This is a genomic window from Psychroflexus longus, assembly GCF_020164595.1.
Classification (GTDB): domain Bacteria; phylum Bacteroidota; class Bacteroidia; order Flavobacteriales; family Flavobacteriaceae; genus Psychroflexus; species Psychroflexus longus.
The window spans coordinates 57,672-173,014 of record NZ_JAIQZE010000004.1 but is presented as its reverse complement, the minus strand read 5'-3'; the positions used below and the strand labels follow the sequence as shown (position 1 = coordinate 173,014).

General features: G+C 35.3%; 104 protein-coding genes and 1 riboswitch (2 of these 105 cut by a window edge). Of the genes, 55 read left to right on the top strand and 49 right to left on the bottom strand.

Annotated features, from left to right (window positions below):
• Positions 1 to 1,640: the 3' portion of a zinc-dependent metalloprotease gene (locus LB452_RS05795; RefSeq protein ID WP_224460787.1), read on the top strand. The gene continues 766 nt to the left of window position 1, outside the view; only the last 1,640 of its 2,406 coding nucleotides appear in the window; its start codon lies beyond the left edge, outside the window; its stop codon occupies positions 1,638 to 1,640.
• A gap of 282 nt (positions 1,641 to 1,922) precedes the next feature.
• Complete coding sequence (locus LB452_RS05790) at positions 1,923 to 2,261, top strand: copper resistance protein NlpE (RefSeq protein WP_224460786.1); 339 nt, start codon at positions 1,923 to 1,925, stop codon at positions 2,259 to 2,261.
• A gap of 184 nt (positions 2,262 to 2,445) precedes the next feature.
• Here LB452_RS05790 and LB452_RS05785 read toward each other — a convergent pair whose 3' ends face one another.
• Positions 2,446 to 2,943, bottom strand: a complete 498-nt coding sequence (locus LB452_RS05785; protein ID WP_224460785.1) for a DUF4494 domain-containing protein — start codon at positions 2,941 to 2,943, stop codon at positions 2,446 to 2,448.
• A 537-nt stretch (positions 2,944 to 3,480) separates the two neighbouring features.
• Between LB452_RS05785 and LB452_RS05780 the strand changes: the two genes are divergently transcribed.
• The 15 genes from LB452_RS05780 (at position 3,481) to LB452_RS05710 (ending at position 17,364) form a co-directional block, all read left to right on the top strand.
• Positions 3,481 to 4,377 (top strand): 2-hydroxyacid dehydrogenase, encoded by an 897-nt coding sequence (locus LB452_RS05780; protein WP_322966061.1) that lies wholly within the window; start codon positions 3,481 to 3,483, stop codon positions 4,375 to 4,377.
• Between the two features lie 279 nt (positions 4,378 to 4,656).
• Positions 4,657 to 4,869 carry a hypothetical protein gene (locus LB452_RS05775; protein WP_224460784.1) on the top strand — a complete coding sequence of 71 codons (213 nt, stop codon included), beginning with the start codon at positions 4,657 to 4,659 and terminating at the stop codon, positions 4,867 to 4,869.
• A gap of 146 nt (positions 4,870 to 5,015) precedes the next feature.
• The gene (locus LB452_RS05770) at positions 5,016 to 5,459 is read left to right on the top strand and encodes a hypothetical protein (RefSeq protein WP_224460783.1); all 444 of its coding nucleotides are present in this window, start codon (positions 5,016 to 5,018) and stop codon (positions 5,457 to 5,459) included.
• 11 nt (positions 5,460 to 5,470) lie between these two features.
• Entirely contained in the window at positions 5,471 to 5,635 is a 165-nt protein-coding gene (locus LB452_RS05765; RefSeq protein ID WP_224460782.1) for a hypothetical protein, read from the top strand.
• An 801-nt stretch (positions 5,636 to 6,436) separates the two neighbouring features.
• The gene (locus tag LB452_RS05760) at positions 6,437 to 6,997 is read left to right on the top strand and encodes a helix-turn-helix domain-containing protein (protein WP_224460781.1); all 561 of its coding nucleotides are present in this window, start codon (positions 6,437 to 6,439) and stop codon (positions 6,995 to 6,997) included.
• Positions 6,998 to 7,306: 309 nt separating this feature from the next.
• Positions 7,307 to 9,223 (top strand): InlB B-repeat-containing protein, encoded by a 1,917-nt coding sequence (locus LB452_RS05755; protein WP_224460780.1) that lies wholly within the window; start codon positions 7,307 to 7,309, stop codon positions 9,221 to 9,223.
• A gap of 76 nt (positions 9,224 to 9,299) precedes the next feature.
• The gene (locus LB452_RS05750) at positions 9,300 to 11,255 is read left to right on the top strand and encodes an OmpA family protein (protein ID WP_224460779.1); all 1,956 of its coding nucleotides are present in this window, start codon (positions 9,300 to 9,302) and stop codon (positions 11,253 to 11,255) included.
• Positions 11,256 to 11,482: 227 nt separating this feature from the next.
• Positions 11,483 to 12,325, top strand: coding sequence for a TlpA family protein disulfide reductase (locus LB452_RS05745; protein WP_224460778.1), 843 nt, complete (start codon positions 11,483 to 11,485; stop codon positions 12,323 to 12,325).
• A 179-nt stretch (positions 12,326 to 12,504) separates the two neighbouring features.
• On the top strand, positions 12,505 to 13,614 hold the full coding sequence (locus LB452_RS05740) for an AI-2E family transporter (protein ID WP_224460777.1): 1,110 nt from the start codon (positions 12,505 to 12,507) through the stop codon (positions 13,612 to 13,614).
• Between the two features lie 11 nt (positions 13,615 to 13,625).
• Positions 13,626 to 13,991, top strand: a complete 366-nt coding sequence (locus LB452_RS05735) for a cupin domain-containing protein (RefSeq protein WP_224460776.1) — start codon at positions 13,626 to 13,628, stop codon at positions 13,989 to 13,991.
• A 12-nt stretch (positions 13,992 to 14,003) separates the two neighbouring features.
• Entirely contained in the window at positions 14,004 to 14,648 is a 645-nt protein-coding gene (locus tag LB452_RS05730) for a hypothetical protein (protein ID WP_224460775.1), read from the top strand.
• Positions 14,649 to 14,740: 92 nt separating this feature from the next.
• Complete coding sequence (locus LB452_RS05725; protein ID WP_224460774.1) at positions 14,741 to 15,028, top strand: hypothetical protein; 288 nt, start codon at positions 14,741 to 14,743, stop codon at positions 15,026 to 15,028.
• 161 nt (positions 15,029 to 15,189) lie between these two features.
• Complete coding sequence (gene nhaA / locus LB452_RS05720; protein WP_224460773.1) at positions 15,190 to 16,509, top strand: Na+/H+ antiporter NhaA; 1,320 nt, start codon at positions 15,190 to 15,192, stop codon at positions 16,507 to 16,509.
• A 282-nt stretch (positions 16,510 to 16,791) separates the two neighbouring features.
• On the top strand, positions 16,792 to 17,025 hold the full coding sequence (locus tag LB452_RS05715) for a hypothetical protein (RefSeq protein ID WP_224460772.1): 234 nt from the start codon (positions 16,792 to 16,794) through the stop codon (positions 17,023 to 17,025).
• A 144-nt stretch (positions 17,026 to 17,169) separates the two neighbouring features.
• Positions 17,170 to 17,364, top strand: a complete 195-nt coding sequence (locus tag LB452_RS05710) for a hypothetical protein (protein ID WP_224460771.1) — start codon at positions 17,170 to 17,172, stop codon at positions 17,362 to 17,364.
• Between the two features lie 100 nt (positions 17,365 to 17,464).
• Here the strand turns inward: LB452_RS05710 and LB452_RS05705 are convergent, their stop codons facing one another.
• Positions 17,465 to 19,882: an alpha/beta hydrolase family protein gene (locus LB452_RS05705; RefSeq protein WP_224460770.1), complete on the bottom strand. Its 2,418-nt coding sequence runs from the start codon at positions 19,880 to 19,882 to the stop codon at positions 17,465 to 17,467.
• A 143-nt stretch (positions 19,883 to 20,025) separates the two neighbouring features.
• On the opposite strand from LB452_RS05705, the gene LB452_RS05700 reads away from it, so the two are divergent.
• Positions 20,026 to 21,657, top strand: a complete 1,632-nt coding sequence (locus LB452_RS05700; protein WP_224460769.1) for a family 16 glycosylhydrolase — start codon at positions 20,026 to 20,028, stop codon at positions 21,655 to 21,657.
• A gap of 6 nt (positions 21,658 to 21,663) precedes the next feature.
• Here the strand turns inward: LB452_RS05700 and LB452_RS05695 are convergent, their stop codons facing one another.
• The 3 genes from LB452_RS05695 to LB452_RS05685 all read right to left on the bottom strand — a co-directional run bounded on the left by LB452_RS05695 (position 21,664) and on the right by LB452_RS05685 (position 24,744).
• On the bottom strand, positions 21,664 to 22,092 hold the full coding sequence (locus LB452_RS05695; RefSeq protein ID WP_224460768.1) for a DUF4829 domain-containing protein: 429 nt from the start codon (positions 22,090 to 22,092) through the stop codon (positions 21,664 to 21,666).
• Between the two features lie 46 nt (positions 22,093 to 22,138).
• Positions 22,139 to 22,927, bottom strand: a complete 789-nt coding sequence (locus LB452_RS05690; RefSeq protein ID WP_224460767.1) for a dienelactone hydrolase family protein — start codon at positions 22,925 to 22,927, stop codon at positions 22,139 to 22,141.
• A 350-nt stretch (positions 22,928 to 23,277) separates the two neighbouring features.
• Entirely contained in the window at positions 23,278 to 24,744 is a 1,467-nt protein-coding gene (locus LB452_RS05685) for an SLC13 family permease (protein WP_224460766.1), read from the bottom strand.
• Between the two features lie 166 nt (positions 24,745 to 24,910).
• Between LB452_RS05685 and LB452_RS05680 the strand changes: the two genes are divergently transcribed.
• From LB452_RS05680 to LB452_RS05665, 4 genes are all read left to right on the top strand, one after another.
• Positions 24,911 to 25,798 (top strand): phospholipase A, encoded by an 888-nt coding sequence (locus LB452_RS05680; protein ID WP_224460765.1) that lies wholly within the window; start codon positions 24,911 to 24,913, stop codon positions 25,796 to 25,798.
• 178 nt (positions 25,799 to 25,976) lie between these two features.
• A complete protein-coding gene (locus LB452_RS05675) occupies positions 25,977 to 27,260 on the top strand; it encodes a DEAD/DEAH box helicase (RefSeq protein WP_224460764.1) in 1,284 nt (427 codons plus the stop codon).
• Positions 27,261 to 27,271: 11 nt separating this feature from the next.
• Positions 27,272 to 27,499, top strand: coding sequence for a VF530 family protein (locus tag LB452_RS05670; RefSeq protein ID WP_224460763.1), 228 nt, complete (start codon positions 27,272 to 27,274; stop codon positions 27,497 to 27,499).
• Complete coding sequence (locus tag LB452_RS05665) at positions 27,492 to 27,998, top strand: DinB family protein (RefSeq protein ID WP_224460762.1); 507 nt, start codon at positions 27,492 to 27,494, stop codon at positions 27,996 to 27,998. The genes LB452_RS05670 and LB452_RS05665 overlap by 8 nt, the downstream gene beginning before the upstream one ends.
• Positions 27,999 to 28,044: 46 nt before the next feature.
• On the opposite strand, the gene LB452_RS05660 is transcribed toward LB452_RS05665, so the two are convergent.
• Positions 28,045 to 28,506 carry a YehS family protein gene (locus tag LB452_RS05660; RefSeq protein ID WP_224460761.1) on the bottom strand — a complete coding sequence of 154 codons (462 nt, stop codon included), beginning with the start codon at positions 28,504 to 28,506 and terminating at the stop codon, positions 28,045 to 28,047.
• A 75-nt stretch (positions 28,507 to 28,581) separates the two neighbouring features.
• Between LB452_RS05660 and LB452_RS05655 the strand changes: the two genes are divergently transcribed.
• The 3 genes from LB452_RS05655 (at position 28,582) to LB452_RS05645 (ending at position 31,209) form a co-directional block, all read left to right on the top strand.
• Positions 28,582 to 28,728 (top strand): hypothetical protein, encoded by a 147-nt coding sequence (locus tag LB452_RS05655; protein WP_224460760.1) that lies wholly within the window; start codon positions 28,582 to 28,584, stop codon positions 28,726 to 28,728.
• A gap of 79 nt (positions 28,729 to 28,807) precedes the next feature.
• Positions 28,808 to 29,488 carry a type 1 glutamine amidotransferase domain-containing protein gene (locus LB452_RS05650; RefSeq protein ID WP_224460759.1) on the top strand — a complete coding sequence of 227 codons (681 nt, stop codon included), beginning with the start codon at positions 28,808 to 28,810 and terminating at the stop codon, positions 29,486 to 29,488.
• Positions 29,489 to 29,613: 125 nt separating this feature from the next.
• Positions 29,614 to 31,209: an NAD(P)/FAD-dependent oxidoreductase gene (locus LB452_RS05645; RefSeq protein ID WP_224460758.1), complete on the top strand. Its 1,596-nt coding sequence runs from the start codon at positions 29,614 to 29,616 to the stop codon at positions 31,207 to 31,209.
• A gap of 54 nt (positions 31,210 to 31,263) precedes the next feature.
• On the opposite strand, the gene LB452_RS05640 is transcribed toward LB452_RS05645, so the two are convergent.
• On the bottom strand, positions 31,264 to 32,838 hold the full coding sequence (locus LB452_RS05640; protein WP_224460757.1) for an asparagine synthase-related protein: 1,575 nt from the start codon (positions 32,836 to 32,838) through the stop codon (positions 31,264 to 31,266).
• 118 nt (positions 32,839 to 32,956) lie between these two features.
• On the opposite strand from LB452_RS05640, the gene LB452_RS05635 reads away from it, so the two are divergent.
• On the top strand, positions 32,957 to 33,403 hold the full coding sequence (locus tag LB452_RS05635) for an Lrp/AsnC family transcriptional regulator (protein WP_224460756.1): 447 nt from the start codon (positions 32,957 to 32,959) through the stop codon (positions 33,401 to 33,403).
• A 14-nt stretch (positions 33,404 to 33,417) separates the two neighbouring features.
• On the opposite strand, the gene LB452_RS05630 is transcribed toward LB452_RS05635, so the two are convergent.
• The gene (locus LB452_RS05630) at positions 33,418 to 34,968 is read right to left on the bottom strand and encodes a hypothetical protein (protein WP_224460755.1); all 1,551 of its coding nucleotides are present in this window, start codon (positions 34,966 to 34,968) and stop codon (positions 33,418 to 33,420) included.
• A gap of 145 nt (positions 34,969 to 35,113) precedes the next feature.
• Here LB452_RS05630 and LB452_RS05625 point away from each other — a divergent pair, with 145 nt between their 5' ends.
• The 4 genes from LB452_RS05625 (at position 35,114) to leuB (ending at position 39,530) form a co-directional block, all read left to right on the top strand.
• Positions 35,114 to 36,289, top strand: a complete 1,176-nt coding sequence (locus tag LB452_RS05625; RefSeq protein ID WP_224460754.1) for a 2-isopropylmalate synthase — start codon at positions 35,114 to 35,116, stop codon at positions 36,287 to 36,289.
• A 10-nt stretch (positions 36,290 to 36,299) separates the two neighbouring features.
• A complete protein-coding gene (gene leuC, locus LB452_RS05620; protein WP_224460753.1) occupies positions 36,300 to 37,682 on the top strand; it encodes a 3-isopropylmalate dehydratase large subunit in 1,383 nt (460 codons plus the stop codon).
• A gap of 1 nt (position 37,683) precedes the next feature.
• Positions 37,684 to 38,289, top strand: a complete 606-nt coding sequence (leuD, locus tag LB452_RS05615; protein WP_224460752.1) for a 3-isopropylmalate dehydratase small subunit — start codon at positions 37,684 to 37,686, stop codon at positions 38,287 to 38,289.
• Positions 38,290 to 38,414: 125 nt separating this feature from the next.
• The gene (leuB, locus tag LB452_RS05610) at positions 38,415 to 39,530 is read left to right on the top strand and encodes a 3-isopropylmalate dehydrogenase (RefSeq protein WP_224460751.1); all 1,116 of its coding nucleotides are present in this window, start codon (positions 38,415 to 38,417) and stop codon (positions 39,528 to 39,530) included.
• Between the two features lie 141 nt (positions 39,531 to 39,671).
• Here the strand turns inward: leuB and argH are convergent, their stop codons facing one another.
• The 21 genes from argH to LB452_RS05505 form a co-directional block, all read right to left on the bottom strand.
• On the bottom strand, positions 39,672 to 40,946 hold the full coding sequence (argH, locus tag LB452_RS05605; RefSeq protein ID WP_224460750.1) for an argininosuccinate lyase: 1,275 nt from the start codon (positions 40,944 to 40,946) through the stop codon (positions 39,672 to 39,674).
• A 56-nt stretch (positions 40,947 to 41,002) separates the two neighbouring features.
• Positions 41,003 to 42,082, bottom strand: a complete 1,080-nt coding sequence (locus tag LB452_RS05600) for a M20 family metallo-hydrolase (RefSeq protein WP_224460749.1) — start codon at positions 42,080 to 42,082, stop codon at positions 41,003 to 41,005.
• A complete protein-coding gene (gene argB / locus LB452_RS05595) occupies positions 42,079 to 42,855 on the bottom strand; it encodes an acetylglutamate kinase (protein WP_224460748.1) in 777 nt (258 codons plus the stop codon). The genes LB452_RS05600 and argB overlap by 4 nt, the downstream gene beginning before the upstream one ends.
• A 38-nt stretch (positions 42,856 to 42,893) precedes the next feature.
• Positions 42,894 to 43,829 carry a Rossmann-fold NAD(P)-binding domain-containing protein gene (locus LB452_RS05590; protein WP_224460747.1) on the bottom strand — a complete coding sequence of 312 codons (936 nt, stop codon included), beginning with the start codon at positions 43,827 to 43,829 and terminating at the stop codon, positions 42,894 to 42,896.
• A 33-nt stretch (positions 43,830 to 43,862) separates the two neighbouring features.
• Positions 43,863 to 45,005, bottom strand: coding sequence for an aspartate aminotransferase family protein (locus LB452_RS05585; RefSeq protein ID WP_224460746.1), 1,143 nt, complete (start codon positions 45,003 to 45,005; stop codon positions 43,863 to 43,865).
• Positions 45,006 to 45,016: 11 nt separating this feature from the next.
• On the bottom strand, positions 45,017 to 45,994 hold the full coding sequence (gene argC, locus LB452_RS05580; RefSeq protein WP_224460745.1) for an N-acetyl-gamma-glutamyl-phosphate reductase: 978 nt from the start codon (positions 45,992 to 45,994) through the stop codon (positions 45,017 to 45,019).
• Positions 45,991 to 47,175, bottom strand: a complete 1,185-nt coding sequence (gene argG, locus LB452_RS05575) for an argininosuccinate synthase (RefSeq protein WP_224460744.1) — start codon at positions 47,173 to 47,175, stop codon at positions 45,991 to 45,993. Before argG ends, argC begins: the two co-directional genes overlap by 4 nt.
• Positions 47,172 to 47,792 carry a GNAT family N-acetyltransferase gene (locus LB452_RS05570; RefSeq protein ID WP_224460743.1) on the bottom strand — a complete coding sequence of 207 codons (621 nt, stop codon included), beginning with the start codon at positions 47,790 to 47,792 and terminating at the stop codon, positions 47,172 to 47,174. The genes argG and LB452_RS05570 overlap by 4 nt, the downstream gene beginning before the upstream one ends.
• 361 nt (positions 47,793 to 48,153) lie before the next feature.
• Positions 48,154 to 49,419 (bottom strand): threonine ammonia-lyase, encoded by a 1,266-nt coding sequence (ilvA, locus tag LB452_RS05565; RefSeq protein ID WP_224460742.1) that lies wholly within the window; start codon positions 49,417 to 49,419, stop codon positions 48,154 to 48,156.
• Position 49,420: 1 nt separating this feature from the next.
• Entirely contained in the window at positions 49,421 to 50,917 is a 1,497-nt protein-coding gene (gene ilvC, locus LB452_RS05560; RefSeq protein ID WP_224460741.1) for a ketol-acid reductoisomerase, read from the bottom strand.
• Between the two features lie 11 nt (positions 50,918 to 50,928).
• A complete protein-coding gene (ilvN, locus tag LB452_RS05555; RefSeq protein WP_224460740.1) occupies positions 50,929 to 51,456 on the bottom strand; it encodes an acetolactate synthase small subunit in 528 nt (175 codons plus the stop codon).
• A gap of 1 nt (position 51,457) precedes the next feature.
• Positions 51,458 to 53,191 (bottom strand): biosynthetic-type acetolactate synthase large subunit, encoded by a 1,734-nt coding sequence (gene ilvB, locus LB452_RS05550; RefSeq protein ID WP_224460739.1) that lies wholly within the window; start codon positions 53,189 to 53,191, stop codon positions 51,458 to 51,460.
• A 50-nt stretch (positions 53,192 to 53,241) separates the two neighbouring features.
• Positions 53,242 to 54,918 carry a dihydroxy-acid dehydratase gene (ilvD, locus tag LB452_RS05545; RefSeq protein WP_224460738.1) on the bottom strand — a complete coding sequence of 559 codons (1,677 nt, stop codon included), beginning with the start codon at positions 54,916 to 54,918 and terminating at the stop codon, positions 53,242 to 53,244.
• Positions 54,919 to 55,246: 328 nt separating this feature from the next.
• Positions 55,247 to 56,542 carry a threonine synthase gene (gene thrC / locus LB452_RS05540; RefSeq protein WP_224460737.1) on the bottom strand — a complete coding sequence of 432 codons (1,296 nt, stop codon included), beginning with the start codon at positions 56,540 to 56,542 and terminating at the stop codon, positions 55,247 to 55,249.
• A 3-nt stretch (positions 56,543 to 56,545) separates the two neighbouring features.
• The gene (locus LB452_RS05535; protein WP_224460736.1) at positions 56,546 to 57,481 is read right to left on the bottom strand and encodes a homoserine kinase; all 936 of its coding nucleotides are present in this window, start codon (positions 57,479 to 57,481) and stop codon (positions 56,546 to 56,548) included.
• A gap of 31 nt (positions 57,482 to 57,512) precedes the next feature.
• Complete coding sequence (gene thrA / locus LB452_RS05530) at positions 57,513 to 59,963, bottom strand: bifunctional aspartate kinase/homoserine dehydrogenase I (RefSeq protein WP_224460735.1); 2,451 nt, start codon at positions 59,961 to 59,963, stop codon at positions 57,513 to 57,515.
• Between the two features lie 306 nt (positions 59,964 to 60,269).
• The gene (locus LB452_RS05525) at positions 60,270 to 61,274 is read right to left on the bottom strand and encodes an alcohol dehydrogenase (protein WP_224460734.1); all 1,005 of its coding nucleotides are present in this window, start codon (positions 61,272 to 61,274) and stop codon (positions 60,270 to 60,272) included.
• A 32-nt stretch (positions 61,275 to 61,306) separates the two neighbouring features.
• Positions 61,307 to 61,750: a c-type cytochrome gene (locus LB452_RS05520; protein ID WP_224460733.1), complete on the bottom strand. Its 444-nt coding sequence runs from the start codon at positions 61,748 to 61,750 to the stop codon at positions 61,307 to 61,309.
• 2 nt (positions 61,751 to 61,752) lie between these two features.
• Positions 61,753 to 62,865 (bottom strand): PQQ-dependent sugar dehydrogenase, encoded by a 1,113-nt coding sequence (locus LB452_RS05515; protein WP_224460732.1) that lies wholly within the window; start codon positions 62,863 to 62,865, stop codon positions 61,753 to 61,755.
• Positions 62,866 to 62,927: 62 nt separating this feature from the next.
• Positions 62,928 to 63,077, bottom strand: coding sequence for a hypothetical protein (locus LB452_RS05510; RefSeq protein WP_224460731.1), 150 nt, complete (start codon positions 63,075 to 63,077; stop codon positions 62,928 to 62,930).
• Positions 63,077 to 63,838, bottom strand: a complete 762-nt coding sequence (locus LB452_RS05505) for an MBL fold metallo-hydrolase (RefSeq protein WP_224460730.1) — start codon at positions 63,836 to 63,838, stop codon at positions 63,077 to 63,079. The genes LB452_RS05510 and LB452_RS05505 overlap by 1 nt, the downstream gene beginning before the upstream one ends.
• A 108-nt stretch (positions 63,839 to 63,946) precedes the next feature.
• On the opposite strand from LB452_RS05505, the gene LB452_RS05500 reads away from it, so the two are divergent.
• Positions 63,947 to 65,407, top strand: coding sequence for a TonB-dependent receptor (locus LB452_RS05500; RefSeq protein WP_224460729.1), 1,461 nt, complete (start codon positions 63,947 to 63,949; stop codon positions 65,405 to 65,407).
• A 34-nt stretch (positions 65,408 to 65,441) separates the two neighbouring features.
• On the opposite strand, the gene LB452_RS05495 is transcribed toward LB452_RS05500, so the two are convergent.
• Both LB452_RS05495 and trkA read right to left on the bottom strand, forming a co-directional pair.
• Positions 65,442 to 66,926, bottom strand: coding sequence for a TrkH family potassium uptake protein (locus LB452_RS05495; protein ID WP_224460728.1), 1,485 nt, complete (start codon positions 66,924 to 66,926; stop codon positions 65,442 to 65,444).
• A 37-nt stretch (positions 66,927 to 66,963) separates the two neighbouring features.
• A complete protein-coding gene (gene trkA / locus LB452_RS05490; protein ID WP_322966046.1) occupies positions 66,964 to 68,313 on the bottom strand; it encodes a Trk system potassium transporter TrkA in 1,350 nt (449 codons plus the stop codon).
• 101 nt (positions 68,314 to 68,414) lie between these two features.
• Between trkA and ubiE the strand changes: the two genes are divergently transcribed.
• Positions 68,415 to 69,146: a bifunctional demethylmenaquinone methyltransferase/2-methoxy-6-polyprenyl-1,4-benzoquinol methylase UbiE gene (ubiE, locus tag LB452_RS05485; protein ID WP_224460726.1), complete on the top strand. Its 732-nt coding sequence runs from the start codon at positions 68,415 to 68,417 to the stop codon at positions 69,144 to 69,146.
• Positions 69,147 to 69,148: 2 nt separating this feature from the next.
• Entirely contained in the window at positions 69,149 to 69,874 is a 726-nt protein-coding gene (porT, locus tag LB452_RS05480) for a type IX secretion/gliding motility protein PorT/SprT (protein WP_224460725.1), read from the top strand.
• A gap of 5 nt (positions 69,875 to 69,879) precedes the next feature.
• Here the strand turns inward: porT and LB452_RS05475 are convergent, their stop codons facing one another.
• A complete protein-coding gene (locus tag LB452_RS05475) occupies positions 69,880 to 70,608 on the bottom strand; it encodes a TrmH family RNA methyltransferase (RefSeq protein WP_224460724.1) in 729 nt (242 codons plus the stop codon).
• 31 nt (positions 70,609 to 70,639) lie between these two features.
• Between LB452_RS05475 and tamL the strand changes: the two genes are divergently transcribed.
• The 9 genes from tamL (at position 70,640) to LB452_RS05430 (ending at position 81,948) form a co-directional block, all read left to right on the top strand.
• On the top strand, positions 70,640 to 73,195 hold the full coding sequence (tamL, locus tag LB452_RS05470) for a translocation and assembly module lipoprotein TamL (RefSeq protein WP_224460723.1): 2,556 nt from the start codon (positions 70,640 to 70,642) through the stop codon (positions 73,193 to 73,195).
• A gap of 54 nt (positions 73,196 to 73,249) precedes the next feature.
• Positions 73,250 to 74,317 (top strand): class II fructose-bisphosphate aldolase, encoded by a 1,068-nt coding sequence (gene fbaA, locus LB452_RS05465; RefSeq protein ID WP_224460722.1) that lies wholly within the window; start codon positions 73,250 to 73,252, stop codon positions 74,315 to 74,317.
• Between the two features lie 16 nt (positions 74,318 to 74,333).
• On the top strand, positions 74,334 to 75,194 hold the full coding sequence (gene accD / locus LB452_RS05460; RefSeq protein WP_224460721.1) for an acetyl-CoA carboxylase, carboxyltransferase subunit beta: 861 nt from the start codon (positions 74,334 to 74,336) through the stop codon (positions 75,192 to 75,194).
• Between the two features lie 100 nt (positions 75,195 to 75,294).
• Entirely contained in the window at positions 75,295 to 75,564 is a 270-nt protein-coding gene (rpsO, locus tag LB452_RS05455) for a 30S ribosomal protein S15 (protein WP_224460720.1), read from the top strand.
• 139 nt (positions 75,565 to 75,703) lie between these two features.
• Positions 75,704 to 77,860, top strand: a complete 2,157-nt coding sequence (locus tag LB452_RS05450) for a polyribonucleotide nucleotidyltransferase (protein ID WP_224460719.1) — start codon at positions 75,704 to 75,706, stop codon at positions 77,858 to 77,860.
• Between the two features lie 251 nt (positions 77,861 to 78,111).
• Positions 78,112 to 78,915, top strand: a complete 804-nt coding sequence (proC, locus tag LB452_RS05445; RefSeq protein WP_224460718.1) for a pyrroline-5-carboxylate reductase — start codon at positions 78,112 to 78,114, stop codon at positions 78,913 to 78,915.
• Between the two features lie 16 nt (positions 78,916 to 78,931).
• A complete protein-coding gene (gene proB / locus LB452_RS05440) occupies positions 78,932 to 79,702 on the top strand; it encodes a glutamate 5-kinase (protein WP_224460717.1) in 771 nt (256 codons plus the stop codon).
• Between the two features lie 13 nt (positions 79,703 to 79,715).
• Positions 79,716 to 80,915 (top strand): glutamate-5-semialdehyde dehydrogenase, encoded by a 1,200-nt coding sequence (locus tag LB452_RS05435; RefSeq protein WP_224460716.1) that lies wholly within the window; start codon positions 79,716 to 79,718, stop codon positions 80,913 to 80,915.
• A gap of 169 nt (positions 80,916 to 81,084) precedes the next feature.
• Positions 81,085 to 81,948, top strand: coding sequence for a sigma-70 family RNA polymerase sigma factor (locus LB452_RS05430; RefSeq protein ID WP_224460715.1), 864 nt, complete (start codon positions 81,085 to 81,087; stop codon positions 81,946 to 81,948).
• 80 nt (positions 81,949 to 82,028) lie between these two features.
• Here LB452_RS05430 and LB452_RS05425 read toward each other — a convergent pair whose 3' ends face one another.
• Positions 82,029 to 85,040: a tetratricopeptide repeat protein gene (locus LB452_RS05425; protein ID WP_224460714.1), complete on the bottom strand. Its 3,012-nt coding sequence runs from the start codon at positions 85,038 to 85,040 to the stop codon at positions 82,029 to 82,031.
• A gap of 153 nt (positions 85,041 to 85,193) precedes the next feature.
• Here LB452_RS05425 and LB452_RS05420 point away from each other — a divergent pair, with 153 nt between their 5' ends.
• Together LB452_RS05420 and LB452_RS05415 are read left to right on the top strand one after the other, a co-directional pair.
• Complete coding sequence (locus LB452_RS05420) at positions 85,194 to 85,883, top strand: cell division ATP-binding protein FtsE (protein WP_224460833.1); 690 nt, start codon at positions 85,194 to 85,196, stop codon at positions 85,881 to 85,883.
• Positions 85,884 to 85,893: 10 nt separating this feature from the next.
• Complete coding sequence (locus tag LB452_RS05415; RefSeq protein ID WP_224460713.1) at positions 85,894 to 88,032, top strand: M3 family metallopeptidase; 2,139 nt, start codon at positions 85,894 to 85,896, stop codon at positions 88,030 to 88,032.
• 75 nt (positions 88,033 to 88,107) lie between these two features.
• Here LB452_RS05415 and LB452_RS05410 read toward each other — a convergent pair whose 3' ends face one another.
• Complete coding sequence (locus LB452_RS05410) at positions 88,108 to 88,821, bottom strand: 2OG-Fe(II) oxygenase (protein ID WP_224460712.1); 714 nt, start codon at positions 88,819 to 88,821, stop codon at positions 88,108 to 88,110.
• A 267-nt stretch (positions 88,822 to 89,088) separates the two neighbouring features.
• Here LB452_RS05410 and LB452_RS05405 point away from each other — a divergent pair, with 267 nt between their 5' ends.
• Entirely contained in the window at positions 89,089 to 89,973 is an 885-nt protein-coding gene (locus LB452_RS05405; protein WP_224460711.1) for a glycosyltransferase family 2 protein, read from the top strand.
• Positions 89,970 to 90,905, top strand: coding sequence for a glycosyltransferase (locus LB452_RS05400; RefSeq protein WP_224460710.1), 936 nt, complete (start codon positions 89,970 to 89,972; stop codon positions 90,903 to 90,905). Before LB452_RS05405 ends, LB452_RS05400 begins: the two co-directional genes overlap by 4 nt.
• 6 nt (positions 90,906 to 90,911) lie before the next feature.
• Here the strand turns inward: LB452_RS05400 and LB452_RS05395 are convergent, their stop codons facing one another.
• From LB452_RS05395 to LB452_RS05375, 5 genes are all read right to left on the bottom strand, one after another.
• A complete protein-coding gene (locus LB452_RS05395) occupies positions 90,912 to 92,510 on the bottom strand; it encodes a sulfatase-like hydrolase/transferase (RefSeq protein WP_224460709.1) in 1,599 nt (532 codons plus the stop codon).
• The gene (locus tag LB452_RS05390; protein ID WP_224460708.1) at positions 92,507 to 93,316 is read right to left on the bottom strand and encodes a glycosyltransferase family 2 protein; all 810 of its coding nucleotides are present in this window, start codon (positions 93,314 to 93,316) and stop codon (positions 92,507 to 92,509) included. The genes LB452_RS05395 and LB452_RS05390 overlap by 4 nt, the downstream gene beginning before the upstream one ends.
• Positions 93,313 to 94,560 carry an O-antigen translocase gene (locus LB452_RS05385; RefSeq protein WP_224460707.1) on the bottom strand — a complete coding sequence of 416 codons (1,248 nt, stop codon included), beginning with the start codon at positions 94,558 to 94,560 and terminating at the stop codon, positions 93,313 to 93,315. Before LB452_RS05385 ends, LB452_RS05390 begins: the two co-directional genes overlap by 4 nt.
• 163 nt (positions 94,561 to 94,723) lie before the next feature.
• Positions 94,724 to 95,776, bottom strand: a complete 1,053-nt coding sequence (locus LB452_RS05380) for a YncE family protein (protein ID WP_224460706.1) — start codon at positions 95,774 to 95,776, stop codon at positions 94,724 to 94,726.
• A gap of 12 nt (positions 95,777 to 95,788) precedes the next feature.
• Complete coding sequence (locus tag LB452_RS05375; protein ID WP_224460705.1) at positions 95,789 to 97,624, bottom strand: TonB-dependent receptor; 1,836 nt, start codon at positions 97,622 to 97,624, stop codon at positions 95,789 to 95,791.
• Between the two features lie 36 nt (positions 97,625 to 97,660).
• Positions 97,661 to 97,873, bottom strand: a riboswitch (cobalamin riboswitch).
• Positions 97,874 to 97,986: 113 nt separating this feature from the next.
• On the opposite strand from LB452_RS05375, the gene LB452_RS05370 reads away from it, so the two are divergent.
• From LB452_RS05370 to LB452_RS05360, 3 genes are read left to right on the top strand one after another with little or no spacing between them, the layout of a single operon-like run.
• Complete coding sequence (locus LB452_RS05370; protein WP_224460704.1) at positions 97,987 to 99,123, top strand: ABC transporter substrate-binding protein; 1,137 nt, start codon at positions 97,987 to 97,989, stop codon at positions 99,121 to 99,123.
• On the top strand, positions 99,116 to 100,138 hold the full coding sequence (locus LB452_RS05365; RefSeq protein ID WP_224460703.1) for a FecCD family ABC transporter permease: 1,023 nt from the start codon (positions 99,116 to 99,118) through the stop codon (positions 100,136 to 100,138). The genes LB452_RS05370 and LB452_RS05365 overlap by 8 nt, the downstream gene beginning before the upstream one ends.
• A 1-nt stretch (position 100,139) precedes the next feature.
• Complete coding sequence (locus tag LB452_RS05360) at positions 100,140 to 100,949, top strand: ABC transporter ATP-binding protein (protein WP_224460702.1); 810 nt, start codon at positions 100,140 to 100,142, stop codon at positions 100,947 to 100,949.
• Here the strand turns inward: LB452_RS05360 and LB452_RS05355 are convergent.
• A complete protein-coding gene (locus tag LB452_RS05355; protein ID WP_224460701.1) occupies positions 100,946 to 101,842 on the bottom strand; it encodes a Brp/Blh family beta-carotene 15,15'-dioxygenase in 897 nt (298 codons plus the stop codon). The genes LB452_RS05360 and LB452_RS05355 overlap by 4 nt on opposite strands.
• A gap of 96 nt (positions 101,843 to 101,938) precedes the next feature.
• Between LB452_RS05355 and LB452_RS05350 the strand changes: the two genes are divergently transcribed.
• A complete protein-coding gene (locus tag LB452_RS05350) occupies positions 101,939 to 102,712 on the top strand; it encodes a bacteriorhodopsin-like (protein WP_224460700.1) in 774 nt (257 codons plus the stop codon).
• A gap of 112 nt (positions 102,713 to 102,824) precedes the next feature.
• On the opposite strand, the gene LB452_RS05345 is transcribed toward LB452_RS05350, so the two are convergent.
• Positions 102,825 to 103,241: an ankyrin repeat domain-containing protein gene (locus LB452_RS05345; RefSeq protein ID WP_224460699.1), complete on the bottom strand. Its 417-nt coding sequence runs from the start codon at positions 103,239 to 103,241 to the stop codon at positions 102,825 to 102,827.
• Between the two features lie 337 nt (positions 103,242 to 103,578).
• Here LB452_RS05345 and LB452_RS05340 point away from each other — a divergent pair, with 337 nt between their 5' ends.
• Positions 103,579 to 105,735 (top strand): T9SS type A sorting domain-containing protein, encoded by a 2,157-nt coding sequence (locus LB452_RS05340; protein WP_224460698.1) that lies wholly within the window; start codon positions 103,579 to 103,581, stop codon positions 105,733 to 105,735.
• Positions 105,736 to 105,756: 21 nt separating this feature from the next.
• Here the strand turns inward: LB452_RS05340 and ytxJ are convergent, their stop codons facing one another.
• Positions 105,757 to 106,161, bottom strand: coding sequence for a bacillithiol system redox-active protein YtxJ (ytxJ, locus tag LB452_RS05335; RefSeq protein ID WP_224460697.1), 405 nt, complete (start codon positions 106,159 to 106,161; stop codon positions 105,757 to 105,759).
• 131 nt (positions 106,162 to 106,292) lie between these two features.
• Between ytxJ and LB452_RS05330 the strand changes: the two genes are divergently transcribed.
• Complete coding sequence (locus LB452_RS05330; protein WP_224460696.1) at positions 106,293 to 106,982, top strand: phosphoadenylyl-sulfate reductase; 690 nt, start codon at positions 106,293 to 106,295, stop codon at positions 106,980 to 106,982.
• A gap of 51 nt (positions 106,983 to 107,033) precedes the next feature.
• On the opposite strand, the gene LB452_RS05325 is transcribed toward LB452_RS05330, so the two are convergent.
• Positions 107,034 to 108,449, bottom strand: coding sequence for an MBL fold metallo-hydrolase (locus tag LB452_RS05325; protein WP_224460695.1), 1,416 nt, complete (start codon positions 108,447 to 108,449; stop codon positions 107,034 to 107,036).
• Between the two features lie 119 nt (positions 108,450 to 108,568).
• Positions 108,569 to 109,483 (bottom strand): AraC family transcriptional regulator, encoded by a 915-nt coding sequence (locus LB452_RS05320; protein ID WP_322966030.1) that lies wholly within the window; start codon positions 109,481 to 109,483, stop codon positions 108,569 to 108,571.
• A gap of 111 nt (positions 109,484 to 109,594) precedes the next feature.
• Between LB452_RS05320 and LB452_RS05315 the strand changes: the two genes are divergently transcribed.
• The gene (locus tag LB452_RS05315; RefSeq protein ID WP_224460693.1) at positions 109,595 to 111,094 is read left to right on the top strand and encodes an aldehyde dehydrogenase family protein; all 1,500 of its coding nucleotides are present in this window, start codon (positions 109,595 to 109,597) and stop codon (positions 111,092 to 111,094) included.
• Between the two features lie 122 nt (positions 111,095 to 111,216).
• The gene (locus LB452_RS05310; RefSeq protein ID WP_224460692.1) at positions 111,217 to 111,576 is read left to right on the top strand and encodes a DUF779 domain-containing protein; all 360 of its coding nucleotides are present in this window, start codon (positions 111,217 to 111,219) and stop codon (positions 111,574 to 111,576) included.
• Here LB452_RS05310 and LB452_RS05305 read toward each other — a convergent pair.
• The 5 genes from LB452_RS05305 to LB452_RS05285 all read right to left on the bottom strand — a co-directional run bounded on the left by LB452_RS05305 (position 111,561) and on the right by LB452_RS05285 (position 115,220).
• A complete protein-coding gene (locus tag LB452_RS05305; RefSeq protein WP_224460691.1) occupies positions 111,561 to 112,013 on the bottom strand; it encodes a PH domain-containing protein in 453 nt (150 codons plus the stop codon). The two genes, LB452_RS05310 and LB452_RS05305, sit on opposite strands and share 16 nt — an antisense overlap.
• 10 nt (positions 112,014 to 112,023) lie before the next feature.
• A complete protein-coding gene (gene yaaA, locus LB452_RS05300; RefSeq protein WP_224460690.1) occupies positions 112,024 to 112,785 on the bottom strand; it encodes a peroxide stress protein YaaA in 762 nt (253 codons plus the stop codon).
• Between the two features lie 85 nt (positions 112,786 to 112,870).
• A complete protein-coding gene (locus LB452_RS05295; RefSeq protein WP_224460689.1) occupies positions 112,871 to 113,908 on the bottom strand; it encodes an RluA family pseudouridine synthase in 1,038 nt (345 codons plus the stop codon).
• Between the two features lie 38 nt (positions 113,909 to 113,946).
• Positions 113,947 to 114,501, bottom strand: coding sequence for a PASTA domain-containing protein (locus tag LB452_RS05290; RefSeq protein ID WP_224460688.1), 555 nt, complete (start codon positions 114,499 to 114,501; stop codon positions 113,947 to 113,949).
• 71 nt (positions 114,502 to 114,572) lie between these two features.
• Positions 114,573 to 115,220 (bottom strand): rhomboid family intramembrane serine protease, encoded by a 648-nt coding sequence (locus LB452_RS05285; RefSeq protein ID WP_224460687.1) that lies wholly within the window; start codon positions 115,218 to 115,220, stop codon positions 114,573 to 114,575.
• 55 nt (positions 115,221 to 115,275) lie between these two features.
• Here LB452_RS05285 and LB452_RS05280 point away from each other — a divergent pair, with 55 nt between their 5' ends.
• On the top strand, positions 115,276 to 115,343 hold the beginning of the coding sequence (locus LB452_RS05280) for a lysophospholipid acyltransferase family protein (protein ID WP_224460686.1). It continues 805 nt past the right edge of the window; only the first 68 of its 873 coding nucleotides appear in the window; its start codon is at positions 115,276 to 115,278; the stop codon falls past the right edge of the window.

The following is a 115,343-nucleotide window of genomic DNA, read 5'->3' as shown; positions in this document are numbered from 1 at the left end:
AGCCGTTGACCAAACGTTACATCACCCGTCATCGCTTAGAAAAAAATATTCCAAATGCAGAGATTAGCGAAGCCAAAGAACCCATTATCTATTATCTCGACCCAGGAGCTCCAGAGCCAGTAAAGTCAGCTTTATTGGACGGAGCCAGATGGTGGGATCAGGCTTTTGAAGCTATTGGTTACAAAAATGCTTTTCAAGTCAAGATGCTTCCCGAAGGAGCAGATCCCATGGACTTACGCTACAATATGATCCAATGGGTTCACCGCTCAACCCGTGGATGGAGTTATGGCGCCAGCGTCAAAGATCCTCGAACAGGCGAAATTTTAAAAGGTCACGTGAGTTTAGGCAGCTTAAGAATTCGTCAGGATTTTATGATTGCTCAGGCTTTAATGAATCAACCTTTTAAAACTTCAGATGATAATTACGAGCCTATGTTAGAAATGGCTTTAGCGAGAATCCGACAATTATCGGCTCACGAAGTAGGACATACCCTTGGTTTTGCCCATAACTTTGCAGCTAGTGCCAATGGGATGACAAGCGTGATGGATTATCCTCATCCCAATTTAAAGCTAAAAAATAATCAAATCGATTTTTCTGAAGCTTACGACACCAACATAGGTGAATGGGACAAAGTCACTGTCGCTTATAGTTACGGTGAAGCCAGTGATTCTCAAACTGAAAAGCAATATTTAAACACTGTTCTTAAACAAGCCGAAACTGATGGGTTTCAATTCATCAGTGATGCAGATGCTCGTCCTCAAGGTGGAGCCCATGCGTATGCTCACTTATGGGATAATGGTAAAAATGCTTCTGAAGAACTAAATCGGATTTTGGAACTTCGCCAATCAGCGATCTCAAATTTTTCTTTAGATAATATACAAACCGGCAATGCCTATTCAGTTTTAGAAGATGTATTTGTCCCTTTATATTTTTTTCATCGCTATCAAACCGAGGCTGCAGTGAAGTTGATTGGCGGATTAGATTATAATTACGCGACCAAAGGAAGTAGCCTAACGCCTGTAGAAGTGCTTTCAACATCAGATCAGAAAAAGGCACTCGAGGCAACTTTAAAAACATTAGATGCTCAAACTTTAGCCATTCCAGAGCAAATTTTGCCCTTATTTCCTCCACGCGCCTTTGGATATTCAAGGAGTCGTGAGTCTTTCAAAAGTAATACTGGTGTGAGTTTCGATGCTTTAGGAGCAGCTGCAACTGCCAGTGAAATGACATTAGGTTTATTGCTGCATCCAGAACGCACTAACCGATTGATTCAACAGAAATCTTTAGATAAATCCAATCTGGGTTTGGAAGAGGTGTTAGAAGAATTAGTAAAAAACACCTTCGAAAAACAACACAAATCCAATTATCAGACTGAAGTCCAGAACAGCATCAACTTCAATGTCTTAAAACATCTGCTGAACTTATCCGCTAGTAAGCAAAGCATCCCACAAACCAAAGCACTGGCTAATGCTACTATAAATCAATTAAAAATTCGATTTATTAAGGATAACTCCTCCTTATCCAGAGAAATGTATTACCGCATAGAGCAATTCATGGAAGAGCCAGAAAAATTTGAAGTCATCCCCTCACCTACTATCCCTGATGGAAGCCCAATTGGGAGCTTCCAGTGTTTTCACTAATAGATATAGAAGTATTTTTTTAACTGAATTTGCTCTAGTTAGCTTAAAGGTTTTACAATATATTGCTTAAAAGTGAGGAGAACTCTTAACCATCCAATTTGGTGAGGAAAACTACTGAAGATGAAAAAGGAAGATTTAAATAAAGAATAAATTAAAATTAGGATTAAGAAAATAAATCCCAAAATAATGAGTTTATGACTAAACTTAAGTCATGAAAAAAACACGATACTATTTTTTGTACTGACTTGCCTTCCATTATCGATTTCTGCTCAAAGCATCGACTTGAAACCTTCCAAATTAGAATCCATACTATGCAAACAATGGACGATTGAATTTGCTAAAATGGGAAACATAGAACTCACGGAAGTTCCGAACACTCTAGATTTCAATCTGAAATTTAATCCAGATGGCACTTACGAGGTCAAATCTCCAAACGATGACAACAGCAGCGGAACCTGGACTTATGATGTTGAAAGAAGAACAGTAGAACTGGAAGCTGCAGGAAACGTTAAGTTCATGATCAAATCGATTACAAAAGACAACCTCATCATCAACCTGGATTTAGGTGAAGATGCACCTCCGGGATTATCCAATCTTGAGCTGCACTTTAAGCCCTCTTAACCAAGCTAGTTTCTAAAAAAATTATGATGAATCTTTCACTTTTTATGATTGAACTTCTCAAGTTTAAAAAAGTGTAAACCTCAAGTTTAGTCTTTCTAATTATTTAACTGAAAGTTGTGAACATAAAAAGAGCAACAGAAATTTCTGTTGCTCTTTTTAATATAGATCATCTACCCAATTAAAATTAACTCTCCTGAGTTTCAGTTTCAGAAGATACTATAACCTTGAATTTTTCTAACTGCTCTTCTTCTCCGGTAAAGTAGGGAAACACATCCAAGATTGGAGATTCTGTGATCGAGGGAATCGAATAATCTCCGGTAGTTCCTTCCAGTGCCTGATTGGTATTTTCAAAGGCTTCTTTAACGTCATTCGCCTGAACTAACAGGTAAATGTTTGTTTTTCTCTCTTTTCCGCTTTCTTCATCCAGAGCAATGAGAGAAACTTTGGATTTGAACCAGCGGTCTGAATTTTCAAACGGATGTACTTCAGAAAAATTAGCCACTTTTATGTTCATGATTCGGAATTCCTCTTCAGTAAGAGTTTTCATCTCGTCGTTGATTCTTGCCTCTGCTTCAGTAAAAGAAACCGCATCCAGAAGATAAGTATCCGTACTTATTTTCTTCTCTCCGGTGTCCTGTGTTTTTCTGTATTTCACCTTACATTCAAACCAAATTACGCTCATATCATTATTTTATTAAGAGCGCCAAAAATAGTTTTTTTAATAAGCCTTAGAACTAAAGATCACCTCATAAATTCAAAATTTCTCCTCGATTTTTATAAACTATTAGCTTTCAATAATTAGCAATTCAGGATTCAAAAACTTTAACTTTTAAAAAAATGTGATTGGAAAATGTCTAAATATGAACTTACACATTAATAAAAATACAATTGGTCTAAAAGACTTAATTTTGTAAGTGACCTATCTGAAAGTTAATTGTTAACTATGAAAAATATCTACCTTTATTACATATCGATTTCTGCTCCTCTCCTATTCACCATCTGGTTAAACAAGGTTGATGTGATAAATTCAAAGTTATTTGTGGCGCTTCTATTTTTGTATGCTTTCATTTATAGAATTTTTGTTGATGGTAAACGACTTGAAGCAAAGAATATAATTCAAGAGAAGGACCTCTGGAAAATCAATCATATGGGTTGTACTTTCCGATATTTTAAGGAACTTTATCTCAAATAAAATGATCTCACCTTTACAACAACACCTATGAAAATTGCCGTTTTTAGTTCAAAACCTTACGATCGCCGTTATTTCGAAACCTATAATAAAGATTACAATTACGACTTATCTTTTTTTGACACCAACCTCAATGCGTTAACCTCCAATCTTACGCAAGACTTTGATGCTGTTTGTGTATTCGTCAATGATCAACTCAATGAAGAAGTCATAAAGAAACTGGCCGACAACGGAGTAAAGTTAATTGCCCTGCGTTGTGCTGGATTTAATAATGTGGACCTGGAGGCAGCAGAGCAATACGGGATAAAAGTCACAAGAGTTCCTGCTTACTCTCCACAAGCAGTCGCAGAACACGCTCTGGCTCTTATTTTAACACTCAATCGCAAAACCCATAAGGCTTATAACCGCGTTAAAGAAGGTAACTTTTCCCTTGATAATCTCATTGGCTTCAATGTCTATAACAAAACTGTTGGCGTCATAGGGACAGGAAAAATTGGTCAAGCCTTTTGTAAAATTATGCTGGGATTAGGTTGTAAAGTTTTGGCCTACGATGTCGCCCCACAAAGCGCTTTGGAAGAAGCGGGAGTCACTTACGTTACTCTGGAAGAGCTTTACAAAGGCTCAGATATTATCTCACTGCACTGTCCTTTATTGCCGGCCACTCAACATTTAATCAACGATAATAGCCTTGCTCAGATGAAAACCCAGGTCATGATCATCAACACCAGCCGTGGCGGATTAATCAACACAGAGGATGTGATCAAAAATCTGAAAGACAAAAAAGTCGGCTATCTGGGCATCGATGTCTATGAACAGGAAGAAAATGTATTTTTTGAAGACATGTCCGAGCAAATTATAGAAGACGACACCTTATTGAAATTAATTAGCTTTCCAAACGTCTTAATCACCTCACACCAGGCTTTTTGACTAGCGAAGCACTTACTGAGATCTCAAAAACCGTATTCCAAAATATCCATGAATTTGTGAATAACCAATCCCTTACCAATGAAGTGAAGCCATAATACATCTCAATATTATACTGAATTTGCCACTGCTGACTTTTAAGCTTTAAGATACATTGTTTGAGGCTAGCATTAACCTAATAAATCTAGCTTTTTGAGATGAATAACTAAAGATTATGAGGTAATAGTCGAAAGAAATCTTTAATTTTAGATTCAAATAAAAAAATTTCACTTAGACTTAAAGATGAATACAAAAGCAAAAAGAATATTCATCGCATTCTTAATTGGTGGAAGTGTCTTCGCTGGAATTATGGCAGGATTTGATTATATTGAGGGATTAGAGTTTAAAATTAAAAGATTCTTTTTCAATTTCTTTTTTATAGGATGGTTCTTAAGTTTCATAATGAATACTAGTCTTAAATATGAAAAAGGCAAAAATGAAAACACTTCTCAATAATAAGGTTCTTTCAAACCTCCTATGAATGGTATTTGGAATCATTGGTGTTTTAATCTATTACCCAAAACAACAGTATTGGATTTCAGGACTAATGTCACTATTAAGCATCGGATATACAATCAAATTAGTGAAATCAATCAAAAGAAATGCAGAGAATACACTTTGATAAACTATCTGTAGATTGGGTAAGAGTAACATTGTTGATAGCTTCAGCTTTATGCATTTTGATAGGCTACGGCATGATTTTCAATTACGAAAATGGTCTAATATCCGCTTTTGGGTTCTTGATTCAAATATTTATATTGAGCAGAATCTTTTGGTACAAAAATTTCGTACAATGGAACAAAAAAGGAATCGTTATAAAAACGAATTCCTTCAAAAGCAAAACCATCACTTTTGAAGATATAAAAACTACAATTCCTAAAAAAGACGTCATAAAATTAGAGTTACAAAGCAGATCCGATAAAAAAATTAAACTCAGAAACATTCACGAAGACGACATCAATCGTCTTATCCGAATACTTGTAGAACATTCACATGCGAAATTTATAGATCAACGATCTACTGTAAATTCAATTTCAACGTCTTAATTTGTTTCATTATGAAAAAGAAAGCTTTTGATATTATTTTTATTATACTCACTGCTACATTACTTATTTTATGGTTACAGTATGGAGATCCGGAAAACTATTTAGTATTTTCCTTAATACCACTTTTAGCAGCCTACAAGCTTGGACAATATTCAGAAAGAACATTCAGGAAATAAGATATTTATAAAAAGTAAATTAAGCCTGTAAGTCATCTTAATTTTAAATTTTTGAAAAATCCCTTAAACTGAGTTCAGTAATATATTATTAAAAAACAGTATTCAAAATCTCAAAAATGGTCTGTCACATCGGAATAAAACCTCATCAGGATGAAGCTCGAAGGTTTAGAGTAAATCAAAAATCTATAATTTAATATACCCAACCGAAAGTTGACTGTTTATCATAAAGGCACATTAGATAAAATAGAAGCCAACCTCCTACAACTTAACTTTGGTAATCAAAAACTTTCTTCAGTAGACACTGAAGAAATTAAGTTTAAAGAACAATCCCTTTAGAGAATTACTTTGGACAGTTCTTATCATCAGCTTTGCTTTCTTCATTATTGATACGACCACTGCATTACCTTCAAAATCTACAGGCATGGCTGCAGACAGTCCGGACATTTGTCTATGGCATGATCATCCCCAAGCTTGTAGTAATCTTAGCTGGGCTTTTAGTGCATTGGCTTCACTAGCGCCTACTCGAATAGATTGAGGAAGCATTGTTTTTGCTATTGTTATTCAAGTAGCCTTAAGGATTCTAAGTTTTGAAGCTGAATTTAAAATTTGAAAAGATTCATAGTTGTGTTAAACATTCAACAATTCTTAAAAAAATCTGTAGAAGACTAATAATATAAGGTACCTTATGTAAAACCTATGATAGTCTTATCGGTCTAGGGTTGTTACTAAGTACACAAATACTAAAGCTAATCACGATTGGGGTGCTGTGAATTACAGTATAATAGTATAAATAAAAACACCATGAAGTTATATATAAAAGACATGGTTAGTTTACTTGTTGAGGAACAAGTAAAAGCAGAATTAAAGAAGTTAAAAATACCATTCGGGATTATTGATCATGGAATAGTTGAACTCTCTGGTGAGATCAGTCAGAAAAAACACAACAGACTCAAAAATAACTTAATCCCTTATGGATTAAAACTACATAATTCGAATAAAGTAGTTTTGGTCGAAAAGATAAAAGATACGATTCAGGAAATGCTAATGTATTCAGACGGTCTTCAAGTCATGAGTTATTCTGTTTACATCAGTTTATATTTAAGACATGACTATACCTATTTAGCAAATATCTTTTCAGAAGTCAATGGGAATACAATCCAGCAATATATCATTGAGAGTAAGATAGAGCGGGTAAAAAAATTATTTCACAGTAGTAGTCTAAACCTATCCGAAATCTCTTTCCTTCTCCACTATAGTAGTGTTGCTCATTTATCTGGGCAATTCAAAAAAATTACTGGCCTTTCTCCTTCCTGTTATAAATCAATGATGCATCAAAGGAATAGCATATTAGAACCCATTTAATGGCTTGATGTCTAGTCACATTTTTACTCAACTATTTCGGTGATCATTAAATGATATTAAAAACAAGAACATCTTAATAGATTTGTGCAGAATTTTACAGAATATTTTGATAATTACTTCTTCTTAAAATCAAAATAAACCTTCATTTTATTCTCTAAGCCCTTTACCAGTATACAAAGCAGACGCTTTTTAAAACTAATCCCATAAGTGTGAATTATATAACATTAACAGGTGTATTCTTAGTCAATTTTGTGAGGTGGAAATTATTTCACTTTGGCGTCAAGCCAGTAACAATCAAAATTATATATCATGCTTTTCAAAACATTAAAATTAATCCCATCGCTCGCAGTTGCGTTCACTATGGCAATTATGGTCACAGGATGCGCAGATGATGATGCGGAAGAAATTGCAGGACTTTGTCCTATTGTTCTCTCAACGATTCCTGTAGATGGTGATGTAGATGTCCCCCTTGACCAGGTGATTTCAGTTACCTTCAACGGAGAATTAAATCCTAAAACCGTTAATTCAGAAACTTATAAAATAAACGGAGAGTCTTCACTTACTGGAGCAGTAAGCTACTCAGATATGGTAGCCTCTTTTACACCTGAAACAAATCTTTTACCTTTTACAGTCTATACTGGTACCGTTACTACAGGAATAGAAGATCCTTATGGTAATGCTTTACAGCAGGATTATACTTGGAGTTTCACAACAATTCCTGAAGTATCTTTATCTGTTTCACCAGATGCCAGTGGAACTGTGACCGGAGCAGGTTTATTCAACAATGAATCTTTAGTTACTGTTGAAGCAACGCCCAATCCTGGTTTTGAATTTACAAACTGGACCATAGACGATGTTGAGGTTTCAACTGACGCTAGCTATGAATTCGAAGTTGATGGAAACATGGCCTTAGTGGCAAACTTTGAAATAACTAGTTTCACCTTAACTGTAGATGCTTTGAATGGAACTGTAAGTAAAGCTCCAGATCAAGTCACCTATGATAATGGCACTGAAGTAATTCTTACAGCTACACCAGATACGGGTTATGAATTTTCATCCTGGAGTGGTGATGCAACAGGTGCAGATAATCCTTTACCTGTTACAATGGATGCTAGCAAAACTGTTACTGCCAACTTTACATTAATAGGTGTAAATACCTTTACATTAACTGTAAATGCAGAAAACGGCACAGTTTCTAAAAATCCTGATGAACTTAATTATGATGAAGGCACTGATGTCATTCTTACTGCAAATGCGAATAGTGGATATGAATTTAGCTCCTGGAGTGGTGATGCTACTGGAAATAACAATCCACTAACCATCACAATGGATGCTGATAAAGTCATAACTGCCAACTTTACATTGATACCAATAAATACATTTACATTGACTGTAAATGCTCAAAATGGTACAGTTACCAAAAATCCTGATGAGCTTAATTATGATGAAGGAACGGATGTCATCCTTACTGCAAATGCCAATAGTGGTTATGAATTTAGCTCTTGGAGTGGTGATGCTACTGGAAATAACAATCCACTAACTATCACAATGGATGCTGACAAAGTCATAACTGCCAACTTTACACAAGTGAATGCTGGCCCACAAGGAATTGATCTTAACTCTGCAGGAGATTTTGTAGTCTTGAGTGGTTCTGGAATTTCAAACACAGGTGTGAGTACATATCTTACAGGTGATGTAGGCTCTTTTCCAACAGCTACAATTACTGGTTTGGATCAAACCAACGTTGATGGAACGCTATATACAACTGCAAGTCCAATTGTTGAGCAAGCCAAAATTGATTTGACAACTGCTTATAACGATGGTCAGTCTAGAACTTTGAATGCAATTTCACTTCCAGGTCAACTTGGCGGACTAACACTTGCTCCAGGATTATATGAGAATTCAACTTCAACAGGAATTTCTGGCACAGGCCCACAGGGAATTCTTACACTTAATGGTACTGCCAATGATGTGTGGATTTTTAAAATGGGATCTACACTTGTTACAGATCCTGGTACAAGTATTGTCCTTGCCGGAGGTGCACAAGCCAAAAATATCTACTGGATAGTTGGGACTTCTGCAACTCTTGGAACAAATTCAATTTTCTTTGGAAATATTTTAGCTGATATATCTGTAACGCTTAATACCGGCGCATCTCTAGATGGAAGACTATTGACTAGAACTGGATCTGTAGAATTAGACTCTAACATAGCTACAAAGCCGTAACCCTGATTAAGGATATATAGAATATAAAATTATATAAACAGTGCTGTGCATTGCACAGCACTTTATAACACAAAAAATGAAAAATATACTTTTACTTATTATAGTTGCCTTGGGATTCCAAATGCATACTACAGCACAGGAGGTTGAATACGAAAAACCAAACTGGTATTTTGGTGTAGCCGCTGGTGCCAACTTCAATTTTTACCGCGGAACTACTCAGAATCTGAATGCAGGTTTAACCGTTCCAGCTGCTTTTAAAGATGGAAATGGAGTCGGACTTTTCGCTGCTCCACTTATAGAATACCATTTTACAAATTCTGTATGGGGAATTATGCTACAATCTGGATATGACAATCGCCAAGGCGAATGGGATCAGGTGATTTCACCTTGTAACTGTCCTATGGACTTAACTACAGATCTGAGTTACATCACTGTAGAGCCAAGTGTAAGAATTGCTCCGTTCAAAAATGGCTTTTATGTCTACGGAGGGCCAAGATTAGCATTCAATATTGATAAATCATTTACTTATGAAAAAGGAACTAATCCAGATTTAGCAAATCAAGTGGCTAGTCCTGCGATAAATGGTGATTTTAGCGATGTAGAAAATACAATTATATCCATGCAAGTAGGAGCAGGATTTGATATTCCTTTATCTTCAAATACTCAAAAGACTCAGTTTATCCTTTCTCCTTTTGTAGCTTTTCAGCCTTATTTTGGACAAAACCCACGTTCATCAGAGAACTGGAACAATACTACAGTAAGAGCTGGCGCTGCGCTTAAGTTTGGTATGGGTCGCAAAACTATAGTTGAAGAAGACGTTGAAATCGTAAGACCCATTGTAGGATTTACAATTGAATCTCCACGTAACCTTCCATCAGACCGTGTGGTTTCAGAAACTTTTCCTTTGAGCAATTACATCTATATAGATGAAGGATCTACCAAAATTCCAAGTCGTTATACATTACTAAAAAAGAATGAGGTAAAAGATTTCAAAGAAGAACAGCTTTTATTAAAAACACCGGCTGACCTGTCAGGGCGTGATAAACGTGGAATGACTGTGTATTATAATGTATTGAATATTCTTGGTGACCGTATGGGCAAAAATCCAAATGCATCAATCACTCTTGTAGGATCATCAGAAAAAGGAAATGACGATGCAAGAGAAATGGCACAATCGGTCAAAACTTACTTAGTTGAGGTCTTCTCTATTAATGCTTCAAGAATTGCAGTAGAAGGTAGAAACAAACCAAAAGTAACTTCAGATAAAGAAGGAAGAACACTCGATTTGGATTTATTAAGTGATGAAGACAGAAGAGTTTCTGTAGAAAGTAATTCTCCTGTTTTACTTATGGAATTCCAAAGCGGACCTAGCGCCCCTTTGAAACCAGTACAATTTAAAGTTCAGGAAGCTCCAAAAGAAAGCTATGTTACTTTTAGTGCCGATGGTGCAGATGAAGCATTCACTAGCTGGAAACTTGAGCTTACAGATGAAAATGGTATGGTAAAAAATTATGGTCCATTTACAGAAGATAAGGCAAGTATTCCTGGAAAAACAATCTTAGATAATCAAACCAAAGGAAATTTCAGAGTAAAAATGATTGGCACTACAGAAGATGGTGAACAAATTGTACAAAACTCCAATACAAATGTTGTGTTGTGGTCACCAGCACAACCTGAAGAAGCCATGAGATTTAGTGTTCTTTATGAGTTTGATGATGCAACTGCAGTCACTATGTACGAAAAGTACTTAACTGATATTGTAGCACCAAAAATCACTAAAAACAGCAAAGTGATCATCCACGGTCACACCGATGTCATTGGTGATGCAGAGAATAATAAAAGATTGTCGCTAGCTCGTGCAAATAATGTGAAAACCATTCTGGAAAAAGCACTCACCAATTCAAATACAACCAATGTAAAATTTGAAGTGCAAGGCTTTGGTGAAGACACAAGCAAAGCTCATTTTGGAAATAAACTTCCAGAGCAGCGTACTTACAACCGTACGGTTATTATTGATCTTGCCAAAAGCTAAAATGCTTAAAAAACAATAAATTCATAAAGGATCTGACTTAAAACTCAGGTCCTTTTTTATTTTATAATTTCAAAAATATTTATTCTGAATTTGTTTCAGTTATGATTATTGCTTATCGCTACATTGCTTAGCACAAGGTCATGATTTAAACCATCCAGTCTTAGCCAGAACTCACTTGCAAAATTGATAATTAATTATACTTTAGATGAACTGAAATATAATCTCTTATGAATAAAACACTCCTTGTCCTTTACTCAATTCTAGCTTTTGCTATCTTTTCATGTAAAGAGAACTCCAAAAAGCCTGTTGATGAGAATTCTTTAGAAAATTTAGAACCAAAAGTTAAAGCAGAAAATCTGGAAGCTAATTTTAGAACCTGGTGGACTTATCATTTAAATCAGGTGGATCTAGCCTCAGAGTTCAAAAGTATAGACGAAAACACAGATCCTATTGACAAAGAACAAGCTTTAAAAAAGCTGACTTCAGGTCATTATATTCCTTTGAAATTAAAATCGGAAGATGGAGGAAATCTATACAGGCTGTACAAACTAAGTGATACTGCCAATAAGAGTATAAAAAACACTATAAAATCTCAAGCTTACACAATTCTAAAACACTTCTCACAAGAAGGTCAGGCTTTCCCGGAATTTGACTTTGTTGATCTCGATGGTAATCGATATACCAATGCCAGCATCAAAGGCAAAGACGTTTTTATAAAAACCTGGTTCATCAACTGTAAAGCATGTATTGAAGAATTTCCAGAATTGAATGAATTTGTTGAACAGAACAATAATAAAGATATTCTTTTTATCAGTTTGGCTTTGGATCCGAAGGCTCAGCTTGAAAGATTTCTTGAAAAGACAGAGTTTAATTACAAAGTAATTCCAAATCAAAAAAAGTTGATTACTAATACACTCCAAGCTCAAATCTACCCGACGCATTACTTACTGGATAAAAAAGGTGTGATTCAAAAAGTAGAAAACCAAGGCTCAAGGATTATTGATTACTACAAAAATACTAGACATATGAGCAAAAAGTCTCAGACTTCCCATCAACCACCTTTGAAATAAATTTCAATAAATATTTAGATGAGCATGTTTTTCTTTACCATTAGAATATTTAACAATGATATACTATAAAGCCCAAAAGATGGATAAAGTATAAATTTAGAATCACTAATTTTACTCACTAAAATTAATCCTGAGATAGGATCTAAAATAATAGAAAGTCCTTAAAAGCAAATAAATTCATGAAATTATCCTTTCAAAATTCATTTTTTACCATGGCTTTCATCGCCACCTTTATTGCTTTCCTTGTGGTAGCTAAATCAATTTTAGTTCCTCTTGGTATAGCGTTGATTTTAGCCTTTATTTTATATCCAGTACATAAAAAATTGATTGGTTGGGGGTTGGGAAATATCTTATCTGGATTTATATCAATTTTAGTACTAGTAGTGGTAATTGGTGGAGGACTTACTTTTTTTTCAGCAGAAATCATAGCATTATCCGATGAGATTAATAATTTTGGATCTAAACTTTCCAATCTTTACACCGACATCATTATTTACATCAATAAGAACGTAAGTTTAGTTGATCAGCTCAATGAAGATGAGCTGCTTAATGATTTGACAACCTGGTTAAAAAATTCTGCAGGGGCAGTTCTGGGAGGTACTTTTAGTAGTACCGCCAATTTCTTGACCGGATTGATTACCATGTTTATTTATCTGTTTTTATTCCTGATCTACAACAAAGGCTTGGTGAAAGCATTTATGAAATTCTCTCCAGCAGGTAAAAAAAATCAGTTTTTCAACATGCTAAAAGGTGTACAGCAGGTTGGACAAAAATATTTATCTGGCATGCTGATTTTGATTTTGATTTTGGGAACTCTCAACAGTATTGGCCTTTGGATCATTGGAATAGACAGCCCTTTTTTGTTTGGTTTTCTAGCAGCATCCTTATCTATCATCCCATACATTGGTACAACTCTTGGTGCGACAATACCCGTTTTATATGCCTTTATGTCTCATGACCAATTATGGGTTCCACTAGCAGTAGCCATTCTGTTTTGGTTTGTTCAATTACTGGAAGGCAATTTCTTGAATCCTAAAATTGTGGGAAGTAGTGTCAATGTAAATGCGTTTGCTGCCATTCTAAGTCTTATCATTGGAGCAAGCGTTTGGGGAGTCGCTGGTATGGTACTGTTCTTACCTTTTGCAGCCATGCTAAAAGTGGTATGCAAAGAATATGAACAGTTACAAGCACTTGGATTATTAATTGGAAACGACAATTTTGTAGAAAAGAAAAAGAATAAGGAAAATATTTTTAAACGATTAAAAGAAAAATTAATCAATAGAAATTAATAACAATTCCTGTGAAAATAAAACCAGTCAACCTTCAAGAAAAATTCAATTCATTTTCAGAATTCTGGAATCCCAAAATTATAGGAGAGCTCAATGGACAACATGTTAAAATTGCCAAATTCAAAGATGAATTTATAATGCATCAGCATGAAGATGAAGATGAACTATTTCTGGTCATAGAAGGAAAGATCAAGATGGAACTCGAGAATGAAATTCATGAAATTAATGCGGGAGAATTTATTATAGTTCCCAAGGGAGCTCAACATAAACCCTCAGCTGTTGGTGAAGCAAAAGTCCTCATGTTTGAGCCAAAATCTACTCTGAATACCGGTAATACTGAAAATGAATTAACAGTGAAAAAACTGGATGAAATTTAGATATCAATCCTTATGAAAAATATATTTCTCGTTCTTACACTTGCTCTAGCACTTTCCGCCCACTCCCAAAATCCGTTAGACCTTCTCAACGCTGGAAATGCTATAGCTAAAAGCACAGATCCAGTCCCCTTAGAAAAACGCTGGTTTTCACATGTCGATATTGATTTTGCAGTGGCGAACTCGACTGAATATAATTACAAAAGCAGAGATGAAAATGGCAAAATTATTTATGGAAGTCAAGAAGAACTTACAAATAAAGTTGCCTATGGTATTCTTTACAGCTACAGCTACCCCATTTTTAAAAAGTTTACTTTAGGAGCAGTTGGTGGTATTCAGCACCAAGTTCAACAGAGTATTACAGCGCTAAAAGCTGGAACGGTCATGAAATATCATTTTGTGGATTATGAAAGCGTAAATCTCAATTTCATGTTAGCTGGTAATATTGCATTAGATGAAAAAATAGATAGCAATTTTGCCAATCTTCGTCTCGGACTTCAATTCCCAATCACAACAGTAGACGGTTTCGTGGTAAATTTGAATGTATTTGGAGATTTTAATGATTTCATTTTTAATGAAAGTATTTTGGAAGGCGTCAACGATGACCCGATGAGTATTGTCTATCGCTCATATGGATTTAGTTTGGGTATTCAATTTTAAATTCATGTTTAGTTACCTATTTTTAAATATTTATAAATTAAGTTTATTGAGTAAAAAACACTACCTATTTTAATCTTAAACACCCAAAAGCCATGATACCAATCAAAAGACATCAAATCACGCTACTCAGTATTCCTTTGCTTTTGCTGATTCCATTCATTGGCATGCAAATAAGCAAGGAAGTCAACTGGAGTGTTTTCGATTTTATTATCATGGCAGCATTACTAATGCTTCTCACACTTGCAATAGAGTTTACATTGAGGATTTTTAAATTCAAATTAACCCGCTTTGTGTTGTTAGGTACAATTCTTTTTTTATTCTTTTTGATTTGGGCAGAACTCGCTGCAGGCATTATAAAGACTCCTTTTTCCGGAGATTAAAATTCTGCCACATGTGGTGAAACAATGATCTTTTTCAAATTGAAGCTAGATCATGATATACACTAAAACTTAAAAAAACTAATTTATATCATATTTGGTTAAAGTTTTAGTGTCTAACTTGGAGATTTTTCAACATCAAATCTTGTCAAAGGATATTTTTTATGAAAAAATCAAACCTGGATACTCATCTTGTTCTCCCTATCAAGAATTTCATTGAGAAGAAAACTTCAGTTGGATTTCTGCTTATTGCTTCTGCTTTTTTAGCATTAATCATTGCTAACTCGCCGTTATCAGATCAATATCATAATTTCTGGAAGAATTATTTATACATAGGATTTGAAGATTTCGTCATTAAGAAAAATTTACTTCACTGGATAAATGATGGTTTGATGTCAATTTTCTTTTTCGTGATAGGTTTAGAACTGAAACATGAATTTTTACACGGTCAGCTTAATAGTATCAAAAAATCAATTTTACCTGTCTCTGCAGCCGTTGGCGGCATGCTTGTTCCGGCAGTGATATATTTCAGTCTTACACAACACACAGATGCTGTGGCAGGATGGGGAATTCCTATGGCCACGGATATTGCCTTTGCCCTTGGCGTGATCTATCTCTTGGGAGATAAAGTTCCCATCTCACTAAAAATATTTTTAACTGCGATTGCCATTGTAGATGACCTGGGAGCGGTTTTAGTTATTGCCTTTTTCTACACTTCAGATATATCTTTGTTCAATCTGGGACTAGCTGGCGGATTTTTATTAATTCTGTTTTTAGCCAATAAAGTGGGTATCAGAAATACGATTTTCTATGCCATGTTTGGGATTGGCGGCCTCTGGCTTGCCATTTTACTTTCAGGAGTTCATGCTACGATTGCAGCTATTTTAGTGGCTTTTACAATACCCTCGAACGAAAAAATAAGCTCCAAGCTTTTCTTAAGGAAAGCCCGACAACTATCTTACAAAATCAAAACGTTTTTTAGAGAAAAAGAACGCGAAGAGGATATTGCAGATAATATTGAGAAATTCTCCATGCTTTCAGAAGACGCTACCGCTCCACTACACAGGCTTGAAAAGGCATTAAGTCCTTTTGTCAACTTTATTGTTCTGCCTCTTTTTGCTTTTGCAAATGCAGGTGTCACCATCAATCAGGAAGCTTTTAGTAACTTTTTTAATCCGGTAACTCTGGGAGTGATTTGTGGACTGCTTGCTGGAAAAGTAATTGGAATAATGATGTTGACCAAACTGATGGTATTTTTTAAAATAAGTTTTCTCCCTGAAGGAGTAACGTTCAAACATGTCTTTGGCCTCGGAGTTTTAGCATCTATCGGTTTTACGATGTCTATATTCATAACAGAGTTGGCCTTCGAAAATGAACTTTACAAAACTCAAGCCAAGATAGGAATACTCGCAGCTTCAATTATAGCTGGAATTGGCGGCTATTTTTACCTCAAACATATTGGAAAAGAAAAACTAGCTGAATGAAATTGTTATTCTGAATTTGATAAAGTTAACCTTAAGCTAGAAGTTATAGTTTGATATTTATCCTAATTTTATGTGGGAGCTTTGCTGTAAGTTCACTTTGAATAGTTTCAATCAAATGAATGTTTAAAATAAAACACAAGAATTAAAATCAATTATACAATAAACACTTAATCTAATTTAAAGAAAAACATTTCTCCAAACCACAAGTTTATAGTCACTGCACATATCTTTCAAAATTCCAATAAAACATCTATATTTAATTTTCAACAAACCACTAGATCCATGTCAAAAGCTCGATTACAGATTTTTACAAAACTGGTATTTCTTATCATTTTTATTGTAACATGGTTTGCGATCAATTATTTATTTAATGAATTGAATACAGGAATAATTGCAGCCATCTCTGGAGCTATTGCCTTTTTGGTATCCCCAAGAATCAAAAAAATAGACTCTCAAAGTGGAGAACTTATTCAGTTGAAATGGATGTTATTAAAAAAACTGGTCATAGCTAATTGAGTTTGAAAAACATCAAATTATTTTCATGATTTTTATATTATTCCCATTAAATATTTTTGCTAATGAACTTTTAGCTCCCAATAATCAAATCCAAGTGAAAGGAAGCTCCATTCAAGTTATTTAATCGATTGAAAAAGGAAACAGATGACTAAAACCAATAAAACCAGATTGATATTCGCAGGGATTTCAGCATTTGTATATGCTTTGCTTATGACTGGTTTTTATGTTTTAAAAGGTGATGGATTTCAATTTGAAGCATTCATGTTTCATTTCATATTCTCTATATTGATCATGGGATTTTTATCAAAATATATTGTAAAACGAGATTCTAAAAATTAGAAAGTCATCTATATTCTACTGAATATTTAAATGAACAAAAACAAAAAAGACCAGAAGCACAAACTTCCAGTCTTTTCTAAAATCGAAATCAGAAGAAATTCTACTGCTCCAAATCTCTGTTTTTAACGTACTTCTCGAGCCATTGGTCTTGTTCCCACAACATGTGCATAATGCTTTCCTTGGCAGCATAGCCATGGCTTTCTTTTGGCAACATCACTAATCTCGCTGGAGCTCCAAGACCCTTGAGGGCATTGAAATAACGCTCGCTTTGCATAGGATAAGTTCCAGAATTATTATCGGCTTGTCCGTGAATCAATAACAAAGGTGTCTTCATTTTGTGTGCATTCATAAATGGAGACATGGTGTTGTATAGACTTGGAGCTTCCCAGTAATTACGCTCTTCGGACTGGAATCCAAACGGAGTTAAGGTTCTGTTATAAGCACCGCTCCTGGCAATTCCAGCTGCAAACAAATCGGAGTGGGACAACAAATTGGCAGTCATAAAAGCTCCATAGCTATGTCCGCCGACAGCCACTTTATTTCTATCGATATATCCCATTTCATCCACAGCATCTATAGCAGCTTTGGCATTACCAACAAGTTGTTCTACAAAAGTGTCGTTGGGCTGATCCTCTCCTGCGCCAATAATTGGGAAGGCAGTATCATCCAAAACCACATAACCTCTATTCACCCAGTAAATAGGCGAACCGTAGTAAGGATAAGTGAATTCTTTACTGCTTGAGGTCACTTGAGATGCAGAGTTCTTGTCTTTGTATTCACGTGGATACGCCCACATGATCATAGGATATTTCTTGCCTTCTTCATAATCTACAGGTAAATACAAAGTAGCCGAAAGCTCTAAACCATCATCTCTTTTGTAAGTAATAATCTCTTTGTGAACATTTTGAAGCGCTTCAAAAGGATTCTGAAAGTCTGTAATTTGCTCTAAATTTCCTTTTTTATAATTTCTGAAGTAATAATTTGGATACTGATTACTGCTTTCAAGTCGAGTAAGGATAAGTCCTTTTTTAGCATCAATCATATCTACAAAAGACTCTAAATATTCAGATTCTTCCACCTGAAAAACACGTTTTGTCTTTTTGGACTTTAGGTCATATTCATCAACAAAAGGATATTTTCCTTCTTCAGAATATCCAGCGCCAGTCAAAATCAGTTTTCCTTTCAAAATCTGAAGTACTGATTCATTAAATTTATTTTTGGTAGTTACGAAATCACCTGGATCGTCGTAAGTGTTTTGATAGTTGCGTTCGTTGAACACTACATGCGCCTGATCCGGCTGTGAAGGATTAAAAATACTGGTTTTAGAAGTTCTTGTATTCCACCAGTATTCTCTTAAAATCGCTGTTTCGTCATCTCCCCAGGTAATTCCGGAGTAGCGTAATTTAGTTTTAGCTAATACGTCTTTATCTCCATCAAAAGGAGCTTCAAGTTGATAAACCTCATCTCTGTAGTCTACTTCTTTGTTGGCATCTCCTTCATCCAAAGCTTCTACCCAGACCAGAGTTGCTGGATGATCGTTTCTCCAAGACATATTACGAGGGCCTGTTCTTGTAGACATGAAGCCTTTAGGTTGTTCTTCAATTAGTGGAATATCAGCTACAAAATAAGCTAAGTCTCCATCTGATTTATAAATATTGTAAGAAGTTGGAAACCTTCCGTAAGTCACAATGTAGGAGAAAGGCTTTTTGATTTCAGATAGCATGACGTAGTTTCCATCAGGAGAAAAGTACATGCTGCCATACATTGCTGCAGGCTTCCAAAGACTTTTGTTGCCTTTCAAGTCAACTTTATGGATCTCAGAAGTTGCTAAGACTTCAAAGTTAAGCTCATCATCTTTGTTAGTTAAAAGATCCTGGTAGGTTCTGTTTTGCGCTTCTACTCCCGCTTCGTTTACTGAAACCGTTGGCCCGGTTGGTACTTTAAGCCCGGTGTTGATTAAATCGGGTCTATCACTTGGTAGAGTCTTTACCAAAAGCGCTGATTCATCTGGAAACCATCTTAAGGTTGTTCCCATATTTCCATTAGCTATTGCAGAGGTTAACTTATTCGCCGATTTCTTTTTGTAATCGATAACCCATAATTCATTTCCTGTATCGGTGGTGTGGGTAAAAGCAATGTAATTATATTCTGGCGACCAGCTGATATTTGATATTTTAGGGTTATTGGGTAAGCCGTTTATGACTTGCTCCTCCTTTTGTTGTGGGTCAAAAAGTTTTAGGTCGGTATAAAATCGGGTGCGACTTGAAATATTGGTTTTAGGATTAATTCGTAATCCTGCTAGTCTCAATTCGTCTTCAGACAATTCTTCGATGGTTTTGTATTGATTGCGATAAATCAAAACTGCTTTATCTCCCTCTGGCGTGATACTCATAGAGGGTGTCATTGGGACATTGGCCAACTCCATAATATCTTCATGGGGTTGTTGATAAGTTAAATCAACTTGACTCCATCCAAGAAATGGCAAGACAAATCCTAAAAAAATAATTATTTTTTTCATAGTGTTTAAATTTTAAATTGACATTAAATATAGTGAAACCCTTTCAATTTCTAAATTTCATAAACCTTTCACCTTCTATCTTTTAACAAGTTCCTTTAATTTTATAAGCTTTAGTAAGGTTATATTGCAAAAAAAAATATGTTATGAATAGAATATTACTTTTTTCATTATTTGTTATAATAAGTTCTAGTTCATTTTCTCAAATTTTGCAAGACGATTTTGAAGGTAATTCCACTATAACATGGAATGCAGAGGATGTAGTTATGACTTTAGATGCCGACAATCCTTTACCATTTTCTCAAAACACTTCAGAAACAGCCTTAAAATATGTAGATAATGGCACAGGCTTATATGCCAACATATATTTTGATACCTCAAGGCCAATAATTTTAGAAGAAGACACTCCGTTTGAGTTGATGATTTATATTCCGGGTTCAAGTATCACAGGTAATCAGCCGAATCAAATCTCATTAAAACTTCAGAATAGAAATCAAGGTGAGCCTTGGAGAACTCAGACCGAAATCATTAAATCAGTTTCACTTAATAATTGGCAAACCATTACGTTTGATTTTGCTACAGATGAGTATATCAACTATAATAGTAACTCACCAGATCCACTAAGCAGAATTGATTTTAACCGTGTGGTCTTGCAGGTCAATGGTGAAAATAATAACGACCAAGTTACAGCTTACATAGATAATTTTTATTTTGATGGTGGCGAAGATCCAACTACTCCAGGCAATCCAAATGATCCAGTTTATGATCAATTGGTCTGGTCTGATGAATTCAACACCACTGGAAACAATCAACCTTTAAATTCTGAAAAGTGGTTTCATCAAACCAGATTACCTCAGGGAGGCTCATGGTTTAATGGTGAAATACAACATTATACAGACCGTACAGATAATTCATATGTTGAAAATGGGAAAATGTATCTTGTAGCAAAAAAAGAAACGTTTACCGATCAAGGTGTCACGAAACAATACACTTCTGCCAGATTAAATTCTAAGTTCGCCTTTACGTATGGAAAAGTGCAAGTGAGAGCAAAATTACCTACAGGCGTTGGAACCTGGCCAGCGATCTGGATGCTTGGTAAAAATATAACAGAAACTGGCGCATATTGGAGTAATGAAGGTTTTGGAACAACTCCATGGCCTGCTTGTGGTGAAATTGACATTATGGAACACTGGGGAGATTATCAAAATTATGTGTCGAGCGCATTACATACACCATCAAGTTTTGGCGGAACAATTAATACTGCTGGACAGATCGTACCAACAGCTTCAACTGAATTTCATACTTACACTTTAGAATGGTATGAAGATAGGATGGTGTTTTCTGTCGATGGTGATGTACATTACACTTACAATCCAACAGTAAAAAATGATAATACCTGGCCATTTGACAAAGATCAGTATATTCTACTGAATACTGCCATTGAGCCGAGTATCGAATCTGGCTTTACAGAAAGTGCCATGGAAATAGACTACGTTAGAGTATATCAAGAAAGTAACCTAAGTACAGAAGTTGTTACAGATGAATCCAAATTGACTATTTCACCAAATCCAGTCAATCAATTTACAACGGTGATCAATGAAGGATTTAGAGACAATCAAACTCTTGAAGTTTATACAATACGAGGACGATTGAAGGATACGTATAGTATAAACGATAGACGAACTAGAATCAATATGTCCGGTTGGTCTGCTGGTGTTTATCTCTTTAAAGTTAAAGGGGCTACAAATAATCAATCTTATAAAATTATAAAATTATAATCCTTGCTAGGATTTATTTCTTGTATCTGCGATATAACTGATCTTCCAGCCTTCGTTCGTTTTCAAAAGAGTGATCACATTAGTTCCAGAATGCGATAATTTGTCGTTGACGTAAAAGGAATAAGGCAAAGTAAATTGGGCCAGATGCTCAGTAAGCAAAGATTCTTTGGATATTATTTTTTCAAAAATTTTAGTCTCTTCAGGAATTGATTTTATACCGTTAATAAAACCATTGAGCGTTTGAGTTGTCACACTATTTTCCTCACCGAGTTTTATGCTATGAAGTTGCAGATTGTCCAAGCATAGTTTTTCCAAACTGGCATGATCTTTAGAATTCAAAGCTTCAAAAAAGGAATCTATAATTTCTGAAGGGGATTGCGCATGAGTTGTGAAAAAAGTTAAACTTAAAATAAGTGATAAAAATATCTTATTCATGATGTGAGTTTAAGTAGATAATATCCTGTTTTAAAATGGATTTTATTTAATTCAAAATTTCTAGTAAATCTCTCCAGGCCTTTTCCCGAGCCTGTTTATTTTCTTCTGAAGCTTCTGGTTGAGCTCCACTTCTCATAAAACCATGTCCGCCACCTTCGTAAATATTGTAGGAATAAAATTTACCTAAGGTGTTCATTTGTTGCTCTGTCTTTGGAATTGTGGAATTAACTCTGGCATCATTTCCTCCATAAAATCCATATACAGGGATTTCAATCTTCACAAGATCTTTCATATCTGTTGGAGCAGTTCCATAAAAGACAAAAGCTTCTTCCAAATTTGAGTTATGAGTCGCATACCTGAAACTTTGAGAACCGCCCCAACAAAACCCAATAACCGAAACTTCACCAGTGCCGGCGGCAATAGATTTAGCATAATCGAAAGCAGCATCTAAATCTGAGGTAACTTGCTTCGGATCCAAATCATAAAGTGCTATTCTGGCCGCATCAGAATTTTCGAAGTCGCTGGTTTTTGAAATCTTTTCTGAAGTGCTCGATAATAAATCTGGTGCAACAGCTATATATCCCTTTTCAGCTAATTCATCAGCAAAGCGTCTCGCCCAGTCATTGAGACCACGATTTTCGTGTATCACGATAAATACTTTAGCTTTTTCAGACACTTCAGGATAAACCACAAAATTATAAAGCGTCTTTCCTTCATTATCGAGTTCTACCCATTCGTGATGTCTTGGCGACTGTTCTAAAACTTCCAAATCAGTTTGAGCTAAAAGTGTAAAACTCATCAATAAAAATGCAATAGTAGTTGTTCTGATATTCATAATTTCTAAGTATAAATGTAAGATGAAAGTTATTTTCTTTATGATTTAGATGAAACTAAATATAATTAAACTAGGCTATACTTACTAGAACAATTTAAATCCATATTCACTAAACTGCCTACTCAAGATAAAGATAAATCAAGAAATCTAAAAATTTGTTTTTCTACTATCAAATTTCTTTCCCTAGGGTTATTCTTATGTCTGGAGCATTGTGCTCTTTTTTTTCCTCTAGAAATTTCGACATCTTAATGATAGCTACTATCATAAACGAATTTTTGTAAATCAAACTATTAGGAATTCGACTCTATAATCGATTATTCGATGTATGAATAGAATAAGTAAAAAATATTTTATTTCAAAATATCAGGAAATGCAAGAGTTTCTAATTCAAAAACATAAGGCATATAGAAATAAACCACCAATGTAATAATCAAAATAGAAATCAAATTCAGTAGGAAACCGTTTTTTGCCATATCTGAGACTTTTAAATACTTAGCGCCAAATACAATTGCATTTGGCGGCGTAGCCACAGGCAACATAAAAGCACAGGAAGCAGAGAGTGTAACGGCTATCATCAATATATACGGATGAACATCAAAACTCAAAGCAACGGGGGCCAAAATAGGCAGAAGCATAGCTGTGGTGGCCAGATTGGAAGTCACTTCTGTCAGGAAATTGACCATTGCAGTAATTATCAACACTAATACAATGATGCTAACTCCTTGAAAAATAGTGATCTGACTGGCTATCCAATTGGCCAAACCAGTTTCTACAAAACCTTTGGCTAAAGCCATTCCTCCACCAAATAGAATAATAATTCCCCATGGAATTTTCACGGCTTCATCCCAGGTTAATAGCTTCCGATTACCTTTTTTCGCGGGAATCAAAAACAAAAGAATTGCAGCGCTTATAGCGATAATTGTGTCATCGATTCCAACCAAAACCGTTTCCAATAAACCTCTAAATATCCAGCCTGAAGCAGCAATCATAAAAACTATGCCCACCCATTTTTCTTCATACGAAAGTCTTCCAAGTTTTGATAGCATGGTATGTACTTCTTCTTTACCACCACTGAATTTCACTTGATTTAATTTGAAAGCGAAAGAGGTCAAATACTTCCAGCAAATGAATAATAGAAATAAGGAAACGGGAAACCCAAATTTCATCCACTCAAAAAAGCTGATTCTAATTCCGTAAGTATTTTCTAAAACTCCAGCAAATACAAGATTTGGGGGTGTCCCTATAAGTGTTGCAATACCGCCGATAGAGGCACTATAAGCAATAGAGAGCATCAGCGCTTTAGAAAACAAGTCACTTCGTTGAGAATCTTCAAGATTTTGGTTCTGAATTTGGTTGGCAATAGCAATAGCGATGGGCAACATCATCACCGTGGTAGCTGTATTGGAAATCCACATCGACAAAAAAGCGGTGGCTAACATAAATCCTAAAATAAGGTATGAGGCTTTAGATCCAATTAATTTAATAATCTGTAATGCAATCCTCTTGTGGAGATTCCAGCGTTCTATTCCAATTGCCAAAATGAAACCGCCAATGTAAAGAAACACATATTTGTGCCCGTATTGCTGTGTCGTTTCTCCGATAGAAAGGACCTCAAGTAAAGGGAAAAGAACGATTGGCAATAAGGCGGTGACTGAAATAGGAATAGTTTCTGTCAGCCACCATATCGCCATCCAAAATGTTATTGCCAGAAGGTTAAAACCACTTTGGGAAAGGTCATTGGGAGGATCCATGAATTGGATTGCAATAAAACCCAAAGGCCCCAGAACTTTATAGAAGTAAGTTTTAAACCAATTCAAATTTCTGCTATTTTTAAAATTTAAAATTAAAGGTTTTTTATGGTTTAATATTGAGCTTTGTCGATTTTGAAATCTTGGGATAACCTCTGAAATTATTTGACTTTAAATGTTAAAAACGGCTTGTTTAGATGACCTTCGTCTATTTTTGTACGTAATCAAATCTCATATGAAATTCATTAGCATTGTCATTTTCACCTTCATTAGTCAATTTTTATCGGCACAATCAATTTTTGGAGAAGATGCAATCATTGAAAAATCACTGTCAGAACGTTGGGAACTGGATGATGAACATAAGAATGGAACCTTTAAACTAACTTTCTATAAGCCGATTTATGTGTTACCAGCACGCTGGTCCAGCGATCCAAATGAGCTACCGCAGAGTGAAAATCCAGATAATAGTTTTGATGAAGCTCAGAATTATGATCAGGTGGAGGCAAAATTTCAACTGAGTTTAAAGACGAAACTATTGCAATCTTTTCTTTTTGGACATGGCGATTTATGGCTTGGTTATACTCAACTGGCCAACTGGCAGGTGTATAACGATCCCGTATCAAGACCATTCAGAGAGCTAAATTATGAACCAGAACTGATTGTCAATTTTCCTATGAAGATCGATTTATTTGGAGTGGATTTGAGAATGGCTGGTTTTGCTTTCAACCATCAATCCAATGGTAGGGATTTACCCCGGTCCAGAAGTTGGAACCGATTGATGTTTCACGCCGCCTTTGAAAAAGATAATTTTCAGTTATACCTAAAACCCTGGATAAGAATTGAGAGTCCGGACAAGGATGATAATCCAGCCATCAGTGATTATATGGGAAGAATGGAAGCCAATATCATATACCATAAAGGCAAACATAGCCTGTATCTAATTGGAAAAAATAGCCTGAATTTTAGTGAAAACCGAGGAAGTTTTGAACTCAATTACCTTTATTCTGTGAAATCGAACCTTAGATTTCACTTCCAGGCATTCACTGGGTATGGCGAAACTTTGATAGATTACAACCATAAACAGACCACAATTGGCATTGGGATTTCATTTATAGATTTTTGATCATCAATAAGTTAACTTGATTAAATTCAGAAAAATAGCAAGAAAAATCCAAGAATATGTGGTTAGAAGCCTCTCTTTTATCAATTGAAAACTTATTGAAGGAATAAAGCTTACCTTTGCGGCTTAATAAAGAAATGACCTCTGATAACCATAGACTGTCATTTCAAAAAAACACTCTATGTCATTTAAGTCATTAGGACTCTCTGAAGACCTTGTGAAAGCTGTAAGCGCGCAAGGATACGAAACACCAACACCTATACAAGCAAAATCGATTCCTCCCGTTTTGGAAGGAAAAGACGTTTTGGCTTCGGCACAAACCGGAACTGGTAAAACTGCAGGTTTTACCTTGCCAATGCTTCAACTATTATCTCAAACTCCACCTTTAAGAAATCGACCTGTAAGAGCTTTGATTTTGACGCCAACACGTGAACTGGCCGCTCAGGTCCATCAAAACGTAAAAGATTACAGTCGGTTTGTGGACTTACGATCTACAGTTATTTTTGGCGGAGTCAATCAAAAATCACAAGTATCGACTTTAAGAAATGGAGTTGATGTACTGATCGCAACACCTGGTCGTCTTATCGATCTAAACAACCAAGGCCTTTTATCCTTGTCTAAAGTTGAAATTCTTGTGCTTGATGAAGCCGACCGCATGCTGGACATGGGATTTTTAAGAGACATCAAGAAAATCATGGGATTGATTCCTAAGAAAAGACAGACACTTTTATTTTCGGCTACCTTCTCTAAAGAGATCAGAAGACTTTCCAGTGAATTCTTGAAAGATCCTGTTTCTGTAGAATCCACTCCAGAAAATACGACTGTTGAAGCTATTGAACAGCAGGTATACAGAGTGGCTAAAGAGAAAAAAACAGACTTGTTGATCAAATTGATTTCTGAAGGAAACTGGGAGCAAGTCCTTGTGTTTGCTAGAACCAAACACGGTGCTAACAAATTGGCAAAAAAACTGGAGTCTGCAAAAATTGGAGCTGCAGCCATTCATGGTAATAAAAGCCAAGGGGCCAGAACCAAAGCTTTGGCTGGATTTAAAGATGGAAGCGTAAAAGTGCTTGTCGCCACAGACATTGCCTCTCGTGGACTTGATATCCCTCTATTGCCTTACGTTGTCAACTTCGAATTGCCTAACGTTTCTGAAGACTACGTGCACAGAATTGGGAGAACTGGAAGAGCTGGAGCTAGTGGACTTGCTGTTTCATTGGTAAGTGCAGATGAGACTGTATTCTTGAAAGATATCGAAAAGTTGATTGGAAATAAAATTCCGATGGATATTTTGGAAGGATTTGAACCAGATCCTAATGCCTCTACGAAACCCTTCAATCCTCAACAACGGGGTAGAAAACCACAATCTAGCTCGCGTTCTGGAAACTCCAGATCATCTAGTAACAAACCAAGTAGTGCTAGATCAAATAATTCCAGACAAAATACCAGCAAGCCAAGACGCTAAAATAACGATCTGTGGAAACTCAAAAGAATAACCCCTTACACGGTATGACTTTGGAGCAAATCTTAATTGATTTGGAAGCTTTTTATGGATGGGAAGGACTTGGAGAACGAATTAACATTCGCTGTTTTAAAGATAACCCATCCATTAAATCTAGTCTAAAATTTCTTCGAAAAACCCCTTGGGCCAGAACAAAAGTGGAAGCATTGTATATAAAATTTCAAAAGGAAATCAATGGCTAGTTCTGTACCAGAATATTGGTTAAGAGGTCCAGTTGATGGCATTCCTGCCTTGTTACAACCTGCAGCGCATGCTTTGCTTCAAACCCGTCTTGAAGCTCGAATGTACACCAAAGATTTTGATGAGAGTTTGCTATGGGAAATGCCTCATGGTCGGGCAAACGTTGGATTTCATCTTCAGCATATCGCTGGTGTGATCGATAGAATGTTGACTTACGCCGATCAGAAATCACTTTCAGAAATTCAATTTGAGTATTTAAAACAAGAAGGAAAACCAAATCAGGATATCCAACTGGAAGATTTATTGTTTCATCTGGAAACTAAAATTGACGAAGCCTTACTTTATTTTAAAGGTATTGAAATTCAAAAACTGACAGATTACAGAAGTGTTGGTAGAAAAGAAATGCCCTCTACTCTACTTGGCGTTTTGTTTCATGCCGCGGAACATAGTCAGCGTCACGTCGGTCAGTTATTGGTGACAGTAAGTGCATTTAAAAACTAGACTCAACTTATCGCTTGATTTTAATCTGAATTAAAATCAGAATACCTTATTTAGATTTCTGTTTTAACTGAAGTCCGTAAAGGAAATTTCTCAGATATTGATCCATTAATTCTCTATACTGTGGCTGTGTGGGACGACGCATAAAAGAACTCAGTTCATGTTTACTCACTTTTTTTCCAGCCAATTGAAATAATTCAATGATATCTTCAGATTTGAGTTCGTAAGCGATTTTGAGCTTTTTAAGCACATCATTATTGTTTAAATACGTCTCAGTTTCAGGTTGAGGTCCTTCTTTTTTTCCACGATGATTAATGATAAGTCCATTCAAAAACACCGCCAGCATTTTATCCTCCAACTCCACAAAAGCTTCATCTTCATCAGACTTTAGCCAACCACTTACCTCTGCCCTAGTCACATCAACTCCTCCTAATTTGAAAAAAGAAATCATTTTGGAATCGGTGTATTCAAAAGTGTAACGCAATCTTCGTATAACATCATTATTGGTCATAAGCTAAGTCTTAAAATAATTAAATTCAAAAATAAGCAAGCCCGCCCAAGATCAATATTAATTTCATAAATATCTATGATTCATTTTTTTTCTGAATTTGATGCTGCTAACTTAATGCCTTTAGAATTTATTACTTCGAGGCAAAACCACGAGATTGGCAAAGCAATTACCTTAGGATTTCGACCAGAAGATCTGAGAATAAAACCCTCAACGAGGGATTAACATTTTTTAAGTCTAAGCTTTACTTAAAAGGAATTTAAGATGTATCTAAAGCTATAAATTTGTTTAAAAATAATTCATGATGAAAAAGATACTTTTTGTTATTACAAGTAACGATAAACTAGGAGATACAGGCAACAAAACAGGATTCTGGATTGAAGAATTCGTTGCGCCTTATTACAAATTAAAAGATGAAGGTTTTGATATCACTCTTGCTTCACCAAAAGGAGGTCAACCACCAATTGATCCCAATTCTGAAACTGAAGATGCTCAAACCAAAGCGACTGAACGTTTTGATATGGACAAAGAAACTCAAACTTTATTAGCAAACACTCACAAATTGGAGGATGTCAAAGAATCTGACTACGATGCAGTATTCTATCCTGGTGGTCACGGAGTCCTTTGGGATCTTGTAGAAGACAAAACTTCTATAAAGCTTATTGAAGATTTCAATGCCAGCAAAAAACCAACTGCTTTTGTATGTCATGCTCCAGCAGTGCTAAAACATCCAAAAAACACAGATGGAGAACCACTTGTGAAAGGTAAAAAAGTCACTGGCTTTACCAATCAGGAAGAAGATGCAGTCCAATTGACAGAAGTGGTGCCTTTCTTACTCGAAGACATGCTAATTGAAAATGGAGGTGTCTACTCTAAAATTGAAGATTGGCAAGCTTACGCTGTAGAAGATGGAAATTTAATCACAGGTCAAAATCCCGGATCTTCAGAGAAAGTAGCTGAGCTATTAGTCAAACATCTCAATTAATCTCAAAATCAATTTCGATATTATTCTTAATGCCCTCTACCAAAGAGGGCATTTTTAGTTTAGCAACCTAATTCAGAATACTATTTCAGTAATGAATTAGCTACATTTGCAACATATTTGATCTCATGTCATCAACACCACATTATACCGATATAAGAGTTACTCCTGAAGTAGCTCGTCATCCTGAAGAACTAAAAAAAGCTTTAGCCAAACACATTTGTATTTCTAAAAATCAGCTTTCGGAATTCAAAATCCAGAAACGATCGATTGATGCCAGGGCCAAACAAATTAAATACCAGTTGAGAATTGCTTATTTCCTTAAAGATGAATCAGTAATTTGGCCAACTCCTACTAAAAAAGAATACCATCAAGTTTCTGATGAAAATCCAAAAGTTTTAGTTGTGGGGAGCGGACCAGCAGGACTTTTTGCCGCTTTAAAGCTTCTGGAAAAGGGCTTAAAACCTATCGTGATCGAACGTGGAAAAGACGTGAGATCCAGACGAAGAGATCTAGCTAAGCTCAATAAAGAACATTTAGTGAATCCTGAGTCCAATTATTGCTTTGGTGAAGGCGGAGCCGGCACCTATTCTGATGGGAAACTTTACACGCGTTCCGGCAATAAAAAAACAATCAAAGAAATATTACTCACATTCGTAGAACATGGTGCAAGTGAAGACATTTTAGTGGATGCTCACCCTCATATTGGAACCAATAAATTACCGGATATCATCACCAAAATGCGGGATAAAATCATCGAATGTGGTGGTGAAATTCATTTTGAAACCAAGCTAACTGACTTTCTTATCGAAGAAAATCAGTTCAAAGGAATTCAAGTGAATGATGAAAAAGAAATTTTAGCTGAAGCTTGTATTTTAGCAACAGGACATTCGGCTAGAGATATTTTCTATCTATTATATGACAGAAAAATAAAAATTGAGTTCAAAACCTTTGCGATGGGCGTTCGTGTGGAGCATCCTCAAGCTTTAATTGATGAAATTCTGTATAAAAAATCAGATCGAGGTAAGTATCTTCCGCCTTCTGCTTATAGTCTTGTAGAACAAGTGGATAACAAAGGCGTGTACTCATTTTGCATGTGTCCGGGTGGTATCATAGCGCCCTGCGCTACCACTCCAGGTGAAGTCGTAACCAATGGCTGGTCGCCTTCCAAGCGAAATAACCCTTATGCCAATTCAGGGATTGTCGTAACTGTCGATGACGAGGAATTAGTTGATTTTCAACAATTTGGAGCTATACGGGGATTGAAATTTCAGGAAGCTATAGAAAAGAAATGCTGGCTACTGGCAGGTGAAACTCAAAATGTGCCTGCTCAACGACTTCAGGATTTTATTGCTAAACGTAAATCGGTTTCTATCCCCAAAAACTCCTATCAGCCGGGAACGACTTCTGTAGAAATGGATGCCATTTTTCCAAAAGCCATGACCAAACGATTACGCGAGGGCTTCAAAAAATTCACTCAAAAAATGAAGGGTTTTGATCATCCAGATGCGGTAATTTTAGCACCAGAATCTCGTACCTCTTCTCCTGTCCGAATTCCAAGAAATGATGATTCACTGGAACATCCGGAGTTATCTGGTTTATATCCATGCGGAGAAGGTGCAGGTTATGCAGGTGGCATAGTTTCGGCAGCGATTGATGGTGAACGCTGTGCTGAAGCTGTTGCAAAAGCTTTATTGAAGAAGGCTAGCAAGCTTTCAAACTAAAAAAACAACCTGCTTCAATAACAGGCTGTTTTCAAAAGATGAAATTGTAAAGGGCTAATCGGCTTGATAAATTTCAAGTACTCTGGCAGATGGATCTTTAACATCGCCACACCATTTTGGTAACCATTGGTAAGGTGTCAACTGAAAGTGAGAACCATAAGTTTTTTCAAAAGTTTTAAGATAAAAGTAAGCCTCTTTTGAAGGTGGTTCTGGTGTAAAGTCGAATTTTTTAGCCTCAAATTCCTCATCAGAAACCAAGGTTTCAACATGATCTTTGATGACTTCACTCCAGGATTTTTTCTTGCTACTCACACTATCAGAAAATCCGTTTTTACGTCTCCATAACACTTCAATTGGAATCAAGTCTTCACCTTCAAAGGCTTTTCTAATCAGATATTTTTCTATTTTTTGATCAGAGAACATTCTGAGTTCTGCTGGAATCGACATGAAGAATTTGACGAAGGCCTTATCAGCAAATGGAACTCTCGCTTCTAACCCAGCGTTGGAAATGGAACGATCTCCACGTTTCATGTCAAAAAACTGAATATCTTTAAGCAATCTTATGGATTCTTGTTGAAAACTTTCAGAATCTGGTGCATTTTGGAAGTATAGGTAAGACCCAAATTCATCGGCAGTTTCTCCGGAGAAGAGAACTTTTACATCAGAATGATCTCTCACGTATTTAGCGACTAGTTGATGTCCAACTGAAGCACGAATCGTCGTGACATCGTAACTTCCCAACATATACACGGTGTGCTCTAATTCATCCAGGAAATCTTGCTCGGTACAAGTAATGCTATGGTGTTTGCTACCGATATGGTCAGCTACCTTTTGAGCGGCAGTAATATCAGGACTTCCTTCCAAACCAATAGAAAAGGTTTCTAGCTGTTTTCCTTTTTCTTTTAATTTTCGAGATAAAATACCGGCTACCAAACTACTGTCTAAACCTCCGCTCAAAAGACATCCAAGTGGTCTTTCACTCATCATTCGTTTTTCAACTGAGGTAGTCAGTAATTCATTTATTTTTTGGCAATATTCATTTTCACTTAAAGCTGAAATCGAATATTCATGAATAAAATAAGGTGCGATCTTATCTGTCTTTGAATTCCAGTAATGTCCTGGAGGAAATTGATCTAAATGCTTAGTAAATGCAATAGCTTTACTTTCTGAAGAAAAATAAACTTCTGCATCATCCTGACCTATATACATTCCTCTGACGCCAAGGTGATCCCTTGCTGCGATATAAATATCTTTTGTTTCATCGTATAAAACAAAAGCAAATTCCCCATCAATCTCTTCCAGCATTTTTTCCTCACCCACTTTTTGATAAAGCTCAATAAGTATCTCGCAATCAGATCCTGTTTCTAATTCGATACCGTATTTTTCAGCTAATTCTAAATAATTAAAAATCTCTGCGTTGGCCACTAGCCATACTCCATTTTTGTACATTGGTTGATTACCCATTGGGGTTAAGCCGTTAATGGCTAAACGATGAAACCCAAAATAGGTGTTTTCCTTAATCACTTTAAAGTCTGATGAATCAGGTCCACGATGTTTGATCTTCATGAACTCATCAATTAAAAATTGACTAGACTTTGCACTTTCGATGGCTACAAATATTCCACACATGATAACTTTATTTGAATTATTTAAAGCAAATAAGGGATATTACTTAATGTGAATCAACATAAATCTTTAAAATATTAAAAATAAATTTTAATATTGCGTATTACTAAAAATTATAAAGATGATAGACCAAACGGACAGAAAAATCTTAAATATTTTAAGTAAGGACGCTAAAGCCTCCTTAAAATGGATTGGGAACGAATGCAATATGAGTCCTACAGCAGTTCATTTACGTTTGAAAAAGCTTGAGGAACAGAAGATTATAACTGGATCTAAGAGTGTTATAGATACCTATAAATTAGGATATCAAACGCAGAGCTTTATCGGAATTTATTTCAACAAAGCCAATATATACAAAACTGTGAGTCAATCTTTACTTGAAATCGAAGAAGTCGTGGAGTGTAATTATACGACTGGTAATTTCTCTCTATTGGTCAAAGTGATTTGTCGTGACAATAAACACCTTACCGAAGTCTTGAGTAATAAAATTCAAACTATTGATGGTGTAGCCAGAACGGAGACCTTTATCTGCCTTGAGCAAACCTTTACCAGGGAAATAGAATTTTAGAGTTTAAAAAGGAACTAAGCTTTTTCATTTTTTTCTAAAAATTTATTTCGGATCACCTGATCTACTGGAATATTATTAATTTTACTTTCCAGCCAGGAAATGATATCCAGGTATAAAAAGGCTCTGCGTTCGTAGGGATCGTCTTCATACTTTTTGAGCTTTTCTAAAATTTCTTTAAAAGCTGACTTAACATCATGAGGAAAAACATCTGGCAAAGCCTTCATGAAATTGATGATTTCTGTCTGGACTTCATTCAATTCATTCATTTTCAAAAGAAACTTGTAGGTACTCCGAAGATGAGTATCAAAATGATAATCCATTCCTGCATCATAATGGGCGAAAAGATTTAAAATCCTGGAAAAGCACATCAAGTCTTCTCTCATAGTAAGAGATTTATTATTAATGATGAGTTTCAAATATTTAATGCATTCTTTATTATTTCCTACACAGAAGTATAAACTGGCTATTTTATAGTAAAATACCATAATGTGATGTTCATCTATCCTGTCTCTAAAGCGTTTTATACCTTTCAAAATACCATCCACTAGCTCCAATCCATCATGAAAAAGGCCTCTCATAAAACATAAGTTCAACTTATCTGTATTGAGATAAAGAAATACTAAACCTTCGATGTTATCATCTTTCGGGAAAGATTTGCTTTGGATGTTTTGTTCCAAAGATTCCATGGTGGATTCAAAACGCTTATGATCTTGTATGTAAAACAATGACTCCAATAAATATTGATTCCCTTTAAGATACCAAACAGGATTTAAGGAAATCATCCTGGGATGGTCTGTGAACAATTCAACCCATTTTTTGGAATATTTATAGCAGTTGCTAAAATCCTGAACTAAAAAATTAAGCCATAAGTAAGAATTATATAGCCAAAGCTTTTCTCTGAAACCGAGGTCCTTAATGTTGAAATCTGGTAAATTAGAATCAAAATACTCAAGAATTTCATTTTTTTCCTGATTGCTTTTTACATAACCAGACTTAAGTATAATGCTGTACAATTTCAAAGAAAGATTAGAAAGTTTGCTAGCAATAACGTTGAGTTCGCTTATTGCATTGGACTGATCTATTAAGTCGTCTGCCCTACTCTCTATACTTCTGGTTATATACTGAGACTCAATAAGTTTTTCTAATTCTACAATTTCATACACCAAATTTTTTTCTTCGTGGGTAAAAGCAATTTCCTTGACCTTATCGAGAATCTTTAAGCTTTGCTTATAAAGTCCTTTGTGATAAAGGATAGTAGCAAATTCTGTTTGTTCCCTTATTTGAGAGCGTATATTTTGATGTAAAGGATTCAACTTTAAGCTAATTAAAATTTGCTTGTAGAGATGTGCCTTTACATTGGGAAGTTGTTGTTTTTTTACAAAACCTGTATTCAAAATTTCTTTTTCACTATAGCGTGGAGCCTTATCCAAAAAATTAAATAAATTCAAAAATTTGGCATCCACATTACCTTCAATTCGTCCTACATAAAGTTTGAATTGACGCTTTTCTGATTTAGTTAAAGACTTAATCAACGAAAATAAATTGTCTTTTTGATCTCTAATCATCGATGAAATTTCATTTTAAATATTTGATTATCAGTTTTTTAAATAAATAATTTAATCTTGAACATCGTAAAACCTTCAGAAAGTCGTTATTCAAAAGCTAAAAGCCTTGGTAGTTTTGAAGTGGAAACATATAAATAAATTTAATATGTCACATCAAAAAATTGATATTTTCGATACATCTTTAAGAGATGGTGAACAAGTTCCAGGCTGTAAATTGAATACCGAGCAAAAGCTCATCATCGCCAGAGAACTTGATGAGCTGGGTGTAGATGTCATCGAAGCAGGGTTTCCAGTCTCCAGTCCGGGAGATTTCAATTCTGTTGTAGGAATTTCAAAAATTGTGAAAAGTGCAGCTGTATGTGGACTAAGCAGAGCGGTTAGAAACGATATAAAAGTAGCTGCTGAAGCACTTACTTACGCTCGAAAACCAAGAATTCATACTGGTATCGGTACTTCGGATTCTCATATCAAATATAAATTTAAATCGAATCGGGAAGAAATCCTGGTACGTGCTTTTGATGCAGTTTCATATGCCAAAACCTTTGTGGAAGATGTAGAATTTTACGCTGAGGATGCAGGTCGAACCGATAATGCTTACTTAGCTAAAGTCTGCGAGGTTGCCATAAAAGCTGGCGCTACAGTTTTGAATATTCCTGATACTACTGGATACTGTTTACCAAGTGAATATGGGGCTAAAATTAAATATCTTAAGGATAATGTAAAAGATATAGATAAAGCGACAATTTCTTGTCACTGTCATAACGATCTTGGACTAGCCACAGCGAATTCAATAGAAGCTATCATTAATGGTGCTGGACAAGTAGAATGTACTATTAATGGAATTGGTGAGCGCGCAGGAAATACAGCTTTAGAAGAAGTTGTCATGATTTTGAAACAACATCCTTATCTAGATTGTGACACTAATATCAATACAAAACGTTTGTTCCATATGAGCCAGTTGATTACAAAGCACATGGGGATTTCTCCTCAACCCAATAAGGCTATTGTTGGAGCTAATGCCTTTGCGCACAGTTCTGGAATTCATCAGGACGGTGTCATCAAAAGAAGAGATACCTACGAAATTATAGACCCAGCTGATGTTGGCGTTACAGAATCGGCTATTGTGCTTACTGCAAGAAGTGGCAGAGCCGCTTTGGCTTACAAAGCTAAAAATGCAGGTTATGATCTAACTAAATTACAATTGGATGAAGTATATCTTAATTTCCTGAATTTTGCTGATAAATGCAAAGATGTCAATGATAGTGACATTCATCAAATCGTTGAGACCAGTAAGGTGTACAGAGAAATAAAATCTGCTTAAGCAAAAATTTATGAGTAAAACATTATTTGATAAGGTATGGGATGCTCACGTGGTTCATACGATTGAAGATGGTCCGCAAATCTTATACATCGACAAACATTTAATACATGAGGTCACCAGTCCTCAGGCTTTCAATGAACTGGAAAAAAGGGGGTTACCGATTTTCAGACCTCAGCAAGTCTTAGCAACAGCAGACCATAATACGCCTACCAAAGACCAACACCTGCCTATAAAAGATGAATTGTCCAGAAAGCAGTTATCTCAACTATCTGAAAATTGCGAAAAACATGGAATTCAGTTATACGAATTAGGGCATAAATACAATGGAATCGTTCACGTTATGGCTCCAGAATTAGGCATAACGCAACCAGGTATGTCAATTGTTTGTGGGGATTCTCACACGTCTACCCATGGAGCATTCGGAAGTATAGCTTTTGGGATTGGTACTAGTCAGGTAGCTCAGGTTTTTGCTAGTCAATGTTTGTTGTTAACCAAACCAAAAAGTATGCGAATAAAGGTCAATGGTAAACTCAAAAAAGGGGTACTTCCCAAAGATGTGATTCTATATATTATATCTCAAATCGGTACCAATGCTGGAACTGGTTACTTCTGTGAATATGCAGGGGATGTTTTTGAAAACATGTCCATGGAGGGAAGGATGACCGTTTGCAACATGAGTATTGAGATGGGAGCACGTGGTGGAATCATCGCTCCGGATGAGACAACTTTTGACTATGTGAAAGGCAGAAAATTTGCTCCAAAAGGACAGGAATGGGAAAACCAACTAGACAATTGGAAAAGTTTGCCTACAGATTCAGATGCTAAATTTGACAAGGAATATACGTTTGATGCTGAAGATATTGAACCCATGATTACGTTTGGAACTAATCCTGGAATGGGAATAAAAATAAACGGTTTTATACCTGATCAAAATGATTCTTCACTCGAGAAATCACTGAAATATATGGATTTCAAAAAAGGAGAATCTTTGATTCATAAACCCATCAATTATGTGTTTATCGGAAGTTGTACCAATTCAAGAATAGAAGATTTTAGAGTGGCTGCTGAATACATAAAAGGCAAGAAAAAAGCTAAAAATGTAACCGCATGGCTAGTACCAGGAAGCAGACAAGTGGAGCAACAAATTGAAGCTGAAGGTCTAAAAACTATTTTCACTGAAGCCGGATTTGAGTTACGTCAACCTGGCTGTAGCGCCTGCTTAGCCATGAACGATGACAAAATCCCAGCTGGCGAATATTGTGTTTCTACATCCAATAGAAACTTTGAAGGACGACAAGGTCAAGGGTCTAGAACACTTTTAGCAAGTCCACTACTTGCTGCAGCTACTGCCATAGAAGGAAAAATAATTGATATTACTACACATTTGAATTAGTATGGAAAAATTTATAAGCATAAATTCTCGAGCGGTCCCTTTGCCTGTTGAAAATATAGATACAGATCAAATTATACCTGCGCGATTTCTAAAAGCTACGGATAGAGAAGGTTTTGGCGAACATCTGTTTAAAGATTGGAGATATCATAAGGATGGAAGTAAGGACAAAGATTTTGTATTAAATGACTCTACCTATAGTGGAAAAATATTAATCGCTGGTCACAATTTTGGTTGCGGTTCGAGTAGAGAACACGCTGCCTGGGCTCTTAGTGACTATGGTTTTAAAGTAATTGTATCTAGTTTTTTTGCAGATATTTTTAAGGGAAATGCTCTTAATAATGGGGTTTTACCTGTGCAAGTCAGTCCTGAATTTTTAAAAAAACTTCTAAAAACTGTTGAAGAACACCCAGAAACTCAAATAGAAGTGAGTCTTGAAAATCAATATATAGCTTCACCATCATTTGAAGGTCATGAGTTTTTTGAAATCGATAACTACAAAAAAACTTGCCTTATGAATGGCTACGATGACATAGATTTTCTTGTGAGTAAAAGGGCTGAAATTGAACTGTTCGAAAATAGAAATGAATTAGCACGCGTTAGCGATTGAACGGTTTGTTTGAGCTCTTTTTTTTTCTTTTTCTGAAGAAAAAAAGCGAGTAGTGAAGGCGCGCCCCCCCCCAAAGCATTAGGGGGGAACGCCCAAAAATAATTATATATCATAACTATAAAGACATGGAATTGAAAATTGCAGTATTGCCAGGAGATGGAATTGGACCTGAAGTGACGACTCAAGCTATAAAAGCCTTGAATGCTATTGCACTGGAATTTGATCATAAATTTACTTATAAGCAGGCTGACATTGGTGCGGTGGCTATAGATAAAGCAGGAAGTCCTCTACCCGATGAAACTTTGGAACTTTGCAAAACCAGTGATGCCATTTTGTTTGGTGCTATAGGTCATCCCAAGTACGATAATGCGGAGGGAAGTGTAAGGCCAGAACAGGGTTTACTGAAGATGAGGAAAGAACTGGAATTGTTTGCCAACGTAAGGCCAGTGAAAGCGTTTGAAGCCCTTCTCGATCATTCTCCTTTGAAAAGGCATCTTATAAAAGGAGTGGACATTAGCATCTACAGAGAATTGACTGGTGGCATTTATTTTGGGAAAAAAGAAACTAAAGAAGATGGAAGTTATGCTTCGGATCTTTGTGAATATTCTGCGGAAGAAATAGAGCGAATTGCACATCTCGCCTTCAAAGCAGCGATGGGAAGACGGAAAAAAGTAACCTTGATTGATAAAGCTAACGTTCTGGATACGTCTCGACTTTGGAGAAAAAAGGTAACTGAATTGGCTAAATCTTATCCTGAAGTTTCTCTTGACTTTCTATACGTCGACAATGCAGCCATGCAAATGATATTAAATCCTAGACAGTTTGATGTCATCCTAACGGAAAATATGTTTGGAGATATCATTAGCGATGAAGCGAGTGTCATCGGCGGGTCTATTGGTTTATTGCCTTCGGCTTCCATCGGTAAAAATTATGCTCTGTTTGAGCCCATACATGGCTCATATCCACAAGCAACTGGACAAGGCATTGCCAATCCTATTGCTGCTATCTTGTCTGCAGCAATGCTTTTAGAACATTTTGGATTGTTTGAAGAAGCAGAAACTGTTAAAGAAGCTGTAGAAAGGTCTTTAAAATTAGGTATTACCACTCCAGATCTTGGTGTGAAGCATGAGCGCATTACCACTGAAAAAGTTGGTGATTTTATAGCGGATTTCATCAGTAACCCTGAAGACTCTAATCGTAATTTTTCCAACATCCACATTGGCCAATCGACAATTATCTAGAGAAATCAACCAGGGTATTGCCATTGAGTTAGGTAAAAATGTCCTTAAGATTTCCCTTTTACGTTTGGGAATTTAACCCTTATTAGGATTAGACTTTTTTATTAACACATAAAACAGAGCATTTCTTAGAAATACTCTGTTTTAGTTTGGAAACTTTTTCCTGATGTCTTCCAGACATAAATTACCCATACTTCCTGAGTGCGTATGAGGCTTGGATTGTCCTGATTTGTATGTTCCAGATTGCACTTGCTCGCTGATTTTTTGATAAGCTTCCCTAAAGCTTATCCCCTGTTCGACCAAAGCATTGATCTGGTCTACAGAATACATGTACAAATATTTTGGATCTCTGATATCTACAGTTTTAACCTGTATTTGCTTAATGGAATAGTTGAAGATTTCCAAAATAGAAGTGCATTCCTGGATACCTGAAATCATATTCTCCTTCAAAAGCTGATAATCCCGGTGATAGCCGCTTGGTAAATTATTGGTAATCAACAGCATTTCTAAGTGCAGTGCCTGAATTTTATTGGACTTCCCTCTTATTAATTCAAACACATCCGGATTCTTTTTGTGAGGCATGATGCTGCTTCCTGTGGTTAACTGATCTGGAAAACAGATAAAGTCAAAATTCTGACTGGTATACAAGCAAATATCCATGGCGAATCGAGATAAGGTATTGCAAATGCTTCCTAAAACCGAAGCAATGGTTCGTTCACTTTTACCCCGGCTCATTTGGGCCGCCACTACATTGTACTTTAAAGTAGAGAACCCCAATTCCCGAGTAGTAATATTTCGATTGATAGCGAATGAACTTCCATAACCTGCTGCAGAGCCCAGCGGATTCTGATCTACCGTCTTAATAGCAGCGTCCAGCATATACATATCATCGATAAGTTGTTCTGCATAGGCCGAAAACCATAAGCCAAACGAGGAAGGCATCGCTACTTGCAAATGGGTGTAGCCTGGAAGGACTTTGTCTTTGTATTTTTCGGCTAAATTGAGTAAGGTTTTAAAAAACTCATTGCTCAATGTTTTGATCTGCTGAAGTTGTTCCCGATAATACAAATGCAACGCCACCAAAACCTGATCGTTTCGAGATCTTGCGGTGTGAATTTTTCGACCAACATCTCCTAACTTTTGAATCAGTTCAAATTCGATTTTGGAATGTACATCTTCAAATTGAGACTCAATTTTGAACTCGCCATTTTTGACCTGCTCCGCCATCACTTTGAATTGTTGCTGCAAAAGTTGAAGTTCATCTTTCGAAATTAACCCCACACTTTCCAGCATTTTGGCGTGAGCTACAGAAGCCTGAATGTCATATTTGGCAATGTGAATGTCAATTTCACGATCGTTTCCAACCGTAAATTGTTCAATTTTTTTATCGATGTCTAATCCTTTATCCCAGAGTTTCATACTTTTATTTTTTGAAAGCAAAAGTTTTTGACTTCGTTATTAATATCTATTATGCTTCAAAAAGTCGTTATCTTATTTAAAACCTTGTCAAGCAGCTTTATGTACTTTTCTATTCCTTGTTCTAATTCTTCAACATAAATGAATTCATCAGCAGAATGAGAGCGGTTGCTGTCTCCAGGTCCCAATTTCACCGATGGACACGATAAACACGCCTGATCCGAAAGTGTCGGCGATCCATAAGTTTTCATTCCTAAACTCAACCCTGCCTGAACCAAAGCGTGATCTTTTGAGATCCCCGAAGAATTTAACCGAGTACTTCGAGGAGTAATCGCATCACAAGGTGATTTTTCCTGAAGTAGTTTTACAATCTCCTCATTGTAATAAGCATCAGTCACCCGAACATCAACTACCAGATTCACTTCTGAAGGGATAGCATTATGCTGAACGCCTGCATTAATTTGCGTTACCGTCATTTTTACATCCCCAAGACTTGGTGAAGACTTCTCAAATTTGAAATCTTTGAACCACTGCAGAACTGGAATTGCTTTATAAATGGGATTATCGTCATTGGGATGTGCTGCATGCCCGGACCTACCTTTTATAGTGGCATCAAAAACTAAAAGTCCTTTTTCGGCAATTGCCAGATTCATCAAGGTGGGCTCTCCAACGATGGCCACGTCGATTTTCGGGATATGCTCCAGCATAGAATTCAATCCATCTGTACCGCTGTTTTCTTCTTCGGCAGAAGCAACAAACACAAGGTTATAAGCTAAATTTTCTTTAGCATAGAAATAGGTGAAGGTAGCTAAAAGTGAAACCAGACATCCGCCGGCATCATTGCTTCCAAGACCATAAAGCTTTCCGTCTTCCACACTCGCTTTAAAGGGGTCTTTGGTATAGCCTTTATTAGGCTGAACAGTATCGTGATGTGAGTTTAATAATAGCGTAGGCTTACTCTTGTCAAAATATTTGCTATTAGACCAGACATTATTTTTTCGGCGCTTAAATTCAATAGCATGAGAAGTCATCCAGTGTTCAATCAATGCTGCAGTTTGGTCTTCCTCGGTTGAAAAAGAAGGTGTTTCAATAAGACTCTTCAAAAGTTCTATGGCGTCTTGTGTCAGTTCTTTGATCATAATTGAAGTATTGTGTGAATTGAATTCGAATCAAAAATCATTTCGGGTTTTCCGATACAAACTTTAGTAACTTTTTTTCTTAAAGCACTAAAGCAATTGTCGAGCTTCGGCACCATGCCATCAGCAATTTTACCTTGCTGAAAAAGTGTTTGATAAGCCTGAGAATCCAATGCATCTATAACAGAATTATCATTGGAAATATCAGCTAAAACCCCATTTCTTTCAAAACAATAAAAGAGTTCTACTGAATAAGTTGAAGCAAATGCTATCGCTAATTCTGAAGCGATAGTATCTGCATTGGTATTGAGCAATTGACCCTGCTTATTGTGGGTCAACGCACAAAACACTGGAGTAATTGCTTCCTTCAGTAAAGTTTCGATTAGTGAGGTATTAACCTGAACAATATCACCTGCAAATCCATAATCGATTGAAGTCACTGGACGTTTAACAGACTGGATAAGATTTCCATCTGCACCAGACAAGCCAAAGGCATCACAGTCGTTAGCTTGAAGTTGAGCTACTATCGTTTTATTGAGTTTACCCGCATAAATCATTGTAATCACATCCAACGTCTCCTGATCTGTAATACGACGACCCTCTACTTTTTTCACTTCTAATCCAAGTCGCTGAGAAGTTTCTGTAGCTGAATTTCCTCCACCATGAACCAGGATTTTTAAACCTTTTAATTTTGAGAAACCTTCGATAAACTGCTGCAGAGCCCCAGTATCATTGATGATGTTCCCTCCTATTTTAATGATTTTTAGCGTTTCCATTTTGTAATGATCTTATTAAAGTTTATTCGGAACCAGATTTAAATCTGTTCCAGAATTTGTTTCAAGACCCATTGAGCGGCAAAAGTTCGGTTGTGGGCCTGAGGGATGATCAACGAATTTTCACTATCCAGAACTGCATCTTCTGCCACCACATTTCGTCGAACGGGCAAACAATGCATGAATTTCGTCTTATCTAATTTGCCTCTGGTCATCATCCAATTTTTATCCTGACTCAATATTTTTCCATAGTCCTTGTAACTACTCCAATTTTTAACGTAAACAAAATCAGCATCTTTGACCGCTTCTTCCTGATCGTAATAAATCGGCGTGTTTTTGGTAATCTTAGGGTTGAGTTCATAACCTTCTGGATGAGTGATCCTAAAATCTGCTTGCATCAACTGCATCATTTGCACAAATGAGTTTGGCACGGCCTGGGGCAATGCTTTAGGATGAGGAGCCCAGGACAATACCACTTTGGGCTTTACTTTTTCTTTAAATTCTGAAATAGTTATAGCATCTGTCAAGGCCTGTAAAGGATGCGCCGTCGAACTTTCCATGTTAATGACCGGTACAGTAGAGTATTTTACAAAGCTTTTCAAAACCAATTCTGCTTCATCTTCTTGCTTGTTTTTCAAGCCAGGAAAAGCTCTCACAGCAATCACATCAGCGTACTGAGAAATCACCTCTGCCGCATCTTTCACATGTTCAGATGTTTTTGTGTCCATCACCATCCCATCTTCAAATTCGAGTTGCCAGGCATCGTTTACGTTCAATACCATAACATCCATCCCTAAATTTTTAGCCGCCTTTTCAGTACTTAAACGCGTTCTCAAACTGGAATTAAAAAACAACATCACCAAGGTTTTATGCCTTCCTAATGCTTCATATTGAAATGGCTTTTGCTTTAATTGTTTAGCAGATTCAATAGCTTCGTTTAAATTTTTAATGTCGTGTATGCTTGTATATTTCTTCATTATTTTTTTAGTAAACAGGAATTTAATAGGCGTTTAATTGATATTGAGATGATTCAATTCCACTTGAAGAGCCTCAAAAAAGCGATCTAAATGTAATTTTTGAATAGTTAAAGGTGGCAGAATTCTGATAAGATTCGGGTTTTTAGAACTTCCAGTGAACATACGTTGATTGAAGAGTAGATTTTTTCTCAGTTCAGTTACTGGAAAGTCAAATTCCAGACCTAACATGAGTCCTCTGCCCTTAAAAAATTTTAGACCAGAAATTGATGTTGCCTTTTTTTTAAAATAAGCTGACAATTCTCTAGCATTAGCCTTAAGGTTTTCATTTTCAATGACTTTCAAAACCGATAAGACTGCCTGACAAGCCAAATGATTCCCACCAAAAGTAGTTCCCAGCAATCCAAAAGAGGCTTTGATTTTGGGATGAATCAAAATGCCTCCTACTGGAAACCCATTCCCCATACCTTTAGCCATAGAAATAATATCTGGCTGTATCCCATACTTTTGAAATGCAAAAAAATCACCAGACCTACCAAAGCCGGACTGCACTTCATCGGCAATAAGGCAAGTATTATACTTATTGCATAATAATTCTAAACCTTGATGAAAACCAAGACAAGCTTCATCCAAACCTCCAACTCCTTGAATGGTTTCCAGGATAACAGCACAGGTTTCGTTCTGTTTTAAAATAGATTCTACAGTTTCAAGGTCACCCAATTCAACAAAATCAACTTGCTGTTGAGCATTTAATGGAGAAATAATTTTTTGATTATCGGTAGCAGCAACTGCTGCTGATGTCCTCCCATGAAACGAGTTTTTGAAGGCTAACACTCTATGCTTTTTTGTATGAAACGAAGCCAGTTTTAAAGCATTCTCATTGGCTTCAGCTCCAGAACTACATAGAAATAATTGATAATCTTTGCATTTTGAAACTTCCTCTAGTTTCTCTGCAAGTTGCACTTGCAAAGGATTTTGAACAGCATTGCTATAAAATCCGATATTTTGCAACTGACCCGAAAGTCCTTTTACATATTCCGGATGAGAATGCCCAATAGAAATAACTGCATGACCGCCGTATAAATCCAAATACTCCACACCTTGGTCATCATAAACATGAACGTCTTTAGCTTTTACAGGCGTGACATCATACAAGGGATAAACGTCAAATAGACTCATAATTTTGAATTTTAAAAATAATTTGCTTTTAGTTTCAATCCCATTGCCTCATCAAGACCAAACATCAGATTCATATTCTGAATGGCTTGACCGGAAGCCCCTTTCAAAAGATTATCTAGAACGGAAGTAATTAAAAGTTTGTCTTTGTGCTTTTGGAGATGCAGTAAACAGTTGTTTGTATTCACCACTTGTTTTAGGTGAATTTCCTGATCTAATACAATTGTAAAACATGCATCATCATAAAATTTTTCATAAATCATCTTGGCTTCTTGCAGAGTTCCTTCAAAATGTGTGTAACAAGAGGCGAAAATTCCTCTTGAAAAATTTCCTCGGTTTGGAATGAAATTGATGTCGTGATTGAATTGACTTTGAAGTGCTATCAAGATTTCTGAGATTTCATCCAGATGTTGATGTGAAAACACTTTGTAGGACGAAAAATTATTGTCTCTCCAGGCAAAATGGGTTGTGGCTGATGGCGATGTTCCTGCACCTGTGGCTCCCGTCACCGCATTCACATGAACATCTTTTTGCAAAAGATGTGCTTTAGCGAGAGGCAATAATGCAAGCTGAATAGCCGATGCAAAACATCCTGGATTGGCAATAAAATTAGCTGATTTGATAGCTGTTTTATTGACTTCTGGAAGACCATATACAAAAGTTTTACCTTGAAATTTGGCGGAAGTTTTTAGTCTAAAGTCATTGCTGAGGTCGATGATTTTAGTTTGATCAGAAAATTTATTCTTTTCTAAAAAGGCTTTAGAATTTCCATGACCTAAACATAAAAACACAACATCTATTTCTGAATTTATTTCAGAAGAAAATTTCAAGTCTGTGGTTCCAACTAAATCCTGATGAACTTGATGAACAAAATTCCCTGCATTAGAGGTACTGAAAATGAAATCCAAATGAGCCTGTGGATGATTCAATAACAATCTAATCAGCTCTCCAGCGGTATACCCTGCTCCTCCTATAATTCCAACTTGTATCATAATTCTGAGTTTACTTGATGAAAAATTTTCGTCGAATTGGCGAAGAGTTTGATAAACCCTTTGGCCTCCTGTGCCGTCCATCCCGAATTAATTTCGCCATAACTTCCGAATTTAGCATTCATAAGATCGTGATCTGATGTCACCCCTTCTAAGGTAAAATGGTATGGCTTGAGTTCAAGTGTAACTTTTCCAGATACATTTTTTTGGCTGCTTTCCAAAAAAGCTTCAATATCTCTCATCACAGGTTCGAGGTATAAACCTTCGTGCAAATGCATACCATAATAATTAGATAGAAACTCTTTATGCTGAAGCTGCCATTTGGTGAGCGTGTGTTTTTCTAGTAAATGATGTGCCTTTATGATAGTCAGAGCTGCAGCAGCTTCAAAACCCACACGCCCTTTGATGCCAACAATCGTGTCTCCAACATGAATGTCTCGACCAATAGCAAATGCAGAAGCTATCTCTTCCACTTTTTTAATGAGAGAGACCTTGTCATACTTTTCACCATTCACCGCAACCACTTCACCTTTCGCAAATGTGAGTTCAAGCTTTTCTTTTCCTTTTTTCTTTAATTGAGATGGATAAGCAGCTTTAGGCAAAGCCTTGTGAGACGTCAAAGTTTCCTCACCTCCTACACTGGTTCCCCATAAACCTTTGTTGATAGAGTATTTTGCTTTATCCCATGACATGTCGACTTGATGAGATTTTAAATAATCAATTTCTTCTTGTCTAGATAACTTTTGATCTCTAATGGGTGTAATGATTTCGATTTCTGGCGCTAAGGTTTGAAAAATCATATCGAACCGAACCTGATCATTACCCGCACCAGTACTACCATGAGCAATGTATTGAGCACCAACACTTTTAGCATATTTAATAATTTCTACCGCCTGGATAATTCGTTCTGCACTCACAGATAAAGGATAGGTATTGTTTTTTAAGACATTCCCGTATATCAGATACTTAATAACTTTGTCGTAATATGATTCTACAGCATCGATATTATGGTAAGATAAAACTCCCATTTTAAGTGCTTTTACTTCAATTTCTTTGATGTCTTCTGAAGAAAATCCTCCTGTATTAACACTTACAGCATGAACATCGTATCCAGCTTTAGATAAACTCAAAGCGCAGTATGACGTGTCTAAACCTCCACTATAGGCTAAAACTAATTTTTTCATGATTTGGTCTTTTTTAAAATTGACAACTTTATGTTTTTTAAACGTTTCCAGATTTTTTGATCAAATGGCTTTCTTTTGCCAGAAGACTCTTTCTTTTGATTTGAATCGTATAACATCCCTGTGCAGAAACACATTTTTTGATTGGTTCGTTGCAAAACATCATAGTTTTTGCAAGTTTGGCAACCATTCCAAAACGACTGATCATCTGTTAATTCTGAAAAGGTTACAGGTCGATACCCCAAGTCACTATTCATTTTCATCACAGCGAGTCCAGTCGTAATACTAAAGATTTTAGCATCTGGGAATTTTTGCCTGGAGTGATCAAAAATTTTCTTTTTTATCTTTTTGGCTAAACCCTGATCCCGATAATCTGGATGAACAATCAACCCTGAATTCGCCACAAATTTGTTATGACTCCAGGCTTCGATGTAGCAAAATCCAGCAAATTTTTCGCCTTCCAAAGCAATAACAGCATTGCCTTTTTCCATCTTAGAAATGATATAATCTGGCTGGCGCCGGGCAATACCCGTTCCCCTAACTTTTGCAGCTTCCTCAATGGTAGCACAAATGGTTTCGGCGTAAATCGCATGAGTTTCATCAGCAATAACAATCTTCATTGCCCTGGATTTTAATAGTTTAAAGAAAAAAGTGAAATTTTTGAGAAGAGAACCGAACTCATCTAAGTTCTATAGAGTGACATAGCCCCTAAGGGCGGCGAAGAATTGAAATGCAAAAGATTATATCAGATAGATGATTGATATAATTTAAAAAGTCGAAATATGAATTTGGTATTTTCAAAATAAATAAAATTGTTGTGAGACGCTAGTTTGTTTTTAGAAGTAAAAACTAAAGGCGGCGATACATCCTAGTGGGCTGGATGCTTAAAACAACAATATTTTGAGTTATAATCATATTCAAATATAATTTAATAATTCATATAACAAGCTTAAATTCAATTAATTGATGAATTATTTTAAGTTAAACCAAGAATTGAAACAAATCTGGTTTGTTATTCAAATAGTCTCCATAAAACTTGTTGTCTTTCATTCTTTTGACAAGTGGGTCAAAATCCGATTGAGATTTAAGCTCCAATCCTACCACAGCAGCCCCATTCTCTCTGTTGGTTTTCTTGGTATACTGGAAATAAGTAATGTCATCTGTTGGTCCTAAAATCTCAACCACAAATTGCCGTAGAGCTCCGGCTCTTTGTGGAAACTTCACAATAAAATAATGCTTCAGGTTGGCATAAAGCATCGCTCGTTCTTTAATTTCAGCAGTTCTTGTAATATCGTTATTGCTACCACTGATGATGCAGACTACATTTTTTCCTTTGATGTCTTCAGCATAGTGCTCCAAAGCTGCAATACTCAATGCAGCAGCGGGCTCGGCCACGATGGCTTCTTTATTATAAAGGTCAAGAATCGTTTGACAAATATGTCCTTCATCGACAGTAATCATGTCATGAAGATTCTCTTTAGCTATCAAAAAAGTTAAATCTCCAACGCGCTTTACTGCAGCACCATCAACAAAATTTTCAATCGTACCTAAAGCTATGTTTTTGTCATTTTTCATCGAATTAGACATCGACGGGGCACCTTTGGGCTCCACGCCTATAATCTTGGTACTTGGCGACAATTCTTTAAAAACAGAGGACAAGCCAGAAGCCAAACCTCCTCCTCCTACTGGCAGAAATACAAAATCGATTTTATCATCACCAGATTGATTTAAGATTTCCAAACCTACAGTGGCTTGTCCTTCAATCACTTTTGGATCGTTGAAAGGATGAATAAACGTCATCCCCTCATCCTCACATTGTTGCATTGCAGATGCATACGCATCATCAAAACTATCTCCGACTAAAACAATTTCAATAAATTCTTCACCAAACATTTTCACCTGTTCAATTTTTTGTTTTGGCGTTGGTGAAGGCATGTAAATAAAACCCTTAACCTTTAGAATTTTACAGGAAATAGCAACGCCTTGCGCATGATTGCCTGCACTTGCACAAACGATTCCATTTCTCATTTCTTCATTAGAAAGAGAAGACATTTTGTTATAAGCTCCTCTTATTTTATAAGAACGAACTTGTTGTAAGTCTTCTCTTTTGAAAAATACATTGGACTCATATTGTTTGGAATAGCGCAAATTTTTACTCAAGGGAGATATAATAGCAACTCCTTCAAGGTTTTTTGCAGCTTTTCTTATGTCTTCGAGTTTTGGTAAATATGCAGTTTCTACTTCCATTTTATAAAGTTACTTTTTCTTTGGATTCTGTCTTTAGCGCTTTCATGGCCACCATTGCGGTTCTTAATCGCCTTCCAACTTTTTCTATAGGATGATTTCTTATTTTCTCGTTGACGCCAATCAATTCAAGGTTATCAACAGCATTGCCTTCTGCAAAATCTTTTCCAATAACCGAAGTATCTACTGACTTCATAAAGTCTTCCAAAAGGGGTTTGGCTGCGTGATCGAATAAATAACATCCATATTCTGCAGTATCCGAAATTACCCGATTCATTTCAAATAACTTCTTCCTAGCTATAGTGTTTGCGATTAAAGGTAATTCGTGAAGTGATTCATAATAGGCTGAATCTTCAATAATACCTGCACTTACCATGGTTTCATAAGCCAGCTCAACACCAGATTTCACAAAGGCCACAAGTAAAACTCCTTGATCAAAATACTCCTGCTCTTTGATGTGATCTGAAGTCAGTTCTGTTTTTTCAAAAGCAGTTTCACCAGTTTCAGCTCTCCATTTCAAAAGGTTGGCATCGTCATTTGCCCAATCTTCCATCATCGTTTTAGAAAAATGACCTGAGATGATATCATCCATATGCTTTTCAAACAAAGGCTTCAGGATGGACTTTAATTCTTCAGAAAGCTCAAAAGCTTTGATTTTTGCAGGATTGGATAACCTATCCATCATATTGGTAATACCTCCATGCTTCAATGCTTCGGTAATGGTTTCCCATCCAAATTGAATCAATTTGGCGGCGTAACCAGGCTCCACGCCATCCTCTATCATTTTATCAAAAGACAAAATAGCTCCGGTTTGTAACAGCCCACAAAGAATAGTTTGTTCCCCCATTAAATCACTTTTCACTTCAGCAACAAAGGAAGACTCCAAAACTCCAGCTCTATGTCCACCAGTAGCTACCGCATAGGCTTTGGCTTGCTCAAAACCCTTGTTTTCAGGGTCATTTTCCGGATGCACCGCAATAAGTGTGGGTACACCAAATCCTCTTTTATACTCCTGTCTAACTTCAGTTCCTGGGCACTTCGGCGCTACCATAATGACACTGATATCTTCTCTTATTTTCATGCCCTCTTCCACGATATTGAAACCATGAGAATAACTTAAAGTCGATCCTTTTTTCATATAAGGCATCACCGATTTAATGACATTGGAATGTTGCTTATCTGGAGTAAGGTTCAACACCAAGTCTGCTTCCGGCACTAGTTCTTGATATGTGCCTACTTTGAAGTTATTTTTGGTAGCACTTTTATAAGACTCGCGTTGTTCATCAATTGCAGCCTGACGCAAGGCATAGGAAATATCCAAGCCAGAATCTCTCATGTTCAAACCCTGATTCAGACCTTGTGCGCCACATCCTATAATGACAATTTTTTTATCTTTCAAAGCTTTCAAACCTTCCTCAAATTCTGAGGAGTGCATGAATCTACATTTACTGAGTTGCTCTAACTTCTGACGTAAGGATAATGAGTTGAAATAATTTGACATGTGTAAATAATTTAATTTGAAAATGCTTCAAGCATTGTACTTATTTTCATTTCTTCTTTAGAGACAGCAATACGTCCAGATCTGGTAAACTGCATGATTCCAAAGAGTTTTAACTCTCTGTAAAGAAGGGTAATTTCTTCTGCCCTTCCCGATTTTTCAAGCACAAAAAACTCCTTATTCACTGTGACAATATTCGCATTGCTCTCTTTGATTATATTTTGAATTTGCCGCTCTTCAAACAACAATTCTGATTTTATTTTGAATAAGCAAGATTCCTGGTAAATGATCTCATCATCTCTGTGATAGTAAGCCTTGATCACTTCTACTTGCTTTTCTATCTGACCGATAATTTTCTTCATTCGGTCTTCAGTTAGCTCCACAACAATGGTCCATTTTGAAATGTTCTCGATTTCAGAAACTGAAGAATTGATGCTTTCAATATTGATGTGTCGGCGTTGAAAAATAGCCGAAATACGATTCAGTAATCCAATATTATTTTCAGTGTAAATTGAAATTGTATAAGGTTTATTTTCTTCCATATCATTCTAATCTTATATCTGAAACACTTGCTCCCGCCGGAACCATAGGAAACACATTCCCTTCTTTTTCTACACAAACTTCTAAAAAGTAGGGGCCATCGGTTTCCATCATTTCTTTGACGGATGAATTCAATTCAGATCGCTTAGTAACTTTTTTGGCATCTATGTAATAGCCCTTTGCAATAGCAACAAAATCTGGATTTGTCATTTCGGTTGAAGCATAACGCTTGTCAAAAAACAACTGTTGCCACTGCCTTACCATTCCTAAAAACTCGTTATTGAGTACCACAATTTTAAGCGGAATTCTTTGCTGAAAAACAGTTCCTAATTCCTGAATGGTCATTTGGTAGCCTCCGTCACCAATCACAGCGACAACGTCACGCTCCGGGGCTGCCATTTTAGCACCAATAGCAGCTGGCAGTGCAAATCCCATTGTTCCTAAACCACCCGAAGTGATATTACTTTTGGTCATATTAAAATCGGAATAGCGACAGGCAATCATCTGGTGCTGACCAACATCACTTACGATAGCAGCGTTTCCTTTGCTTTGCAAATTAATTTCCTTGATCACTTCACCCATCGTTAATCCTTCTTTGGTAGGATGAAGATCCTTTTTGATTACTTTATCGTATTCAATAGCATATAAGTCTTTAAAACGCTGATACCAATCTGCATGTTTTTTTTCTTTTAAATAAGGTAAAAGCTGTGTCAAACTAGCTTTTGCATCTCCAATAACTGGAATATCGGCTTTAACATTTTTATCCACCTCAGCGGGATCAATTTCAAAATGAATGACTTTAGCCTGTTTAGCGTAAAAATTCAGGTTTCCCGTCACTCGATCATCGAAACGCATCCCAATAGCGATGAGCACATCGCATTCATTGGTCAATACATTAGGGCCGTAATTCCCATGCATCCCAACCATGCCCACATTGAGAGGATGAGAAGTCGGTAAAGCGGAAGCTCCCAGAATTGTCCATGCCGCTGGAATTCCCGATTTTTCAACCATAGTTTTGAAGATGGCTTCAGCTTCGCTTAAAATCACGCCTTGACCCCAAACAATCAGAGGTTTTTTAGCTGAATTAATTAATGCTGCAGCCTCTTGTATTTTTACCTCATCAGCAACAGGTACAGGCTGATAGCTTCGTATTTGTAAACATTTTTGATATGAAAAATCAAACTCTTCAAATTGAACATCTTTTGTAATATCAATTAAAACCGGTCCAGGTCGTCCACTTTTGGCGATATAAAAAGCTTTGGCCAAGACTTCAGGTATATCTGAAGCTTTGGTGATTTGATGATTCCATTTGGTCACTGGTGTAGAAATGCCTACAATATCTGTTTCCTGGAAAGCATCACTTCCCAATAGCTTAGAATTGACTTGTCCTGTTATGCAGACTAATGGCGTAGAGTCAATCTGTGCATCAGCAATTCCTGTAACAAGATTGGTAGCTCCGGGTCCTGAGGTTGCTATTACTACACCAACTTTACCTGAAATTCTTGCATAGCCCTGAGCAGCATGAATGGCGCCTTGTTCGTGGCGAGCCAACACATGATGAAGTTGATCCTGATAGTGATGCAATTGATCATAAACTGGCATAATAGCGCCACCAGGGTATCCGTACAAAGTTTCCACCCCTTCTGCCAGTAAACATTTAATTACAGCCTCACTTCCTGATATTTTTTCTTTAACGCTGGTTGCAGTTTCTTTTTCTAAGGTCACAATTTCTTTCATACGGCATGGTTTTCAATTAATTCAACACTACAATTATTTATTTTTCATTTTTAAAATTCGTCAGTCACACAACCTTTTGAAGCTGAATTGACCATTCTTGCATATTTAAAAAGCACTCCTCTTTTAAATTTTAATTCTGGCGCTTTCCAATCTTGTTTTCTTTTTTTCAATTCCTCATCAGAAACCTCCAGAGTAATAGTATTGGTTTCTGCATTTATAGTGATCATATCGCCTTCCTCTACAAGCGATAAAGTCCCGCCTTCCTGAGCCTCGGGGGTGATATGACCAACTACAAATCCATGAGTTCCTCCAGAAAAGCGTCCATCAGTAATCAAAGCGACATCTTTACCGAGTCCTGCTCCCATAATGGCAGCCGTAGGCTTTAGCATTTCCGGCATCCCAGGTCCTCCTTTCGGTCCTTCATAGCGAATCACAACGACGTCTCCTTTCTGAACTTTTCCATCTCTGATGCCATCGTTGGCTTCATATTCACTTTCAAAAACCTTGGCTTTTCCTCTAAATTTCAATCCTTCCTTTCCAGTGATTTTAGCAACGCTTCCTTCCTCAGCCAAGTTTCCGAATAGCATCCTTAGATGTCCGGAGATTTTAATAGGATCTTCGATTGACTTTATCACTTCCTGACCTTCTTTTAGATCTTTCACCTCCAAGAGGTTTTCGGCCAAAGTCTTGCCCGTTACGGTCATGCAATCTCCGTGAAGCAATCCTTTTTTGAGTAAATATTTTAGAACAGCTGGAATTCCACCAACTTTGTGCAGATCTTCCATGAGGTATTTTCCGCTGGGTTTCAAATCCGCTAAAAATGGCGTATTGTCACTAATTTTCTGAAAATCAGATAAGGTGAAATCAATTTGTGCCGCTCTGGCAATCGCCAAAAAATGCAAAACTGCATTGGTTGATCCTCCCAAAATGGTGACCAACCGAATGGCGTTTTCTAAAGATTTTCTGGTGATGATGTCTGAAGGCTTGATGTCCTTTTCTAATAAAACCCTTAAAGCCTCTCCAGCTTTTACGGATTCATCTTTTTTCTGTGGGCTCAAAGCTGGGTTAGACGAATTGTACGGCAATGTCATTCCCAATGCTTCAATAGAGGAAGCCATGGTATTGGCTGTGTACATTCCACCGCAAGCTCCAGCGCCAGGGCAAGCTTTTTCTACAATACTCTCGTACTCTTCTTCTGGCATAGTTCCCGCAACCTTGCTTCCCCAGGCCTCAAAAGCTGAAACAACGTCTAATTTCTTACCATTATGACATCCAGAATCTATTGTTCCACCATAAATCATGATACAAGGTCTGTTCAATCGAATCATTGCTATAAGTGCACCAGGCATATTTTTATCACAACCCACAACAGTTATTAAACCGTCATAACTCATGGCTTGAACAACCGTTTCCATAGAATCGGCAATAATATCTCGTGAGGGTAAGGAATAGCGCATCCCAGGCGTCCCCATAGAAATGCCATCACTTACCCCGATAGTGTTAAAAATTAATCCTACGATATCTTCGTTTGCTGTGCCTTGTTTAGCCAATTTTGCTAAATCATTGAGGTGCATATTACAAGGATTTCCTTCGTATCCAGTACTGGCAATCCCTATGATTGGTTTAAAAAAGTCTTCCTTGGTTAAACCTATAGCATGTAGCATAGCTTGAGCCGCAGGTTGAGTTGGGTCCTGGGTTACCGTTTTGCTATATTTATTCAATTCCATAAAATGCTTACATTATAAAGTACCAAAACTAAAAATTGACTGTAGCTTAGATCCCACTTTGAAAAATCACCTGTTAAATCCAATGTCAGCAATAAATAGATAAGTGTTTTTAAATCAGCTATTTAAACTATATATCTTGGGATAGTCAGTTCTGAAAAAAATTCGGATTTTATATAATGTTTAGTGATTATCCCAACTTGCGAAGCTCTCTTATAAGCTTCAGTTGAATCTAAAACTCAAAACGTAAGATCAAATGAACTTTAAATATTAAGTTTGATGTCTTGAAACATTAAAATTTACAGAAGCAAAATCAGCAGAAAATAAAGAATTAATTTTTCAATAATATAGATTTCAACTCCTCATACGTAGAAATCTCAATGGATTTTTTCTCCTGATCAATAACGGCTTTAATTTGAGGTGGTAGATCAACTTTGGTCTGAATAGCCGCTTCTACCGTATCCAAAAACTTGGTGGGGTGTGCGGTTTCCAGAAAAACACAATGTGTGTCCGGATGGGTTTTCTGATAGTCTTTGGCCGCCAAATAACCGATCGCGCCATGCGGATCTGCGATATAATTGTATTTTTTATAAAGTTCCTTGAGTCCTACTCGAGTTTCCTCGTCGGTATAACTGCTCGAAGATAAATTGCTTTTCAAATCCTTGAATTCGTTTTTGAAAATTTCCTGGATCCTGATAAAATTACTCGGATTCCCAACATCCATCGCATTACTGATGGTCTGAACCGTTGGTTTTGGCGAATAATTTTCGGTTTTGAGATACTCAGTCACCACCTGATTTTCATTATTAGCAGCGATGAAATGATAAATCGGCAGGCCTAATTGTTGAGCCATGAACCCCGCGCAAATGTTTCCAAAATTGCCGCTTGGCACAGAAAACACAATGTTTTTGTGCTGCTGATGCAGCTGCTTATAAGCAAAGAAGAAATAAAACATTTGCGGTAACCAACGCGCCACATTAATAGAATTGGCAGAGGTGATCTGAACGTGATCGGTTATGCTTTGATCCAGAAAAGCGGTTTTCACCATGTCCTGACAGTCGTCGAAAACGCCATCAACTTCCAGAGCTGTGATGTTTTGTCCTAAAGTAGTGAGCTGTTTTTCCTGAACTTTACTCACCTTGCCTTTTGGGTACAAAATAACCACTTTGACGCCTTTGACACCAAGAAAACCATTGGCTACAGCGCCACCTGTGTCTCCAGAAGTCGCTACCAGTACCGTCATGTCTTTTTGTTCTTTGGAATTGAAAAACCGAAGACATCTGGACATGAATCGGGCTCCCACATCCTTGAAGGCCATGGTTGGGCCATGAAAAAGTTCAAGTGATGATAGTTTCTCATCCAGTTTAACAACAGGAAAATCGAAGTTGAGCGTTTCAGAAATGATGTGTTTAAGCTCATTATCTGGAATTTCCGGACTTACAAATTGACAAATGGCTTCAAAAGCGATGTCGTTGTAAGACAAATCCTTGATATTCTCAAAAAATGAGCTGGGAAGCGGTTCGATTGAAATTGGAAAATAAAGTCCCTTATCTGGCGCCAGTCCTTTGACGACAGCTTCTTCGAATGTAGCCTGGGGAGCTTTCTTGTTGAGTGAATAAAAGTTCATTGGCTAAGAATTTATGACTTTAATACCTTCTGGATTAACTTTTGAAACATAAGTCTCAAAATCAATTGATTTGTTTTCATAGACTTTTCTCATGGCTTGCTCTACTGCTTTTGCTGTAGATTCCCCTTTGGATAAGGTGAAAATAGAAGGACCTGAACCGGAAATTCCCGTGCCGAGTGCTCCACATTCCAGAGTCGCCTTTTTGATCTCATTAAAATGAGGAATAAGCTGACTTCGATGAGGCTCAACAATCGCATCGTGAAGAGATCGCTTGAGAAGTTCGTAGTCTTCTGTGTGCAAAGCATGGACTAAACTTCCGACGTTAGACCATTGTAAAATGCCCTGTTGCATAGACACCATTTTTGGTAAAATAGCGCGAGCTTCAGCGGTTTTGATTTCGATCTGTGGATGAATAATGGTCGCGTACAGCTCATCTGGGACCGGAAGTTTTAAAATCTCTAAGGGACTTAGACTTTTGACTAAGGTAAATCCTCCAAAAATAGCAGGGGCGAGATTATCGGCATGTTCGCTTTGGCTGGCTACTGCTTCGCCTTTCATCGCAAATTGAGTGAGTTGAGTTTTATCATACGGTTTGCCCATCAGCTCGTTGATAGCAAAAACACTACCTGCAGCACTCGCGGCACTACTTCCAATTCCACTTCCGGGTTTGATGTGCTTGTAGATTTCAATTTCAAAACCAACATCTGGTTTTAAATCATCAATGAGTGCTTGCGCTGAAACGCCAGCTACGTTTTTGTCGGTTTCAAAAGGCAAGTCAAAGCCTTCAATTTTTGTTATTCGGATGCCTTTTTGAGGCGAGGTTCTCACAACCATCTTATCGCCAACGGTTTCCAGGCAAAACCCTAAAACATCAAATCCACATGACACGTTGGAGACAGTTCCGGGTGAAAATATATATACTTCTTTAGTTGAATTCATTTTGACTCATGACTATAATTATGAAAATATTCTATCTATTGCTTACTCGAATGATATCGGCAAAAAGTCCTGAAGCTGTCACATCTGCTCCTGCTCCGGCGCCTTTCACTATAATTGGCTGTTCTGGGTAACGCTGAGAATAAAACATTACGATGTTATCCTTTCCTTCCAGGTTATAGAACGGATGTCCTTGTGGAATTTCTTCCAATCCAACACTGGTTTTTCTTAGATTAAATTGAGCTACGTATTTCAGTTGAGAATTGTTCTTCTGGGCTGAGGCGAATAAATCCTGAAAATGCTTTTCGTCATGTACAAGCGTTTCAAAAAAGTCATCTACAGTATCGCTTTTAAGATTGGCTTTAGTTAAGAAAGATTTGTTGGTAATGTCTTCCAGATTCATTTCATAACCGCTTTCTCTGGCTAGGATAAGGATTTTCCTTGCAACATCTACTCCACTCAAATCGATTCTTGGATCTGGTTCTGTAAAGCCTTCAGCCTGAGCTTCTTTTACCACATCATAAAACTTCGTTTCACTGCTAAAATTGTTAAATACAAAATTCAAGCTTCCTGATAATACCGCTTGTATTGAGGTAATTTTATCTCCAGACGCAACCAGATTATTTAAGGTATCTATAATCGGTAATCCTGCGCCAACGTTGGTTTCAAATAAGAAAGACGCATTGTACTTTTTAGATAAATCTTTAAGGTTTTTATAATTTTTAAAATCGCTTGAACACGCAATTTTATTGCAAGCAATCACCGAAATACTGCGCTTTAAATAATCTGCGTACATGTCTGAAACGGCTTCGCTGGCTGTGATGTCGATAAAAATACTATTGCGCTTGTTCAACACATTGGTTTTTTCTAAAAATCCATCAAGTGAAGCTGATTCACCGCTGGAAAGCAATTCCTTCCAGTTTTCCAGATGGATGCCATCTTCATCAAAATACATTTTCTTAGAATTGGAAATACCGATCACTCTCAGATTGATGTGTAATTCTTTCTTTAAAAATTTGTTTTGCTGATGAATTTGAGCCAGGAGGCGTTCACCTACATTTCCAACACCTGTGATAAAAACATTCAGCTGTTTGGTTTTGACTTCAAAGAAGCTTTCGTGAAGGGAATTCAATGCTTTTTTGACATCTTTTTTGAAGATAACCGCAGAGATGTTTTTCTCTGAAGCTCCCTGAGCAATAGCTCTTACATTGATATTGTTTTTGCCTAAAGCGCTAAACATTTTACCGCTAATGCCTTGGTGATTTTTCATATTGTCTCCCACTAATGCGACAATAGACATGTCTTTTTCTACAGTAACAGGTCTTATTTTTCTGGTGGAAATTTCATATTCAAACTCTTCATCTACTGCGGTTGCTGCGAGTTCTGCATCATTTTCTGAAATTCCAAAGCAAATGGAATGTTCTGATGAAGCCTGAGTGATAAAAATAATGTTGATTTTTTCTAAAGCCAAAACTTCAAACAAGCGTTTGGAAAAGCCAGGAATACCAATCATTCCATTTCCCTGCAAGGTCAATAAAGCAATGTTATCTACACTCGAAATTCCGCTGACACTCTTTTTCTTAGAATCAGTTCCTGATTCAGTTTTTATTAGAGTTCCCTTTTCATTAGGTTTCAACGTATTTTTAATCAGAATAGGGATTTCTGAATCTAAAGCAGGTTGAATAGTCGGTGGGAACAGAACTTTTGCTCCAAAATGTGACAATTCCATAGCCTCTTGATAAGACAGTTCTTCTATGGGTGAGGCTTGTTTTACCAGTTTAGGGTTGGCTGTATACATTCCACTCACATCCGTCCAGATTTCCAATTGCTTCACTTTGAGAGCTGCTGCAATTATGGAAGCTGTAAAATCGGAACCTCCACGGCCAAGAGTTGTTATTTCTCCAATATTAGATTTTGATACAAATCCCGGTAAAATCGTAAGTGCATGTGAATTACTTTTGAAAAAATCTTGAATATTTTTATTGGTTGCCAAATAATTGACATCTGCCTTAGTGAATATAGAGTTAGTTACAATCAGCTCCTGAGCATTTTTTCTATGGGCATCGATTCCTCTTAATTTAATGGCTTCTGTAATGATAAAAGAAGACATTAATTCTCCAAAACTTACTAACTTATCTGAAGTTTTGGGCGTCAACTCATTGATAAGATAAATCCCATCCAAAAGATTCTTCAGATAATTTAATTCGTTATCCAAATAGCGTTTTGCAGCTTCATTTTCTGAAGGAATCAATTCAGATAAAACAGTATAATGAATTTCTTTAATGTTTTCAAATTCAAGAATATAATCTTCATTTTTATTAAGAGCTAATTCTCCAGCTGTAAGTAACTTATCCGTAATTCCACCTACTGCTGATACGATACAAACAACTTTTTCTTTTTGGGAATAACTCTCTAGAATATTAATAACTTTAGTTATGTTTTTGGTATTGCCCATTGAAGATCCTCCAAATTTTAATACGTCCATAGCTTATTTTTTTTGGTTTCGGACTAAGAATTTTTAGTTAAAAACAGTTAAAACATCTTACAAATGACGGTTAATTTATTTTGATTGAAAAAAATATTCAGTCGTTTTTCTTCAATTTGAAGAATTATTAAAATAAAGACTGTTCGCCTTAAAATAAATCATAGAATGCCAGTTTTACTAAAAATTATTCAAAACAATAACTAATTAGATTATTAGAAAGAAGATTCTATATTCTGTATTCTACAAAACAAAAAAACTCCTCATTAATTTTTCAATGAGGAGTTTAAGAAACTATTTAAAATCAGATTAGGGTTTTAAAACCACTCTAAATTTTGATTCATTATTTATCATTCTGTTGTATGCTTCCTTAACATCTTCCAGTTTGTATTCTTCTATCATTGGTTTTGTATTGGAAAGCACACTAAAATTGAGTGTATCTTCAGAGTCTGTCGGAATACCGCTTGGCCATCCCTTGACAGATTTTCTTCCCATTAACATTTCCATGGGGTTAACTTCAACCGCTTCTGGTGTTGCTCCAACCATTAATAATTCTCCGTCAACACCCAAGCCACCAATAACTGATGTCATTGCCTTTCCGCTTGGAGCAGTTCCTAAAATAAGTCTTGCACCTCCCAGATCTTGCAGTTTTTCGGCTGCATTTTCAGATTTAGCATTAATAAAATGATGTGCTCCCAATTGTTCTGACAATTCTTTTTTATCATTACTGGTCGATAAGGCTACAGTTCGCATTCCCATTTTATTTGCGTATTGTATAGCTAAATGTCCTAATCCACCAATTCCCTGTATAGCCACAAGGTCTCCTGCTTTTATACCAGAATTTCGTAAAGCATTATACACCGTAATTCCAGCACAAAGTAACGGAGCTGCTTCTTCTGAACTCAATTCGTCAGGAACTGCTACTAGAGCTTCTTGCGGAGCACACATGTATTCTGCGTAGCCTCCATCGTAAGAAATCCCGCTGACCTTGGCATTCTGACATGCAATAAAATCTCCTCTTCGACATTGCTCACACTCAAAACAATGACCTCCATGCCATCCTACTCCTACTCTTTGGTTATTTTTCCAAATATTTACTTCATCGCCAACGGCTTCTACTTTACCAATAACTTCGTGTCCTGGAACTCTAGGATATTCAAGACCTAGAAAAGTTCCGTCCTTTACAAAAGCATCAGAGTGGCATATTCCACATGCTTCAACTTTGATAAGCACTTCATTGGCTTTTGGCTTTGGCTTCTCTAGGTCTACTATATGAAACTCTCCTCCTGCTTCTTTGATCTGTGCTGCTTTCATAGTTTTAATTTTATAGTATTTGTAATATTTCTTTAGTCTTCAGTGACATTTGAAACTTCGTTTACAGTAACTTGTTTTAGTTCTCTCTTTTCATTTCCAAAATTGTTTATGATATAATTCATCACATCTGCAACCTCTCTATCGGTAAGACCCATAGAAGACATATTATTATTATAGGTTTTTCCATTAACTTCGATTTCACCATTCAAACCATATTTTACAGATTTGATACTTTCTTTTCTTTTTTCTGAAAGCCAATTAGAATCGGCTAATGGTGGATACAAATCATCAACGCCTTCTCCTTTAGCTAAGTGACACCTGATGCAAAAGTCAGAATATATTGCACTTCCATCCTTAATACTTTGCTGAAGGTCTTTTTCCTGAATGATTGGCGTATAAATAATTGAAGAATCATCTTTCTCAGTATTTATATAAAAACCAAAAATGAATAAAAAGGAAATAATGTATAACTTCATAATTAAGATTTTGGCAGCATTTTCACAACACCAATTCCTTCAACTCCAACGTATATAAAACCATCTGGGCTTTGCTCAACACTTCTGATTCTACCGATCTTATCCAATAATTTTTCTCTTTTTTGAACACCGTTTTCGTCAAAAGCAACATGCTCTAAATATTGGAACTTAAGAGAACCTGCTAATAAATTACCTTTCAATTCTGGATACTTATCTGAAGTAACGAACGTCATTCCACTTGGCGCAATGGAAGGAACCCAGTAATAAAATGGTTGCTCCATTCCTGCCATAGTCGTATTGTCTGTGAATTCTGTTCCGTCATAATTGATACCATAACTTATAATCGGCCATCCATAATTTGCAGCTTTTTTGATGATGTTAATTTCATCTCCACCTCTTGGGCCATGTTCATGAACCCAAATTTCTCCTGTTTCTGGATGAATTTCCATTCCTTGAGGATTCCTATGTCCGTAAGAATAAATAGCTTTTTTCGAGTTTTCTAACATGTAAAATGGATTGTCTTCAGGAATAGATCCATCTTCATTAAATCTATAAATTTTACCTCCATCTCTCGTTATATCTTGTGGGTTCATTTCTCTAGCTCCACGTTCTCCGATAGACATAAATAAATATCCATCTCTATCAAACTCAAGTCGACTTCCAAAATGCTGACCTTTTGTAGTATTTGGTCCTGCTTTATATAATGTCTGCATATTGGAAACCTGTCCATCTTTAAATTCTGCCCTTACTAGTGCCGTATGGCCACCTTCTTCATCTCCCTGAGTGGAAGCATGAGTTAAATAAATCCAAGGTTTTTCTGGATATTCAGGGTGAATTTTCACATCCAAAAGTCCTCCCTGTCCTCGATTATAAACATTGGGAATATCTGCAACTTTTGAAGTGTTTCCGTCTTTGTGGTAAAATAACTGGCCCTCTTTAGAAGTTACTAAAAAGCTGCCGTCTTTAAAGAAATCCATACCCCAAGCTATATCGATGTTATCGATAATTACCTCATGTGAGTAATCGTTTTCCAAAGTTTCTATTGTAGTGTCTTCCTGCGCACAGGCTAAAAAACCAACACAAAAAAGTAATAAAGAAAATGTTTTGACATTCATGATTTTAGAATTTTTACTAATTTCTAAAATCAATCTAGAACATTGGCTTAATTATGAAAAATTTATTTTTTATCTTCTAATTTCTCAATCTTAGATTTGAGTTCACGTATGGTATTTTCCTGATCGTCGATAATTCTTTTACTATTGAAGTATAAAAAAACTGCAATAAGCGCACTTAAGACGAACAGGTATAGATATAAATTCTTTGCCATTATACTTCAATTTGTAGATTATCATATGCTAAAAATATTCCTTCCGGAAGTTCTTTCTGAACCTCTTCATGAAACCCCATGTGATGACTAATGTGAGTAAAATAAGCTCTTTCTGGTTTAAGGTAATTAACCAAATCTATAGCTTGTTCTAAATTAAGGTGAGATCTATGCTCCTCCTTCCTTAAGGCATTAAGGACTAAAGTTTTTACACCTTTTAGTTTATCTAATTCTTTATCTGGAATAACTTTAGCATCGGTGACGTAGGCAAAGTCTCCGATTCTAAACCCATATACCTGAAGTTCTGGATGATATACGTTCATTGGAATAACTTCTTTATTTCCAATTGTAAAAGGAGAATCATCTATAATATTTACATCCATAGTAGGAGCTCCAGGATATTTGTTTTCAGTTTCAAACACATATGCAAATCTTTGCATAAGGTTTTTTAGAACTCTTTCATGACAGTAGATGGAAATATTGCCTTGTCTAAAATAGAAAGGTCGCACGTCATCGAGACCGATCATATGGTCATTGTGTTCATGCGTATATAAAATACCATCTATTTTTTTAACCTCATTTGTTATCATTTGCTGTCTAAAATCCGGGCCACAATCTATTACATAAGTATAATTATCCCATTCCAGAAGAGCCGATACTCTCAATCTTTTATCTTTTGGATCTTTGCTTAAACATACCGGATGTTCACTACCTATAATTGGGACACCTTGAGATGTGCCTGTACCTAAGAAAGTTATCTTCAAAACGTTATTTTTGATACAAAACTATAGTTTTTTTTTCTTAAGCTTGGAGTATTAATTACATTTGTTTAAAATTTGAAAACTGTTTAAGACTTCATAAAATTTCTACTTATGTCAATAACTATAATGGGTGACAAAGATTTTGAAAGCGCACTTTCGATAAAAGACAAAGCCCTCAGAATCAACTTAAATGAAAACATCTATGGCACATTTGCAGAAATAGGTGCAGGACAAGAAACCGTAAGAAATTTCTTCAGAGCTGGAGGTTCATCTGGCACCATCGCTAAGACCATGAGTGCTTACGATAAAGATTTTAGTGATGCTATTTACGGTATAGAAGAAGACAGACGTTATGTTACTGAAAGTAGGCTTCAAAAAATGATCAATCATGAGACTAAGCTTATTGAGGAAAGAATACAAAGAAATAAGCATCCTAACAAACTTTTCTTTACTTATGCTAATACAGTAGCAACCATTGATTTTGCTAAGCGCTATAAAGGTCACGGATGGGTTGGCATTAAATACCAGCTTACACCAAAATCTGAGTATAATAAAATTGTTTTACACATTCGCTTCAAAGAGAATGATGCAAGACTTCAACAAAATACCTTAGGAGTTTTAGGAACTAACCTAATTTATGCGGCTTACTACGCACATAATAATCCTAAGCAAATTCTAAATGAACTTTACGACCATTTACATAAAGACCAAATAGAGATAGATACCATCAACTTTTCTGGACCAGTTTTCAAAGATGTTGACAATAGACTTATGAGTTTACAGTTGGTCAAAAATGGAATGACAGAGGCTGTCATGTTTGCTCCAGATGGCAATAATATTTTACCAGCAAAAGCTCTTTACAAAAAAAATATTCTCGCATTAAGAGGAAGTTTTAGACCTGTGACAAAAGTAAATATGGATATCTTTGATACATCTCTTGAATTATTTAAAAAAGAGAAAAAAGTTAAAGATGAAAATATACAACCAGTCTTTGAAATTACACTTTCCAATTTAAGATCTGAGGGAGAAATTAATGAAGAGGACTTTATGGATAGGGCTAAGTTGCTTTGTGCATTAGGTCATACTGTAATGATATCAAACTTTCAAGAATATTATAAATTGGTTGAGTATTTTTCTAATTATACCAAAGAAAGAATGGCACTAGCTATGGGTGTCAATAACCTTATTGATGTATTTGACGAGAAGTATTACAGACATCTTAGTGGTGGTATCCTTGAAGCATTTGGTAAGCTTTTCTTCAAAGATTTAAGAGTTTATTTATATCCATACAAAGATCCTAAGACTGGAAAAGTTACTAACAGCGATAATTTAAAAGTCCATCCTAGAATGAAAGAATTGTATAAATTCTTCAAATACAACGGACGAGTTGTTGATATAGAAAATTATGATGAAGAAATACTAGGCTATTTTTCTAGAGATATTTTACAAAAAATATCCAATGGAGAGGAAGGCTGGCAAAAAGCAGTTCCAGAAAAAACTGCAAAAATGATTGAGGAACAAGAACTTTTCCAAAGAGAGTATAAAAAATCTACAGAAAAAGCTTGGTACTAATTATCAATTATAGCAATATACAACTGAAAATCTGCTAAAGTTTAGCAGATTTTTTTTTTAAGGTATTTTTCCAGAAATAAGGAGTGAAAAGAATTAAAACTGTAAAAAGTTCAAGTCGACCAATTAGCATCAAAAATGAACTCCAATATTTACCGAAAGCAGTAAGTGAATTATAATTATCTACTGGGCCAAAATCTCCAAAAGATGGACCAACGTTACCAATGGAAGATGCAGAAGCTCCAATTGCTGATTCAAAATCCAATCCTGTTCCAGCAAATACTACAGCTCCAAGGATAAAGGACAACGAATACAAAATAAAAAATCCCAATATATTATAAACGATTTTTTGATCTACAGATGAACCTTTGTAACGAACTGGCAGTACAGCATTGGGATGCAATATCCTTCTAAATTCTTGGAATCCATTTTTTATCATAATCAAATGCCGAATCACCTTCACTCCACCTGATGTAGACCCCGCAGAACCACCTAGAAAAAATAAACCAAAAAATAAAATGGTAAGTAAAGGTGTCCACAACGTATAGTCTGCTGTAACAAATCCAGTAGTAGTGATAATGGCCAATACTTGGAAAGCTCCATGCCTTATTGCACTCTCTGCTTCACCTAGTACCATTGGGTAATTGATGCTTGCTATGCTAGTATCGGCTAAAAAATATATTGAAAAAGAAGTAATTGCAGTAAATCCAATTATAAAAAAGATATACCACTTGAATTCTTCATTGAGGAGCACATTTTTGATTTTACCTTTGAAGGCATAATAACTTACTACAAAATTTGCTCCAGATAAAAACATAAATATTATGACAATATACTGGATCAATGGCATCGCATTCCAATGAGCTAAACTCGCATTCTTGGTAGAAAAACCACCCGTAGCAATAGTACTAAGAGAGTGATTGACCGCATCAAACCAACCCATACCTGCAACTTTAAGCAAAATTGCTTCTGAAACTGTGTAACCAAAATAAATGAGCCAGAGCCTTTTGGCTGTATCAGCAATTTTAGGTTTTACTTTATCTGCACTTGGGCCAGGAGATTCTGCAGAAAAAAGCTGCATTCCACCGATTCCAAATAAAGGTAAAATGGCAACTGCCAAAACAATAATACCCATACCACCAATCCAGTGGGTAAAGCTTCTCCATAATAAAATACCCTCTGGCAAAACTTCTATATCGTTTAAAATAGTAGCTCCTGTAGTTGTGTAGCCGGACATTGTTTCAAAAAAACTATTTTCAATACCTATTATTTTTCCAGAAATGACGTAAGGGAGCATTCCGCTCAGCACCATAAAGAGCCATCCAAGACTTACGATGAGATACCCCTCTTTTTGAGTGATATCCTTGTCGTGATTTTTCGTAAAAAACATTGTTGTAAGCCCAATAAAGATTGAAATCAAAGCAGAAACGCCAATATCCAGTGCAACTGCCTCTCCAACTAACCAACTATATACAGAAGGAATGATCATGAATCCTCCATTGAATACGAGGAGAACTCCCATGATGTGAGCTACGATTTTAAAATTCAGATCCGACACCTTAACAAAATAAATTTTCTACACTCTTGATAGATTTTGGTAGCGTACATACTACAATTCTATCACCCTCGCGTATTTTAAAATCACCTAAAGCTATAATTCCCTTGCCATCTCTAATCACACCTCCAACTACAGCGGTTCTTGGAAAATTAATATCAACTATTTTGCTGTTGGTTACTTTTGAATCTGCTTTTACAACAAATTCTAATAATTCTGCATTCATGTTATTCAGTTTGGTCATCGCAACAACTTCGCCTTTTCTCAAATATCTAAAAATACTATTTGCTGCCAATAATTTTTTATTGACTAAAGAGTGAATCCCTATGGAATGGCTCAATTGAAAATAATCCATATTCTCAACCAAAGCTATCGTTTTTCTTACACCTTTAGAATTAGCTACCAAACAGGTAATTATATTGGTTTCAGAATCTTCGGTAACAGCCACAAAGGCATCCATTTTGCTTATGTTTTCTTCTTTCAAAATCTCAACGTTCCTACCATCGGCATTTATCACCAATGCATTGGGTAAGATATTTGCAAGATCAATGGCTTTTTTATGATCTTTTTCTATCACTTTTACTGAAAAGTTTTCTTTGCAAAGGTCTTTTGCAAGGGTTCTGCCTATGTTACTCCCCCCTAAAATCATAACTTTTTTGATAGATCGCTTTTCTGCTCCAGTAAGTTTATAAAGTTCTTCGACCCCTTCAGTATCTGTAATAAAATAAACCCTATCACCTCGCATAAATTCCGTATCACCTCTAGGAATGATGGTAAACTGAGTTCCATAACGCTGTAAAGCTATAGGAACAAAGTGCAAACCAGGAAAAATATCGGCAGCTTCTTGAACCGTGTTACCAATAAAAGGAGCTTTAGACCTCAATGTAAGTCCCATCATAGTAAGGGCTCCATCGTCAAATTTGAAAGTATCTGTAAATGCTGATTGGTTGAGAAGCATTTTTACCTCATTTGCAGCTAATGCCTCTGGTGAAATCATTTCATCTATTCCTAAAGCTTTCAGGTCAATAATATCATCCACACCCAGCAACTCCTGGTTGGAAACCCTAGCTACAGTTCTTCCTGCTCCCATTTGTTTTGCAAAAACACAAACTGAAATATTGATGGACTGACTGGAGGTAACAGCGATTAACATGTCTGCGTTTACAATATCTGCCTCTTTTAAAGTGCTTGGTAAAGTGGCATCCCCTAACAAAGTTTTAATGTCCAGATGCTTGTTGGCATATTCCAGCCTTTCTTCATCTAAATCAACAAGGGTAATGGCGTGAGATTCATAAGAAAAAAGTTTTGCTAAGTGAAATCCTACTTCTCCAGAACCAGCTATTATTATTTTCATGGTGACAAAATTAATGTAAAAAATTAAAAAAGAAGTATTAAGAGAAGTTATATTGATAAAGTGTATTCCAAAGAAGATGTATCTTCGCAAAAAAAAATTACATGAGCAAGAATGTCAAGCCATACAAAGATTCTGAACTAGAGAAAAAGAAACAAGTTGAACAGATGTTCGATAATATTTCAGAAAATTATGATGGCCTTAATCGGGTGATTTCTTTCGGTATTGACCAGAAATGGAGAAGAAAACTCATTAACATGGTCAAAAAGACAGATCCAAAATACATTCTTGATATAGCTACCGGTACCGGAGACCTTGCAATCGCTATGGCTGATTCTAATGCTGAAAAAATAATTGGTCTTGATATCTCAGCTGGTATGTTGCAAGTTGGGAAGAATAAAATCCATAAAAAAGACTTAGACCATCGTATAGAAATGGTCCAGGCAGACTCAGAAAACTTGCCTTATTCTGATAATACCTTCGACGCCATCACTGTGGCTTTTGGAGTAAGGAATTTTGAAGATTTAGAAAAAGGACTTTCAGAAATTTATAGGGTACTTTCACCAAATGGTATTTTTGTCATATTAGAAACTTCTGTTCCTACCAAGTTTCCTTTCAAACAGGGCTATAAGATTTATTCTAATTATATTCTCCCTTCCATAGGAAAGTTGTTTTCAAAAGACAAAAGTGCGTATCAATATTTGAGCGAAAGTGCTTCTGTTTTCCCTTACGGAGAAAAATTCAACAATATTTTAAAGAAAATCGGGTTTACAGATGTAGAAAACCACCCACAAACTTTTGGTGTTTCAACAATATATTCTGCATCTAAAAAATAATTATGAGGCTTCTTTTTTTATTAGTTTTCCTGTTGAGCTTGAATTTTTCAAACGCTCAACTCTTTGATAAAGAAAAAGTACTTAACAAGGAGAATATTGACAAAAAACGCTGGTCCTGGGGCTATTTCCTGGGATTCAATGCCTATGATTTTCAAATCAAATACAAAGAACAGGGAGAAGATATAGAAGTAGGCAAAAATCCAAGTTTCAACGTAGGATTAATAGGAAATTTAAGAATCAATGACTATTTAGATCTGAGATTGGAACCAGGTGTTGTTTTCGCCAACAGAAGTCTTACTTTTCCTGATAATGATCCTTTAAATCCATTGCTGAATGGTGAAATAAGAGAGGTTAATTCATCCTATATACACATTCCTTTACTTTTAAAGTTTTCAGCGAAACGGATTAATAATTTTAAGCCGTTTATCATCGGTGGGGCTTCAGTATCTACAAATTTATCCAGTAATGAAGATAATCCTCAGGATAATGAGGCTGGCCAATTCAGAATGAAAACCAATAATTACTATTACGAGATTGGCTTCGGAGTAGATTTTTATTTTGAGTATTTTAAATTTACACCTTCAATAAGAGGTGTTTTTGGAATGGGTAATGAATTGATTAGAGACGATGCTGATACTGATAATGACCCATTAACAAATAGCCCCTATACCTCCAATATCGAATCTGTAAAAACAAGAGGAATTTTTATCAACTTTCTTTTCCAATAAATTTATTATCTTCTTTTAAATTCGCTTAGCAATATAGATCCTGCCATAGCTACGTTTAAACTCTCTGCTCCTTTGGATTGCCCATAACTTGGAATAGATATTCGTTCATCTATATGAGATTGAATTTCAGAACTAATTCCGTTGGCTTCGTTTCCTAAAACTATTATTGTGTTTTCGGTAACTAACTTGGATTCGTAAACATTTACTCCTTCCATGTAAGCTCCGTAGGTATGAGCTGAAGTATCAGATAAGTAAGTATTCAATTCAGTATAAATGATATTTACTCTAGTCAAAGAACCCATAGTGGCTTGTACAACTTTTGGGTTGAAACAATCTACAGTATCCGGTGAGCAGATCAATTGCTCAATTCCAAACCAGTCACACATTCTTATAATAGTTCCTAGATTACCCGGGTCTCTTATCCCGTCAAGAGCAAGTGTAAGTTGAGGTTTTTTTGAAGGTACAGCAGGTTTTGGAATTTCAAATACCGCTAAAGCAGTTTGCGAGGTTTTAAGATTTGTGATTTTATCCAACTCCTTTTGGGAAATAATATGACTTTCTCCTTCTTCGATATGAAAGATATCGGCAATTGAATATAATGCTCTAAGCTTGAATGAACTTTTTAAAAATTCTTTGATTACTTTTACACCTTCAGTAACAAAGAGACCGTGCTCTAAACGATGCTTTTTTTTGTTCAAACTTTTTATAAGTTTAATTTGATTTTTGCTGAGCATTTGAAATTATATTTTTGAAAACATCACACATTTGAACTACCGACTCACAAAACTACCATTAATTCTTTTAATACTATTCTTCTTTTCCTCTTGTGACGTCACAAGAAAACTAAAGAGTGATGAGTTTTTGATCAGTAAACAAAGTATAACAAGTGGTGATACTCTAGTAAATAATAATGAGATCTCCAGACAACTTTCCCAGCAAGTAAATTCAAAACTCCTTGGTTTTCCTCTTAAATTACAAATCTATAATCTGGCTCAATCCAATCCAGAGAAACGATTTGTCAATTGGGTTGCAAAAAAGGAGAAAAGAGAGAATCGACTTGTATCACTTTTATCCAAAAGACAGGTTATCCAGCTAAAAAAAACATGGGTAAATGTCAATGAATCCATCAAAAAAACTGGTGAACCACCTGCTCTTTTTGACGAAAAAAAGACAAAAACATCTTTGCGTAGGCTAGAATCATGGTATTGGAATCACGGATGGTTCAATGCAAAAGCTGATTATAAAATCGATAGAGACTCATTGACAAATACTGTAGAAGTTGAATATAAAATTAAACCTGGGAGCTTATATATTATCGATAATATATCAGAGAATATAGAATCGCCTAAAGCAGATTCACTATATCAACTTATCAAGAAAAACAATAAGATAAAAGTTGGTCAAGCATACAATACTGAAAAATTTAATAACGATAGGGATTATATAAGTACCTACTTTAGAAATCATGGGCTCTATCATTTTGAAAAGGAATTCATTTCTTTTTATGCAGATACGCTCGATAATAATCATAAAATAAATCTTGAACTCAACATACAAAACAGACTTGTAGACGTCGCTGATACTGTAGCCTCTACTCCATTTAAAGTGCATAGAATAAGTGAAGTCAATGTTTTTGCAGATTATGATGGAGTTTCCACTCAGGTTGAAGATTCGGTGAGATATAAAAATGCAAATATTTATTCTTTTGGAAATTTAAAATTAAATCCAAAAGTGTTATCAGATTTTATTTTTATCAAAAAAGACAGTATTTACAGAGACATTGACAGAACAAGAACCAACAATAGGATTTCTGAAACACGTATTTTTAAATATCCCAATATACTTTATAAGGAAGATCCTAGAGACTCTACTGGTGTTGGGTTGATAGCAAATATTTTACTCACTCCGAAAGAAAGATTTTCTACAAATTTCAGTGTTGATTTAAGTCAAAGTAACATTCAGCAATTCGGTGTGGGATTCAACACTTCGGTATTATCAAGAAATATTTTTAGAGGAGCAGAAACTCTTGAACTCTCGGGAAGAGGAAATTTTGGGTCTTCAAGAGATCTGGGGAATTCAGAAGATCAATTTCTGGATATTTTAGAATATGGTGCAGATTTAAGGTTAAATTTTCCAAGAATCATTTTTCCATTCCCTACTAAACCTATCATTAAAAACACCATGTCTCCTTTCACCACTGCAAGTGTTGGTTTTAGCACTCAGCAGAATATTGGATTGGATCGGAGAAACCTCAATGCGACTTTTGGCTACCGCTGGAAACCAAAGGACAGAACCTCTTATCAATTTGATTTGATGAACATTCAATTTGTAAACAATTTGAATGCTGAGAATTTCTTCAATGTGTTTAGAAATTCATACACAGAATTAAATCAGATTTCAAGAAATAATATTAGCGACGTAAATCCAGATTTTCTTTTTGAAAATCCCGAGGGTCAATTAGATTTAATAATTCCAGAGGGAACTCAGGGTTTTATAAGGGACATTAGAAATCAGGTCATAAACTTAAACAGTGAAGATCAACAAATCGCCAATTCACTAATTGAAAGAAGAGAAAGATTAACTGAAAACAATCTTATTGTTGCTTCAAATTTTACATACGATTACAGTTCAAGGCGAGATATCTATGATGAAGATTTTTCTCAGTTTCGAGGAAAAATAGAATGGGCGGGAAATTTACTTTCTTTATTCGCAGATCAATTACAACTTGACAAAACACAAGCTGGAAATTACAGGCTTTTTGGAGTTCAATACTCGCAATATGTTAAAACAGAGCTCAACTTTATTAAACATTGGGATCTAGGCAACCAGCAAGTGATTGCAACTCGTGCTTATGGAGGAATAGCTATACCGTATGGCAATGCTAATTCTATACCTTTCCCGCGAAGTTTTTTTGGTGGTGGTCCAAATGATAACAGAGGCTGGAGACCATACGATCTTGGTCCGGGAAGTACCAATGCAGTTAACGATTTCAATGAAGCCAATTTTAAATTGTCTTTTAATGCTGAATATAGATTCAATTTGTTTGGAAATATGAATAGCGCATTATTTATAGATGCAGGTAATATTTGGAATGTCTTCGACAATGTGGTGGACCCCGCTGCTACCTTTGATGGCTTACAAGATTTAAGCGAATTGTCTATTGCATCTGGTTTTGGTTTACGCTATGATATAGAATTCTTTGTCATCAGAATGGACTTAGGTTTTAAAACATATAATCCTGGGAGTGAGGGTTCAAAATGGTTTAAAGACTACAATTTCAACAATGTAGTTTTTAACTTCGGAATCAATTATCCGTTTTAGTAGATTAATATTTCTTAATTTTACATTCTTAAATTACTAATTAAATACAAGATTATGAGTCACAATATCAAACCAGGTGTAGCAACAGGAAAGGAAGTACAGGCTATTTTTCAGCATGCTAAAGAAAATAATTACGCTCTCCCAGCAGTCAATGTTGTGGGGTCGAATACTATAAATGCTGTTCTTGAAACAGCAGCCAAATTAAATTCACCAGTCATTATTCAATTCTCAAACGGTGGTGCTCAGTTCAATGCTGGTAAAGGATTATCTAATGAAAACCAACTTGCCGCAATCAAAGGGGCCGCTACTGGAGCAAAACATGTTCACGATTTGGCAGAAGCTTACGGAGCTACTGTAATTCTTCATACAGACCATTGTGCGAAAAAATTATTGCCTTGGATAGACGGATTGTTGGATGAAGGTGAAAAATTCTTTGAGGTTCATGGTAAGCCTCTATACAGCTCGCACATGATCGACCTTTCCGAAGAGCCTATTGAAGAAAACATTGAAATTTGTAAAACCTATCTTGAAAGAATGAAAAAGATGGGAATGACACTAGAAATTGAACTTGGTGTTACAGGTGGTGAAGAAGATGGTGTTGATAACACAGATATAGATTCTTCAAAACTATATACTCAACCAGAAGAAGTTGCATACGCTTATGAAGAATTGAGCAAAGTATCTGATCAGTTCACAATTGCTGCAGCCTTCGGAAATGTACATGGAGTTTACAAACCAGGAAATGTAAAACTTACGCCAAAAATTCTTAAAAATTCTCAGGAATTTGTAACTAAAAAGTATAAAGTAGAAAATAACCATATCGATTTTGTATTTCACGGAGGAAGTGGTTCTACTGTTGAAGAAATTCAAGAAGCAATAGGTTACGGAGTCATTAAAATGAATATTGATACTGATTTGCAATATGCTTTTACCGAGGGAATAAGAGATTACATGAAATCAAAAGTTGATTATATATCTACTCAAATTGGTAATCCTGAAGGTGAGGGTGTGCCAAATAAAAAATATTACGACCCAAGAAAATGGTTGAGAGAAGGCGAAATCACTTTTATCACAAGATTAGAGAAAGCCTTTAAAGATCTAAATAATATAAACAAATTATAATTTAGCACCTTACTATATGGCAGCTTGGTTTAAGAGAAAGAAAAAAGGAATCCAAACAGCAACTGAGGACAAAAAAGATGTCCCTAAGGGTTTATGGTATAAATCTCCAACAGGTAAAATAATTGATGCAGAACAACTTGCGAAAAACTTTTTTGTGAGTCCTGAAGATGATTACCACGTTAGGATAGGGAGTACGGAATATTTTGACATCCTATTTGATAACGGAAAATTTGAAGAACTGGATAGTAAGTTAAAATCTAAAGATCCTTTAAAGTTTGAAGACACTAAAAAGTATAAGGATAGATTGAAAGAGGTCGAAGAAAAGACTGGCCTTAATGACGCTATAAGAACAGGTATTGGTAAATCTAAAGGTAAAAAAGTGGTTATTGCAGCTATGGATTTCAAATTCATCGGCGGATCCATGGGATCTGTTGTAGGTGAAAAAATTGCAAGAGCTGTAGATCATGCAATCGCTAACAAATGCCCTTTAATCATTATTTCAAAATCTGGTGGAGCAAGAATGATGGAAGCGGCATTGTCCTTAATGCAATTAGCTAAAACTTCTATAAAACTTACTCAGCTAGCTAAAGCTAAGTTGCCTTACATATCATTATGTACAGATCCTACAACAGGAGGCACAACAGCTTCTTTTGCCATGTTGGGTGATATCAATATATCAGAACCTGGTGCTTTGATAGGCTTCGCTGGTCCAAGAGTTGTGAAAGATACAACTGGTAAAGATTTGCCTGATGGATTTCAATCTTCAGAATTTCTGAAAGAACATGGATTCTTAGATTTTATCTCTCACAGAAAAGAACTCAAACATAAAATCAATCTTTATATTGATCTTATTATGAATGAGCCTGTAAGAGCGTAATTTTTTAAGAATTGATATTCTATTTAATTTTAAAAAGCTATTTTTGCGCAATCGAATAGAAAATCTATTCTAGCATAAAAATTATTGAAATAATATTGGCATGTACTTAACACAAGAAGAAAAAGGCAAATTATTTGCTAAACATGGTAAGAACGAGAAAGATTCTGGTTCTGCCGAAGGTCAGATTGCATTAATGACTCAAAGAATTGAGCACATTTCTCAACACCTTAAAACAAATAGAAAAGATTATAATTCTGAAAGATCTCTGGTAAAATTGGTTGGTAAAAGAAGAAATCTTCTTGACTACCTCATGAAGAAAGATATTTTGAGGTACAGAGCAATTGTAAAAGAATTAGGATTAAGAAAATAAGATTTAAAGGGGCAAAATTGCCCCTTTTTTAATTTAAAAGCGTTCCTTGGAATGACTTCCACTGGTTTTACATTTTTTTCTAAACAACAACACAACAACATTTACTTAAGAAAAAACGTATAACCTTAAAATCATTACTATGATTCCAAAAACATTTAGTGAAATTATCGACCTCGGAGATGGTAGAGAAATCAAACTCGAGACTGGTAAATTAGCCAAGCAAGCGCACGGCTCAGTAGTCGTACAAATGGGAGATGCCATGTTGCTTTGTACAGTTGTATCCTCTTATAAGGAAAGCACAATGGACTTTTTTCCATTAACTGTAGATTACAGAGAAAAATTTGCAGCTGCAGGTCGTTATCCAGGAGGTTTCTTCAAAAGAGAGGCCAGACCCAGTGATGGTGAAGTCCTTACCATGAGAATTGTAGACCGCGTCTTGCGTCCGCTCTTTCCTTCAGATTACAGAACAGAAACTCAAGTCATGATACAATTGATGTCTCACGATGAGGAGGTTATGCCAGATGCACTTGCTGGTCTTGCTGCATCAGCTGCGATTCAATTATCTGATATTCCATTTGAAACTGCTATATCTGAAGCTAGAGTTGGTAGAATTAATGGTGAATTCATCATCAATCCAAGCCGTAGCCAATTGAAAGAATCGGATATCGACATGATCATTGGTGCCTCCGCAGACTCTGTGATGATGGTAGAAGGTGAAATGAAAGAAATTTCAGAAGAAGAAATGGCAGAAGCCATTAAATTTGCTCACGAACATATCAAAAAACAAGTGGAAGCTCAAATCCGTTTGGCTGAAGCTTTTGGTAAAAAGCCTGTGAGAGAGTATGCTGTAAAAGAAGAAAATGAAGAATTTGAAAAAAGAGTTCACGATGCAGCCTATGATAAGATATACGAAATTGCTAAAGGTGGGCACAGCAAAAGAGATCGCGGAGAAGCATTTTCAAAAGTAAAAGAAGAAGTTTTAGCTTTGTTTTCTGAAGAGGAATTGGAAGACAATGAAAAGCAGATCAAAGGCTATTTCAATAAAACTGAAAAAGCAGCTGTAAGAGAACTTACTCTTGCTGAAGGTTTGCGTTTGGACGGAAGAAAAACAGATGAGATCAGACCGATATGGTGTGAAACCGATTATTTACCTTCTGTGCACGGTTCAGCTATTTTTACACGTGGAGAAACACAGGCTTTAGCAACTGTAACACTTGGTACATCCAGAGAAGCTAATACGATAGACATGCCAACTCACCAAGGTGAAGAAACTTTCTATCTACATTACAACTTTCCTCCTTTTTGTACTGGTGAAGCTTATCCTATAAGAGGAACTTCAAGAAGAGAGATCGGTCATGGAAACCTGGCGCAACGTGCACTTAAAGGAATGATTCCTGAAAACAATCCTTATACAGTAAGAATAGTATCAGAAGTTTTAGAATCCAATGGTTCTTCTTCTATGGCAACAGTTTGTGCCGGAACCATGGCTATGATGGATGCTGGTATCAAAATGACCAAACCAGTTTCTGGTATCGCCATGGGATTGATTTCTGATGGAAGTCGTCATGCCGTACTTTCAGATATTTTAGGTGATGAAGATCATCTAGGAGATATGGACTTTAAGGTGACTGGAACTGCAGATGGCATTACTGCTTGCCAGATGGACATCAAAGTAAAAGGATTGCCTTATGAAGTTTTGGTAGAAGCTTTACAACAAGCAAGAGCTGGCAGGTTACATATTCTTGAGAAATTAACTGATACTATCCCAGCTCCTAACGAACAGGTAAAAGCCCACGCTCCTAAAATTATCACAAGAAGAATTCCAAATGAATTTATCGGTGCTTTGATAGGACCAGGAGGTAAAGTCATCCAAGAATTACAAAAAACTACTGGTACTGAAATCGTTATCAACGAAGATCCGGTAACTGAAGAAGGTATTGTTGAAATTCTTGGTACAAAACAAGAAGGAATTGACAAAGTTCTTGCAAAGATTGATTCTGTCACCTTCAAACCAGAAAAAGGTAGCGTTTATGAGGTTACAGTCGTAAAAGTCCTAGACTTTGGAGCTGTAGTTGAATATAATGATGCTCCAGGTAATGAAGTTTTACTTCACATCTCAGAACTTGCGTGGGAACGCACAGAAAATGTCGCTGACGTTGTAAAACTGGGAGACGTAATGGATGTGAAATATTTTGGAGTTGACCCTAGAACTAAAAAACCTAAGGTATCCAGAAAAGCACTTCTATCAAAGCCTGAAAGAAGTCCAAAAAAAGAAGGTGAGGATACCAAGTCTTAATCTAATTTAGATAATTCCAAAGCGGTTTAGAAAATTCTAAACCGCTTTTTTTTACTGACAAACTAGCGCAACTGACAAAATTTCATAGAATAATTCTCGATTTTGTTTATCTTTTTTGGTGTTAAAACATGATTTCTCTTAAAACATGTTTAATAATACAAAATAAAAAGATAATTCTCGTAAATTAGATATTATGCACAATCATTGCACTAAATCATAAAGTCATTTTTATAAATCTTTAAAAAAATAAAATGAAAGTATTAGTTATTGGAGCAGGTAATATGGGGTTAACCTACTCTGAAGGAATGGCAAAATCCCCCTTATTGAATAGAAAAAATTTAATGATATATGACATATCAAAAGAATTATTAGATAAACTTAGTGAAGTTACCTATTATGACACTTTCGACAATCTGCAAGATTGTTTACCAAGTGCAGATGTTGTCTTCATAGCAGTAAAACCTTATCATAGCGAAGATTTGTTTGAAAATATGAAACCCATGATCAATGATCAACAAATATTTGTTTCATTGATGGCAGGGGTTACCATTGAGAATATTCAAAATGGTTTGAATGCAAAAAAAGTAGTAAGAACAATGCCAAACCTTCCTGCAAAAGTAGGTAAAGGTGTTACTTCTTACACAGAGTCCAATGAAGTGTCAAGAGTTGAACTTTTGATGATCAGAAATCTTTTGGATACCACAGGACAATCAATAAGAGTGAAAGATGAAGATTTCATCAACAAATCTACTGGGATTTCAGGTAGCGGTCCAGCTTATATATTCTATTTTATGGCTTCTATGCTGGAAGCAGCAAAAAAGATGGGATTCTCTGATAATGATTCAAAAATATTAGTAAGCAACACCTTCGAAGGTGCTGTTCATTTATTTAATGAATCAGATCTTACGCCTGAAAAATGGATGGATCGAGTAGCTTCCAAAGGTGGTACAACAAGAGCTGCTCTAGATTCTATGGATGACAATAACGTTAAACAGCTTATACAAGATGCTGCATACGCAGCATTCAACAGAGCAGTTGAACTTGGTGATGAATAATTTAAACTCAGAAAAAATGCATTCAAAACGTATAGTAGTTAAGGTCGGAACAAATGTAATGACCAACACCAACAACAGGATTGTTGGTCCAATACTAAAAAATCTAGTGAGACAAATCGCTTATCTTTATGAAAGAGATATTATAACCATTCTAGTCTCTTCAGGTTCTGCTATCGCTGGAAAGGAGGTGTTAGGTTCATGTTCGTCAGAAGATAAAACAACCAGACGTCAGGTATATTCATCTGTTGGTCAGCCGCGAATGATGAGACATTATTATACTATGTTTCATGATTTTGGCATGAGATGTGGACAAATTTTAGCGACTAAGAGGGACTTTGCTCCTGGGAAATATCGGGAAAACATGATCAATTGCTACGAAGGTTTGCTGACTGAAGGTATAATACCTATAGCAAATGAGGATGATGCAGTCTCTTTATCAATGTCAATGTTTTCTGACAATGATGAACTAGCAAGTTTAGTTTCAGAATTGGTTGGAGCAGATATGCTCATAATGCTTACAGATATTGATGGTTTATACACGGGTCATCCAGATCACGATGATACAGAACTACTAAGACATGTACGTGTGCATGACGATGTTGAGAAATACGTTCAAGAAAACGAAAAAGGAGAAGGCGAAGGCCGAGGAGGCATGGAGTCTAAACTCAAAATTGCAAAAATGACGGCAAGTAAAAATATACCTACTTATATAGCCAATGGTAAAAAGGAAAATGTCATTATAGACATTCTCGAAGGCAAAGAAGTCGGGACTAAGTTTACTGTCTAAAAATCAAATTAAAATGAAATTAATAGATACTAAAATTAAAAATGATGTTCTTCAATCTATGATGACAATTATAGATAAAAGAAGAAATGAAATAATCGAAGAAAATAAAAAAGACTTAGAATCATTCAACAGAGATGATCAAGCCCTTTACGATAGATTGATTGTTGACCAAAAAAAGGTTGATGGTATGATACAAGCTATCAAAGAGGTAAAAGAGCAGGAAGATCCAGTAGGAAATACTATTTCTGAAAGAACTTTGGACACAGGTTTAAAAATCGTAAATAAAACTGATCCTTTCGGAACTATTATGATTATTTACGAATCTAGACCTGATGTCACTATTGAAGCTGCTGTTTTGGCTTTTAAAGCTAATAATAAAATTTTCCTTAAAGGTGGAAAGGAAGCCAATCACAGTAATATCATTCTTGAAGAATGCTGGCATCAGGCTTTAGAAGAAAATGGATTGTCTAAAGATTGGATTAAACTGCTTCACCTTAACCGTGAAGAAACCAGAGAATTTTTAAGTAATCCACCAGAAAAAATGGACCTTATTGTTCCAAGAGGTGGAGAAAAACTTATTGATTTTGTCAAGAAAACGGCCACATGTGCTGTATTAATAAGCGGTCGAGGAAATAATTTCCTATATGTTGCACCAGATGCAGATTGGGATATTGCCAAAAAGGTGATCATAAACGCCAAAACTGATAAAATTTCTGGATGTAATGCTTTAGATAAAGTACTTTTAGATTCAAATCTACCAGATTTTGAAGCTAAAGTTAAAGATCTCGCAGACACGTTAGACAATGAATATAATGTTGAGATTCTTGCCGATAGCAAGGTAAAAGAAGTCGTAGATTATCCAACGCTTCCAACAGAAGACACTTGGAGTGAGGAATTTTTAGCAATGAAAATTGTTTTAAGTTCAGTAGATTCATTTGATGAAGCAGTAGAAAAGATCAATAAATACTCAGGAGGTCATTCATCAGTTATTATCACGGAAGATAATGAGCTAGCTTTAAACTTCATGCAACAGATTGATTGTGCAGCTGTTTATCAAAATGCCTCCACACGATTCACCGATGGTGGACAAATGGGAGTTGGTGCAGAACTTGCCATCTCTACAGATAAACTCCACCACAGAGGTCCTTTAGGACTTAAACAATTGGTCACCAACAAATATTACGTTTGGGGTAATGGTCATATAAGAGAATAATTTTTATAAAAAATTATTCAAGTTTTAAAAGCCTGCTTATCAAACATAAGCAGGCTTTTTTTGTATAATAGAGATTAACATAAAGATTTTTTAAAGACGTCTGTAACATTTCTTGTCTTAACGTCGTAAAATGATATGTAGATAAATTGATAATCGAGGACATATCTAAATGAGACAACTTAAAATTACCAAGCAGGTTACCAATAGAGAAACTGCATCCCTAGACAAGTATCTCCAAGAAATTGGAAAAGTAGATTTAATCACAGCTGAAGAAGAGGTTGAATTAGCTCAAAAAATCAAAGCTGGAGACGATCTTGCCCTAGAGAAATTAACAAAAGCAAACTTAAGGTTTGTGGTATCGGTATCTAAGCAATACCAAAACCAGGGTCTTACCCTACCCGATCTTATAAATGAGGGAAATCTTGGATTGATAAAAGCTGCTAAACGCTTTGATGAAACCAGAGGTTTCAAATTCATTTCTTATGCGGTTTGGTGGATAAGACAATCCATACTTTCAGCATTAGCAGAACAATCGCGAGTAGTTAGACTTCCGCTGAACAAAATTGGTTCCATAAATAAGATTAACAAGACCTTTGCAATTTTAGAACAACGTCATCAAAGACCACCAAGTCCGGATGAAATTGCTAAAGAGTTGGAAATGACTGTAAATGATGTAAAAGAATCACTAAAAAATTCTGGCCGTCACTTATCGATGGACGCTCCACTTATTGAAGGGGAAGATTCCAATTTATATGATGTTTTAAAATTTGGAGAATCTCCAAATCCTGAAAATAGTCTGCTGCACGAATCGCTTCAGACAGAAATTGAAAGAGCTCTGGAAACGTTGACTACTAGAGAAGCTGATGTAATCAGATTATACTTTGGTCTTGGGAACCAGCAGCCTATGACGCTCGAAGAAATTGGTGAAACCTTTGGTCTAACTAGAGAACGTGTTCGTCAAATCAAAGAAAAAGGCGTAAGACGATTGAAACACACATCAAGAAGTACAATCCTTAAAACTTACTTAGGATAAACCTTTTGATTTAAGGATATGTAATCAATACAAAAAGCCCTCATATGAGGGCTTTTTGTATGATATGAATTAAAAGACAATTAATTTTGATCTACTTCTACTGAAGAATTAGTTTCTGATGCTTCGGCTTTTATATTCTTCAACAATTGCTGAGCTTCAGATATTGCCTCAGGAAATGACTCGAAGTTCTTGATGATGTTTTCAAGGATGTATGTCGCATTGTAATTATCACCTAAAGCATTAAAGTTTTTCGCCATCAACAATAGTCCCTTTACTCCAAACTCTCTGTATCTGGAATAATTTTTTGTAAGGTCCTGCACTACTTCAGTAGAAGCTTTATAATTACCTGATTTATTTTTGAAGTAAGCATCGTAGTACAATGCTTCAGCTTTAAGCTTTCCTGTAGCTATTTCAGAAACCTCTTGATATGCAGATTCCGCTCGCTTTTCATCACCAACCTTCTGCGAAGATCTTGCAATAAATAGCTTGGCGTCGCTTAATATTTCTTCATCTTTCACATCCTTAGACAAAATTAATTCAGCATAAATAAGGGCTCTGTCATAATTTTCAATTTCATAATAAGCTTTCATAAGATTGGATTGGGCGAACAGGATATTTTGAGAAAAGCTAGCTTCACTTTCCAATCTGGATAAGGTTTCAATGGCCTCATCATAATTTTCATTGGACAAATAAACTTGTGATAATCTTCTCAAAGACTCTTCTGTAAATTCACTTGAGCGACTATTCACTACAGCTTTATAATACGGCAAAGATTCTTGGAAGTTTTCCTGGTTATAAAGTAACTGAGCCAAATAGAAATTTGCCCTTAAACTATTTTTCCCATTAGGAAACTCTTTCAAATAATTTTTAAACCCTGCGATAGCCTTCTGAGTATCATTATCTAAAAATTTATTTTCGGCAGATTCATAAGTTGCTTCTTCAATATCTGAATCTGCAACTTCCACAAAATCTAAAGAATTAACCCAACTTGCATATTGATCAATTTCACCCAAATCAATATAGATCAAACGCACAGTTTGGACAGCCTGTAAAGCCTCTTGTGAATTTGGAAATTCTTTTACTAGTTGCTTGAATTTTTTCAATGCGTCATTATAACTTTCCTTATTATAATAAATCAAAGCCTGTTTTGAAAGGGCTTGAGGATAATACAAGCTCTTTGAATAATTAGATAGAATTCTTTGGTAAGCCTTGATCGCTAGTTCATCTTCCTGTTCGGCAACGTATGTATTTCCTAGCTCGAATAAAGCATCATCTACATAGATAGAACTTGGGTATTTTTCAACAAACAGATTTAGGTTTTGAATTTTCTGTTCATTTCTATCTACAAATCCGTAACTATATGCTTTTTGAAAAAAGGCATAGCCGCTCTTGTATGCCGTCATTGCAATTGCATTATTGTAAGATTCCATAGCAGGCCAATACTCACCAAGAGCAAAATGAGCATCTCCCAGTCTTACATGTGCATCGTGGAGTCTTTGTGATGGTCTTTCGACTTTAATAAAATTCTCAAAGAATGAAATGGATGATCTATAGCTTTTAGTTTTAAAATAGGAATATGCTATATTATAATCTATTGAATAATATTCAGGAAGCTGATTTGCTGTAGACATTCCTTTAAATTCTTTATAACCAACAAGAGCTTCATTATAATTGGCTAAAGCATAATCAACTTCAGCCTTCCAATAAGTTGCTTTAGCTGTATATTCTGAATCTAAACGCTGTGATAGAGATTTATTAAAATAGGTTTTTGCTTCCCGAAGTTGATTATCCTTAAAAAGTTCGATTCCATAATAATATGCTACTTTTTGGAAGGCAACTTTATTGTTGTAATCTCTGCTACCTTCTAGCATTGAAATTGCTTTCTCATAATTTTTGGACGTGAGATAAGAATCAATTAAAAGATCGCCTATACTGTTTATGTCTTTAGAATCAGGATATCTTTCCATGTAAGTCTGAAGTACTTCTGGAACCGAATTGTATGGATTTCCAATCTCGTAACTCAGCTTAGCGTAATTCAAATAAGCGTCTTTTTTTAGGTCATCATTGAAATCCATTTCAGTGACATTCTTGAAAGCATTGAGCGCCTGAGTTTTTTTATCAGTTTTCAAATAAGATTTAGCTAAGTGATAATAAGCATTCTGTGCAACAGCATCTTGACCGTCTAAAATTTTTGAAAATTCATCAATTGCAGATTCGTAATCTCCAGTTTCATAATAAGCATAACCAAGCTGGTAGTAATCTGTGTTATTCCACTTTCCCCTATCTCCTCTATATTCCTTCAGGTATTGAATCGCCTCAGGATATTGCTTGAGGTTAAAATAGCTTTCTCCTATGATTTTATTGAGTTGTGAACGTTCTCTGGCATTGGATATTTTCAGTTGATCAAGACCCAATTCGATAGCTTTTTCAAAATTTCCCAATTTGAAATTCATATCGCTTTGGAAATAAGAAATGTTATTCCCTCTTACACCTTCCCTCCTAGCCTCGTCAAATAATTCTGAAGCAGACTCATATTCATTTTCTTCATATGCAATAAAACCAATATAGTATTTAGCCTGTGCTCCATACTCCTTGTCATTTCTTATATTTTCGAATAATTGCTGAGCTTTTTTATAATTCTTTGTTCTGAAATTTGTGTACCCGTAATTGAATTGGTAAGTCTTAAGTTCGTCTCTTGATAAAGAACTTGTATTCACCTGACTTAACCACTTGTTTGCCTTATTAAAATCTTTATTTTGAAAATAATAATTACCAACCTCTAAATAAGCTTTGTTGGTTTTTAAACTTGTTGGATTATTTTTGATGAATTTTTCCATCATCTCATCAGCCTGCGGTTGGCCAAGTTCAATGGCTGATTTTGCAAGAAAGTAATCAATATTTGACTTTAACTGATCACTTTCAATATCCGGATAAATTCTTCGAAACGTTTTACTCGCAATTTCAAATTGATTCTGATTGAAGAAGTTAATTGCTTCTTGGTATTCACCAATCACATCTACTTTCTGCTGACTTTGCTGAGCGTATACTGATGTAAAGGCAATAAAGATTATTGAAAAGAAAATTTTAGGCATTTTAAGACGTTTTATTTAGTATCAATCAAAGATAAAATTATATATGCATATAACGCTGAGCCTTAATTTTAATTATGATGATTATGAAATTGATTTTTTCCAGCTCAATGAAATAATCCTATATTTATGCTCACAATATTTCTAGAAATCCATATGACCGAAACCATTCTTGAACTTAACAACGCCAGTATATTCCAGAGAGAAACTTTAATTTTATCTGATGTGAATATCGAAATTAAAAAAGGGGAATTTGTTTACCTTATTGGTAAAACAGGAACAGGAAAGAGTAGTTTCATGAAAACACTTTACGCAGATTTACCGCTAAAAAGTGGATTTGGACAAATTGTTGGATTCGAGTTGAAAGATCTTAAGGATAAAGAGATCCCATTCCTGAGACGAAAACTAGGAGTCGTATTTCAAGATTTTAAACTATTAAATGATAGAAATATAAATGAAAACTTATTTTTTGTTCTGAAAGCAACTGGCTGGAAAGACAAATCCAAGATGCAAAAAAAAATTGATGAAGTTCTTGATAAAGTAGGTATGAAAACTAAAAGTTTTAAATTTCCTTATCAACTTTCTGGCGGAGAACAACAGCGAGTAGCTATCGCTAGAGCTTTGCTAAACGATCCAGAACTTATTCTTGCAGATGAACCTACTGGAAACCTAGATCCTCAAACTTCTGTAGAAGTCATGCAGGTTCTTCAAGAAATTAATGCCAACGGAAATACTATTTTAATGGCAACTCATGATTATGCCTTATTATTAAAATTTCCATCAAAAACTTTAAAATGCGATGGTCAACGTCTATTTGAAGTCGTCCAAAAACAACAACAGCAATAAACTATAATTTATGAAAATTTATTCGAAGCTAATCGTATTGAGCTTGCTTACATTAAGTATAGCATGCAAACAAAAATCTAAAGAAAACTCAATGAAAGAAAATTCACTTCTTAAAGAATGGGATGGTCCTTATCAAGGAGTTCCAAATTTTGAATCCATGAATCTTGAAGATCTGGAGCCAGCGATGGATTATGCTATCGAAAAACATCTTTCAGAAATCCAGGATATTGCAAATTCTACTGAACCCGCTACGTTTGAAAATACCATAGAAGCTATGGAAAGAGCTGGAAAACTAGTGGACAGAGTGTATACATACTATGGAATCTGGAGTAGTAACTTATCTTCTGATAAATTCAGAGAAATTCAACAAAAATTATCTCCAAAATTATCAGATTACCAGTCTAAAATTCGCCAAAACGAGAAGTTATTCAAAAGAATAAAAACAGTTCACGATAATAGTTTAGAAGAAAACTTAAAACCTCAAGAGCAACGGGTTGTTGAGTTAGTTTATAAGTCTTTTGAAATGAATGGGGCAAATTTAAATGATGAAGACAAAGCCCGTTATGCTGAAATCAATAAAGAATTATCTAAATATTATACAGATTTCTCAAACAATATACTTCACGACGAGGAAAACTATGTCACTTTTCTAAATGAAGACCAACTAAGTGGCTTGTCTGATTCTTTTATTAAATCTGCAAAAAAAGAAGCCGAAAGGCAAGAAAAACCAGGCCAATATGCTATTGTAAATACGAGATCTTCTATGGATCCTTTTCTTACTTATTCCGATGAAAGAGAGTTGCGTGAGAAAGTTTGGAGAAACTATTACTCCAGAGGTGATAACGAAGATGAGTACGATAATAATGAGTTGATAAAGAAAATATTGAAGCTTAGAGATGAGCGCGTAGAGTTATTAGGATATGATAATTATGCACAATGGAGACTTCAGGATAGAATGGCAAAAAATCCTGAGAATGCCATGAATTTATTGATGGCTGTGTGGCCTCCTGCAATAGCAAGAGTTAAGGAGGAAGTTGAGGATATGCAAGAAGTAGCCAACGACGAAAATGCTGAAATTGAAATAGAAGCCTGGGATTACCGCTATTACGCAGAAAAAGTAAGACAAGAAAAATATGACCTTGACTCGGAAGAAGTCAAAAATTACCTGGTTTTAGACAATCTTACAGATGCCATTTTCTATGTGGCCGGAAGACTTTTTGATTTTGAATTTTCTGAAATTACAGATGGAAGTGTTCCTGTATTTCATGAGGACGTGAAAGTATTTGAAGTTACCAAATCTACAGACGGTAGTCACGTAGGCTTGTTTTATCTAGATCCATATGCAAGAAAGGGAAAACGATCCGGTGCTTGGGCAACTACTTACCGTTCTTACACTAGTTTCGATGGTGAAACCAATGTTCTGGCGTCAAATAATTCAAATTTTGTAAAAGCTGGAGAAGGTGAACCCGTATTGGTTTCTTGGGATGATGCTGAAACCTTCTTTCATGAGTTCGGTCATGCCTTACACTTCTTGAGTGCAGATGTAAAGTATCCAACATTGAACGGTGGTGTAAGAGATTATACTGAATTTCAATCTCAGTTGCTAGAAAGATGGATTTATACAGATGAAGTGATCAACAATTACCTAAAGCATCATGAAACAGGCGAACCGATGCCGAAAGAGCTTATAGCAAAAATAAAGAAAGCTTCAAAATTCAATCAGGGGTTTGCCACTACTGAGTTTTTAGCTTCAGCTATTATGGACATGAAGTATCATACAACAGATCCGAGTGAAATAGATCCTAAAACTTTTGAAAAGGAAACTTTGGACGACTTAGGAATGCCAAAAGAATTGGTGATGCGTCATCGCTCTCCACACTTTGGACATGTTTTTTCAGGTGAAGGTTATGCCACAGGTTATTATGGTTACCTATGGGCAGATGTACTAACTTCTGATGCAGCTGAAGCCTTCGCGGAAGCTGAAGGCGGATTTTATGATGAAACCTTATCCAACAAACTGGTTGAATTCCTTTTTGCTCCAAGAAATGCAATTGATCCTGCTGAGGCTTACAGATTATTTAGGGGAAAAGATGCAGAAATTGATGCGTTGATGAGAGATAGAGGTTTTCCTGTTCCAAAAGAAAACTAAAGCATTTGAAAGTATGCAGTCCTATTCATTTGAATTTTTGAGGTAAGCCCTTGGGAGTTAAATCAAAGCAAAAGATTAATCTTCATCTTTTTTGTAAACATGAGGATTCTTGATGATCCCTTTTTTGAACACTTTTCGAATTCCCATTCGAATGCTACTATCTAGCTTCAAGATTTTATCTTTTAAAGCTTCTTCTGGTCGCCCTCGAAATGATGTGACGTGAAATTCATCGTCCTCGCGAAATGGTTTTTCTGAAAAGTAATAGTTGGATATGCAACATCGAAAACCTTCGTGTGTAACAGGTGAAACCGAATGAAGAGATTCTTGATGTGTTGCCATGACTACCAATCGATTAAATTTAGAATGTATAGTAATGGCTTCCTTGTTTAATCCATTTGGCCATAACTCTAAGTTTCCACCATAAGCTTTTTCCCAAGATGGTGTGATGTAATATAAGAGATTTAAAACTCGCCAAAGCTTTCTATCTTTATCATGTGAATTGTCTAAATGAGGATTCAAAAATTGATTTTTGCCCATGCTAGAGAGTCCTCCTGCATAGAGATGTTCATCTGGAAGTGCTGATTCAATTCCGCATATTTCAGAAATCAATTCTACAACTCTTAAATCCTGAAAGGCATAGATGCACTCCTCGAGCATTGCATTGTACTTATCCATTTTAAAACCTACATACTTATCTTCTCTAATGCTTTTTTTATGCATCATCTCAGAACTCTTTGGAAACACATCAAAAAGTTGTTTGGCAAATTCAACAGGAAGTAACTCGTCCAAATAGAAATAAGGGATCGTATTTGTATTATTTTGGAATTGACGTACAATCTCTTCTCGATTGCTATCAAGATGATTGTAAATATGCTTTGCTATTTGTTGTCGATTTTTAATAACACATATGAATTTGGTTAACTTTGTAAAGTTAGTTAAAATCTAAAATTGTACAGATATACCAAATATGAATTCAAATGTTGCATAGATACTCCTTTAAATACCTGGCTGAAATATGCAACCACTCATGTACTCCAAAAAAACACCTAATTTGATATGCTTTCTATATTAATTCCTGCATACAATTTTGATATTTCTCCACTGATAAAAGAATTATATCATCAATCTTTGGTCTTGAATGAAACTATAGAAATCATAGTTTTTGATGACCATTCAAGTTTCTTTGTTGAAGAAAATAGAAAAGTAGCTCAAGAATTTAATCTAAATTATAGGTATTTAGACCAAAATTTAGGTCGAGGCAGAATTATTAATTTATTAGCAGAACATGCTAATTTTGAATATTTACTTATTTTAGATTGCGATGTAATGCCAAATTCCAATTCGTTTTTGACCAACTATTTATCAAAAATCACTAAAAAAACTGAGGCCATTTATGGCGGAAGAAAGCATGAGTATTCTATAGAACATAAGAATAAATTGAGGTGGAAATATGGCTACTACAAAGAAGACAAAACGGTAGTAGAACGCTTAAAAAAGCCTTATTTATCAACATTAACAAACAATCTACTTATTAAGAAAGAGCTATTTGAGCAAATAAAATTTAATGAAATTCTCACCAAATACGGACATGAAGACACTTTATTTGCATATGAATTGAAAAAAAAGCGAAGTCATATAGAACATATAAACAATCCGGTTATTCACAAAGACATAGATGAGGATTCTGTGTTTATTGATAAAAATGAATTTTCTTTAAGAAATTTGAAAACTATCTACGATTCAAAATTGATTCCCTCTGATGAAATTCAAATTTTGAATGTTTTTGAAAAAATAAAATCTCTTAAACTTGAAGGAATTTTCGCTCGTACATTCATTTGTTTTGAAAATCATATCAGAAATAGATTGACATCAGATAGAAACACTGTGACCTTATTCAATATCTATAAATTAGGCTATTTCTGTAAAATCAACAGGCAATGAGTCACTTCTTCTCTGTTGTTATCCCTCTTTTTAATAAAGAAAATTATATACTAAAAACTTTAGATAGTGTATTAAAACAAGAGTATAATGATTTTGAAATCATAGTAATAAATGATGGTTCCTCGGACAGTAGCCTAGAAAAAGTAAAGTCTGTAAAAGATTCAAGATTAAAAGTAATCTCTCAAAAAAACCAAGGTGTTTCGGTAGCCAGAAACAAAGGCATCTTTGAGGCGAAAGGTCAATACATCGCCTTGCTAGATGCTGATGACTATTGGTATCCCCATCACCTCAATTCTCTTAAGCAGCTCATAAAGTTATTCCCAAATGCTGGCTTTTATGGAGATAGGTATGAAATAAATAGCAAAGATAACGCTACTCGTCTGGCTGTTTTGCCTAACTACATTGAAAACAAACCTGTGATTATTAGAGATTATTTTAAAGAAAGTTTAGCCGATCCCATACTATGTTCATGTACATGTGCCTTTAGAAAAGATGTGTTTTTTGAGATTGGTAAATTCGATCCTAAGCTAAGAACCGCTCAAGATTTAGATTTCTTCGTACGAGGAGCTTTAAAGTTTCCTGTTGCTTTTCATCCAAAAGTAGGTTTAAAATACATAAAAGACAGTGAAAACAATTTAGCAAAATCAAAATTCAATTCAGATCGGTTTTATTTTGTTTCTAAATATAAACTAGAAGAAAGGCAACATCCGTCTTTAAAAAATTACCTTGACGTCAATAGATATGCTTTGGTGATTCGATGCAAACTAGAGGGTGATATATTATGGAAAAAAGTGATTTCAGAAATAGACCCTCAAAATCTCAATAATAAACAAAAATTTCTGTTGAAGTTACCTCCCTTATTGTTGAGATTCTTAAAAACCATTCAAATTTTATTAATGAGAAGAGGTACGTATCTAACAGCTTTTAGATAAATCTGTTCAATTATTTTGTGATGTATTTTCAAAATATAAGTCGTAGTCGATATCGTTGGCTATGATTCGTTTATGAGGCCTAAAATCTTCAGAAAAAATGCTTTTGGTAGAATCAAATCCCTCAAATTTGATTTTATTTAGATCTGAGAAACTATGCATAAAATATTGAACTGAATATGGTGATTTAAGGTTGCTAGTCAAAGGCTTACTATTTTTAAATTTAGAATTTGTCCAAAGAAAGAAAGGAATTTCATACATGGATTTTGTCGGATTGTCATCCATGTGCCCTGCAAAATCTATATCAGTAAAAACCTCTTCGCCATGATCTGAAAAATAAATCATGTAAGAGGGTTCTTCTAAGACTTGTAGTTTTTTATGAATCTGTTCTATAAAGTGATCATAATACAGTATTGCATTATCGTAATCATTTGACAATTGTTGAGCTCGAACATTTTTAAAATTTGACGGACTCTCACCTTTAAATTTTTGAAAAGACTCCGGATACCTATCCGAGTACTTCATATGTGTTCCGAGGGGATGTAAAACAACAAATTTCAGAGGAGCATCATCATCAAGCGCCTTTTCAAATAAAGGAATTAACACCTCATCATGTGGTGTAATACTTCCATCAAGAGCCGTATTTTTAATTTGGTATACATCGCTTGCAGATGCAATTTTTGTAACCAAACTTTCGTACTCTCCAATTGGTCTTTGATTGGAAATCCAAAAGGTTTTAAAACCTGCTTGGTTCATTAGCTGAATAATTGAAAAATCATTCATATCACTTAATCCGTTCAAAGTCAATACTTTTCTGAGAGAACCAATTGTAAATGCATTTGGGCTAATAACGTCATCGTAAACCTTCAAATTACTCTGAATGCTCTTAAGATAAGGCGTTGTATTTCTAGAGTATCCATAGAGACTCAACCGGCTTCTTGTAGTAGATTCTCCGAGTATAAGTACAAAAGTTGCTTTTTCTAAGTTATCGTTGAAAGAGAAACCTTTTATATCTACTATAGATTTATCAATATTGAATGAGTCAATTTCTTTGTATTCAATTATATATTCTTTGATAGATCTCAAAGTCAAGAATGCAAAGTTGTACTGAATGTATCCGGTTTTTAAAAGAAAAACTACAGATAAAATAAGAGTGAAAAATGGCAATAACTTTCTTTTGAAATTCGATACATCAATATTTAAGGCAATACCATTAGCAAAGAATAAGATGATAAATATTAGATATCCAATTACCATAATCAGTATGGAAGGATTAAAATAGAATTCAAAAAATTCTTTGGACTCTGCAAGATTAGTTTCTAGCAATATATATATGGATGAAGCACTTAGGTTAGCTTTGAAAATGTAGTAATAAATAGTCTCTATGAGACAGCTGAGAGTCCATAACACATAGAAAAGGTATTGAATAATCCTCCTGATTTTAGCAGTTAAAAGTAGTAGTATAGATAGTAGAATAAGAAGCGTGAAAAAGTTTTCAAGCGCATTACCTAAAACTACTCTATTCCAACCAAAACTTAATCCTTGAAGGACTAGCGAGGTAAATAGTGGAAACATCCATAAGATTATAAATTTATACTTTTGATTCATCTATTGGTTTTTATGATCTCTAAAATTCCTTCATAACCGTATCGATAAGTCTTTAGCATATCTACAAAAGGTATATAATCGTACCTGTAAAGAAAAAAAATGTACTTAAGCAGCCAAAGATAGGCCCATTTTTTATACACTAAGTACTTATAGGCTGTGATAGCTCTTACTAAATCTGGCCTCCCCATATCTGAAGTAGAGGTTTTTCCCTTGTGAATCAATATCGGTGTTCTTACAAAAACCACTTTTAGACCTCGGGAAATAAACACATGCCTTAAAACCTGTTCTTCTGCACAAACAAATTTAGCACCAAGTCCAAAATCAACATTAAATCTCAGCTTATGGTGTTGAATGTGGCTGGCTTTAAAGGTCATTTCTACAGATGACAAATATTGCTTAGTACGTTTGATATATCCTTCTTTTCTAGGGTATATTTTGCTCAATTTATGATTTTCATCCAAATACTGAAAAGAAATCAAGCTCGCTTGATCATACTTTTCATAGGCTTCCAGAATGGTCTTTTCAAAATTTGGTAAATATTGAATATCATCATCAGCGATAACCAAAATATCTCCGATTGCGTTTTCAATAGCCAAATTTCGACTTTTACTCAGACCAGACTCTCTGGAATTGATAACACGAATACTTTCAACGTCAGAAACTAAGTCTTCATTCAATTGAGTTTGATTCACTATCAAAATTTGAAGATCTACCAGTTCATGATGTGGGAACATGGCTTTCAGGAATGAAATATCTTTCCTGTTCATCGTAGAGATAAGTATTTCTAAAGTTGGTTCTGAGTTCATTGCTTTTCCAATATCAAAGCCTTTCTGAAAACGGTTAAAATTAAAATAAAGTATAAAAAATAAGTAAGGGCATGTCCTAAAACAACACCTTCAAGTCCAACAATAGGTATAAAATATAAAGCTGACAAATACAGTCCTAAAGCTAAAAACAAATCTGTGATTATATAATGCCACATCATTTTCTTGGCATGAAACTGATATACCATCACCAAAGCTAAAACTCTAAAAAAGTCACCAACAATTTGCCACAAAAATAAATCTACTGCAGGTAGGAATTCTTCAGAAAACACCAATCTAACAATCCATTCTCTTAACAAATAAACTATAACTAATCCTAATATAAAAAACGGTAATACTTGCTTGTAAAATGTAAATACAATGCTTCTGAATTCTGATTGAGTCGTTGCACTGGCCAATTTCGGTAAAACATAAAGATTCAATAATGACAGAACAAACATCAAATAATAATTGGATATCCTTAAAGTAGATTCCCAGTAGCCTGCACCAACTTCACCGATAGTATTTATCAAAAAACTTCGAATTCCTAAAAAAACCAGAGGGAAACTCACACTGGAAATCAAAGTCATAAAAGCAAATTGTCCTAAATTCTTCAGCATTGGAGATGAAAACTCACTCAGCGAAAAAGACTTTAATATTCCAAAGTGGTTTCGCACATAATATAAAGTAAAAAAAAGCATCATTGAGGGGACCAAGACTACAGCCAATAAGGCACCTTCAAGATCCATGATGGAAAGCAAAATAGCAAATACTGAAAGATTTAAAATATGGGCAGAAATATTAATTTTAATAACGTTACCAAATTCGCTAAACCCTTTGAGTACTGACATCAAGTAGATATTCATCACATGCAGCGGTAAAACAAAGGCTGAGATTTGGATGACATTTACAAAGTTTCTGTTTCCGAAAATCAATGTGCTGATCCAGTCTGAAAAGAAGAAAATAGCACTAATACTGATGACACAAGTCACCAATCCAAAATATAACAAAGTGGATAAAAATTGTGAAAAAGCCTGTGGTTTTGTTTTATTTTCTGCCGAATATTTTACTACTGCATTCGTTAAACCCCCGCTAGAGAATTTATGGAAGATGTCCAAAGCGTTTCTCAAATTGCCAAGAACAGCGATGCCTTGTGGACCAAGATAAAGTGCTGTCAATTTGGAAACTCCTAAGCCAGTAATCATCTTTACCACCACTGAAAAACTGTTGAAAGAACTTACTTTCAAAAAAGTGGAATGTTGTAAGAGCGTTTTTAGTCGTTTTAGCAAGTTTAAATCTTGGATATGATAAATTCGAAATTACAAATTTTATGTTAATAGAATACATGATAAACAAAAACAGCTTTACACATTTCTGCATAAAGCTGTAATTAAAAATTAGGATAAAGAATTATTGAAAATAAAAGCCGTTTGGATTTAGACCAACTGTAAAGTCGGCTAATAGATCTCCGGAAGAAGAATAAATAAATACTGACCCGTTAGAGGCAAAGTCTGCAGCATCAGCCAAATAAAATTGACCTTCATTGACATCAAATCCATAAAGTGTTCCATTAGTAAGTTCACTTTCATAATCAAAAATGATTTCTGATGATAATTCAGTTGCAGATAGAGAAGAAGAATAAACTGCTGTTCCAGAAGTGTAATACATCTGTCCGCTTTCTATCCTTAAATTATTGAGTGAGACCGAGTTTTCAGGTTTATTTATTGTAGTTTCAATATTAAAATCTGCTGTATTTATAATCTTCACACCATCATCATCTAGAGCATAAATTTTATTATTGAAAGCTTTTAAGGAATTTAAATTATCACCTACCTGTATTACGTCTTCAATGCTATTGCTTGAAGGATTAAAAACAGAAACACTATTAACTGGATTTTCACTACCAAAGAGGGAAGGATTTTGTATATAAATAGTTTCATTTGCATTTACAATATGCTCTGCTACTGCACCTAATAAGACCGTTTCTTCTACTTGTAGAGTTTCAAGGTCGATAACCGCTACAAAATCATCTTGATCTGAATTAAAAGCAGCCTGATTTGTGACGTAAGCTTTTCCATTAAGAACAGTTCCATAACGTGGGACATTTAGATCGCCTTCTATAGTTTCCATCAATTTGAAGGTAAATCGATTGACTACACTAATTTTATTTGAACCATTGGAGATGATAAAAGCTCTATCACCATCAAAAAATATAGATTGAGGAAATAATCCAACGCTTTGATCGGCATTGGTATTTTCAAAAATAGAATTTTCTACTTCGCTGAGGTCATTCGAAATAAAAGAAACCGAAGAGCTCCCTGAGAACCCTCCTTCATTTAGAATAAGCGTTCCATCAAAATAATCACCATCAGGAATAAAAGGTTCATTATTGTCATCATCACTATTACAGGATACGATGAGGATGGATAAAAGCAATAAAAATAAGTTTGAATACTGTTTCATTTAATCTGGGTTTTAAAAATTAAGTTGTGTTTGTATAAAAAAATGCCTTCCTGGCAAGGGTCTGTTTTCTAAAGTTTGATAAGGTGTATCTGCTATATTTCTCACTTGAAATGATAATTTTAAATCTTGAAATTCTGGGAGCAAGTATGAAACGCTAGCATTCCAAAGCATATAATCTTCCAAAATATCACCTTCACTATTATTTGCTCTGGTAAAAACTTCTCCATTAAATAAACTTTGAACTTTAGTTGAAAATCGTCCGAATTCGTAAGTCAGGTTATTTGTCAACTGATGCTTGGGAACATACGTGAGCTGAAAACCAGTTTGCTTGTTTTCTGAAATGGTATACGCATATAAGGAATTAATTCTCAACTTATGCTCACCATATTGTAGCTGACTTCTGAAGTTTGCTTCCAATCCATAAGTTTCGACTTTATCAACATTTTCGGGTTGCCAAATATTTTCTGTATTTGGTGTCCACCGAATCAAATTGGTAATATCATTGTAATAGCCAGTAAGCGACAACTGATGTTTGTCTTTGGTATCCGAAAAAATTAGCGAAGCCTCTGCTTGATTGGAAGTTTCTGGCAACAAATCCGTTCTTCCACTTCCCTCCCAGTACAAATCATTGAAAGTGGGTATTCTAAAGTTTTTGGATACGTTTGCTTTAGCTGTCACATAATTTGAAAATTCATAATTCAATCCAGAACTGAATAAAAACGGGCTGTCATAAACATCAGAATATTCTTGTCGAACGCTAACTTCTGCAGTAAGATCATTCCAATGGTATTTGCTTAAAAGAGCAAAACTGGCAATCGTCCGGCTTTCTGAAAGCACATTAGCTCCATCTGCAGTACTATAATTATATTCACTCAACACATTAAAATCAAAATCTCTGTACGTATAAAACAAGCTATATCGAGCTAGAGCAGTTTGAGCGGTCGCTCCAGTTGGTCTGGGAGTATTCACATTAGCAGTATATTCGAAAAACTCATCAAAATAAGCGAGTTTGAAAACTGATTTCACTTCAGAAAAGCGACTCTCCCATTCCAACATGTGTCGATGATCCTCATTAGCATAGTTAGAAGGAGTATCCGATGGGAATACCAAAGAAAAATTTCTATCCCCATTGAAATACATCCCATGGTAAGTAATTCGATTATTTTGATCTATTTTTCGGGAAACACTTAAGTTGGCATTATAGTGTTCAAACTCACCGTTAAGGTTTTGCCTATTGGTTCCAGGCCAGTCGTAGTCATTTTCAGAAGAAAGTCGGGATAAAGCCAAGGATAAACTCCACTTATCATTAGAGGTTGAAGCTTTGAGTAAATTTTGATAAGTTGAAAAACTGCCTACTCTAGCGCTTAAACTTGAATTGGTTTCACCGGAAAATCTCAATTCATTTTTTAGGTGGATACTTCCGCCGATGGCTCCTGTTCCATAAATCACACTTCCCCCACCTGGTCTCACAGATAGCTCATCAAATCCATCGACCAACAGAGTATTGAAATCAGTTTGACCATTAAATTGTGAGTTGATATTAAAACCATTCCAAACCACTGCAGTTTGTTGAGCTGTTGTCCCTCTAAAACTAGGAGACGAAACCATACCATAGCCGTTTTGCTTGAAGAAAATAGGCGTGTTTTCCTTCAAAACGTCTGTCAGCAGACCTGGTGTCTCCTTCAAAGTTTGGCTGGAAATAGATTGTAGGATCTGACCCGTCGAAAACCGATTAATTTGACGGTCAACTACAAAAACTTCATCCAATTTCTGGATAGAATCCAACTGTGAGTAACTTAGCGTCGTAATAAAATACGCCAAGGCACTGTAAATTATAGAGTACTTCATACACCACTCGACCTTTATCCCGAAAGTCTTCGTTTTAAAAAATTACACATTGAGGCAGGTCTCCTGGCTTGCGTCTTTATTCAACCTTCCCATTCCGAGGAACAGTGGTTACGAAGTTGAGGAATAAAGCATACGCCATTGGCGTACTAAGCTTACAGTTGCGGGAACAGCTTCCGATTTTAACGGAATTCCCTTTTAATCTTCAAAAGTTGAAACAAACTTTCGAGAACCAAAATGCATTACAAAAGTATACATTTCTTAAAGAAAGCCTTCATTTTGTGGCTGGAATTTTAAAATGCTTAAAATTTAGGCGGATTAGATTCAAAATAAATAATCATACTTTTGTCAAAACTTCAAACTGAATGAAACCACTATTAGTTTTTATTATCTTTTCATGTTTTTTTGCGTGTAAAAAAGTAGAAGAATCATCTAATGACAATCAAAACTACACTGAAATTGAAATAGAATATGCTAATGGATTTGAAATCCACGAGTATCCTGAATTCACTAAAGTGACGGTTCACTCTCCTTGGCAAAATGCCAAAAAGGATATTGTATACCTATTAACTAAAGAAAACGGTAAAATTCCTGATAACATTACTTACGATGTCATGATTCAATTACCCATAAAAAGTTTGGTTACTACCTCTACAACTCATATTCCTTCGCTCATCACATTAAACAAATTGGATCGATTGGTCGGTTTTCCTAAACTCAATTATATTTCTTCTGAAGAAGCCAGAGTAATGATTAATGATGGAAAAATAACAGAGTTGGGGAAAAATGAATCCCTCAATACGGAAGTTCTACTTTCGGTCCAACCCGATGTGGTATTCAGTTTTGCTATTGAAGGACAGAATAAAACTTTGAATCAGATTCAAAATTCAGGAATACCTGTAGTATACAACGGAGATTGGTTAGAAAACGATGCTTTAGGTAAAGCTGAGTGGATTAAATTTTTCGGAGTATTTCTTGGTGAACTGGAAGCTTCGGTTCAGGCTTTTGATGAAGTTGAGTCAACTTACAATTCAATAAAAAAATTAGCTACCGAAATCTCTGACCAACCTACGGTTATTTCTGGAGCCATGCATCAAGACCGTTGGTACCTGCCTTATGGAACAAGCTGGCAAGCTCAATTTTTCCAAGATGCAAATGCGGATTATATCTACAAGCATACCGAAGGAAAAGGCAGCGCTGCTTATTCTTTTGAAACCGTTTTGGAAGATGCTCAAAACGCAAAATTCTGGATATCTCCTGGTCAATTCACATCCTATGATCAGCTGTTGGAAAGCAACACACACTATAATGAGTTTGAAGCTTTTCAGGAAAAAAATATATTTACTATGGCCAGAACGACTGGAGAAACTGGTGGTGTTTTGTTTTACGAATTAGGCCCAAATCGACCAGATTTGATCCTAAAAGATTTAGTGAAAATTTTCCACCCAGAACTTTTAGAAAATGAAGAATTCACTTTTTTTAAGCCCTTGAGTCTTGAGTAAAGCCTTTATAAACCACTTTCTTTTGTTTATCGTATTGCTCGTTGGTATCATACTGAGTCTGTCTTTAGGGTCTGTTTCCATTCCATTTCAAGACATCTTAAAAAGTTTGTTTGGTTTATCGATCGAGAACTCAACCTGGGACTATATCATTGTTAATTATCGACTTCCTAAAACAATAACCGCCATTCTGATAGGTTCTGGTCTTGCAGTGAGCGGTCTCTTGATGCAAACATTATTTAGAAATCCACTAGCTGGACCTTATGTACTTGGATTAAGTAGCGGTGCAAGCTTAGGTGTTGCTTTTTTGATTATGGGTGCAAGTTTATTATCAGGTTTTTTTGGGGAGTTTTTGTTTTCAAAATGGGCCATTATCCTATCGGCCAGCGGTGGAAGTTTAGTTGTAATGTTGGCTGTTCTCTCCACTGCACAAAGAGTAAAAGACACGATGACTTTACTTATCATAGGGTTAATGGTAGCAAGTCTTACCTCGGCAATAGTCAGTGTTTTGGCATATTTCAGCAGTTCCAATGAACTTCAGCTTTATATTTTTTGGTCTTTTGGAAGTTTAGGCAATTTATCCTGGCAGGAAGTTGGAATCTTATCCATTTGCTGGTTTATCGGATTAAGCTTTGCTATCTTTTGTCTCAAAAATCTCAATGCCTTATTGCTCGGCGAGAATTACGCCAAAAGTATGGGAGTGCAATTGAAAAAAAACCGGATTTTAATTATAGTTTCAACTTCTATTTTAGCTGGAAGTGCTACTGCACTTGCTGGACCAATAGCTTTTGTAGGCTTGGCCGTACCGCATTTGGTAAGACAACTCGTCCCCACCAATGACCATAGAATTCTTTTACCAAGTATCATTTTAGGCGGTGCAATATTGATGCTTTTTTGTGATATTATTGCTCAACTACCAGGATCTGAAAGTACATTACCAATAAACGCTGTCACCTCCATATTTGGAGCTCCAGTTGTGATATGGTTGTTATTAAGAAAACGAAAATTGAATTTTTAATATGTCTTCTGAATTTAATCACGATAAAATTTTGCTTTCAACTTCTTCTTTAAACGTTGGTTACAGAGAAAAAAGAAGCACAATTTCTGTTGCTGAAGCGATTAATTTTGAAGTCAAAACAGGAGAGCTTGTAGCTTTAATAGGTGTAAACGGTTCTGGTAAGTCGACTTTGCTTAAAACACTTTCGGGCCAAATTCCTGCCTTGTCTGGAGAAGTAAAAATTGATCATCAGTTATTGTCAGGACTCCTTGATAAAGACTTAGGTACATATTTAAGCCTCGTTTTAACCAATGAGCCTGTGTCAAGACAACTGACTGTTATGGAATTGGTTGCTTTGGGTAGGCATCCTTACACCAACTGGATGGGACAGTTGAGCAAAATAGATATTGAAAAAGTTAACAAAGCATTAAGTCAGGTGGACTTAGTTCAAAAGGAAGATAAATTGTGCGACTCCTTAAGTGATGGTCAATTTCAAAAAGTATTGATCGCAAGGGCTTTGGCTCAAGATACCCCATTAATTTTGATGGATGAACCCACCACACATCTCGATATGTTTCATAAAGCCTATGTTCTACAACTGCTTAAGACCATAGTAAAAACCTCTCAAAAAAGCATTCTTTTTGCATCTCACGAAATCAATTTAGCGCTTCAGCTTTGTGATAAAATCATACTAATCGATGAAGGAAAAGTTGATTTTGGAACTCCTTCAGAATTAATTCAAAAGGGAGCTTTTAAAACTTTATTTCCAGCTGATTTCATTGTGTTTGATGAAAACAGTAAAACTTTTAGAATGAAAATTCAAAACGATTAACGACGGTCAAATAATTTTCTCATAATGAATACATGAGGAAAAGTAATTGCGGCAATGAATGCAAAAAGCAAGGACAGAAAATTTTTGGTGTCTTTAAATAACCAAACAACCACTATCATACCGAGAATTGAAGCTAGCCAGTAAGGAAATGCTTTTTTAAAGTATTTCATGAAATTTTTAAAATGAAATTTACCGTAAAGCGAGTTCACTTGATCTTTTAGTGATGGAATGCTATGCCAGAGGACAAAATATGCAGCAAAACCCCACACTACGTCACTCAAATAAAAAAGTACTGTAAACATGACCAAGTACAAGATATTGACCAATGCTGAGGATTTTAACTTAGAATTATTTATAGAGTTAAAATAAAATAGGATTAAGCTTGAAATAAATGATGCTATTAATACAATGAGAAATAGAGAATCAGGGACCGTGTAATTAGTCATGTCTTTTATAATAACAATTACCTCTTCCAGGTTCAAGTACAAGAGGAGGAATAAAATTAAAAGCCCATAACTCAAATAGAAGAAAGACGCTAAAGTTGAAGATTGATTGGTAATTTTACTGTGAAAGTGCTGTTCTCCAAAATGATAACCACTAATAAGTACAAAAGCAATTAATGCAAACAATGGAATAACGTAAAAGACCACTACAAAGGTAAAGACTACTCCTAAGTAAGTGAAGAGTGATTTCAAAAATTGTTTTTGTTTATCGTTATGGTTTAATTTCTCTATCACAAAAAGGTCATTAGAACCGTGTAAAATACCAAAACTAAAGATTCCCAATAAAGCTATAACATACTGAAGATCTTGTGAAAAGATTTCGGTTGCGCCAACTGCGAAAAGGGTTAAGAGAATTATGTAATTATAGAATTTCTGCTTGTAATCATTCATATATTACAAAAATAATTCAAAAAATTTTCTAAAAGTAAAATTTCATGTTTAATTTATTCCTACATTTGGATAAACAAACTTAAACTATTTAATGCTATGAGAACTTTTATGTACTTATTGGCCGACGTATCAAAAATCGCAAATGACGATTACGTAGGTTTTACTTTTTTCGTAGGTAGTATGGCTATGATGGCTGCTTCTGCCTTTTTCTTTTTATCACTAAGTCAGTTTGATAAAAAGTGGAGAACTTCAGTATTAGTATCCGGTTTAATTACTTTCATTGCAGCAGTTCACTACTTCTACATGAGAGATTATTGGGATCAAATTGGAGAGTCACCTACATTCTTTAGATATGTAGACTGGGTCTTGACAGTACCACTTATGTGTGTTGAATTCTTCCTAATTTTAAGAGTAGCTGGTGCTAAGCAATCATTGATGTGGAAATTAATTTTCTGGTCAGTAGTGATGCTTGTAACTGGATACTTTGGAGAAGCTCTTTATTTAGACAGCACAGGAGCATCAACAAATCCAACTATGCAATGGGTTTGGGGTCTAATTTCAGGACTCGCTTACTTTGTAATTGTATACATTGTTTGGTTTGGAGAAGCTAAGAAATTGGCTGTATCCGCTGGTGGTCAAGTATTGAAAGCACACAAGATTTTATGTTGGTTCGTATTAGTAGGATGGGCAATCTATCCGCTAGGTTACATTTTAGGTACTGAAGGTGGTCTTTTTGGATTACAATTAGTATCTGATATTGAATCAGCACAAATGTCAATGAATGTTGTTTACAATATTGGTGATGCAGTAAACAAGATTGGTTTTGGTTTAGTAGTATATTCTTTGGCAGTTAGTTCATCTAAAGACTAATACTATCTTTTGAATATTTAAGCCGGATCATTAATGATCCGGCTTTTTTTATGCCAAAATTTCATTAGAGTAAGTCCTTTATCTCTTCAAATCCTATTTTTTCTGCTTGATCTTAAGCAGAGAGTCCATCCTGATCCATTAATAGTGTATTTGCATCATTCTTAATCAGTACCTTCACAACTTCAATTCTATTGAAACATACTGCATAAGTAAGCGCTGTAGCCCCTTTATTATTGGCTAGATTAATATCAGCATCATTAATTAATAATAAGCTGACCATATCAATGTTTCCTTTGAATCTTACCCCAATTAAAGCTGTATTACCTGTTACATCCTGAGCATTCACATCTGGATTATACTCAAGTAATTTCTCAACAATTTGGACATTATCCATGTAAGTCGCATAAAGTAATGGAGTGAATCCCCTCTCGTCTTTCATGTTAATTTGAGATGGATCTTGCTTAAGAATATCTTTTACTTCAATTAGTTTTTGATTCTTGACTGCATTCAATAAATCTATCTTGTTCATAATTACAATTTTAGATTAATTTAAATTAAAGCTGTTTCATATCCCACGCACTTGATTTCAAATAATTATAGTTGTATTGGTATTCCATATTTAAAACTATAAGACCATTCTATTTGTCAATAGTTTTTTCAAATTGCTTTTTTGAATAGTTTTCTCTAAATCACGATTTTTCGCTTTCCTTACGGAATCGTTATAGCAGTTTATGTACTACAAACATTGACGCTTCAGCGAATTCATTTGTAAAACATTAACTCAATAAAAGCAATTATTAATACAAGGGGACAATTATGAATAATTGATATTTAATGTTGCTAGTTATTTTTGCAAAAAAAATCAAATGAATAAAAAACTACTTTTCATATATATTTTAAGTTTTAGTATTTCTGGTTTTGCGCAGTCTTTTGAGAATGAATGTGAGTGTTCAGTTGTTATAAATGGGCCAAATGATAATCTTCCAGGTAACGGCAATAATTACGATAATACCGAAGAGCAAACTATTTGTATTAAAAATAACGGAAATAATTACACTTATAAACTTGAACCAAAGGGTAATAAAAGATTTTATAAGCTCGGAAATAATGTTACATTTTGTATTGATTATGGTATTACGTTTGTAATTGAAAATATTGATTTTCAAGGATCTAAAAAAATATACAATAGGGGTGAATTAAATATTTTGGACGAATCTTTATCAGGTGCACGAATTTATTCCAAAAATGGTAAAATAATATTTTCAGGAAATCAAGAACAAGACATAGCTTTTATAGGTAATACTGAAATCAAATCACTAATTATTGATAATCCAAGTAATGTCAAATTAGTAAACGGAAATATTGACATTTATAAAAATATTGAATTGCTTAATGGAAATTTAATTACCAATTATTCTGGAATTGCTCCAGAAGAAAATCTGATCACTTTTAAATCTGATTCCACACGTACTGCTATACTTAAAGAAGTAGTAGGATCTAGCAGAATTATTGGCGCTGTAAGGATTGAGCGTTATTTACCATCTTCTAATAGAGCATACAGGTATTTAAGCTCATCTGTAAATACTACTGGATCCATTAGAGATAACTGGCAAGAAAATGTCAACAACACAGATAATAATTACAATTCAAATAAAAATCCAAATCCAGGTTACGGAACTCATATAACAGGAAGTAAACAAGGAAATAAAGGATTTGATGCTTCATTAACAGGCAATCCCTCTTTATTTACCTGGAATATAAATTCAGGAAATTGGCTGGCAATTTCTAATACAGATCAAAATACATTAGAAGCAGGAAAAGCTTATAGTATTCTTATAAGAGGCGACAGAAGTACTAATATATATTCTAGCAACTCTGCATATACAGGTTCTACAACACTGCGAAGTACTGGAGAAATAGTTACTGGTGATGTAGATCTTTCTCATGAATTAAACAAAACACCAAATGGATTTTCACTTATTGGGAATCCTTATCAAGCTCAGGTAGATTTTAAAAGAGCAATGACAGAAAGTTCCTCAAACTTGAAACGAAATTTTTATTACGCCTGGACGCCAGCCCTACAAACAAGAGGTGGTTACGTTACTGTTGATTTAAGTTCTGAACCTGTTGAATATGTACCATCTGGAAAAAATTTAAATTCAAATAAACAAGATAATTATAGATATATTCAACCAAATCAATCTGTATTTATTGAAACTGCACCTTCTGCTAGTGAACAAAATCAACCATCTTTGGTTTTCAAAGAAAAACATAAAACTGATAATTCAATTTCAAATGAAGTCTTTAGTATTCCTGAACAAATTGGAAAAATTGATTTAACTCTAATAAGAAAAAAAGGTAGTCAAATCGTTGATGGAGTTAGATTCAAATTCAATAACAATTATGATAATGAGGTGAATCAAAATGACGCTACAAAGGTTTGGAATAATGAAGAGTCATTCAGTATTTTGTCGAATCAAGCCAATTATTTAGCTATTGAAAAAAGACAATATCCAGAGATAGGTGAAAAATTAAAATTTTGGATTGGAAATTATACTAGTCAGGATTACACAATGCTTGTTAGCTTAACTGAAATTGAAGGTTATGAGGTTTATATAAAAGACAATTATACAGGCGATATTTTAAAGCTCGATGATGGAGATAATAAATTTGATTTTAATGTGGACAGCTCCATTTCAGAATCCAGCTCTTCAGATAGGTTTGAAATCACTTTTGAGCCTGTAACATTAGGAACAGAAAACATTGAGGCTGAAAACAATTTTAAATTATATCCAAATCCATCTAGCACTGGAGCTGTTTATATTAAATATGATGCCATCCTAGGTAATGAAATTGAGACTGAAGTCTATTCAATGATAGGTAAAAGAATGAAGGTCACTAGTAATCGCGTATCTAATTCAGAAGTGAAATTGAATACAAGTTCTCTTTCTACTGGAATATATCTAGTGAAGCTATCAAACGGGTCTTACACAACTACAAAAAAACTTGTCATAAACAACTAAACATATTAAGCACTTTTCATCTTAAGATAAAAAGTGCTTAATATCTGATAATCTTATTGCAGAATGAGAGGCGTGATGAAGGACTTCTCCATCTCTTATAACCAAAATTTGTGGAGATTGATGTAAGACTTGAAAACGTCTCGTAATTTCATTCGAAACATCTCTGTGTGCTAAAAGATCCAAATATAGCATCTCGATATCGTCATTATTGAAATCAATTTCATTTTGAAATTGATGCCAAACCATATTACTGATACCACAGGTTACAGAATGCTTAAAAATAACAACCAATTTTTCTTCTGAAAGCTTTTCTACTGCATCTAGTTGTGTTATGTCTTCCAATGTTCTCCAGGTAAAATTGGAAGTTTTGGCCTCGTCTGTAGTTTTAGTAGATTTTGTATTAAAAAGTTGGTCAAAAAACCCCATATATCTTATGTATTTAAATTTATTGTTGAATGATGAGTTTAAGAAATTCTGTATCAAAGTTATCAATACAAAGTAAAGCCTAAAACTAATCAGTTACTTATATTCGCGAAGTTAAAATATCTAGAGATAGAATGTGTGAAATTGCAGAAAAGAGAATCGTTTCCAGTCAAGAAATAGAACAATTAAATAAAAAATATAAATCTTTAAGCATCGTAGATCGTATCAAAACTTTATATGATGATTTTGATCAAGCTGAAGTTATGGTCACTAGTTCTTTTGCGGCTACGTCTGCTTTCTTGCTAAAGCTTTTTTCTGAAGTGAATGCTGACCAGATAATTTATTTTATAGATACAGGTTATCATTTTGATGAAACCTTGAGCTACAAAAAGCAACTTACAAAAACTTATCATCTGAATGTAAGATCTCTAAGTGCTCTAAAGCATGAACATGACTTCACCACCAAGGATAAAACCTGGACTAAAAATCCAGATTTTTGTTGCTCCATCAATAAAGTTAAACCTTTGGAGGTGATAAAAGAAAAGTACACCGTTTGGGTTTCTGGTTTAATGGAATGGCAAAGCGACCATAGAGAGTCTTTAGATGTCTTTGAGCAAAGAGGAGAAATTTTAAAATTTTATCCACTGCTTGATGTCAGTAAAGAAGAAAGAGACAATTTTATAAAAAAACACAATCTACCTTTTCATCCTTTAGTAAGTAAAGGCTATCATTCCATAGGGTGTAAACATTGTACAGTTCCAGGAAAAGACAGAAGCGGACGCTGGAACAACAATCCAAAAACTGAGTGTGGATTACACTTATAATAAAAAAAGCTCCAATTCATTGGAGCTTTTTTATTGAACAAAATCAAAACTTTACAGAAGTGTCGAAGGACAAACATACTCTGATTTTGGAATCTCATCATTTTCCAAAACCTCTTCAAAACCACCTATGACATCGACTACATTATCGATCCCACGTTGTTTTAATATAGAGGCAGCAATCATACTTCTATAGCCCCCTTCGCAGTGAATAATAAATTCACTGTCTGGAAATTCTGCCAGATGTTTATTTAATTCATTTAAAGGTGTGTTTTCTGCTCCTTTTATATGTTGAGATTGATATTCACTTTTCTTACGTACATCAAAAACTTTTGCAGAATTAGCCTTAAGTCTTTTTTCTAATTCTTCTACAGTAATTCTATTTACTGTATCTATTTCCCTTCCAGATTCTTTCCAAGCATCCATACCACCTTTCAAATAACCTATAGCGTGGTCGTAACCTACCCTAGCCAAACGGATAATACTCTCCTCTTCCTTCCCTGGATCTGTAACTAAAAGGATTTGTTGCTTAATATCTGGTATAAGTTCTCCAACCCACTGAGCAAAATTATTATCCAATCCAATATTTACACTATTAGGAATGAATCCCTTATGAAAATCTTGAGCTTCTCGAGTGTCTAGTATTAAAGCCATAGTTTCATTTGCAGCGGCCTCAAAAGCATTTGGTTCTAAAGGTTGTTCTCCTCTATCTATAATATCATCTATGCTTTCATAACCTTGGATGTTCATAAGAACGTTTTTAGGAAAATATCCGGGAGGTGGTGCCAATCCCTCCAACAATTCTTTAATGAATTCTTCTTTAGTCATATCTGGTCGTAAAGCATAGTTTGTTTTCTTTTGATTTCCGAGAGTATCTGTAGTTTCCTGGCTCATCATTTTACCACATGCACTTCCTGCACCATGGTTAGGATATACAATTAAATCATCAGACAACGGCATAATTTTATTTCTTAGAGAGTCATAAAGATGAGCAGCAAGTTTTCTTTCAGTAAGGTCTGCAATGACATGCTGTGCCAAGTCTGGACGACCTACATCTCCAATAAATAAAGTATCACCAGTTATAATTCCGTGTTCTTTTCCATTTTCATCAATCAACAAATAAGTTGTTGATTCCAAAGTATGTCCTGGAGTGTGGATCACTTTAATAGTATAATCTCCAACTTTAAATTCTTGATTATCTTTTGCGATAAGTGCTTCAAAACTTGGCTTAGCAGTTGGGCCAAAAACTATATCTGCGCCAGTCTTTTTGGCTAAATCTAAATGACCACTTACGAAATCTGCATGGAAATGAGTTTCAAATACATATTTGATTTTTGCATTATCCTCGTTAGCTTTATCAATATAAGGTTGGACTTCTCTTAGTGGATCAAAAATAGCAGCTTCGCCTTTACTTTCAACATAATAAGCTGCGTGAGCAATACATCCTGTATAAATTTGTTCAACTTTCATAATTTCTTTTTTTTATTATAAAGCTAAATTAAGATGAAAGCAGAATAACGAAAGATACTAAAGTTACAAAACAGACTCAAAATCAGTATTATATGATAAATATCAGTTTTTGAATACTATCAATGTAAAATTGTCTTCCTGAATTGACTTGGAGTCATCCCTTCTTGTTTTTTGAACTGCGTATTAAAATAACTAGAGCTATTAAAACCACATGAAAAGGCAATTTCAGATAATTTAGAAGACGAAGTCCTGATAAGTTTTTTGGCTTGTTTCAGGCGTTCACCATTCAAGTATTCTATAGGAGTTTCTCCAAGAGTATTTTTGAAAGTCTTATAAAAATGTGAGGAACTCATACAAGCTTTATCAGCTAAATTTTCAACACTAATGTCTTCCCTGTAATGTTCTCGAATGTATTTCAAGACAAAAGCCATTCTGTTATTATCAAACAAATAGGAAGTTTCATCAAGTAATGCTGCTCGCGCATTAGTTTGAAGAAGACGAAGAATTAATTCTTTGATCATCACATCCAAAAGAGCGTCTTTGTATTTATGACCACTCGTGAAAGTTTGCAAAAGTCTATCAACAAGGTGTTGAACTTGATAATTGTTATTCAGATGTAATGGAGAAAGATTCAAATTAGAGCTCATTGCAAAACTTTCTTCAATCTCAGTAGCATTTTGATAAATATCTATAGTTTCTTGAATTTTCTCTGAATCGATTCCTAATGCCATGCATCGCGTTGGAGAATCTATAGTTGCTTCAGGAAAATCAATAATCATTTTATTTTTTGCTGGTAAAACAACAGACTCGCCAGGCAAAAAATCAAAAGTCGCCTTATTTTTCAAATACATGATTTTTCTACCTGAAATCATTGTTGCTATAATAGGAAAATCAAATTCTAAATAGACTTGCTCTGCTTTTTGATGTGTTTCATAAATATTCATCTCAGCAAATTCAGCAGAATAAATTGTTCTGTTTTCTACTAGAGTTTCAATCTTCCTTAGACTTTTATGAGTATGTAAAATGGAGTTCATAGACATTCTTAAACAAAGGAGAATAATGATATTTAAAAGTAGTATTATTATATTATAATCAACTGTAATACTCTAAATTTAACTAATTCTAATTTTTAAATACATTATATTATGAATCACACAAAACCAAAATTCAAAGAAAAGTATGGTAATTATATCAACGGAGAATTTGTAGACCCCATTGGTGGTCAATATTTTGAGAATACATCTCCAACCAATAATCAGCTAATCGCAAAATATCCAAGGTCTCAAAAAGAAGATGTAGAAAAGGCTGTAGATGCTGCCAATGCAGCAAAAGTAGCCTGGGGAAATACATCAGCTGCTCACAGAGCTTCTATTTTGCAAAAAATAGCTGATGTTATAGAAGAAAACTTAAACGATTTCGCTGCGATTGACACTTACGATAATGGTAAAGCCATCAGAGAAACAGTAAATGCAGATATTCCTCTAGCTGTAGATCACTTCAGATATTTTGCTTCAGCTATAAGAGCTGAGGAGGGCAGTGCTACAGAGCTCAATGAAAATACCCTTTCTCTAATCATCAAAGAACCTTTGGGTGTAGTCGCTCAAATCATTCCCTGGAACTTCCCAATGCTCATGCTAGCCTGGAAAGTAGCGCCTGCCCTAGCCTCTGGTAATTGTGTGGTTCTAAAACCAGCAGAACAAACTCCAAGTTCTGCAACATTCCTCATGGAAAAAATAGGTCATTTACTTCCTCCCGGAGTCTTAAATGTCATCCATGGATTTGGACCAGAAGCAGGAAAACCTTTGGCTTCCAGTTCTAAAGTAAACAAAGTAGCTTTTACAGGAGAAACTACTACGGGTCAACTCATCATGCAATATGCTTCCAAAAACCTGAATCCAGTGACAATGGAACTAGGTGGTAAATCACCCAATGTTTTCTTCAATTCTGTTATGGATCATGATGATGAATTCCTAGACAAATGCATTGAAGGAGCTGTTCTTTTTGCTTTCAACCAAGGCGAGGTTTGTACCTGTCCGTCTCGCCTTTTGGTTCAAGAAGATATTTACGATAAGTTCATGAAACGCGTTGTCGAAAGAACTAAAGCCATCATCCAGGGCGACCCTTTCGATATGAACACCCAGATTGGTGCTCAAGCATCTCATGATCAATACGAGAAGATTTTATCGTACATGGACATAGGTAAAGAAGAAGGTGCAAAAGTTCTTTGTGGCGGAGAAGCCTTCAAAGCCGGTGGAGAATATGCCGACGGCTTTTATATTCAGCCAACCATTTTGGAAGGTCATAATAAAATGAGAGTGTTTCAGGAAGAAATTTTTGGACCTGTGTTAACAGTATGTAAGTTCAAAAATGAAGCCGAAGCATTAGAAATTGCAAATGACACTCTTTATGGTCTTGGAGCCGGAGTTTGGACAAGAGATGCTCACCAACTTTATCAAATCCCAAGAGCAATCAAAGCTGGAAGAGTTTGGGTCAATTGTTACCACGATTATCCAGCTCATGCTCCATTTGGTGGTTATAAAAAATCTGGATTTGGTCGTGAAAACCACTTGATGATGCTCAATCACTATCGCCAAGCCAAGAATATGCTCATCTCTTACGATAAGAACAAACTTGGCTTCTTTTAGAATAAGAAGATCAGTTTAAATAATTCCTACCCAACATCTTTATTTTTTACTTTATGCTGAATTCAATACTGCTAATTTAAAAGATTGAGATGTTTGGTTTTTAAATTTAAAATAAGATTACCATGGCATACACACGAGTAGATATAACTGAAAAAGCCGAAAAAGTTTTAGAAGAATTGAAGGAAAAACACGGAAACGTTATTTTCCACCAAAGCGGTGGTTGTTGTGATGGCTCCTCACCTATGCTTCTTCCCAAAGAAGATTTTTATCTGGATGAATCCGATATTTTTATGGGAGAAATCGGAGGCGTTAAATTCTATATGAACGAAGCTCAATTTGAGTATTGGAAACACACTCACCTTACCGTAGACATTACAGAAGGAAGAGGCTCTAGTTTTTCTTTAGAAATTCCAGAAGGCTTTAGATTTATTGTAAAATCCAGACTTCTTTCCAAAGAAGAAGAACATTATTTCAATATGTGACGTTCGTAAATTTCAACTTCAATGGAAGGTTTAATTTCTTTGATATAATCAACAAATTTATCATTACTTTTTGGAGATATATAAGTTTCCTTTCCCTTGTTATCAAAAAGAATAAGTCCCTGTCTTGAAGTTCCGAGCTGTGAGCCAGACGGTGAAGTTTTACCGACAAGAATTTTTTTGATGCATTCAATTTTTATTTTATTCCGAAAAGGACCACTTCTAATATATAGTTTTTTGTTTTTTATTTTGTAATTGGTTCCAAAATAAATCCACAGGATAGTCAACCATATCAATACTATAATTGAATCAAATACAATTAAATATGGTACAGAAAAATCAACGAATAAAAAACTTTCACTGATTAGAATTGTAAAAAGCAAAGAGAATCCTGCTAGAATATATCGAGAACTGGTATCTTTTTTGCTCTTAAATTTCACTGGCTAATAATTATCTTATGAATACAGGCTCATTTGCGTTTGTCGTATGTTCCTCAGAAAAGCGATAATCGTCATAATCAAAACCTTTGATATCTTCTAGGGAGTCTATGTTTTGGTCCAAAATATATCTTACCATAAGTCCTCTAGCTTTCTTGGCATAAAAACTTATAATTTTAAGTTTTCCGTTTTTAAAATCTTTAAAAACAGGACTGATAATTTTAGCGTTGAGCGTTTTGGAATCTATAGCTTTAAAATATTCTTGACTTGCCAGGTTGACAAAAAGCTCATCTTTATCCAATTCAGAGTTAAGTTGTGCTGTAACTTTATCTTTCCACAACTCATACAAATCATTATTAGATTCAATAGAGAGTTTTGTTCCCATTTCCAATCTATAAGGCTGTATCAAGTCAAGTGGTTTTAAGATTCCGTACATGCCGGATAAAATTCTCAATGAATTTTGTAAACGATTGATTTTATCTTCGGGAATAGAATAGGCATCAATCCCAGAATATACATCACCATCAAACATATAAATAGCAGGTCTAGAATTTTGCGGAGAATGTTCTTGTTCAAATTCTTGATACCTGCCGTAATTGAGATCTGCAAGTTTATCGCTTATATTCATAAGCTCTCCAATCTCATCCTTTGTCATTCTCGATAATTTACGATTGACTTGTCCTGCCAATTCTTCAAAAACGGGTCTTGTATATTTGCTGGTAGGAAGTTTGGATTCTTGATTTAATGATTTTGCGGGGGATACAACTAATTTCATTTTTTATTTAAATTTAAAATAATTTCAAAAGGTAATATATATAGTTAACTAATAATTTCAGATAACACTATAGCTTTATCTTATTTCAAATATTTTCTTTACTATTTTTAGCATAATTTCTCCACCGTTCTATACAATCTGAAATATCTGAAGGCACTTCAGAATCAAATTCCATCCACTCTTTGGAAACTGGATGCTCAAAGGCTAAAGTTTTTGCGTGCAGAGCTTGACGAGGAAGAATTTTAAAACAATTATCTACAAATTGTTTATATTTTGTAAAGGTTGTTCCTTTCAATATCCTATCTCCTCCATAGCGCTCATCATTGAAAAGTGTATGACCAATGTGTTTGAGATGTACACGAATTTGGTGAGTTCTGCCTGTTTCGAGTTGGCAGGATATTAAAGTGACATAGCCTAAACGTTCTATGACTTTGTAATGAGTAACTGCAGGCTTTCCCTGATCGACTTCGTCTCCAGAATAGACAATATTTTGAAGTCTATTCTTAGGATTTCTACCAATATTTCCTTCAATAGTTCCTTCATCTTCATTCATATTTCCCCAAACTAGAGCAACATACTCTCGCTTACTTGTTTTATGGAAAAATTGATTTGTGAGATGAGCCATCGCAGATTCTGTTTTGGCAACCACTAGTAAACCACTTGTGTCTTTATCAATACGATGGACTAGCCCTGGGCGATCACTACTGTTGTTTGGCAAATTATCAAAATGATAAATCAGCGCATTTATAAGCGTTCCTGAATAATTTCCATGGCCTGGATGGACTACCATACCAGTTGGTTTATTAACTACAAGAAGTGCTTCATCCTCATAAACAATATCCAAAGGTATATTTTCTGGAGTAAGCAAGTTTTCATAAGGCGGATACGCCAAAAGAACTTTTACTTCGTCACCCGCTTTCACTTTATAGTTTTGTTTAACAGCAATGCCGTTAACATAGATGTTGCCGTCTTTAGCCGCCTGTTGTACTTTATTACGTGTGGCATTTTCAATGAAGTTCATCAAAAACTTGTCTACACGCAGTGGCTCTTGGCCTTTGGTTGCTGTAAATCTATGATGTTCATAAAGGTCATCATTCTCATCTAGATTATCGTGTGCTTGCATTGTGATTGTGGTTTGGAACATTTTAAGAAAAAAACAGTTTATAAACTGCCGTCTCCCACTACTAAGTCTATTGTACTCGTTTTAGGCAACTTATCACCAGCCTTTATGGTTTCTCCTTTATGTCTCAATTCTAAAATTGCACCTTTAGCAATGTCAGGTTTCATGATAACATCGCCAATCTGAAATCCTAAGGCTATGAGAGTTGGCTCAACTTGTCTCCTGGTCTGCCTTATCAAACCTTGAGGTATTTCGACATCGATAAATCCAGATGGATTGAGTGTTAGGTAAATTTTACGATTTTCCTTTACCTGTTTTCCAGGTTTTGGAACTTGATCCAAAACGGAGTATGGTGGGTAGTTTGGATTATAATTAGCAGAATCTAAAACTTCACGTCTTAAATTCATTTCTTCCAATTTTTTATCAACGATGTCCAGCTCAAATTTTGATAAGTCTGGAACTTCGACTGTTTCGTTATGATCAGTCTTAATATCTAAATATTTTAGAGTCCCAAAAACCATAACAACAGTAACAACTGCAGCGATTATCAACTGAAGCAAAAAAGCTTTACTAAAAATAAACTTGAAAAATTTCATAGATAAAAATATTTGCAAATATAGGTGATGACCAACCTAGAATAAAAAATAACGCAAGTGAATATATAAAATTATAGTTTTCCCATCTTTTGCAAAACAAAAAGAACAGCAATAGGCAAGGCCAGTAAAACTACCATCAATAAATGTTCCTGTAAAACCCATGGAGATAGCAATAAGGTAATGAAATATCCTCCCATAGCTCCTCCAAAATGCGCGTCATGTCCAACATTGTCTCTTCGTGCTTTCATAGCCCATATGGAATAAAATAAATACCCAATCCCGAAAACATAAGCTGGAATTGGAATGATGAAAAATAGACCAAGCATCATGTCGGGCTGAAGAAGTATAGCAGCATACAAAACACCCACAACAGCACCACTCGCTCCCACTGCTGTATAGTGAGGTTCATTTTTATGGAATTGCAATGAAAGCAAATTCCCCAGAGCAAGGCTTCCAAAGTAAACCAGAAGGAAACCACCTGTCCCAATAAAACTCACCACACTGGAGGCAAAAAAATATAAAGTCAACATGTTTACAAAAAGGTGAGTAGTATCTACATGAAGAAATGCTGAACTCAGAATCCTGATTTTATCTCCTCCCTTAATCGAGGAGATTTCGAATTTATAACGATTAAAGAATTCGTAATCATTAAATCCTTTAAAGGAAATCAACACATTTGCTGCAATAATCGCAATAACAATAAAATCTAATCCTCCCATAATTTTCAAAACTCAAAAAGCCAAATATACCTATCTTTGCCCAAAATTAGCCTTGATGCAATTATTGATTTATGTAATAGTGTACCCTTTTTTGTGGGTCATTTCAAAACTTCCTTTCAAACT

Coding starts and splice junctions, on each gene's coding strand:
- LB452_RS05360 (WP_224460702.1), top strand. CDS start 100,140: ATGTCTTCTGAATTTAATCACGATAAAATTTTGCTTTCAACTTCTTCT.
- LB452_RS05635 (WP_224460756.1), top strand. CDS start 32,957: ATGATAGACCAAACGGACAGAAAAATCTTAAATATTTTAAGTAAGGAC.
- LB452_RS05405 (WP_224460711.1), top strand. CDS start 89,089: ATGCTTTCTATATTAATTCCTGCATACAATTTTGATATTTCTCCACTG.
- LB452_RS05435 (WP_224460716.1), top strand. CDS start 79,716: ATGAAATTAATAGATACTAAAATTAAAAATGATGTTCTTCAATCTATG.
- leuD (WP_224460752.1), top strand. CDS start 37,684: ATGGAAAAATTTATAAGCATAAATTCTCGAGCGGTCCCTTTGCCTGTT.
- LB452_RS05290 (WP_224460688.1), bottom strand. CDS start 114,501: ATGAAATTTTTCAAGTTTATTTTTAGTAAAGCTTTTTTGCTTCAGTTG.
- LB452_RS05400 (WP_224460710.1), top strand. CDS start 89,970: ATGAGTCACTTCTTCTCTGTTGTTATCCCTCTTTTTAATAAAGAAAAT.
- LB452_RS05710 (WP_224460771.1), top strand. CDS start 17,170: ATGACTAAAACCAATAAAACCAGATTGATATTCGCAGGGATTTCAGCA.
- LB452_RS05600 (WP_224460749.1), bottom strand. CDS start 42,082: ATGATCAAAGAACTGACACAAGACGCCATAGAACTTTTGAAGAGTCTT.
- LB452_RS05770 (WP_224460783.1), top strand. CDS start 5,016: ATGCAGAGAATACACTTTGATAAACTATCTGTAGATTGGGTAAGAGTA.
- accD (WP_224460721.1), top strand. CDS start 74,334: ATGGCAGCTTGGTTTAAGAGAAAGAAAAAAGGAATCCAAACAGCAACT.
- LB452_RS05760 (WP_224460781.1), top strand. CDS start 6,437: ATGAAGTTATATATAAAAGACATGGTTAGTTTACTTGTTGAGGAACAA.
- LB452_RS05380 (WP_224460706.1), bottom strand. CDS start 95,776: ATGAAACAGTATTCAAACTTATTTTTATTGCTTTTATCCATCCTCATC.
- LB452_RS05695 (WP_224460768.1), bottom strand. CDS start 22,092: ATGAATAAGATATTTTTATCACTTATTTTAAGTTTAACTTTTTTCACA.
- proB (WP_224460717.1), top strand. CDS start 78,932: ATGCATTCAAAACGTATAGTAGTTAAGGTCGGAACAAATGTAATGACC.
- LB452_RS05585 (WP_224460746.1), bottom strand. CDS start 45,005: ATGAGTCTATTTGACGTTTATCCCTTGTATGATGTCACGCCTGTAAAA.
- LB452_RS05310 (WP_224460692.1), top strand. CDS start 111,217: ATGGCATACACACGAGTAGATATAACTGAAAAAGCCGAAAAAGTTTTA.
- argG (WP_224460744.1), bottom strand. CDS start 47,175: ATGAAAAAATTAGTTTTAGCCTATAGTGGAGGTTTAGACACGTCATAC.
- ubiE (WP_224460726.1), top strand. CDS start 68,415: ATGAGCAAGAATGTCAAGCCATACAAAGATTCTGAACTAGAGAAAAAG.
- LB452_RS05570 (WP_224460743.1), bottom strand. CDS start 47,792: ATGAAGATTGTTATTGCTGATGAAACTCATGCGATTTACGCCGAAACC.
- LB452_RS05525 (WP_224460734.1), bottom strand. CDS start 61,274: ATGAAAGCAGCACAGATCAAAGAAGCAGGAGGAGAGTTTCATATAGTA.
- LB452_RS05330 (WP_224460696.1), top strand. CDS start 106,293: ATGTGTGAAATTGCAGAAAAGAGAATCGTTTCCAGTCAAGAAATAGAA.
- LB452_RS05345 (WP_224460699.1), bottom strand. CDS start 103,241: ATGAACAAGATAGATTTATTGAATGCAGTCAAGAATCAAAAACTAATT.
- LB452_RS05430 (WP_224460715.1), top strand. CDS start 81,085: ATGAGACAACTTAAAATTACCAAGCAGGTTACCAATAGAGAAACTGCA.
- LB452_RS05350 (WP_224460700.1), top strand. CDS start 101,939: ATGAGAACTTTTATGTACTTATTGGCCGACGTATCAAAAATCGCAAAT.
- argB (WP_224460748.1), bottom strand. CDS start 42,855: ATGGAAACGCTAAAAATCATTAAAATAGGAGGGAACATCATCAATGAT.
- LB452_RS05450 (WP_224460719.1), top strand. CDS start 75,704: ATGATTCCAAAAACATTTAGTGAAATTATCGACCTCGGAGATGGTAGA.
- LB452_RS05510 (WP_224460731.1), bottom strand. CDS start 63,077: ATGGCAAAGAATTTATATCTATACCTGTTCGTCTTAAGTGCGCTTATT.
- LB452_RS05665 (WP_224460762.1), top strand. CDS start 27,492: ATGGCTAGTTCTGTACCAGAATATTGGTTAAGAGGTCCAGTTGATGGC.
- LB452_RS05630 (WP_224460755.1), bottom strand. CDS start 34,968: ATGATTAGAGATCAAAAAGACAATTTATTTTCGTTGATTAAGTCTTTA.
- LB452_RS05755 (WP_224460780.1), top strand. CDS start 7,307: ATGCTTTTCAAAACATTAAAATTAATCCCATCGCTCGCAGTTGCGTTC.
- LB452_RS05780 (WP_322966061.1), top strand. CDS start 3,481: ATGAAAATTGCCGTTTTTAGTTCAAAACCTTACGATCGCCGTTATTTC.
- ilvN (WP_224460740.1), bottom strand. CDS start 51,456: ATGGAAGAAAATAAACCTTATACAATTTCAATTTACACTGAAAATAAT.
- ilvB (WP_224460739.1), bottom strand. CDS start 53,191: ATGAAAGAAATTGTGACCTTAGAAAAAGAAACTGCAACCAGCGTTAAA.
- LB452_RS05715 (WP_224460772.1), top strand. CDS start 16,792: ATGTCAAAAGCTCGATTACAGATTTTTACAAAACTGGTATTTCTTATC.
- LB452_RS05590 (WP_224460747.1), bottom strand. CDS start 43,829: ATGAAGAAATATACAAGCATACACGACATTAAAAATTTAAACGAAGCT.
- LB452_RS05625 (WP_224460754.1), top strand. CDS start 35,114: ATGTCACATCAAAAAATTGATATTTTCGATACATCTTTAAGAGATGGT.
- yaaA (WP_224460690.1), bottom strand. CDS start 112,785: ATGAAATTAGTTGTATCCCCCGCAAAATCATTAAATCAAGAATCCAAA.
- argC (WP_224460745.1), bottom strand. CDS start 45,994: ATGATACAAGTTGGAATTATAGGAGGAGCAGGGTATACCGCTGGAGAG.
- LB452_RS05645 (WP_224460758.1), top strand. CDS start 29,614: ATGTCATCAACACCACATTATACCGATATAAGAGTTACTCCTGAAGTA.
- LB452_RS05295 (WP_224460689.1), bottom strand. CDS start 113,908: ATGCAAGCACACGATAATCTAGATGAGAATGATGACCTTTATGAACAT.
- LB452_RS05315 (WP_224460693.1), top strand. CDS start 109,595: ATGAATCACACAAAACCAAAATTCAAAGAAAAGTATGGTAATTATATC.
- LB452_RS05745 (WP_224460778.1), top strand. CDS start 11,483: ATGAATAAAACACTCCTTGTCCTTTACTCAATTCTAGCTTTTGCTATC.
- LB452_RS05340 (WP_224460698.1), top strand. CDS start 103,579: ATGAATAAAAAACTACTTTTCATATATATTTTAAGTTTTAGTATTTCT.
- LB452_RS05425 (WP_224460714.1), bottom strand. CDS start 85,040: ATGCCTAAAATTTTCTTTTCAATAATCTTTATTGCCTTTACATCAGTA.
- LB452_RS05375 (WP_224460705.1), bottom strand. CDS start 97,624: ATGAAGTACTCTATAATTTACAGTGCCTTGGCGTATTTTATTACGACG.
- thrA (WP_224460735.1), bottom strand. CDS start 59,963: ATGGACGTATTAAAATTTGGAGGATCTTCAATGGGCAATACCAAAAAC.
- LB452_RS05285 (WP_224460687.1), bottom strand. CDS start 115,220: ATGGGAGGATTAGATTTTATTGTTATTGCGATTATTGCAGCAAATGTG.
- LB452_RS05355 (WP_224460701.1), bottom strand. CDS start 101,842: ATGAATGATTACAAGCAGAAATTCTATAATTACATAATTCTCTTAACC.
- thrC (WP_224460737.1), bottom strand. CDS start 56,542: ATGAACTTTTATTCACTCAACAAGAAAGCTCCCCAGGCTACATTCGAA.
- LB452_RS05420 (WP_224460833.1), top strand. CDS start 85,194: ATGACCGAAACCATTCTTGAACTTAACAACGCCAGTATATTCCAGAGA.
- rpsO (WP_224460720.1), top strand. CDS start 75,295: ATGTACTTAACACAAGAAGAAAAAGGCAAATTATTTGCTAAACATGGT.
- LB452_RS05750 (WP_224460779.1), top strand. CDS start 9,300: ATGAAAAATATACTTTTACTTATTATAGTTGCCTTGGGATTCCAAATG.
- LB452_RS05395 (WP_224460709.1), bottom strand. CDS start 92,510: ATGAATCAAAAGTATAAATTTATAATCTTATGGATGTTTCCACTATTT.
- leuC (WP_224460753.1), top strand. CDS start 36,300: ATGAGTAAAACATTATTTGATAAGGTATGGGATGCTCACGTGGTTCAT.
- LB452_RS05675 (WP_224460764.1), top strand. CDS start 25,977: ATGTCATTTAAGTCATTAGGACTCTCTGAAGACCTTGTGAAAGCTGTA.
- LB452_RS05520 (WP_224460733.1), bottom strand. CDS start 61,750: ATGAAGTTATACATTATTTCCTTTTTATTCATTTTTGGTTTTTATATA.
- LB452_RS05535 (WP_224460736.1), bottom strand. CDS start 57,481: ATGAATTCAACTAAAGAAGTATATATATTTTCACCCGGAACTGTCTCC.
- LB452_RS05500 (WP_224460729.1), top strand. CDS start 63,947: ATGTCAATAACTATAATGGGTGACAAAGATTTTGAAAGCGCACTTTCG.
- LB452_RS05475 (WP_224460724.1), bottom strand. CDS start 70,608: ATGCTCAGCAAAAATCAAATTAAACTTATAAAAAGTTTGAACAAAAAA.
- LB452_RS05370 (WP_224460704.1), top strand. CDS start 97,987: ATGAAACCACTATTAGTTTTTATTATCTTTTCATGTTTTTTTGCGTGT.
- LB452_RS05390 (WP_224460708.1), bottom strand. CDS start 93,316: ATGAACTCAGAACCAACTTTAGAAATACTTATCTCTACGATGAACAGG.
- LB452_RS05655 (WP_224460760.1), top strand. CDS start 28,582: ATGATTCATTTTTTTTCTGAATTTGATGCTGCTAACTTAATGCCTTTA.
- LB452_RS05705 (WP_224460770.1), bottom strand. CDS start 19,882: ATGAAAAAAATAATTATTTTTTTAGGATTTGTCTTGCCATTTCTTGGA.
- LB452_RS05690 (WP_224460767.1), bottom strand. CDS start 22,927: ATGAATATCAGAACAACTACTATTGCATTTTTATTGATGAGTTTTACA.
- LB452_RS05495 (WP_224460728.1), bottom strand. CDS start 66,926: ATGGGAGTTCTCCTCGTATTCAATGGAGGATTCATGATCATTCCTTCT.
- LB452_RS05765 (WP_224460782.1), top strand. CDS start 5,471: ATGAAAAAGAAAGCTTTTGATATTATTTTTATTATACTCACTGCTACA.
- LB452_RS05725 (WP_224460774.1), top strand. CDS start 14,741: ATGATACCAATCAAAAGACATCAAATCACGCTACTCAGTATTCCTTTG.
- argH (WP_224460750.1), bottom strand. CDS start 40,946: ATGAAACTCTGGGATAAAGGATTAGACATCGATAAAAAAATTGAACAA.
- ytxJ (WP_224460697.1), bottom strand. CDS start 106,161: ATGGGGTTTTTTGACCAACTTTTTAATACAAAATCTACTAAAACTACA.
- porT (WP_224460725.1), top strand. CDS start 69,149: ATGAGGCTTCTTTTTTTATTAGTTTTCCTGTTGAGCTTGAATTTTTCA.
- LB452_RS05785 (WP_224460785.1), bottom strand. CDS start 2,943: ATGAGCGTAATTTGGTTTGAATGTAAGGTGAAATACAGAAAAACACAG.
- LB452_RS05320 (WP_322966030.1), bottom strand. CDS start 109,483: ATGAACTCCATTTTACATACTCATAAAAGTCTAAGGAAGATTGAAACT.
- fbaA (WP_224460722.1), top strand. CDS start 73,250: ATGAGTCACAATATCAAACCAGGTGTAGCAACAGGAAAGGAAGTACAG.
- ilvD (WP_224460738.1), bottom strand. CDS start 54,918: ATGGAATTGAATAAATATAGCAAAACGGTAACCCAGGACCCAACTCAA.
- leuB (WP_224460751.1), top strand. CDS start 38,415: ATGGAATTGAAAATTGCAGTATTGCCAGGAGATGGAATTGGACCTGAA.
- LB452_RS05650 (WP_224460759.1), top strand. CDS start 28,808: ATGAAAAAGATACTTTTTGTTATTACAAGTAACGATAAACTAGGAGAT.
- LB452_RS05680 (WP_224460765.1), top strand. CDS start 24,911: ATGAAATTCATTAGCATTGTCATTTTCACCTTCATTAGTCAATTTTTA.
- trkA (WP_322966046.1), bottom strand. CDS start 68,313: ATGAAAATAATAATAGCTGGTTCTGGAGAAGTAGGATTTCACTTAGCA.
- LB452_RS05640 (WP_224460757.1), bottom strand. CDS start 32,838: ATGTGTGGAATATTTGTAGCCATCGAAAGTGCAAAGTCTAGTCAATTT.
- nhaA (WP_224460773.1), top strand. CDS start 15,190: ATGAAAAAATCAAACCTGGATACTCATCTTGTTCTCCCTATCAAGAAT.
- ilvA (WP_224460742.1), bottom strand. CDS start 49,419: ATGGAAGTAGAAACTGCATATTTACCAAAACTCGAAGACATAAGAAAA.
- LB452_RS05660 (WP_224460761.1), bottom strand. CDS start 28,506: ATGACCAATAATGATGTTATACGAAGATTGCGTTACACTTTTGAATAC.
- LB452_RS05740 (WP_224460777.1), top strand. CDS start 12,505: ATGAAATTATCCTTTCAAAATTCATTTTTTACCATGGCTTTCATCGCC.
- LB452_RS05700 (WP_224460769.1), top strand. CDS start 20,026: ATGAATAGAATATTACTTTTTTCATTATTTGTTATAATAAGTTCTAGT.
- proC (WP_224460718.1), top strand. CDS start 78,112: ATGAAAGTATTAGTTATTGGAGCAGGTAATATGGGGTTAACCTACTCT.
- LB452_RS05325 (WP_224460695.1), bottom strand. CDS start 108,449: ATGAAAGTTGAACAAATTTATACAGGATGTATTGCTCACGCAGCTTAT.
- ilvC (WP_224460741.1), bottom strand. CDS start 50,917: ATGTCAAATTATTTCAACTCATTATCCTTACGTCAGAAGTTAGAGCAA.
- LB452_RS05415 (WP_224460713.1), top strand. CDS start 85,894: ATGAAAATTTATTCGAAGCTAATCGTATTGAGCTTGCTTACATTAAGT.
- LB452_RS05775 (WP_224460784.1), top strand. CDS start 4,657: ATGAATACAAAAGCAAAAAGAATATTCATCGCATTCTTAATTGGTGGA.
- LB452_RS05515 (WP_224460732.1), bottom strand. CDS start 62,865: ATGAATGTCAAAACATTTTCTTTATTACTTTTTTGTGTTGGTTTTTTA.
- LB452_RS05730 (WP_224460775.1), top strand. CDS start 14,004: ATGAAAAATATATTTCTCGTTCTTACACTTGCTCTAGCACTTTCCGCC.